The following is a 115104-nucleotide window of genomic DNA, read 5'->3' as shown; positions in this document are numbered from 1 at the left end:
CCGCGCGCTCGACCAGTTGCGCGTTGGTGGCGAGCTGGCCCTTGCCGAGCCAGAGATTGTCTTCGAGCCCGACGCGAACATTGCCGCCGGCCAGCACGGCGGCTGCGACGTAGGCCATCTGATTGCGGCCGAGCGAAAAGGCCGACCAGTTCCAGTCATCAGGCACATTGTTGACCATGGCCATGAAGGTGTTGAGATCGTCCGGCGCACCCCAGGGAACGCCCATGCAGAGCTGCACCAGCGCGTCGGGTGCCAGCACGCCTTCCTTGACCAGCTCCTTGGCGAACCAGAGGTGACCGGTGTCAAACGCCTCGATTTCCGGCTTGACGCCAAGCTGGGTCATCATGCCGCCCATGGCGCGCAGCATGCCCGGCGTGTTGGTCATGACATAGTCGGCCTCGGCGAAATTCATGGTACCGCAGTCCAGCGTGCACATTTCGGGCAGGCACTCGAGAATGTGCTTCATGCGTTCTGACGCACCGGCCATGTCGGTGCCTGCCGGATTGAGCGGCAACGGCTTTTCGGTCGGTCCGAAGGTGATGTCACCACCCATGCCGGCGGTCAGGTTGAGAACCACGTCGACTTCGGCCTCGCGGATGCGCTCGGTGACTTCGCGGTAAAGCGCGACATCGCGGCGCGGTACACCGGTCTCAGGGTCACGGACATGGCAATGGACGATCGCGGCACCGGCCCTGGCGGCATCGATGGCGGAGTTGGCGATCTGCTCGGGCGAGCGCGGCACATGCGGGCTGCGGTCCTGTGTGGATCCGGATCCGGTGACGGCGCAGGTGATGAAAACCTCGCGGTTCATGGTCAGGGGCATGCGGCCAATCCTCCTTTTTGGACTTGTCAATCATGCCCGGCTTGTAGACAGATGTATTCCATTTTACGAAGACTACATGACACAAAGCAAAGCTCTTGCGCAGATTGCAACTCTGGACCGGCCGATCCGGGTTGATCTTCTGGTGCTGCCCGGCAGTTCGATGATGACGCTTGCGAGCACTGCGGAACCCCTGAGGGCCGCCAACCGGCAGGCCGGGCGAACGGTGTTTGACTGGCGGTTCGTCTCCATCAATGGCGAGGCGCCGGAAACCTCTGCAGGGATTGCCTGGCCGGTTTCGGGCCCGCACGATCCATCGCGTCCCGCCGATATCTTTGCCGTGGTGGCGGGGTTTGGCGCGGCGCGGTTCACAGACAGAAAGGTGATTGCGCATATCTACCGGGCTGCACGGAACGCAACCCTGGTGTTCGGCATCGAATCAGGTGCCTGGCTGCTGGCGCGTGCCGGTTTGCTCGACGAGCACCGGGCCGCGACCCATTGGGAGGATTTCGAGGATTTCGCAGCCGCTTTTCCAGATGTCGATCTGAAGCCGGATAGATATGTGACGGACGGCCGCTACATCACCACATCGGGCGCATCGCCGAGCTTTGACATGGCGGTTGAGCTGATCGAGCGCATCCTCGGCCGGCCGCTGGCGCTGGATGTGGCGAGCAGCTTCGTGCACGACGATCTGAGAGCGGCATCCGATCCCCAGGTCAATGTCATCGTCGGCGATTCCCGCGATGATCCGCGGCTGGTGCGCGCGGTCCGGATCATGGAGACCCATATCGATGCGCCACTGAGCATCGCGGCGATTGCCCGGCGGGTCTCGATGTCGGCGCGCGGACTTGAGCAATTGTTTTCCCGGCAGATGGGCGAGACGCCTGGCGCATATTTTTTGTCGCTGAGGCTGGGCGCAGCGCGCCGGCTGGTCAATGACACGCCGCTCTCGGTGACCGACATTGCCTCGCGAACCGGGTTTTCCTCGCAGCCAGCATTTTCCCGTGCCTTCCGGCGGCAGTTCGGGCTTTCACCGTCACAAAGCCGTTTGCGGCGCGGAGCCTCTCAAACGCGGTCGCGATGATCCCGTTGCAGGTCTAACCCTTGACGGGAACCCTGGCCTCAAGCCAGCGGAAGGCGAGAACCAGAACGCCGGTCAGCATCATGTAGATCAGCGCCAGCAGCAGCAGCGGCTCATAGGTAAGATAGGTGTCCTGCCGGACGCGCGAGATGATGGCATAGACATCGACCACGGTGATGGTGGCGACCAGCGGCGTGGCCTTGAGCTGCAGCACGGTTTCACCGGCCAGTGTCGGGAGCGCGCGGTGGATGGCACGCGGCAACCAGATCCGCCGGAACACGGTGAAAGGCGACATGCCATAGGCGCGGCCCGCCTCGAGCTCTCCCTTCGGCACGCCGGCAAAGGCGCCGCGCATCACCTCGCCTTCATAGGCCGCGAAGGACATCGTCAGCGCCAGCACACCATAAGGCCACGCCGAGCGCAGATAGGGCCAGGCCCAGGACTGGCGGATCTCCGGCCAGAAGGCAAACAGCGACCCGAGGCCGTAATACAGAAGCCACAATTGCAACAGCAGCGGTGTGCCGCGGATCACGGTGCAGAACATGCGCGCCGGCGCGGACAGCCAGACCGGCCCCGCCGCCTGGGCAAGGCCGAGCGGCACTGCGAACAGGAAACCCAGCGCGCTGGTCAGGAACAACAGCCACAATGTGGTGCCGACACCTTCGACCAGCCGTCCCGAATAGCGCGGCAGCCAGTCCCAGCGCATGTAAACCGCCGCAAAGATGATGATGCCGACGCCGATGGCAAGAAGCACCAGACGGTGCGGCTCTTTCCAGCTTCTGAGTTCGGGCCCCATCAGCGCACCGCCGGCATGCCGCGCCGGGCATAGCGTTCAATCCGGCGGATGCCGACATTGGAGATCAGCGTGACCATCAGATAAAGAAGGCCGGCTGCGAAGAAAAACAGGAAGTAGGATTTGGTCGTGCCTCCGGCCTGTCGTGTCACCAGGGTCAGCTCCGCGACACCGACAACGGCCAGCAGCGCTGTGTCCTTGGTGGCGATCAGCCAGAGATTGGCGAGCCCCGGCACCGCATGCGGCAACATGCCGGGCAGCGTTATACGCCGAAGCACCTGGAACGACGTCATGCCATAGGCGCGTGCCGCCTCGATCTGGCCATGGGGCACGGCCTTGAAGGCGCCGCGAAGGACTTCTGTCTGATATGCACCCTGCACCACCCCGATCACGAAGATGCCGGCAGCCAGACCGCTTATGTCCATCGGTTCGGCACCGATCAGCGCCATGAACTGATTGAGCGCATCGGTTCCGGCATAATAGAGCAGCAGGATAAGCACCAGTTCCGGCACGGCGCGCACCAGGGTGGTGTAGACATCGAGAATGTCCCGCAGGATCGGGCCGCCATAGAGCTTGCCCGCCGCGCCGCCGATGCCGATCAGGAAGCCAAGGACGTAGCCGCCGACAGCGACCTGAAGCGAAACCGCGAGGCCTTTGAGCAGCACACCGCCCCAGCCCGGCGGCTCGAGCGCCAGAAGCTCCCAGGCTGCGAGGCCCGCAACCCACTCAATCATTTGAAGTTACCATTCCAGGCCGGCAGGTTGGACCCGCCGGCCTGGCTGGAGCGCATGGCGCCAGTTCAGGCATATTACTTGCCGTAGATGTCGAAGTCGAAATAGGCCTTCGAGAATTCGGCATAGGTGCCGTTCTCGCGGATTGTCGCGATGGCGGTGTTGAACTTTTCGCGCAGCGCGTCGTCGCCCTTGCGAAGGCCGACGCCAACGCCGGCACCGAGGATTGCCGGATCATCTTCGACAGCGCCGACGATTTCGCAGCAGGTGTCGGATTTGACGAAGGCGTCAAGTGCGAGCGAATCGGCCATGATGGCGTCGACGCGACCGGCGGCCAGATCCTGGTTGGCTTCGTCCTGGGTCTGATATTCCTTGATCTCGGCAACTGCGTCACCAAAATGCGTGGTCACGTAATCCTGGTGGATGGTGGAAACCTGAACGCCGATGATCTTGTCGGCGAGGCCAGCAGCATCAGGTGTGATGCCCGAGTCCTTGGCGGTCGCGATCACCGACGGGGTGTTGTAGTACTTGTCGGAGAAATCGATGGTTTTCATCCGCTCTTCGGTGATCGACATCGAGCCGATGATGGCGTCGATCTTGTTCGAGGTCAGCGCCGGAATGATGCCGTCCCAGGCAACCGGAGTGACCACGCAATCGAGCTTGGCTTCGGCGCATACGGCGTTCATGAATTCAATTTCCCAGCCGGTCCAGTTGCCGGAAGCATCCGGCTCGGTGAACGGCGGGTAAGGTTCGGCGGCAACACCGACGCGCACGGTTTCAGCGGAAGCCGCTTGGGCCGCAAGCGTCATGCCGAAAGCGGCGATTGCTGTGATGATCTTGGTGTTCATAGAGTTTCCCCTGTTAGAGATTTCGGGCTTTGCCCATTGAGCCTTGGACTATTGAACAGTCGCAAGGAATTTTTTCAAGCGCTCCGATTTCGGCGCACTGTAAATCGTTTCCGGCGGCCCCTGCTCCGCGATGACCCCGTCGGCCAGAAACACGACCTGATTGGCGACCTCGCGGGCAAACTTCATTTCATGGGTGACCAACAGCATGGTACGGCCTTCACGTGCCAGATCGGCGATCACGGCCAGCACTTCGCCCACCAGTTCAGGGTCAAGCGCCGAGGTGGGCTCGTCGAAAAGCATCACGTCCGGCTCAACAGCAAGAGCGCGGGCGATCGCCGCACGCTGTTGCTGACCACCGGAGAGAAAGGAAGGGTAGACATCCCGCTTGTCGGACAGGCCGACACGGTCAAGCAGCTTTTCGGCCCGCGCAATCGCATCATCGCGCTTGACGCCCATGACCTGCACCGGCGCTTCAATGATGTTGCCAAGCACGGTCATATGCTGCCAGAGATTGAAGCTTTGAAACACCATCGCAAGCCTGGTGCGGATGCGGCGAAGCTGGGCAGCATTGGCCGGCTGCAAACCGCCCCGGCCATCGGGTTTCATGGAGATTGTTTCGCCCTGAATGCTGATTTTGCCCTTGGTCGGCAGCTCCAACATGTTGACACACCGCAGCATGGTGGACTTGCCGGACCCCGAGCCGCCGATGATGGCGACGACATCGCCATTTTGCGCCGACAGCGAAACACCCTTGAGCACTTCAAGGTCACCAAACCATTTGTGCAGGCCGTCAATATCCACGGCCGGCGGGGTTTCGTTTGAACTGGCTGAAGAGCCGGATTGCAGACTGCTCATTCGTTCCCTCTGATGCTCCGTCGGGAGCGATTTTGATCAATCGTGGCCCTTGCGGAGTAATTAATCAAGTGTATAATTTCATCATCTTCATATCCTCATACTGGACCTTCCCATGACATACGGATCTCAATCGATGACGCCCGCGCTCAAGCGGGTGCTGATGCGCCGGCCCGGTGACAGCCTGATTTCGGCCAAGGCAGAGGATTGGCACTACGGCCCCGGCTTTGACGGCGCGAAGGCGGTGGCACAGTTCGGTGTGTTTGCCGATCATGTTGCGGCCTCCGGCGCCGAGATCATCTGGCTTGAGGACAATGGCGACGGGCTGGCGGATGCGATGTTCACCCATGACCCGTCGCTGATGACCGACAAGGGCGCGGTCATCCTGCGCATGGGGAAGCCCGGCCGGATGAAAGAGCCCGATCTGCACGAAGCGGCCTACCAGGTGGCGGGAATTCCGATTCTGGGCAAGATTTCCGCGCCTGGCTCGGTTGAGGGCGGCGACTGCATCTGGGTCGATTCGAAAACACTCGCTGTCGGCCGCGGCGTGCGCACCAATCAAGCGGGCATCGAACAGCTCTCCAAGATTCTGGCACCACTGGGGGTGAGCGTTCTGGGCTACGACTTGCCGCTCGGCAATGGCGCGGAGGCCTGCCTGCATCTGATGTCGGTCATGTCGCCGCTTGATGAAAAACTTGCCCTGGTGTTCGCACCGATGCTGCCTGTCGGTTTCTGGCAGTTGCTGAAAGACAGGGGCTACACGCTGGTGGAGGCGCCGCGTGACGAATTCGACGCCTCCAACGGCCTCAATCTCAATGTGCTGGCCCTGACTCCCGGCAATGTGCTCATGGTCGAGGGATTTCCCAAGACCCGGGCATTGATGGAACAGGCCGGATGCAAGGTCACAAGTTTTGCCGCCGATGCGCTCTGCATCCCGTGTGAAGGCGGCCCGACCTGCCTTACTCGTCCAGTCTGGCGGGCTTGAGGAGAAGGCCATGACACGGCGTCCATTCCATCGGGAGCCGGAAGCCGTGCGGCAGCAAGATCTGATCGCGGCCACGCTCGACAGCATCGCGGAACTCGGGCTCGCCGGCGCGACCGTGCGGGAAGTGGCGTTGCGTGCCGGCGTCACACCGGGTCTGATCCGGCGTTACTTCGACAACAAGGAACGGATGGTCAGCGCGGCATACAAACAGTTCATTGCCGAACTGATTGCTGCCGCTGAAGCCGGTTGCGGAAATGGTTCCGCCATATCCCGGCTTGCCGGCCTGGTACGCGCCAGCGTGACTCCACCGGTGGCGGACGGTCGGGCGCTATCGATCTGGGCCTCCTTCATCGGCACGGTTCACTCCGACCCGGTCATGGCTGAGGTGCACCGGGAAGGCTATCAGGCGTTCCGTGACCTGATCGAGCGTCTGGTCGGTGAAGCCATGGCCGAACAGGGATCCAGGCTCAGCAAGCAGCAGGTGCTGCAGAAAGCCATTGTCATCAACGCGCTTCTGGACGGGCTCTGGATCGAAATATCCATGGGCGGCGATGACTTTTCAAAACTCGACGTGGTGCGGATCGCACTTGATTCCGTGGCAACAGTGCTCGGAATTGACGCGAAAACCTTCAGGGAATGACCATCATGCAATATGCGGCGATTACAGACCGTCTTGCCGACACAGGTGGTGCGAAATGGGCCATCCACCAACGCTGCCGGGAGATGAAGCGCGAAGGCGCGGACATCATCGAGCTTACCATCGGAGAGCCCGACCTTCCGCCCGATCCGCAACTCTTCGAAGTCTGTCACCGGTCGATGATTGCGGGCCGGACCGGCTATTCCAGCGGCCGCGGCGAACCGGAGCTGCTCGAAGCGATCGCCGCGCGCTATGCACGCCGGCGCGCGGGCGTCGACACCTCCAATGTGATGTGCTTCCCGGGCACTCAGACGGCGTTGTTCGCCACACTGATGGGCTTGACCGGACCGGGCGACGGAGTGCTTGTCGGCGATCCGTTCTACGCCACCTATGAAGGGGTCATCCGGGCCAGCGGTGCGCATCGGGAATCGGTTCCGCTGAAGGCGGAAAACGGCTTCCGGCTCAGCGCCGAGGATCTCGAGGCTGCGATCACGCCAAAATCACGGGTGCTGCTGCTGAACTCACCGCAGAACCCCAGCGGCGCGGTTCTCAGCGCCGAGGAGATCTCGCGCATCGGGGCTGTGTGCAAGGCGCATGATCTCTGGATCGTTTCCGACGAGGTCTATGAGGAGCTGGTGTTTGACGGCGTTTTCGCCTCGCCATTTGACGATCCCGCACTCGCCGAGCGGACCATAGCGCTGTCCTCGATCTCGAAGTCCCATGCCGCACCCGGATTCCGCAGCGGATGGGCGGTCGGCCCACGTGAGTTCTGCGAAAAACTGCTGCCGCTGTCGGAAACCATGCTGTTCGGCAACCAGCCTTTCATCGCCGACATGACCGCCTTTGCGCTCAACTCCGACATTGCCACATCGAAGCAGATGCGGACCGATTACAAACGGCGTTCCAACCTTTTTGCCGACCGGCTTGAAGCGCTTCCGGGCCTGGTTCCCTACCGCCCGCAAGCGGGGATGTTCATCATCGTCGATGTCTCCGCCACAGGGCTGGACGGCGAGAGCTTCGCCTGGCGGCTGCTGGAGCATGGTGTGGCTGTGATGCCAGGCTCCTCATTCGGGGAAAACGCGGGCAATCTGATCCGGCTGAGCCTGACGGTTCCCGATGAAATGGTGGAAGCCGCCTGTGGTCGCATCGCGGCATTCGTGGAGGCGCGGCAATGAGCGCCGTAACACCCTCCGTCGGCGAAGCGCTCGTCAGCATGCTCGAACAGGCCGGTGTGGACACGGTGTTCGGCATTCCGGGCGTTCACACCATCGAACTCTACCGGGGCCTGGCTGAAAGCAAGATCCGGCACATCACGCCGCGGCATGAACAGGGCGCAGGGTTCATGGCGGACGGATATGCGCGGGTGACCGGGCGTCCAGGAGTGTGTTTCCTTATCACCGGTCCAGGTGTGACCAATGTGCTAACCGCAATGGCACAGGCACGTGCCGACAGCATTCCGATGCTGGTGATTTCGGGCGTCAATGCCACAGCGACGCTGGGTCAGGGGCACGGGCATCTGCATGAATTACCGGACCAGGCAGGCCTTATGCGCAGCGTTGCGCTGTGGTCGCACACGCTTAAGGAACCGGCACGGCTTGGCGAGGTTCTGGCAAAGGCCTTTTCAGTGATGACAAGCGGACGGCCCGGTCCGGTTCATATCGAAATTCCGACCGATGTGATGAAGCTGCCTGCACCGGATGCGGGTTTCGAGATGCCGCGATTCAAACCGTTGCAGGCCTCACCTGAGAGCCTCGAATCGGCCGCGCAACTGTGCGCCGCAAGCAGCCACCCGGTGATCCTTGCCGGTGGCGGCGCGGTCCGCCATGCCAATGCACTGCGCGACTTTGCAGAAGCGCTTGGCGCGCCGCTGGTCAGCACCATCAATGCCCGCGGGATCATGGCCGGTCATGCGCTCGATGTGCCGGCGAGCCCATCGCTGGAAAGCGTGCGGGAATTGCTGAACCAGTCCGATCTGGTGCTGGCTCTGGGCACGGAGCTGGGACCCACCGACATCGACATGTATGAGGATGGCGGCTTCAAGCTGCCTGCAAACCTGATACGCGTCGATATCGACGCCGCAAAACTTGTTCATGGCGCCAAGCCGGCGCTTGCGATCCAGGCTGATCTGGGAGCCTTTCTGGCGTCAATGCTCGGCAATTCCGCAGCATGGACGAAAAACACCCCCGCCTCAGATGCCGCAAAGCGAGCGGCTGCGGCGCGCAAATCCGCCCTGACGGACATCGGCGACAGCTACCTCGAGTTCGTGGCGATGGTTCAGGACATCTGGAAGACACTGCCCGATGCAACGATCGTGGGCGACTCCACGCAATTGGTCTATGCCGGCAACATGTATGTGGAGGCGCCCCGGCCTGTATCCTGGTTCAACTCCGCAAGCGGATTCGGAACGCTTGGATACGCCGCGCCGGCAGCGATTGGCGCAGCCCTTGGTCATCCAGGACGGCCCGCGGTTGCCATTCTGGGTGACGGGGGCTTTCAGTTCACATTGGCAGAACTCGGCAGCGCGCGCGATTGCAACGCCGATGTGGCCTTTCTGGTCTGGAACAATTCCGGCTATCTGGAAATCGAAACCTCAATGGTTTCCGCTGACATCACCCCGATCGGGGTGACGCCGTCGGCTCCCGATTTCTCAGTCATCGCCAAAGCTTTCGGCCTGCCTTCGCGCCAGGTGTCGGATCCGGGGGAGCTGGCCGAAGCCCTCTCCACCCTGCCCCGGCCCTGCGTGATCGAGTATCTCGATAGCGGCAAGGACTGAGTTTAACCAGCCCGGAGCAGGCTGCTTTTTGCTCCGTCAGGCGCAGAGATGGTCGAGCAAGCGATCCATAAAGCCCTCGCCTGCGGCCAGTTGCTCGAGCGACAGGAACTCGTCGGGCTGATGGGCCTGGGCAATGTCGCCCGGCCCGCAGATCACGGTGGAGTAACCGCGGGTCTGGAACTGGCTGCCTTCCGTGCCGTAGCTGACCACATGGCTGCCATTGTCGCCGGTGAGGCGGCGAGCCAGCGCTTCGGCGGCGCCATCAGCTTCAGGCGCCAGCGCGGGAACCCCGAAGCCACGGACGAGATCGATCCCGGTGTCGGGTTGGATCTTCTGCATTTCGGCAGTCAGTTCGGCGGCCTTCGCCTCAAACGCTTTCGCCCAGTCATCAGGGCTTTCGCCCGGCACGAAGCGGAACTCGATGAAGAAACTGCAGTCCTTGGCCGTGATATTGTGGGCTGTGCCGCCTTCTATCGTTCCCACATGCAGCGTGGTGAAAGGCGGATCAAACGGTGCGGCAAGGTCCGAGGGCGCGCTGGCCGCATTTTCGGCATTTTTCTGATTGGCCCAGTCGATCAGCTTCGCCGCCTGCATGATCGCGCTCACGCCATAGGGCAGAAGCGACGAATGCACCTCGAAGCCGCGGACATGGACCTTGTATCCAAGCCCGCCCTTGTGGCCTGAAACCACCTTCATCATGGTCGGCTCACCCACCAGAACCTCGCGCGCTTTCGGCAATTCGCCAAGCATCGCCTCGACCAGATCAACCACGGCGGCGCAGCCAACCTCTTCGTCAAAGGAAAAGGCCAGTTGCAGAGGACGCTTGAGATCACGGGTCTTGGCGCGCGTCATGGCGTAAAGCGCCAGCGCATCAAAGCCCTTCATGTCGCAGGCTCCGCGGCCGAAGAGCTTTCCGTCGCGCTCGGTGAGTGTCCAGGGGTCGGTGCTCCAGGCCTGGCCATCAACGGGAACGACATCGGTGTGACCCGACAAGATGACACCGCCATCGATCTCCGGACCGACCTGGGCATAAAGATGTGCCTTTTCGCCACAGGGACTCATGAGACGCCTGGACTTGATGCCATGACTGCCGAGATATTCCTCGACCCAATCCACCAGCGGCAGGTTGGTATCGCGGCTGACGGTAGGAAATGAAACCAGCTTTGTGAGAAGCTCACGAGGTGTAAGAAATTGTTCCATAAGATTTTTCTATCCAATTTGACGCGACGCCGAGAAGCATCTGTCCACAGTGTTGTGCTCAATCTGGCACATTGTCCAGCACCGAAACACGCGCATTTTTATGTCGATTTTGAAACCGTACGAACAGGAATCGAACAATTTGCGAAACCCCACTGGCCAACCGCTGGAAAATTGTCCAATAGTGTCAGCCACCGGTATCGTGAGAGTAGACCGGCAACAAAAATAACGGGAAGCCATTTCCCGAGGGGTACAGTATGCCAGACACGGCCTCGCCAATTCTGGATGTAAAAGGGCTTAAGACGGTTTTCCGAACCCGTGGCGGCGAAGTGCACGCGGTGAACTCGGTCAGCTTCCATCTGCGACCCGGCGAATTGCTGGGTGTGGTTGGAGAAAGCGGATCCGGAAAATCGGTGACAATGATGTCACTCTTGAGGCTGCTGCCATCACCACCCGCAGAGATGCGCGATGGTGCGGTGATGTTCGGCGGTCAGGATCTACTCAAGATCAGCAACGAGGAGCTGCGCAATGTCCGCGGTTCCAAGATCGGCTTTATCTTCCAAGACCCGATGACATCGCTCAATCCGGTCTACACAATCGGTTACCAGCTTGCCGAGCCGCTGCGCGCCCATATGGGCATGACCAAGGCTCAGGCCCGCACGCGCTCGATCGAGCTTCTGGAACTGGTCGGCATTCCCGATGCCGAACGGCGCCTCAAGGACTATCCACATCAGTTTTCCGGCGGCATGCGGCAGCGGGTGATGATCGCCATTGCGCTGGCCTGTGACCCGCAGGTGCTGATTGCGGACGAACCAACCACGGCGCTGGATGTGACGATCCAGGCGCAGATCATCGAACTGGTCAAGGAACTGCGGCAGAAGCTCGGCATGGCGATCATCTGGATCACCCATGATCTGGGCGTGATTGCCGGGATCGCCGATAGGGTGATGGTGATGTATGCCGGGCAGGTGGTCGAAGAAGGTCCGGTCAAGGAAATCTTTGACGATCCGCAACATCCCTATACTCAGGCGCTGCTGAAAACCGTGCCGGCGGTGCGCGGGCCGCGGGCCGAGAAGCTGCAGGTGATCGAGGGGCAGCCGCCAATCCTCACTGAAGCACCCGCCAGCTGCCAGTTCAGGAACCGCTGCCAGTTTGCGTTTGAGCGGTGCAGCGAGGAAAACCCTTTGCTCACTCCGATTTCCGCACCGGGCCACAAGGCAGCCTGCTTCCTTGTCGACAAGGCCACCACCCCTGCACCGGAGACCGCGCATGGCTGAAGAGACTGCTGTCGGCCCGCTCGTCAAGGTGCGGGACCTCAAGATGTATTTCCCGATACACTCAGGTTTGTTCAAGTCCCATGTCGGTGACATCAAGGCGGTGGACGGCATCAGTTTTGACATCCTGCCGGGCGAGACCTTGGGGCTGGTCGGCGAATCCGGATGCGGCAAGTCCACCGTCGGACGGTCGATCCTGCGGCTTTACGACATCACCGGCGGCACCGTGGAAATCAACGGCAACGAAATCGCACAGGCCGACAGCAACAGCCTTCGCTCCAAGCGGCCGATGATGCAGATGATCTTTCAGGATCCGCAGGCCAGCCTCAATCCACGGATGACGGTGGCCAGCATCATCGCCGAGCCGCTGGACGAGCATCTCGACCTCACGGATGAAGAGCGCCTGGCCCGTGTCTATGAACTGATGGACTGGGTTGGCCTCAACCGCGCCTTCGCAAAGCGCTATCCGCATGAATTCTCCGGTGGCCAGCGCCAAAGGATCGGCATCGCGCGGGCGCTGGCACTCAATCCCAAATTCATTGTTTGCGACGAGCCGATTGCCGCCCTCGACGTGTCGATCCAGGCACAGGTGGTCAACCTGCTTGAGGAACTGCAGGACCGGCTCGATCTGACCTATCTGTTCATCAGCCACGACCTGTCGATGGTGCGCCATATCGCCGACCGGGTCGCGGTGATGTATCTGGGCCGGATCGTCGAGATCGCCTCGCGCGACGAGCTGTTCGCCGAGCCGCTGCATCCTTACACCCAGGCGCTGCTGTCGGCGGTGCCCGAACCCGATCCCGATTATGAACGCACCCGCAAGCCGATCGTGCTGCAGGGCGATGTGCCCTCGCCTGCCAATCCGCCCAAGGGCTGCAACTTTTCCACCCGCTGCCCGAAGGTCATGGATATCTGCCGGCAAATCGAGCCGGACGTGTTTGATTTCGGAGATGGAAGACAGGTGGCTTGCCACCTTTATGCGGACAACACAGCAAAGACCGCGGGATCAACCGCTGGCCAAACAACGAAATAACAATACGAACAAGGAGACAGTCTCATGAAACTCAAGACCATCCTGATGGGTGCCGTCGCCGCACTGGCGTTTGCACCCGTAGCGAACGCCGAGCGCGGCTCGGACGGCGAAGTCAAAATCATCTACTGGCAGGCGCCTTCGATCCTCAACCCGTATCTGTCGGGCGGCACCAAGGACATCGAATCGGCGTCATTGATCGTCGAGCCGCTGGCCCGATTTGACCAGACCGGCAGCCTGGTTCCGTGGCTGGTTGATGAAATCCCGACAGTCGAGAATGGCGGCGTTTCCGCTGATTTGACCTCGATCACCTGGAAGCTCAAGGAAGGCCTCAAGTGGTCCGACGGCACCCCGGTCACCTCGGCTGACGTCAAGTTCACAGCTGACTATTGCATGGCGCCGGATGGCGGTTGTGCACAGAGCGCGAAATTTGATGGTGTGGCAAGCATCGACACCCCGGACGATCTGACGGTCGTGGTCAATTTTGACGGCCCGAAGCCGGTTCCCTACGCTGCATTTGTCGGTGCCCAGTCGCCGATCATCCAGAAGGCCCAGTTCGAAGAGTGTCTTGGCGCCAAGGCGCAGGAATGCACCGCAGCCAACTTCGGCCCGGTCGGCACCGGCCCGTTTGTCGTCACCGACTTCAAGCCGAATGACGTGATCACGATGAAGGCCAACGAAAACTACCGCGATCCGGCAAAGCCGGCCTTCGCAACGCTGACCTTCAAGGGCGGCGGCGACGCTGCGGCCGCTGGCCGCGCTGTCATGGAAACCGGCGAATTCGATTACGCCTGGAACCTGCAGCTCGCTCCTGACGTGATCGCTGCCATGGCCGAAGGCGGCAAGGGCACTCCGGTCTCGGGCTTCGGTACCCTCGTTGAGCGTATCGAGATGAACCTGACCAACCCATCTCCGGACCTGCCGCCGGAAACCCGCGCCACGGCAGCCGAGCCGCACCCGATCCTTTCGGACGAGCGCGTTCGCCGGGCTCTGTCGATGGCAATCGACCGCAACCTGCTTGTGGAAATCGGTTACGGCCAGGCCGGTCGTCCGACCTGCAACCTGGTCCCTGCTCCGGATATCTTTGCATCCGACAACACCGACTGCCTGACCCAGGACATCGAAGGCGCAAAGGCGCTGCTTGATGAAGCCGGCTGGACCGCTGGTGCCGACGGCATCCGCGAAAAGGACGGCATGAAGCTCGAGCTTCTCTACCAGACCTCAACCAATGCAGTGCGTCAGGACTTCCAGGCGCTGATCAAGCAGTGGTGGTCGGAAATCGGCGTCGAAACCGAACTCAAGAACATTGACGCTTCGGTGTTCTTCGGCGGTGACCCGGCTTCCCCGGACACCTTCCAGAAGTTCTACGCGGACGTTGAAATGTACGCCAACAACTTCGACGGCACAGATCCGGAACAGTATCTGGGCCAGTACACCTGCGAAAAGGCTCCACGCCCTGAATCCCAGTGGCAGGGCGAGAACATCAACCGCTTCTGCAACGAAGAGTATGACGCACTTGTTGCCGAGCTCAGCAAGACCGGTGAAATCTCCAAGCGCGCCGAAATTGCCAAGAAGCTCAACGACATGATCACCAAGGACACGATGACCATCGTTCCGCTGGTTGACCGTGGCCGTGTATCGGCTCACTCCAACAGCCTCGGCGGTGTTGTGCTCAACACCTGGGATTCCGAAATCTGGAATGCCGCGGACTGGTACCGCATCAAGTAAGTTGAAATTGGCTGGCCCTGCAAAGGTGGGGCCAGCCTTTTCCTTGTGCACTATACGACAACGCTGCTGAACCGAGGCGTCGCCCATGCTGACCTTTACAATCCGACGATTGTTGCTTGCGATACCGACGCTTGTGCTCATCAGCCTTATCATTTTCCTGCTGCTGGATCTGGCGCCGGGTGACCCGCTTGCGGACCAGCCGCTAAGCATCCCGCCCGAAGTGCGCCAAAAAATGCGTGACGCGCTGGGGCTCGATTCACCTGCCTATGTGCGATATCTGCTGTGGGCAAAACAGTTCTTCTGGGTGGAGCCGCTGGTCTTCTTCGACTGGGTGTTCGGAACCAGCTTCTCGGAAGGTATGCAGCGGATCGTCTCCTGGCAGTTCCGGGCACCGGTTTTCGATATCATCATCCAGCGCATGCCCCAGACACTGTGGGTTGTTGGCCTGGCCTATGTGGTCGGCGTTCTGATCGCATTGCCGATCGGCATCATCTCGGCCTACAAGCAGTATTCCTGGTTCGACCAGGTCGGGACGTTCGTTTCGATGATCGGGTTCTCCGTACCGCCCTTCTTTTCAGGCGTGCTGATGATCGTGATCTTCGCAATCATGCTGCCATGGTTCCCCTCGATCTATGACACCACGCTGGTGGTCAATGACTTTGAGAGCTTTGGTCAGCAGGTCCGCCAGATGACCTTGCCGGTGATGGTGCTGGCACTGCAGACGACCGCACAGCTGTCACGTTTCATGCGCGCCTCGATGCTCGACAACCTCAATCATGATTATGTTCGCACGGCCCGCGCCAAGGGCATGACCGAGAAGGTGGTGCTGCTGGTGCACGTGCTGCGCAACTCGATGATCCCGGTGGTCACCGTGATCGCGCTTGGCATTCCGTCGATCTTCGGCGGTGCGATCATCACCGAGCAGATCTTCAAGGTGAATGGGCTGGGACAGCTGTTGATTACTGCGATCTACGCCAATGACCTGCCGATGGTGCAGACGCTGGCCTTCATCTTCGCCGTGCTGATCGTGCTGTGCAACCTGATCGCCGACGTGCTCTACGGTCTGCTTGACCCGAGGATCCGCTATGACTGACACGCCCGCAGCCAAGCCTCTGATAAAGGACACAACCGGCCGCTCCCAGTGGTGGGATGTCTGGGACCAGTTCAAGACCCACAAGGGTGCACTGTTCGGCGCAGCGGTGTTCCTGTTCATCTTGCTGGCGGTGACGGTTGGCCCGTTCCTGTGGACCATCGAGCCGACATTCATCGACATCCGGGCGCGCAATTCCGGCCCGACGCTGGCGCATCCCTTTGGCACCGACCAGCTTGGCCGGGACATCCTTGCGCGGATGATGGCAGGTGGCCAGGTGTCGATCGCTGTCGGCCTGACCGCCATGGCGATCAGCGTGCTGCTTGGCACACTGATCGGTATTGTTTCGGGCTTCTTCCGCCGGCTCGACGGTCTGCTGATGGGGCTCACGGATCTGTTTCTGGCGCTGCCGTTGCTGCCGCTGCTGCTGGTCATGGTGATGCTGTTCCGCGAAACCCTGTCGCGCGGCTTCGGGCCCGAGATGGGAACCTTCATCCTGATCGTTTCAGCCATCGGCATCACCAGCTGGATGCAAACGGCGCGCATTGTCCGCGGTGAGGTTCTGGCGCTCAAGGAGCGTGAATTCGTGCTGGCCGCGCGCTCGATCGGCACACCGCCGCGCCGCATGATCCTGCGCCATATCCTGCCCAATGTGCTCTCACCAATCATGGTTTCGGCGACGCTGGGGATTGCGACAGCGATCATCACAGAATCCGCGCTGTCGTTTCTCGGGCTTGGCTTTCCGCCAGATTTCCCGACCTGGGGCCGGTTGCTGTTTGATGCGATTGACTATCTTCAGCAGTATCCCGAGCGCGTGTTCTGGCCCGGTCTGGCGATTTCGCTGACGGTGCTGAGCGTCAATTACATTGGCGATGGTTTGCGCGACGCTCTCGATCCAAGGATCCGCGGCCGCTGATCGCTCAGACTGTTGCCAGCGGCAACTCGTCCACCGGAGCCACATCGACCGACTGGTTGCTGGTCTGGCCGCCCGCGGTGCGCATTGCGCCGCGCACCGGCGCGACATCGGCGTAGTCACGGCCATAGCCGACAACGATGTGATCGGTTCCGGCGAATGTGGCGTTGGTCGGATCATACTCGACCCAGCCCGTTTCAGGTCCACACCATGCCGACACCCAGGCATGCATGGCATCAGCACCTTCGAGCCGCGGCTCGCCAGGTGGCGGCAAGGTGCGCAGATAGCCGCTGACATAGCCTGCCGGAATGCCCAGATGCCTGAGCGCGATGATCATGATGTGGGTGAAATCCTGACAGACGCCATGGCGTGCAGCGAAGGCCTCGGCCGCAGGCGTATCCACGGTCGTGGCTTCGGCGTCGAACCGCATTTCGTTGTGCAGCGCCAGGCCGAGATTTGCGACGATGGCGCTGACCGCCAGTCCGTCCACGCCAAAGCCCAAGGACCAGGCGCCGATGTCTCGATCGCTTGGCGTGTAGCGGGCGGGTGCGAGAAAATGCAGGGGGGAGCGCGGCCCGAGATCGCGGTCCTTGTTCAAAGCAAACTTGAGGGCGGCCATATCGCACGAAGGGCCTTCGGGGGCCGCGCCGCCGGTCACGTCGACGCGCGCAGCAAGCGAGATCACGATGTCGCGGTGGGCTTCGGCAAATGCCATTTCGGTCACCTGATTGCCGAAGAAATCCGTTCGGTCGTTCCGGGTCACGGCGTCGGTATCAATGCTTACGCTGCCTGCAATCAGGCGCTGACGCCCTGGAATGCTGAGCGGCATCGCACGCAGGATCTGCCGGGCGCCTGCGGCCGGGGTTTCAAAGGCATAGTCGATGACAAGCTTGATGTCGTAGAGCATGCCCTTATCCCAGATACTGAGCGTGGATATGATCGGTCAGATGACCGATCGACTGACCCAGCGTTACCAGGGCGTCATGATCAAGATCGCCAGGGGTCAGCATAGCAAGGTCCGACTGAATTCTCAGCACCGCACGCGACAGATCGGACAACTGGCCATTGATCTCCGCGCCTGGCAGCAGGCCCACCTGCTCCTTGATCTCATTGACATGGAAAGCGATGGAGCGCGGATTGAGGGGATCAAGCGCCAGCAAGTCGATCACGGTGTCGCGGCTGGCAGTGACCGAATAGCGCCGGCGATGTGTCATGACGCTGTCACCGACTTCGACGCACAGTTCAAACCCGCCCTGCGAACCGGACCATTCGGCAAACTCTGCCAGCAGCTCCGACATCGCCATTGCGCGTTCCAGCGAACGGCCGATGGTGAGAAAGCGCCAGCCGGAAAAATGGTACATGTTCTCGTGCACCAGGCCGGAAAAGCCGGTGATCTTTCTCAGCAAGACACCCATGGCGGCGGCGGCATCTTCACCGGGAAACACGCGTTCGCGCATTTCGGCGACGGTCTGCTCCAGATCTGCCAGCGACGCCCAGGCATCAACGGAAAACCGGTCGCGAACCTGACTGGCTGAGTTCACCGCCATGGCGATGGTCTGCCCGATCGTATCGGGTATCCCGTCGCTGGCATCAACGCCGCGATCGGAGAGGTAGGCTTCGAGGCTGGCGGTCAGCGGGGTCCCCCCCGGCGGGCTTTCGGGCAACCGGCTCAAATGGGCACGGTAGAGACGCAACAGGCCCTCGGCGCGCTCAACGTAGCGGCCCAGCCAGAACAGATTGTCGGCTGCGCGGCTTGGAAGAAGGCCGGGCGAGGTGCGAACGAAGGCCTCACCGGGCTGCGTCAGCATCGAATCCCCGGAAACCGGCTCATCGGAGACCACCCAGACATCGGCCACCGAACCGCCGCGCCTGATCGAGACGGCGGAGGGGTCCTGGCTGTTGGCGGCAAGCCGGGCAAAGCCCCCGGGCATCAGGCGCCAGCCGTCCTGGGTGCGGGCCAGGAACACGCGAATGCTCATGGGACGCGGCGCCATCGCCCCATTCTCCCAGGTGGGCGTGGTCGACAGCGAAACCAGTTCCTGGCCGACAAGGCCCCTGCCCTTCTGCTCAAGCCATGCCTGAAGGTCACCCTCCATTTGTGACATGTCGCCCTTCAGGACAGAACCGGGCTCAGGCTCCAGTGGCAGATGGGTCGAGTTGGCCGGGCCAATCAACATGTTTGCCGCATTGGCCAGCACATGCGCACGCTCGGCTTGCCCACCACACCACCAGGTGGCGATGTTGGGGATGGCAAGCGGTTTTCCGTGCAGCACCTCGGAGAGCTTTGGCAGGAAGGCCAGCATGGCGCGGCTTTCAAGTACGCCTGCGCCAAGGGCATTGACCATGGTGACCGAGCCGGACCGCACCGCGCCAAGCAGGCCCGGGGTGCCCAGGCGCGAGGCGGCGTCGAGCTCCAGCGGGTCAGCCCAGACCGAATCGAGCCTGCGCCACAACACGCTGATTGGTTGCTGGCCAGACACGGTGCGGACCATCAAGCGACCGTTGTCGACCACAAGGTCATCCCCTTCAAGCAGCATCATGCCAAGGTAACGAGCAATGTAGGCATGTTCGAAATAGGTGTCGTTGAGCGGGCCAGGCGTGAGAATTCCGACGCGGCTGCCGTCTTCCTGACGGGCCGCGTTCAGTCCGTCGCGGAAAGCACGGAAGAAGCCGGCCAGCCGTTCCACATTGGCTTGGCTGTAGAAGCTGGAATAGGCGCGCATTGATGCGACGCGGTTTTCAAGCGCATAGCCCGCTCCCGAGGGAGCCTGGGTTCGGTCGCCGAGAACCCACCACCCGCCATCGGGCCCGCGACCGACCTCGAAGGCAAGAAAGTGCAGGAAATGACCAGAGGCGGGCTTTACGCCAACCAGCGGGCGCAGCCATTCAGGGTTGGCGGCGATGAGGCTTGCGGGCAGATGACCATCCGCAACCAGCTGGTTTTCCCCATAAAGATCGGCGACCACCGTTTCGAGCAGATCGGCGCGCTCGGCCAGTCCTTCAGCCAGCGACTGCCATTCGGCAGCCGGCTGGATGACCGGGACCGGACTGAGCGGCCAGTCGCGCGGGCTCGCCCCTTCCCCGTAGCTGCGGACAAAAACGCCGGCATCGCGCAGATACTGGCTTCCGCGGGAGAAGCCGCGCTCGCGGTCTTCGGGGCCAAGCTTCTGGAGATGGCTGATCAGTGCGCGCCAAGCCGGCCGGATGCCGCCATCTGCATCCAGCAGTTCGTCTGGCACACCCGGCAAGGCGGCATAGGCATCGAGGATCGAAGGGCGATCCGGATCTTCAGACATTGCAGTGCTGATCACTTTCAAAGTCCCGGTTTGCGGCGCAGATCCAGTGTCATGGGAAACTCGGGATGTGGCGTTTCCGGCGCAGGCGAGCTCGCGCCCGGGGTGTGGCCACGATGTTCGAAGCGCGCAAGCCTGCGGGCCTCGGCCTCGTTGCCGTTGACAGGAAACGTATCATAGCTGCGCCCGCCAGGATGGGCCACATGATAAACGCAACCGCCAAGCGGCCGGGCTGACCATGTGTCGAAGATGTCAAAGGTCAGCGGCGCATCGACCGGAAGAACCGGATGCAGCGCGAGTGCAGGCTGCCAGGCCTTGTAACGCACGCCACCAACCCCGACACCGGTCTTACCCGTTGGCGTGATCGGTACCGGCCGGCCATTGCAGGTGACCTGGTAGCGTGACGGATCGGCCGTCTCGAGCTTGACCTGAAGCCGCTCGACCGAACTGTCGGTGTAGCGCACGGTGCCGCCGATCGCACCGGTTTCACCGAGCACATGCCAGGGTTCGAGCGCCTGGCGCAGTTCCAGCCGGACGCCCTCATATTGAACTTCGCCGCAGAAAGGGAAACGGAACTCGGCCTGGGCTTCATACCATTCGGGTCTCAATGCGAATCCGTGATCGTGCAGATCGCCCAAGACATCGAGAAAATCCTGCCAGATGAAATGCGGAAGCATGAAACGGTCGTTGAGCGCCGTTCCCCAGCGGGTGAAGCGGCCGGTTGCCGGCTTGTCCCAGAAACGGGCGATCAGCGCGCGGATCAGCACCTGCTGGGCAAGGCTCATGCGTGGCTCGGGCGGCATCTCGAAGCCGCGGAATTCGACCAGACCCAGACGACCGGTGGGACCATCGGGGGAATAGAGCTTGTCGATGCAGATTTCCGCCCGGTGCGTGTTGCCGGTGACATCAGTCATCAGATTGCGCAACAGCCGGTCCACCAGCCAGGGCAGCGGCGGATTGCCTGCATCAGGATGCGGAATCTGCTCCAGCGCCATCTCCAGCTCATAGAGACTGTCATGGCGGGCTTCGTCGATCCGCGGCGCCTGGCTGGTCGGCCCGATGAACAGGCCGGAAAACAGATAGGACAGGCTTGGATGGCGTTGCCAGTGCAGGATCAGGCTGGCGAGAAGATCCGGGCGCCTCAGGAACGGGCTATCAAGCGGCGTTGCGCCGCCAACCACCACATGATTGCCGCCGCCGGTGCCGGTGTGGCGGCCATCGATCATGAACTTGTCGGCGCCAAGCCGGGTCTGCCTGGCCTCTTCATAGACGCCTTCGGTGATCGCCTTGCATTCGTCCCAGTCTGTCGCGGGATGAACATTGACCTCGATGACACCGGGATCAGGGGCGACACGGATCACGTTGAGACGTGGATCATGTGGTGGTCCATAGCCTTCGATGTGCACTTTCAGACCGAGCCCATCAGCGGCCCTCTCGGCAGCAGAGACAAGATCGAGGTAATCCTCCACCTTCTCCACCGGCGGCATGAACACGCACAGACGACCGTCGCGCGGCTCCACTGAAATCGCAGTGCGCACCGCGCCGCCGAGTTCGCCCAGTTCCTGCTCGATACGCTGCTGGGCGGCTTCAGACGCCGTGAAATGCGCCACCGCCTGGCCTGACGCATCCGCGGCCTTCAATGCAGCCAGCGCTTCCTGGGCCGGATCGGGCAGATCGCCGCGCGGTTCGGTCGGATCAGCGGGGTTGATGAAGGGATAGTCGGACTTGGGCACATGCGGCAGCGAGCCGAGCGGCAGGCGGTAGCCCACCGGGCTGTCGCCCGGGACCAGGAACACATGGCCGCGGCGCGTCCTCCATTTTTCCGAGCGCCAGCCATGAGGCGCGGCCTTGGATTGCCAGCGCTGCACCGGCAGGACGAAACCGGAGGGCGTGGCAAGCCCGCGCGAAAACACAGTGGCAATCCGATGCCGTTCTTCCGCATCCTCAAGCTTGGAATTATCCGGCGTCACGTTGTCGGGAAGATTGCCCTCCTTGAGAATCCACTCGGCGGGGTCCTCATAGGCCGGCATCACATGATCGCCTTCAATTCCGAGGTTGTCCGCAATGGCCGAAAGCAGGGCCTCGGCCGTCTCGGGGCTGGCCTTGCCGGTGTCCTCGCCTTCATTGGCAATCAGTTCCGGATTTAGCCAGATCGGCTTGCCGTCGCGCCGCCAGTAGAGCGAAAAGGTCCAGCGCGGCAATGTCTCGCCGGGATACCACTTGCCCTGGCCGTAATGCAGGAAGCCGCCCGGCGCGAAGCGCGCGCGCAGCCGCCGGATCAGCTTGTCCGCCGCCTCACGCTTTTGCGGACCGACGGCGGCGGTGTTCCATTCTTCGCTTTCAAAATCATCGATCGAGACAAAGGTGGGCTCGCCCCCCATGGTCAGGCGGACATCACCCTGCTTGAGCTTCTCGTCGATCTGATGACCCAGCTTGTCGAGCGCCGCCCAACTTTCCTCGCTGAATGGCTTGGTGATGCGCGGATGCTCCGCCATCCGCTTGACACTCATGTCGAAGGCGAAGTCGACTTCGGCGAAACTCGCCAGGCCGGAAATCGGTGCGGCATTTCGGTAATGCGGCGTGGCGGCCAGCGGAATGTGGCTTTCGCCGGTCAGCAATCCGGATGTCGGGTCAAGGCCAATCCAGCCTGCTCCTGGCAGGTAGACCTCCGCCCATGCATGAAGATCGGTAAAATCATGGTCGGTGCCGGCCGGACCATCAAGCGCAACCAGATCCGGCTTGAGCTGGATCAGATAACCCGAGACAAAGCGCGCAGCGAAACCGAGATGCCTGAGAGCCTGAACCAAAAGCCAGCTGGTGTCGCGGCAGGAACCCTTTCCGGTGTTGAAAGTCTCCTCGGGCGTTTGAACACCCGGCTCCATTCTGATGACATAGCCGATCTCATTGGCAAGCTTGGCGTTGAGCCCAACGACGAAGTCCACCGTCCCGGTGGGCTCACGCGGAATTGTGGCGAGGAACTCAGCCAGCCTTGGGCCTGCCGGTTCAGGTGTCTGGTAGATCACCAGATCCGGAGCTATGTCTTCGGAATAGGAAAACGGCCACTTCTCGGCGATGTCTTCGACAAAGAAATCGAACGGATTGTAGACCGTCATGTCGGCAACGAGATCGACTTCGATCTTGAGTTCGCGCACCGGATCGGGAAACACGTACCGGGCCATCCAGTTCCCGTACGGGTCCTGCTGGTAATTGACGAAGTGATTTTCGGGACTGATCTTGAGCGAGTGCGACACAACGCGGGTTCGGCTGTGCGGAGCCGGGCGCAACCGGATGACCTGCGGTCCAAGAGTTACCGGGCGGTCATATCTGTAATGCGTTAAATGGTGAATGCTGGCGAGAATCGACATGCGATGTATCCGTTGATCGGTCGCCGAAGCGGCGCGGATCAACATGCATCGTGGGTTCGACCCTGTCCACTGCCTATAGCGCGGAGCTCATATGCAGCCAACGGGCATTCAATCTGCCCCCGCGCGGCCAACGCCCCTGGCCCGGTCTTCACCAATCCGCAAAAGAGCGCGCGTCTGGCATAGGCCGGACGCGCGCTCCTTTTACAGGATCAAGAATGAAGCTCGGAGGCTCAGGCGGCGAGTTCGCCTTCCTCGTCCAGCAGCGAGTCGAGGTCGAGATGCGAAATCATCTGCTTGTCCTTGGCGATGATCGCCGTGGTCATGCGCTGAATTTCGGTGGCGCCGACTTCGGGAACGGACTGAATTTCGTCTTCAGTCACCGTTACCATGTCGGACACATTGTCGACCAGAAGGCCAACAAGCTGATCGCGAATGCCTGTCACAATAATGGCCGAACGCTCTGTCGGCTCTATTGCCGCAAGGCCGAGGCGCAGAGCCATGTCGATAACCGGGATAACAGTACCGCGCAGGTTGATGACGCCCAGAACGTGATTGGGAGCATGGGCCAGCGGAGTTGCCGGAGCCCAGCCGCGAATTTCCCGGACCGCCATGATGTTCACACTGAACACCTGCTCGCCGAGGAAAAACGAAATGATCTCAAGACCTGAAGTCTTGTTCTCGGTTTGCGTATCGTTCATCCTGTCCTCACTTAAAGTGGCCCGGAAAGACCAGGCGCCGAAGTGCCTTCTGGTTACGGTTCCGGACATTCCGGTTTGATAATTCTGGAAAGTGGCACATCAAACTTGCATGTGCCTGTTGCCGATATTGCAACGTGAGGGAACTGCATCATGCAAAGGACCCAAGTCCTCTTCCCACGTGTGAATACAAACACTCTTTCGTTAAGAATATGGAAACAACTGTGGTCGGCGAAACACAATTTATTGGGGGTATATTTGTCGAGGTGCAGACAATGCCTGCCACCCCATCAGCCGGTAGCAAAAACACCCGTTGATCCAAGGATCAGCGCCGCCGTCTGACAGACGTGTTTTTTCTCTCCAATGCGACGCAGAGGCCGACCGGTTCTGTGCCCAGCGCAAAGAGCCTGGACGCATCGCTCAACGCAGCTGGACTGATTGCAACGCAGCCTGGCGAGCCGTAGGGCAAACCCTGCTGCTGCTCCCGGCCAGCGCTGCCGCGCTTCAGCCTTTCGGTTTGCGCTTCAATCCGCCTGTGCCGTCGCCTTTGCCCGAAACGGCGCCGGTAGACGGCCCCTTGCGGTGCGCCTTCGCCGGTTTGTCGCGGGGCTTGAACTCAGGCTTGCCATCCGGACGCTCGCGTTTTCCGCCCTTCGGCTTGGTCTTGTCGCCGGCAAAGCCCTTCGGCTTGTCACCGGAATACGGTTTGGCAGCGCGCTTTTCCTTGCGGGCAGCAGCGGGTTTGTCCGCACCCGCCTTTTTGCCATCGGGACCGGCCGGACCTGGCGCCGGCGGGATGTCGTCATAGGGCCAGACGCCGGGTTTGGCGCCCGCGGGCAGATCGTCTGGAGCGCCGGGTTTGCGGTCCGCATAGACGTCATCGCGCGGTGGCCGGTCATTGCGCTTTGACTTGCCACCGGTAAAGGGGCGCTTCTTGGCATAATCAGGCTTGGGCCGCTCCGGCCGCGCGCTCTCGGTCGAGGCACCGGCCGCACGCTCACGCGGCGCGTATGGGGCGCCTGCGCCTTCTGCCGCCCTGGGTGGGCGTGGTGGACGGGGGGCGCGTGCGGGTGCCTGCGGCACACCTTCGAGCCGGGTTACGGTGATATTCTTCTCGATTTTGCGAGAGGGGCCGATTGAAGCCTCGAACTTGGCCGCGGAGTCTCCCGAGATTTCCACATGGGTCTCAAGATCAAGAATCCGGATCGAGCCGATCTCGGCCTTGGTGATGTGACCGGCACGGCAAAGCATCGGCAGCAACCAACGCGGCTCCGCGGATTGCTTGCGGCCCAGCGAGAGCGAGAACCAGACGGCATTCTGCAGCGCCACATGGTCGCGCGGCGCCCGCTCAGGATAGGTGCCGCCCGGTGCGGTTACAGGACCGTTTTCAATCAGTTCCTCTGGCGCCGAGCGCCCGGCGCGGTGCGCCCGCATCAACGCCGCGGCCACCTTTTCAGGTCCATGACGCTCGAGCAGTGCCTTGACCATGTCAGCCTCGTCCTCACCGATCTCGGCTTCGAAATGCGGATCAGCGAGAAGCCGTTCATCATCACGCGCCAGAATTTCCTCTGCCGAGGGCGGACGGGCCCAGGCGGCCGAAATCCGGGCATCCGATAACAGCCGCTCGGTGCGGCGGCGGGCATTGTAAGGCACGATCATGGCCGAGACGCCCTTGCGCCCGGCACGCCCGGTGCGGCCCGAACGGTGCAGCAGGGTTTCGGGCGACTTCGGCAAATCGGCATGAATGACGAGTTCGAGATCCGGCAGATCAAGGCCGCGGGCGGCGACATCGGTCGCCACGCAGACCTTGGCGCGACCGTCGCGCAGTGCCTGCAGCGCATGGCTGCGTTCGTTCTGGCTCAGCTCGCCCGAAAGCGCGACGACGGCAAAGCCGCGGTTTGAAAACCGGGCCGTCAGATGATTGACAGTGGCGCGGGTGCTGCAGAACACGATTGCATTCTTGGCATCGTAAAATCTGAGCACATTGATGACGGCGTTTTCGCGGTCATTGGGCGCGACCGACAGGGCCCGGTATTCGATGTCGAGATGCTGTTTCTGTTCGCCGGCGGTGGTGACCCTCACGGCCTTGGTCTGATAGCGCTTGGCAAGGTTTGCGATGCCGGAGGGCACCGTGGCCGAGAACATCAGCGTCCGGCGCTGGTCAGGAGCCGCGTCAAGGATGAACTCGAGATCATCACGAAAGCCCAGATCCAGCATCTCGTCGGCTTCATCGAGAACAACGGCGCGGATCGAGGTGAGATTCAGCGAACCTCGCTCAATATGATCGCGCAGACGCCCTGGCGTGCCGACAACGATGTGCGCGCCGCGCTGAAGTGTCCGGCGCTCGGTCATCATGTTCATGCCGCCAACACAGGTCGCAATCTGCGCGCCCGCTTCCGCATATAGCCAAGCGAGCTCCCGCTCAACCTGGAGAGCCAGTTCGCGGGTCGGGGCAATCACAATCGCCAGCGGGGTTTCGGCACGCGGCAGCCTGTCTTCCTCGCCCATCAGCGTCGGCGCCAGCGATATGCCAAAGGCCACCGTCTTGCCGGAGCCGGTCTGGGCGGAGACCAGAAGGTCCGCGTCGCGCAGTTCCGGTGCGAGCATGGATTCCTGCACCGGGGTCAGCGCATCATAGCCGCGTTTTGTCAGCGCACGGTCAATGGCTGAATGGATATCTGTCCTGGACGTCATCGTTTTCTTTCATTTGGGGGATACCAGCACCTGGACCAAGCCGGGCCGGTGAGGCGAACATGGAAGACAATCCACCAATTTCGCCGCATGTTGCAGCGGTATAGGGCATCACGGCCAAGGTTCAAAGCCTCAAATTCGTGGCCACCCGGGCACAGCGCCTCCGCGGGCCCAAGCTCACTGCAACCTTAAAGCAGCCTGGATTTCCCAGAAGGCATCTTGCGAAAGTCGATGATTCATATATTCTTGATATCTCGATATTGGGAGCATCGGTCTACACGATCGTGGGAGGCCGTGACGGAGGATCTGGCGACCATGGCCGAAAAAGTCTTCAATGTGCTGTTTCTTTGCACAGGCAATTCCGCCCGCTCGGTGATAGCCGAAGCGATCATGAACCGGGTCGGTCAGGGGCGGTTCAAAGCCTATTCCGCCGGCTCGCAACCCAAGGGCGAGGTCCATCCCTACACGCTGGATCTGTTGCGCCAGATGAACTTCGATACCGCCTTTGCCCGTTCCAAGGACTGGAGCGAATTTGCCGAGCCGGGAGCGCCGGAACTCGATTTCGTGTTCACCGTGTGTGACAACGCAGCCAACGAAGCCTGCCCGGTCTGGCCCGGCCAGCCGATGACAGCGCATTGGGGCGTCCCCGACCCGGCAGCGGCGGAGGGAACGGAAGCCGAAAAGCACCTCGCCTTTGCAGAGGCCTACCGGATGCTCGATTCGCGCATCTCGATCTTCACCAGCCTGCCACTCAGCAGCATTGACCGGCTTTCCCTGCAGAAGCGGCTCGATGACATCGGTAGGACCGGTGAAATCGACGGGGCAGCGTGATTTCCGAAAGCTGGCACGGCTGACCTCGTTTCGTTGAGGCTGTGAGGCCTCCATGGACAGCGTCAGGCCGGATGGAGCGCGTCATGTGCCGGTTCGCCCCACTGCGGGGCGCAGACCACCTACCCGGCCTTGACCGCTTCGAAGCGATGCCGCAAAATCCGCTGATTGCCGTCTTTTAAGCGCGCGGCAGACAGCGGAGCCGTTATGGATTGGGATGATATCAGGGTTTTTCTTGCCGTCGCACGCGCGGGCCAGATTCTGGCAGCAGCCCGACGGCTTGGGATCAACCATGCCACGGCAGCCCGCCGGATCACGTCGTTGGAAACAGCCCTTGATGCACAGCTGATCGTGCGCCGCACCAATGGCTGTGGGCTGACCGGCGAGGGCGAGGCTTTTCTGCTGCACGCCGAACGCATGGAAGCGGAAATGCTAGCGGCGCAGGCCACTCTGGGACGCACCGACAGCGCCATCTCGGGCACGGTCCGCATCGGCGCGCCGGATGGTTTCGGTGTTTCGTTTCTTGCGCCCCGGCTTGGGTCACTTACGGCACGGCATCCCGATCTTCGGCTGCAACTGGTGCCGGTTCCACGCAGCTTCTCGCTGCCGCAACGCGAAGCCGATATCGCGATCACAGTGGAGCGGCCAGCGGAAGGCCGGCTGGTGGCGCGCAAGCTGGTGGACTACTCCCTCTCGCTCTATGCCTCGCGCAGCTATCTCGAGGCCCATGGAACGCCAAAGCGCACCGAAGATCTCAAGGAGCACCGGCTGATCAGCTATGTCGAGGATCTGATCTTCTCGCCCTCGCTGCAATTCACCCGCGAGATCCTGCGCAACTGGACAGCCCAGTTCGAAATCTCCAGCGCCACCGGCCAGACCGAAGCCGTGCGGTCCGGCGCGGGCGTCGCGGTGCTGCATGATTACATCGCCGGGTTCGATTCAAGCCTTGTGCGTCTGCTGCCCGAGCACCGCATCGAGCGCTCCTACTATATGGTCTATCATGAATCGGCACGTGATCTGGCGCGGGTCCGTACCGTGGCAGACCACATCTCGGCAATCGCCCAGGATCACAAGACAATGTTCTTTCCCGGAAAATAGGCTGCCCGATGGCCTGTTCGGCGTGCCATCATGCGTTGTCTGTCGCCCAGAAAAACAAAACGCCTGCCGGGTTGGACCCGACAGGCGCTTGTACTCTGTCACGACACCTGACCGGTGCTTGGGAGGAGGATCCCGGTGCAAATGGCCGTGACGACTGCCAAACCGGACTGGGAGGAGGAGATGTCCAGTGTGGCGTTGATTTGGATATGGGACATAGAATGCTGCATTGCAATAGAGTCTGCGGAATTTTTCTGACCTTCTGATAAACAAATGTGAGATCAGTAACAATTCGTGTTTAAAATGTCACACATTATGGGCTGTTCCTGCCCGCCAAATTCCACATTAATATATTGATATATATACGAAAACCGGGATCTCTCCCGGCTTCCTTCAAGCTGTTACGCGGTCTGAAGCGCACCTGGTCCCGGGATCGCCCCGGGGGGGCATTTGCCCATGATGATCATGCCCAACACCTCGTCCTTGGTCACATCCGAGGTCTTTGCATGTCCGACCACCTGACCGTTCTTCATCACGCTGACGCGGTCAGCCAGATCGAACACATCATGGATATCGTGGCTGATCAGAAAGATACCTATTCCCTCTTTCTTGAGCTGCTTGATCAGATCTCCGACCTGCTCGGTTTCCTGAGGTCCCAGTGCCGCTGTGGGCTCGTCCATGATGAGGATGCGAGCGTTGAACAGGATTGCCCGGGCAATGGCAACGGATTGCCGCTGACCACCCGACAGCTTGCTGACCGGATCCTTGAAGCGCTGGAAGTTGGGGTTGAGACGCCCCATCACCTTTCGCGCTTCCGCTTCCATGGCTATATCATCCAGCGTGCCCCAGGCAGTCTGGAGTTCACGCCCGAGATAGAGGTTGGCAGCCGCATCGACATTGTCCGCAACAGCCAGCGTCTGGTAGATCGTCTCGATGCCATACTTCTTGGCATCGCGCGGATTTTCGATATGGGCTTCCTCGCCATTGATGAAGATCTTGCCGGTGTCGCGTTTGTAGGCGCCCGAAACGATCTTGATCAGCGTCGATTTGCCGGCGCCATTGTGGCCAAGCAGCGCCACCACTTCACCTGGAAACAGATCCAGAGAGGCGTGGTCCACAGCCTTGATGCCTCCAAAGGCAATTGAGATGTCGCGGAGTTCGACCAAGGGGGTTTTGTTTTCAGTCTCTGACATGATGGCTCTCCCTACTTGGCCCGGTTGCGGTACATGGTGTCGATCCAGACAGCGACAACAAGGACGCCGCCGACGACCATCTGCTGAATGGCAGCATCAAAGCCGATCAGCACCATGCCGGTCTGCAGGGACTGCATCACGACAGCGCCAAGGATCGCGCCATAAATGGTACCGATGCCGCCTGCAAACGAGGTTCCCCCGATCACAGCTGCGGCGATCACGTAAAGCTCGTCAAGCGTACCCAGATTGTTGGTTGCCGAATTGAGGCGGGCGCTGGCGATCACCGCGGACAGACCGCACAGCAGGCCCATCAGCGCAAAGATCTTGACCGTCACCCAGCGGGTGTTGATGCCTGCGAGTTCTGCAGCTTCGGGATTGCCGCCAATGGCAAAGACGTACCGGCCGAAGCGCGTGCGTGCGGTCAGGAAGGTCATGACAATCCCAACCGCCAAGAGAATGAGCACCGGGATTGCGAAGCCATGCGAGATGAAGATCTCGTTGACCGGTGTGGTGATGTTGTTGGCCTCGACATACTGGCGCACGATGCCGCGCGGCCAGTAGTAGCTGTTGACCAGCAGCACAAATCCGATGGTTACGCCACATCCCACTGCGCCCAGGAAGATCTCGGCCCACATTGGCCGGAGCGGAAAATTGTAACGGCTGCGCTGACGGCGGCCGCTGACCAGCAAGGAGACGATTCCAAGGCAGATCAGAATCCCGACGATCCAGCTGCCGGTGGCGCCGATGGCCCCATAAGGTCCGCCGCCAAGCAGCGCGAAGGTCGTGTCGACCGGCGAGATTGTTTCGCCGCGGGCCAACAGAAAGGCCGCACCGCGCCAGACCAGCAGTCCGCCAAGGGTGACGATGAACGCCGGAATGTTGAGGTAGGCAATCAAGTAGCCATGGAACGCACCAATCGCGGCGCCAATCAGCAGGCCGCAGATGACGGTGATGATCCAGATCAGAGGGTGGCCGAGCCCAAGATACTCCGGCAGCACCCAGACCTGGATGATCGCCATCATCATGGCGCAAAATCCGAGGATCGAACCCACGGAGAGGTCGATGTGGCGGGTCACGATAACCAGAACCATACCCGTCGCCATTACTCCGATTGAGGCGGTCTGAACGGAAAGGTTCCAAAGGTTTCGCGCAGAAAGGAAAGCGCCACGGCCATTGACGATCTCGCCATAGAGATGGAAACCGACCCAGATCGCGAGCAACGCGACGATCATGCCGAGCAATCGGACGTCGACCTCGGTGGCGCGCAGGAACCGTGTGAACGGCCCCTCGTTCTCCACGCGGCCGGCGCCGGTATTGGTTTTTGATGTTGTTTCGCTCACCTGGACTCCCCCATCCATATGCAACTCTTGGCACAGGCTTGGCCGACAGATCAGTCGCCGGCAGGCTCCACCGCAAAACCGGCAAAGCGGTTCCTGCGCCGAGACACAGTCCCGGCGCAGGTTTCGTTCAATTGATGTCTGGAATTCAGCAACCGTTCACGCCGTCCATTGCACCTTCGCAGACCTTGTCCTTGGCAATGTGACCAGCGTCGATGACGACGTTGATGTTGTCCTTGGTGATCGGGGTCGGGTCGAGGAAGATGGCGTTCATCTCAACGCCCTTGGCGCCGCCGGACCACTTCACTGCACCCGGGATCTCAGTCATCGACTTGCCTTCAGCCAGCATCGCGGCGATGTCGCCGGCAGCCTTGCCGAGTGCGCGGGCGTCTTTCCAGACCGACACGGTCTGAGTGCCACGGGCAACGCGGTTGAGTGCAGCATGGTCGCCATCCTGGCCACCGACCGGAATGTTGAGCCCCTGGGCGGACAGCGCAGCGATGACGCCACCGGCCATGCCATCGTTCTCGGCAAGAACCGCATCAACCTTGTTGTCGGCTGCGGTCAGGATCTGCTCCATGTTCTTCTGGGCATTGTCCGGCTTCCAGCCATCGGTGAAGGCTTCGCCAACGATCTTGATCTTGCCGGCCTCAACGTCGGCACCGATGACTTCCATCATGCCTTCGAGAAGGAACAGCGCATTCGGGTCGCCCTTGTCGCCCTTGATGATGGCATAGTTGCCTTCCGGTTGCACGGCCTTGACGGTTTCAGCAATGATGCGGCCCACGCCCTTGTTGTCGAAGGTGAGGTAGAACGCGCGGTCGTCTTCGATCAGACGGTCATAACCAAGCACCGGAATACCTTCGGCGGCAGCCTTGTCGACAGCAGCGCCGACTGCGCCCGAGTCAACGGACAGAATCACCAGAGCGTTGGCGCCCTGGGCGATCAGGCTTTCAACATCAGTGAGCTGCTTGGCAGCAGAAGCCTGAGCATCAGCCGAGATGTAGGTGTCACCATTGGCTTCGATGGCAGCCTTCATTGCGGCTTCGTCGGTTTTCCAGCGCTCTTCCTGAAAGTTTGACCAGGACACGCCGATGACGTTGCCGTCCGCGAATGCCGCAGTGGTCATGGTGAGCACAATGGCCGAACCGGCCAACAAATTGATGATGGATTTCATGATGTCCTCCCGAGGAAATTACCTGCCGGACAGAGCCTCCCCTGCCCGGTCTCATGTCAACTGCACCACCAGCCAACAAAAGGCAAGCTTTTTTCTCGACAGTCGAGAAAATTGATGCCAGTGTCCCCGCACGCTGAAAACCTGACCTTTGCAATCGAGGTCGCCGGTCTCTTCCCCCCGTTGAGGATGGAAGACGAGAGGCCCATTAAGACAAGGCAGGCAGCGCCCCGAGACCCGTCCGCCCGACTGGTTTAAGGGAGGAGAAACGGGCGCAAAACAGCCGGGCGGCATGGGAGCAGGCGGCTTCGAAAGAGATCGCCAGGCCGCAGGCAAGCGGGGAACGACATTGACACCAGGCCAGGGTCAGATTGACTGGATCGCCATGAGTGGGCGACGACAATCATGCTGACCAAATCCAGCACAGAGCTTATTCGCCGGCAGAACCGCGCCCTGGTGCTCAAGGCGCTCAGGCGCAAGAGCGGGCAGTCGCATACGGAACTTGCGGCAGAGACCGGACTTGCCTCGGCAACCGTGACTGCGATCACGCACGAACTGGAAAGTGAGCGCGTGGTCGAGCGTGCAGAAGCGCCGCCTGCCGCGGGCAGAGGCCGACCGAGAATCCTGTTTCTTCAGCGCCGCGCCGCAGCCTATGCCGCCTTCGTACGGGTCTCCTCGGATGTGCTCCAATACTCACTGGTCGATTACTCCGGCACGCTGATTGACCGGATCGACGAAAAGCGCACCAACAGCGGGGAGAAGGCTGAAACATTCGTTGCGGGCGTCCAGTCGACACTGGCCCGGCTGGCCCGGCGCGCCGGTATCGACCGGTCTGCGCTTCTGGCGATCTCCATCTCATCGAAAGGCCTGGTTGCCGACGACAACGTGACCTTGTTGTGGTCGCCTGTGCTGGGAGACCAGCAGATCAATTTTCAACGGGTTCTGGAACAGGATTGGGATGCCAGGATCACCCTCAGTCACGAGAGCCTTCTGGTTGCCAGCGCCTTGCACACGTCGCTCAGCAGGCAGCAGGACGCGCCAATCCCCCGACTGGCGGCCCTCTCGCTGGGCCATTCGATCGGCCTCGGCATCGTCACCATGGAAGAGAGCGGCAATCCGCAACCGCGGGCGCCCGGATTCGGGCACATGATTCACGTCCAGGACGGCGCTTTATGCCGCTGCGGCTCGTCCGGCTGCATCGAGGCTTACGCCGGATTTTACGCGATCCTGCGCGCCTCCTTCGAGGTTCCACCAAACACCATTCCAGCGCCGTTCGTACCCTTCAACGAAATCGAACACATCGCCAAACTGGCCCGGCGCGGCGATCGCATGGCTGAATTCGCGTTTCGGCAGGCCGGTACAGCGCTTGGTAACGGGCTGGCACGACTGATCAGCCTGCACGGAAAGATGCCGGTGATCTTCACCGGACCGGGAATCCGTTTTTTCGAGCTGATGCGGCCGGGCATCGACCAGGGTCTGTCAGCATCCCTGGGCACCCGCATTGAGGGCCCACCGGAGATCTCGTTGTCCATTGATGAAGAACGCCTGGTCTTTGACGGCCATCTCAACCATACCATGGCGGCAATTGACCGCGACATCATTGCGCCCAAGATCCTTGGGCGAGGAGGAGCACAATGAAAATCAGGGTTTTGCATCCCCGGGGCCTGCCGCTGAGCCTGTCGGTGATCGGGGCGGCCCTTGGCCTGCAGCTAGCAATGGGCGCGGCCTTGGCTGAGCAGACTGACGCAGCCTCATCAGCGGATTTCGCAAACGCGCCCTGGTCGGAAAGCAGTTCTGCACTTGGTTCGCTTGATCAGATGCCAACGGGGCTCTTGTCCCGGCGCGAGCTGATCGATCTCAACGCGGTCGGAGAAGCGCTGTTTCTGGACCGCTTCACAACGCTCGATGGCGCAGGCAGGCCGGAGGCGACGCAGGCCATCGATCCGACGCGGCGCAAGCATCCGCGCGAGCAGCTGTTCTTGCGCACTGCGGGGCCCGACGGCGGCTCCTGTGCGGCCTGCCACAACCAGCCGACGCTCGGCGGCGCGGGGGACTTTGTCACCAATGTCTTTGTCTCCGAGGGTTTTGAAAGCGCCGATTTCGATTCACTCGATCCTCAGTTTTCCAACGAACGCGGCACCAACCATCTGTTTGGCGCGGGGCTTGTCGAACTGCTTGCCAGGGAGATGAGCCGGGATCTGCAGGCGATCCGTGACGAGACCTTGGCAAAGGCCAGAGCGACCGGTCAAACCGTCCGGCTCGTGCTTGCGACCAAAGGTGTGGAATTCGGCTTCATCTCTGCAGAACCCGACGGTTCGGTGCGGCTCGACGAACTTGATGGCGTGGACACCGATCTTGTGATCCGCCCCTTCAGCCAGAAAGGCGTGATGACGTCTCTGAGGCAATTCACCGTCAATGCACTCAACCATCATCACGGCATGCAGCCGGACGAACGCTTTGGCGCGCGCTGGACCGGGTCTGACGACTTTGATGGCGATGGGATAGCGCGCGAAGTCAGCGACGCCGATATCTCTGCGCTGGTCGCCTGGCAAGCAACCTTGCGGCCGCCCAAACAGGTTGTGCCGCAGGTCGAAGGATGGCCCGCAGCAGCAAAGCAAGGCGAAACCCTGTTTGGCGAATTTGGCTGCGCCAGCTGTCACCGCCCTCACCTGCCGCTCGACAGTCTGGGGTTTGCCGATCCAGGCCCGTTCGATCTTGCCGGCACACTCAATGATCGCCAGGTGAAGGCTTCGGCGATCTACGATCTGGAGCTGATGGAATGGGCTGCAAACCTGCCGCGTGACGATCAGGGCCGGGTGTTGGTGCCGCTGTTTGGCGACCTCAAGCGCCATGTGATGACGGACAACCAGATCGACGCGCTCGGCAATGAATTGCTGTCACAGCGTTTTGTCGACCGGAACATCTTCCAGACAACGGAACTCTGGGGCGTGGCCTCAACGGGCCCCTATGGCCACCGCAATGATTTCACCACACTTGACGAAATCATTCTGGCCCATGGCGGCTCGGCACGCCAATCACGCGATGCCTATGCTGCAAGTGCGGATGAAGACAAATCCGCCCTGATCGCGTTTCTCAAGACACTGGTGATTGCTCCATGACGTTCGTGCGCTCCTGTTTCTACCTTGGCCTCTCCGGCCTTCTCTGCACCGGCACTGTGACGGCGGAACAACCAGGTTTCACCACCGATGTGCCAAGCCTCCAGGAAGAAGCCATCGCGGCCGGGATAGACCACAGCTACACCGGACCGTGGGAGTTTTTTGTCGGAGGTGGCGCGGCCAGCCTGGATTGCAATGGCGACAGGTTGCCGGACCTGTTTCTTGCCGGCGGCAGCTCGGCTGCGGGGCTGTTTGTCAACCAGAGCGAGACCGGCGGGGCACTGTCGTTCAGGCAGATGGAAATGGATCTCGAGCCTGAAGATCTCGGGAAGGTGCTCGGTGCCTACCCACTCGATATTGACAATGACCGGCACACGGATCTCGTTTTGTTGAGACTGGGACGCAACATCGTCCTCAAGGGCGGACCGAACTGCAATTTCGAGAAGGCAAACCGGGACTTTGGCTTCGATGGCGGGCGTGCCTGGTCAACAGCCATGTCGGCGACTTGGGAAGGCGAAAACCGGTTTCCGACGATTGCAATCGGCAACTATGTCGACCGATCCGCACCAGGCACCCCTTTCGGAACCTGCGAGCCCAATGCGCTGCTCAGACCGGGCGCCGGAGAGACACCGGACTACTCCGGCGTGCGAATGCTCGAACCCGGCTATTGCGCACTTTCGATTCTGTTTACCGACTGGAACAGGTCGGGCAAGCCGGATTTGCGGATCACCAATGACAGGCAATATTACCGGGGCGGCGAGGAGCAGCTTTGGGATATGCGCGATGGCCAGGCCCCGCGTCTCTATTCCTCTTCTCAGGGGTGGCAGCGATTGACCATCTGGGGAATGGGCATTGCAGAAACCGACTTCGATGCCGATGGCCTGCCCGAATATGCTTTGACCTCGATGGGCGACACCAAGCTTCAGAAGCTTGACGACGAGGCTGATGAGAACCGGCCAACCTACCGCGATATCGCGTATGAAATGGGTGCCACGGCACAACGTCCCTATACCGGCGGTGACTCCAAACCCTCAACCGGCTGGCATAGCCAGTTTGCGGACATCAACAATGACACGCTGACTGATCTGTTCATCGCCAAGGGCAATGTTCAGGCGATGCCCGATTTCGCCGGCTTCGACCCGGACAATCTGCTGCTTGGCAGTTTTGACGGCAGGTTCCACGAGAAAGGCGACGCGGCCGGCATCGCATTGGATACTCGAGGCCGCGGTGCGATTGTCGAGGATTTCAACATGGACGGCATGCTTGACCTTCTGGTGGTCAACCGCGAGCACCCGGCAAGCCTTTTTCGCAATCTTGGCGCCAAGACGGACTGGGGACACAGACCGCTCGGCAACTGGGTCAAGATCGAACTCGACAATGGCGACATCAATCCAGCGGGCGTCGGCTCGCTGATATCGGTGCGCACAGGCACGCGCACGCAGACACGCAGGCTGCAGGTTGGCGGCGGCCACGCGTCAGGACAGGCAGGCTTTGCCCATGTTGGTCTCGGGGTCTCGGAACGCGCCACAATCCGCGTGCAGTGGCCAGATGGGGAGTGGAGCCATCCTTACCGGGTGTTTGCCAATCAGCATGTGCGCATTGTTCGCGGCGAAGCCGATGCGCGGTACTGGTATCCCGTGAAATAGACTTTCAGCCCGTCAAAGCCTCCGGGCTTTGCAACGACCCGTGAACATTCAGCGAAACGGTTACTCGATGAAGCCCTGGCGGATTGCGAGTGCGACCGCCTGGGTTCGATTGACGGCATCGAGCTTGCGCGCGGCATTGTTGAGATAGTGATTGACCGTGTGTTCCGAGAGACTGAGGATCCTGGCAATCTCGACTGAGGTCTTTCCGCTTGAGGTCCAGACCAGACATTCACGCTCGCGTTCGGTCAACGGCGAATCGGCCTTGCTGGGTTGCGCCGAGACCCGCCTGAGCTTCTGATGCGCGAGGCTGGAGATCATCGCAAGGTTGGCAGCTTCACTGAAGCTCATCTGGTTCCGCTTGCCCAGAAAGCACACCGCAGCCGGACCGTGGTCCCGATGATAGACCGGCGTGATAAAGCAACAGTCAATATTGAATTCAGCGCTGAAATCATCAAGCGCTGCTTGTTGCTCCGTTGTGAAAGCCGTTATCGTCTCGTCGAGACGGCATTGCAGCGGAGTGCCCCTTCCACCCAAAGCCCGCATCAACGGGCTTCTTTCCATCAAACCGGTTTCATCATAACGGCGGACAAGATCTGAAGGCGCCGAGGTTATGATGATGCTATCAGCGAGACTGCGCGTCGCCCCGTCGCATCCGCTGGCGATAAAGAAATATGTGTATTGGTGAAACTGGGTGACTTCCCGAAGCAGGCGCAAAAGGTCGAACTGGGTCGTGCAGTTGTTCAGCCGCTGGCGCATCGGCTCAAAACGATCTTGATTGTAATCGCATTCGGTCATCATAATTCTCACTGCAACAGGCAAGATGGAACCACTCCATCCATACCGAAGCCGCCGTCCCCAATTAGCCGTCCCTAATTAAAAGTGGACTGTAAAAGTCCAGATAACTCTATATGCCGGATGAACACCTTATCCGCTACCCCCTAAAAATATTAGTGGCGCTTTGCTGAACCAATCCCTACAGCACCAGGCTCTCCGACAGGATGTCGCCTCCATCTCTGATCGCGAAAGCAAGCTATACCAGAGCTAGAAAAATGCAAATCGGATGACAAGGCATAATAGCAAGAAACCGAAAGCGATCGCGGATTTGGTTATAGGATTCCGTGCATTGGAACGATAAGCTGCCATGGGAGATTGCGAAATTCGGAGGATTACCCATGCTCGGGTTGATGCAGGACTGGCCACTTCTGTGCCATAAGGTGATTGATCACGCAGCCACATATCACGGCCAACGTGAAGTGGTTTCCCGCTCGGTTGAAGGGCCCATTCACAGGACAAACTACGCTGAAGTGAGGCTCCGAGCGCTGAAGCTTTCGCAGCGCCTTGCGCGCGACGGAATCGGTATAGGCGACCGTGTCGCGACCATGGCCTGGAACACTTGGCGGCACCTGGAAAGCTGGTATGGAATTCTGGGGGTGGGTGCGGTTTATCACACGCTCAATCCGCGGCTGTTTCATGACCAGATTGCATGGATCATGAACGATGCCGAAGACAGGATGCTGTTTGTCGACCTGACTTTCGTCAAGCTTGTCGAACTCATCGCGCCTAAAGTGCCAAGTCTCGAACGGATCGTGATCCTGACCGATGACGCACACATGCCGGAAACCTCGCTGGTCAATGCGGTTTCCTATGAGAGTTATATTGCCGAGGCGGATGGCGATTTTGCCTGGGCGGAGTTTGACGAGCGAACGGCCGCGGGCATGTGCTACACCTCCGGCACCACAGGTGACCCCAAGGGCGTGGTGTATTCGCATCGCTCCAATGTTCTGCATGCCATGACAGCGCTGCAGCCCGACATGCTCAGCCTGGCGTCCCGCGACAGGCTGATGCCCGTGGTACCGCTGTTTCATGCCAATGGCTGGTCGACAGCGTTTTCCGGGCCAATGTCCGGCTGTGCGATGGTTATGCCCGGTGCCGGCATGGATGGCGAATCGATCTATCAGATGCTGACACAGGAGAAAGTGACGATCACTGCTGCGGTGCCGACAGTGTGGCTGATGTTGCTTCAGCGAATGGAAAAGGAAGGTGGCGCGCTTCCAGATTTGAGCCGAGTCGTGATCGGCGGGTCTGCCTGCCCGCGCGCCATCACCAAGGCGTTCCAGGACGATTACGGAGTTGATGTCGTCCACGCTTGGGGCATGACCGAGATGAGCCCGCTTGGCACCCTTTGCTCGATCAAGCCCGAATACGCCCATCTCGAAGGTGACGAGAAACTGGACCTTCAGACCAAGCAGGGCCATCCGCCATTTACCGTCGAGATGAAGATCACCGATGACGAGAACGTTTCCCTGCCCTGGGACGGCAGCACCTTCGGCAGGCTCAAGGTGCGCGGCCCGGCCGTGTCTTCGTCCTACTACAAGGGACGCGGTGCCGAGCAGTTCGATACAGAAGGCTGGTTCGACACCGGTGATGTCGCTCATGTCGATCAGTTCGGCTATATGCAGATCACAGACCGCGCCAAGGACGTGATCAAGTCCGGCGGCGAGTGGATCTCCTCGATCGAGATTGAAAACCTGGCGGTCGGCCATCCCGATGTGGCCGAAGCGGCGGTGATCGGCGTGACCCATCCAAAGTGGGACGAACGGCCACTGCTGGTGATCGTGGTCAAGGAAGACCGGTCGCCAAGCAAGGAAGACCTGATCGGCTTTCTTGATGGCAAGATCGCCAAATGGTGGATGCCTGACGACGTGATTTTCGTCGATGATATCCCGCACACGGCCACCGGCAAGATCCAGAAGACGGCCTTGCGCGATCAGCTCAAGGATTACAGTTTTCCGGGCGCTTGACGAGAATCAAGCGACCGCACTGAAAAACCCGGGATCAGGGCTAGCTGATCCCGGGCTTGTCCGTCAGCCGAATTGCAAAGTTCAGCGCAACCGCAGACCTGTTGACGCGTCGAACAGGAAGGCGCGGGCGGGGTCGAAACCAGTTGCGAGCATCTCGCCCTCCTTTGCGGTCCGGTTGTCACGCAACTCGATGGTCAGGGGCTGCTCGGTCTCCGCCCTGGAATAGGCGAATGACGAGCCGCCAAGATGCTCGATCACATCAATCGGAGTCTGGACCTTGACCGACGCGCCGGGATCAAAGTGCTCGGGCCGGATGCCCAACGAGAGTCCGGCCCCCTTCGCCGGATGCTGGCCCTTGATGGTCATCGGCACCTTGACGTCACCGAGATCGGTCAGGCGCACCGTCAGGGTTTCCCCTTCCGAACTCTCGACGACGGCCGGCAGGAAGTTCATCCGCGGCGAGCCGATGAAACCGGCAACAAAGGCATTGTCGGGATCGTCATAGAGCTTGAGCGGAGAGCCCACCTGCTCGACCTTGCCGGCGCGCAGCACCACGATCTTGTCGGCCAGCGTCATCGCTTCGACCTGGTCGTGGGTCACATAGATCATCGTTGCGCCGAGATCCTTGTGCAGCTTGGCAATCTCGAGGCGCATCTGCACCCGCAATTCGGCATCGAGATTGGACAACGGCTCATCGAACAGGAATATCTCGGGCTGGCGGACAATTGCCCGGCCGATGGCAACGCGCTGACGCTGGCCGCCGGAGAGTTGCTTGGGTTTGCGCGTGAGCAGCGGCTCGAGATGCAGAATCTCGGCGGCTCGGCCAACCCGCGTCTTGATCTCGGCTTCGGGGTGCCCGGTCATCTTGAGACCAAAACCCATGTTTTCCTCAACAGTCATGTGCGGATATAGCGCGTAGGACTGAAAGACCATCGCAACGCCGCGGTCGGCAGGCTCGGCGTTGGTGACATCCTTGCCACCGATCGCGAGGTTGCCGCTGGTGGCTTCCTCAAGGCCCGCAACAAGCCGCAGCAAAGTGGATTTGCCGCAGCCCGACGGGCCGACAAACACGGTAAATTCGCCCTCGTCCACGGTCAGATCGACGCCATGAATGACGTCAACGCTGCCAAAGGACTTGCGCACTTTGCTCAATTGAAGGCCTGCCATTTGTCTCCCTTTCGATGTTCCGGGAAATATCCGGATATTTGTTTCGCGCCTTTGAAACGCCGGTTTGTGTTTTAGGGGCGTGGGCCCAATCGCGGCCCCATATCGTCCATGATCGCGCCGGCAGTTTCGCGCACCAGCACGGCCCAGGATTGAAGAGCCTCCGTCGACACCCGGTAGGCCGGGCCGGTGACCGATACACCCGCCACGAAAGACCGGTCCGGTGTGTAGATTGGCGCTGCGACGCAGCGAATGCCGAGCTCATGCTCCTCGCGGTCATAGGCATTCCCACTCTCGCGAATGTCCCCGATTTCCGCCCGCAGGGCCTCAGGGGTCACCAGCGTGTGCTCGGTAAACCGGCGGAAGCTGATCTTGCTGATCACCTCCGACAAGGCCTCTTCACCAAGCGCCGACATCGCCGCCTTGCCGACGCCGGTGCAAAACACCGGGGAGGAATTGCCGATCTGGGAATACATCCGCACCGCCTGCCGGCTCTCGACCTTGTCGAGATAGATCACCTCGGTGCCGCGGAGTACGCCCAGATGCACAGTCTCGCCGGTGCGATTGTGCAGGGCCCGCAAATGCGGCTCAGCTATGGAGCGGAACTGGTTTCCGGCCCAGGCCTTGGCGGCGAACTTGAGCAGCCGGAGGCCCAGGGAATAGGAGTGATCGCGGTTGAGGCTGAGCAGCCCCTCTTCCACAAGATTGCTCAATTGCCGGTGAAGCGTTCCGCGCGGCTGATCGGACACAGCGAGAATATCGGTAAAGCGCATCGGCTCTTCGGACGATGCAACGATGTCGAGAACCGAGACCGCCTTGCCAAGCGTTCCGGTGTCCGCATGGTTGCGTGTCTTGGCCGGCTGACGGCCATTCCGGTCTTCTGCCTCAGGCACTGCTTCCTGATCGCTTTCGCGCACGCTATCCACGTTTCCTCCCCCCCGCAGCACGGCTCCAGCCGTTGATTGCCGCTTGACATTTACCGCAGCATAGTTTGATTATTCTAAATAGTCAAACACTGTTCCAAATAATGGAACTTGTCAGACTGTCCGCTTTTGCGGACATATTGAGGTCCAATGGGAGGTAGACACACCAATGACATCGCTATTCAAGACCACACTTATCGGCGCAGCCGCCATGGCCATGACGGTCAGCGGCTCTTTCGCCAGCGACCTGATCATCACCTTTGATGATCTCAATCCGGGGCCGAAAGCCGCCTTTGAAGCTGCCGTTGAAAAGTTCAAGGGTGAAAACCCCGATATCAACGTCACCGTCAACATCAATGACCGCGAAGCGCACAAGACTGCGATCCGGAACTTCCTTACGGCAGACGCGCCGGACGTGACCACCTGGTACGCCGGCAACCGCATGCGGCCCTTCGTGGATGCCGGCCTGTTTGCCGATGTTTCGGATGTCTGGGAGGCCAACGGCTTTTCCGAGACCCTGGCATCGACCAAACCCTCGATGACTGTCGACGGCAAGCAGTATGGCGTGCCTTACACCTACTACCAGTGGGGCGTTTACTACCGCAAAGACATCTTTGACAAACTCGGCCTGTCCGAGCCGAAGACCTGGGACGAGTTCCTGGCAGCGATGCGCACCATCAATGACAGCGGCGTCAAGCCTCTGACCATCGGAACCAAGTTCCTGTGGCCGGCAGCCGGCGTGTTCGATTATCTGAACCTGCGCCAGAACGGCTATGACTTCCACAATCAGTTGACCGCCGGTGAAGTGAAGTACACCGACCCCCGCGTCCGCGAAACCTTCGCGCGCTGGAAAGAGATGCTGGATGCGGGCGGTTGGGTCGACAACCACGCAACCATGGACTGGCAGGAAGGCATGAGCCTTTTCATCAAGGGTGAAGCTGCCATGTATGTGATGGGCAACTTCGCTGTGGGCTCCATGCGCGACGGCGGTCTGACCGACGACCAGATCGACTTCTTCCAGTTCCCGGTGATCAACCCGGATATTGCGAACGCCGAAGAAGCTCCGACCGACACCTGGCACATGCCGACCAACGCCAAGAACAAGGAAAACGCCAAGAAGTGGCTGGCCTTTGTTGCGCGTGAAGACGTCCAGACCGAATGGAACAAGTCGATGGGTCAGCTGCCGATCAACTCCAAGTCTTCGGTCGGCGACGACAAGTTCCTCCAGGAAGGCTTTGCGACGCTGAACGCGGCTGCCGGTATCGCGCAGTTCTATGACCGCGACGCGCCGGCTGAAATGGCCAAGGCAGGCATGGAAGGCTTCCAGGAGTTCATGGTCAAGCCGGACCGTCTCGACGCCATTCTCGAGCGCCTCGATAAGGTGCAGGAACGCGTCTACAAGTAATCCATCCTGACACAACGCCGGGCAGCCATATGCCCGGCGTTTTTTAATTCCGCCGCCCGCACGCGAGTGGTTTAGACTGAAGCAGCCGATACGCTTGGGAGGGGACAGCATGAGTGAAGCTCCAGCACAACCGGGACCAGCAATGGCCATGCGGACAGTTCAGCACAGCTGGTTTCACCGCAACCGGATCAAGCTCGCTCCCTGGCTCTTCCTGGCTCCGGCACTGATCTTTTTCGCCATCTATGTTGTCATCCCGATTTTCCAGTCGATCTGGATCTCGTTTTACGAGTGGGACGGCCTGTACAATGCAGATGGCAGCACAAGAGCGACCTGGGTCGGGGTGCAGCATTACATCGACCTGATGGATGACGACCGCTTCATGACGTCGCTCAAGAACAATGTACTCTGGCTGGTCCTGTTCATGCTGGCGGTCCCGATCGGGCTTGGCATCGCGCTGTTTCTCAACCAGACCGTCACCGGAATACGGCTCTACAAATCCCTTTTCTTCTTCCCTTTCGTGATCTCGCAGGTCGTGGTCGGGCTTATCTTTTCGTGGTTCTACAACCCCAATTTCGGCGTTGTCGGCTTCGTCTGGGAATTCTTTGGCGCCACGCCGCCCGCCATCCTCGCGGATGAGGATCTGGTGACCTACGGCATCATTGCCGCCGGCCTTTGGCCGCAAATCGCCTATTGCATGATCCTGTATCTGACCGGGCTCAACAACGTCTCGCCGGACCAGATCGAGGCCGGGCGGCTTGATGGCGCCAAGGGCTGGAAGATGCTCTGGCACGTGATTCTGCCGCAGCTCTGGCCTGCAACATTTCTGGCCATCGTGGTTACCGTGATCGGCGCGCTGCGCTCGTTCGACATGATCGCGATCATGACCCAGGGCGGGCCCTACGGCTCGTCCAACGTTCTGTCCTATTACATGTATGAGACGGCACTTTCCGAATACGGCTACCGCTATGGCTATGGCTCGGCGATCGCTGTGGTTCTGTTTGCCATCATGCTGATCTTCATCAGCTTCTTCCTGTGGAAGATGTGGCGCGACGAGAAGGGGAATTAAAAGATGTTTCCTGCACCGATTGAACGCTCTTCCGCCGCGGCCCAGACGGCCTACAAGATCGCCCTGCCGATCGCGTTGTTTGTCTGGCTGCTTCCGCTGCTTGCGATCTTCATGACCTCGATCCGCCCAGCCGCCGACATCAATGCGGGCAATGTGTTCGGCTGGCCGTCGGATTTCCTGCTCATCCAGAACTACACGGCTGTGTTCACGCAGTCGCGTGCGGGCACCTATCTGCTCAACTCTATGCTGGTGACTGTTCCAACCATGGTGATTTCGGTGGCGCTTGCCTGTCTGGCCGGATACGCGCTGGCGATCTACCGGGATTTCAAATGGGCCTTGCCGCTGTTCTTCCTGTTCGTGGCCGGCAATTTTGTGCCGTTCCAGATCCTTATGGTGCCGGTGCGCGATCTGGCCGTGCGGACCGACACCTATGACACCATCATCGGGCTGGTGCTATTTCACGCGGCCTTCCAGACCGGCTTCTGCACGCTGTTCATGCGCAATTTCATCAAGGCCCTGCCCTATGAACTGGTGGAAAGCGCACGGATTGAGGGCGTGGGCGAATTCAAGATCTTCTGGCATCTGGTGCTGCCACTGGTCAGGCCCGCGATTGCAGCGCTCTCCGTGCTGGTCTTCACCTTCATCTGGAACGACTTCTTCTGGGCGACCGTGCTGATCCAGGGCGATGACCGGCTGCCGATCACCGCAGGCGTGCGGGCGCTCAACGGACAGTTCGTCAGCCAATGGCAATTGGTATCGGCGGCCTCGCTGCTTGCCGCGCTGCCGCCGGTACTGATGTTCTTCCTGATGCAGCGCCACTTCATCGCCGGCCTGACACTTGGCGCAACGAAGGGCTGATGCTGCGTGAAGAAAGGACAGACCTCAATTGCGCTGAGCTGCTGGCGGCTGGACGAGGGTGACCGAACGGCCGTGTTCGCCAGCTTCGAGGGCAGCACGCCGTGCCTCATTCACTTTGGCGCAACACTGCCAGACCAGGAAGACCTGAGCCTGCTTGCTCGTTTGACCTTGCCCAACACCGCCGGTGGCCAGCTTGACCCGCTGACGCCTCTGAGTCTGATACCATCAGCCATTGAAGGCTGGCAGGGACATCCGGGGCTGAGCCTGCTGAGCGCTGCCGGGCAACCGGCAACGCCTGATCTGGTATTGGCCGATGCGGCGAAGGAAAATGGCATTCTGACGTTCACGCTGAGCGACCGTCTGGACCGCGTGTCGCTCACGCTTGACATCAATCTTGATGACGCGGGACTGCTCAGCCTGTCGGCGCACGCCACCCCTCAAACCGGATCCCAGATCGGATGGTTGTGCGCCGGTGCGTTTCCAATCCCTGACCGGCTTTCCCGCATTCTCGACCATGGCGGGCGCTGGACCGGCGAGTTTCAAAAGCAGGAACGCCTCTTTGCCACCGGGCAACATGTGCGCGAGAGCCGTGAGGGCCGGACTGGCCATGCGCATTTCCCGGGTGCCGCATTCCTCGCAGAAGACTGCGGCGAGACCTCCGGTGAATGCCTCGGCGTCAGCCTCGCCTGGTCGGGCGGACACCGGATGATTGCCGAGGAAATTCCCGACGGGCGACGCCAGGTGCAGTTCGGCGTGGCAGATGACGGTGTCAGCGATCAGCCCATATCAAGCCCAACGGTCCACCTGGCCTGGTCCAAAGATGGTTTGAACGGATTGTCCGAGGCATTCCACGCGCTGGGACGGCGCTTTTCGCACGACAAACTCAAGGACCGCGCGGTCCCGCGTCCGGTCCACTACAATTGCTGGGAAGCGATCTATTTCCGCCATTCGCCGGAAGACCTCAAGCAGATCGCCAGCCGGGCCGCAGATCTTGGCGCCGAACGTTTCGTGCTTGATGACGGCTGGTTCAAGGGCCGCAATGATGACACCACCTCTCTGGGCGACTGGAGCATCGACCGGAACAAGTATCCCGACGGGCTGACGCCGTTGATCGATCATGTGCAGAGCCTCGGCATGCGTTTCGGCATCTGGTTCGAGCCCGAGATGGTCAATCTTGACAGCGATCTGGCGCGCGCTCATCCGGACTGGCTTCAGGGCCCCGAAGGACAACCCGCTGGGCGGCAGCAATATGTGCTTGATCTCACCAATTCGGGCGTGAGCGATTATCTGTTCGACCAGATCTCGGCGATCCTCTCAGAGCATGCGATCGACTACATCAAATGGGATCACAACCGGATTCTCACAGGCGGCACATCCAGTCAGACAGTGGCGCTCTACCGCTTGCTCGAACGGCTTGAGGCAGCCTTCCCCGATGTCGAGATTGAAAGCTGCGCATCTGGTGGCGGGCGCGTTGATTTCGGCATTCTGGGCCACACAACGCGGGTCTGGTTGTCGGATTCCAACGATGCGCTCGAGCGGTTGAGGATGCAGCATGAAGCCTCGCGCTGGATCGCGCCGGAGATCCAGGGTTCCCATGTCGGCCCAAGGACCTGCCACACATCGGGCCGGGTGCTGCCGATGGCGTTCCGCGCCTGGGTGGCGGCGCAGCGGCATATGGGATTCGAGATGGACCCGCGCGAATTGACAGCGGATGAGGCTGCAACGCTCAAACGGGTCACGTCCTGGTTCAAGGCCAATCGCGATTTCCTGTTTTCGGCTCGTCTTCTCCGCCTCGACACCGAGGATCCCGAAGTTCATGCGGAAGTGTTTGCATCCACGGGCGATGACACGAACGAAGGCAACGACCGGTTTGTGCTGTTTCATGGCCAAACCGGTGCACCGAAACAGATCGCGACACGCCCCTACAGGCTTGCGGGATTGCGGTCCGAGGCGTTCTATGACATCCGATTGATCAATCCGGAAGATCTTCCGCGAACCTTGAACCAGAATGTCTCGAGTCCGTTCAGCAAGGGTGAGAGCGTGCGGCTATCAGGCGCGGCGCTGATGGCCGGGGCTTTGCGCCTTCCCAATGCCTTTCCTGCCACCATGCTGGTGGTGGAAGGCCAATCCGTGCGCCCAGGAGTTCAATCATGACCACCGCATCCGATCATCCTGTGTATCCGGACCTAGACGGCGCTGCGGTGCTGATCACCGGCGGAGGCACGGGCATCGGGGCGGCGCTGACCGAGGGGTTTGTTCGCCAGGGCGCAAAGGTCGCTTTCATCGACATCGCCGAAAAGCCAAGCCGCGAACTTGCCGCACGCCTGGCCGATATTGGCCGCCATGCGCCATTGTTCATCCATGCCGACCTCACGGATGTCGGCGCAATCAGACGGTCCGTGCCGCAAGCCGAAGCAGCCCATGGAGCGGCGCGCGTTCTGGTCAACAATGCCGCGTTTGACGACCGGCATGAACTGCTCGACATGAGCGAAGACTATTGGGACGCCAATCAGGCGATCAATCTTAGACCAGTCGCCTTCACCGCCAAGGCGGTTGCGCCCGGAATGATCGCTGCGGGTGGCGGAACGATCGTCAATTTCACCTCCACCTCCTACATGCTCAACATAGGCGCCATGCCCGCCTATACCGCGGCCAAGGCTGGCATCGTCGGGCTGACCAAGGGGCTGGCCGGGCGGCTCGGGCCTGATGGCATCAGGGTCAATGCAATCGCGCCTGGGTGGGTGATGACCGAGCGGCAGAAGCGGCTCTGGGTAACCGAAGAGGGGCTGGCGCAGATGCTCGACCGGCAGTGCATCAAGCGCACCATCGAACCCGATGACATGATCGGCCCATGCCTTTTCCTCGCCTCGAGCGCCAGTGCGATGGTCACCGCACAGGTGCTGATCGCCGATGGAGGCATGATGTGAGCACGCTGCCTTTTCTTGTCGCGGTCGATTGGGGAACCTCGAGCTTCCGGCTGTGGTTGATGTCAGCAGACGGCACAGTGCTGGCCGAGCACCGCAGCCACGAAGGCATGAGCGAAGTCGCTGCGAGTGGCTTCGAGACTGTCCTGGAGAGCCACCTCTCCGCCTTGTCGGTGCCCGAACAAATTCCGGTTGTGATCTGTGGCATGGCCGGATCCCGTCAGGGCTGGGTGGAAGCCGGCTACCTCGACACCCCTGCCGATATCGCAACCATTGGCGAAAACGCCACCCTGGTGCCCGGAACCGCACGCGAAATCATCATCGTTCCGGGCCTCGCCGTGCGTTCGCTCAACGAGCCGGATGTCATGCGCGGCGAGGAAACCCAGCTGCTGGGGGCATATTTCGACATGCCTGATGGCGCGCGCTACTGCATGCCCGGCACGCATTCGAAATGGGTGACCATGGAAGGATCGGTGGTCACCGGTTTCGAAACCTTCATGACCGGCGAATTGTTCTCGGCGGTTACCGGAAAAACCATTGTGGCGTATTCGACAGGTGGCGAAGGTCCGGTCGATGCCCGCGATCCGGCTTTTGCAAGCGGGGTGCGTGACGGCTGGACACGGCCCGAACTGACAACGCATCACCTGTTTTCCATCCGTGCCGGGCAATTGCTGCATGACACCAGGCAGGAAGAAAACCGTGCCCGGCTTTCGGGCCTGCTTATCGGCGCGGAGCTCGCAGGCGCGGGTCTGCGTGGTGACGAAGAGATCGGCCTTGTGGCGAGCGGCGCGCTGCAGCGGCTCTATCATGCGGCACTGTCGGAATGCGGGGCGCAGATCCGTGACATCGATGCGGATGTGGCAGTCCAACGCGGCCTGATGGAAGCATGGCGGAGCCATTCTGCAAAAACCGGAGATCGGAAACGCGCATGACACGAATTCCCTTCCCCCCGATGAAACGCGGCCTCGTGGCCATCCTGCGCGGCATCAAGCCCACAGAGACCGAAGCCATTGTGGACGGCCTGATCGAAGCCGGCTTTACCGCCATCGAGATTCCGCTCAACTCACCCGATCCGTTCCGTTCGATCGAGCTGGCCGTCAAGCGCGCCCCCGAGGGCGTGCTGATTGGTGCCGGCACAGTTCTCACAGTGGAAGATGTCGACCGCCTCAATGATGTGGGCGGGCGGCTGATGGTCAGCCCGAATGTCGAGGCGCAGGTGATAGACCGCGCTGGTTCCCATGGCATGGTGACCATGCCCGGCGTGTTTACCCCGACCGAGGCTCTGGCGGCCTGCGCGGCAGGGGCCTCGGCGCTCAAGTTCTTCCCGGCCAGCGTGCTCGGGCCATCAGGCATAAACGCAATTTCGGCAGTGCTGCCGAAGGACGTTCCCGTCGGCGCAGTGGGCGGTGTCTCCAACGCGGATTTCGCAGCCTACGCCAAGGTCGGGATCCGAACCTTCGGGCTGGGCTCAAGCCTCTACAAGGCGGGCATGGCAGCCGGAGAGGTAAACCGCCGCGGCATCGAAGCGATTGCCGCCTTTGATGCACTTGCGGAGGCCGGGCTGTGAACACGGACTCCCCCCCCTTTGCGGGAACCATTCTGAACGCGCCGGCCTGCCTGCTTGGCGAGGGGGCAACCTATGACCCGCATACCGGCACAGCCTGGTGGTTCGACATCCTCGGCAAGAGACTGATGGAATGCACGGTCGCGACCGGCGAGATCAGGTCTCACACGTTGCCGGAAATGAGCAGCGTTCTGGCGCGCGTCGATGCTGACCGGCAGATCATCGCCACCGAAACAGGCCTGCACCTTCGGACAGTCCGGACCGGGGCGCTTGAGCTGATCACACCGATCGAGGCCGACAATCCGGTGACCCGCTCCAACGACGGACGGGTGCACCGGAGTGGTGCACTGTGGATCGGGACCATGGGCAAGCAGGCTGAAGCCGGTGCCGGTGCGATCTATCATGTTGCCCGCGGCAACCTGACCCTGCTCTATCCCGGGATCACCATCCCCAATGCGATCTGCTTTTCACCTGATGGCGCGGCGGCCTATTTCACCGACACGGTCACCGCCAGGTTGATGCGCGTGGCCATCGACCCGGCAACCGCGCTGCCAGTGGGTGAGCCGCAGGTGTTCTTGGACCACAGCGGCGGCAAGGGCGGGCTTGATGGCGCGGTCTGTGATGCGGAAGGCGCGATCTGGAACGCCCGCTGGGGCGCCGGTTCGGTCGATGCCTACTCACCAGACGGCAAACGGATCAAGTCCCTGAGTGTGCCTGCAAGCCAGACGAGTTGCCCGGCCTTTGTCGGTGTCAAAGCTGACCGGCTGCTGGTCACATCAGCGCAACAGGGCATGTCGGCGGAAGCACTTGCCGCAGATCCGGAAGCGGGCAAAACCTTCCTGCTCGACCATCCGGTCAAGGGCCGGTTCGAGCCAGACTACATTCTTTGACAGATTTGATGGAGACGTCGCCATGAACCGCACGCTCGGAGTGTGCTACTATCCGGAGCACTGGCCGGAAGCGCAATGGGTTGAAGACGCCGCACGCATGGCGTCACTCGGAATTGTCCATGTGCGCATCGGCGAGTTTGCCTGGTCGCGGCTTGAGCCTCGTCGCGGCGTCTATGAATTCGACTGGCTCGGCCGTGCCATAGATGTCCTGCACCAAGCAGGATTGAAGGTGGTTCTGGGCACACCGACGGCAACCCCGCCGAAATGGCTGGTGGATGAAATGCCGGACATGCTGCCGGTGGGAGCAGACGGGCTCACCCGGAAATTCGGATCGCGGCGGCATTATGACTTCGCCCATGACGGCTACCTCGAAGAGTGCAAGCGGATCACGCTTGCGCTGGCCAAGGCCTTTGGGGCGCATCCCGGTATTGCCGCCTGGCAGACCGACAATGAATATGATTGCCACAACACCACACTGTCCTATTCACCAGCGGCAAAAGCCGGGTTTCAGGCATGGCTGCAGCGCAAATACCAGTCACCCGAAGCGCTCAACCGGGCCTGGGGCAATGTGTTCTGGTCGATGGAGATTTCGGAGTTTTCGGAAGTCGAGCTGCCGAACCTGACCGTGACCGAACCCAACCCTACGCATGTGATGGATTTCCGTCGCTTCGCCTCGGACATGGTGGTGCGGTTCAACAAGGCGCAGGCCGATATCATCCGCGCGCATTCGCCGGGCCGCGACGTGATCCACAATTTCATGGGCCGGACACTCGTCTTCGATCATTTCGATGTCGGCGCGGATCTCGACATATCAAGCTGGGATTCCTATCCGCTCGGTTTTCTTGAAGACCGTTCCGATCAGAATGATGACTGGAAACGGCAGTTCGCCCATGCAGGCGATCCGGATTTCCAGGCCTTTCACCATGATCTCTACCGCGCCACGTCTAAGGGCCGCTGGTGGGTGATGGAGCAGCAGCCCGGCCCGGTCAACTGGGCGCCTCACAATCCAGCACCGCGCAACGGCATGGTGCGCCTGTGGAGTTGGGAAGCCTTTGCCCATGGTGCGGAAACCGTCAGCTATTTCCGCTGGCGCCAAGCCCCCTTCGCGCAGGAGCAGATGCATGCCGGACTGCTGCGCTCCGATTCGGTCGAGGCACAGGGATTTCATGAGGCCGCCCAGGTTTCATCAGAGCTTGGCGCACTCGACAGAGAGCTGTCCGATTCAGCCGGCAAGGCCGATGTGGCGATTGTTTTTGACTATCCTTCGGCCTGGGCCTGGGAGATCCAGCCGCAGGGCCGCGAATTCGATTACTTCCGGCTGGTGTTCGACTTCTACCGGACCATGCGGCGACTGGGTCTTTCCATCGACATCGTCCCGGCAAGCGCGCCAGATCTCGAGGGCTACGGTCTGGTGACGATTCCGGGCCTTTTCACCTGGACACCCGCGCTGATCGAGGCGGTCCGCGCCTATCAGGGCCACGTGTTGATCGGTCCTCGCAGTGGTTCCAAAACCGCTGACTTCGCCATTCCCGACAGTCTGCCCCCCGCGCTTCCCAAGGATATCCTCGATGTGCGGGTGACCCATGTGGAATCACTGCGTGAGGACACCCCGGTCTATCTGGCCGAGGGCGGATCGTTCCAGTATTGGCGCGAATTCCTGGAGGCCGGACCGGAGACGGAAAACATCCTGACAACCGGGGATGGCGTGCCGGGTCTGGTCGCGCAGGGTAACCGCCGATATCTGGGCGGCTGGCCGGACCAAGGTCTGCTCTATGACATCATCATGCGGCTTGCGAGCCGCGGGGGGCTCGTGACCAAGGAATTGCGGGACGGTTTGCGGCTCAGACGCCACGGCAATCACGTGTTCGCGTTCAATTACGGTGCTACGGCATTCGATCTCTCGGCTTTGGGCTGGACGGGTAAGCCCTTGCTGGGCGACCTCATGATTGAGCCCTCCGGCGTCGCCATCACACCGCTTTCCCGCGCGGGTTCCTGATCCTGCGCTAACCTAACGGACACACTTATGACCGACAAAAAAGGAAAGTGCCCGCTCCCTCAGACATCCTTCATCAGCCTGAGCGCATCATAGATCGCGGCGTGGGTGTTGCGCGCTGCGATGGCATCGCCGATGCGGAAGAGCTGGAAGCCTTCGCCATCCGAGGGGCCGCCGTTCAGCGTTTGCGGCGCGCCGGATATGAACGCATCATAATCGACCTGACCAAGATTGCTTGAGTGCGGCTTGAGCTCGAAATAGAGCTCATCCAGCGGCAAGGTGCCATGGTTGATGACCACCTGGTCAAAGCTGCGTGTCTTGGCAAGTGGCATGTAATCGCTGCCGATGATAGCCTTGAGCTGATTGCCGTCGCGCTCGACCGAGGTCAGACGGTAGGTGACGGTGAAGGTCACGTCCTTGTCCTGCAGCGACCGCATATAGGGAACCAGGTTCATCGCCATCACATCGGGGGCGAAGCTGCGGTCTGGGGTCATGATCTCGACCGTGGCCCCGGCCTGAGCTGCCACTTCCGCCGCCTGCAATCCGGCGTGGTCTCCCGCATCATCATAGACCAGCACCTGCTTGCCCGGTTTGACATCACCCGAGATCAGGTCCCAGCTTGAGACCACCAGGTCGTTGCCTTGCTCGAGAACTTCGGTGTGCGGCAGGCCCCCGGTGGCGATGATCACCACGTCGGGACTCTCGGCCATGACCTCTTCCGCTTCGGCCCAGGTGTTGAAGCGGAATTCGACATCGCGCGCTGCGCATTGCGCCATGCGCCACTCGATGATGCCGATCATTTCCCTTCGGCGCTGGTTTTGCGCAGTCAGCCTGATCTGACCTCCTGCATCGGGTTGGGCTTCAAACACCGTAACCCGGTGCCCACGCTCCGCTGCAACGCGAGCCGCTTCGAGACCTGCAGGCCCGGCCCCGACGATAACAACACGCCTGGACTTCTCCGCCCGCATGATCGTGTGCGGCATGGTAAGTTCGCGACCGGTTGCCGGATTGTGGATGCAGAGCGCGTCCCCGGCCTGATAGATCCGGTCGAGGCAATAGGTGGCGCCGACACAGGGGCGAATATCGTCCTCGCGGCCCTCCATGATCTTTTTGACCAGATGCGGATCCGCCATATGCGCCCGCGTCATGCCGATCATGTCGAGCTTGCCGCTGGAGATGGCATGGCGCGCTGTGGCCACATCGGGAATGCGGGCGGCGTGGAATGTCGGCAATCCAACCTCGGCGCGGATGCGGCCGGCGAAATCGAGATGCGGCGCCGAGCGCATGCCCTGCACCGGGATCACGTCGGTCATCGCCGGATCGGTGTGGATCTGACCACGGATGACATTTAGAAAATCGACCTGGCCCGAAGCCTTGAACATGTGGCCGATGGCAACGCCTTCGTCTTCATCGATCCCGCCCTTGGCGGTTTCGTCAGCGGTGTATCGAATGCCGACGATCAGCCTGCCGCCGACCTTGGCCCTTATCGCTGCGACCACGTCGAGCGCGAAGCGGGCGCGGTTTTCGAGACTTCCACCGTAAGGCCCGTCGAGTTCATTGGTCAGCGGCGACATGAACTGGTCCATCAGGTGGCCGTAGCATTCCAGCTCGACGCCATCGAGACCGGCTTCCGCCATGCGTTCGGCAGCATCGGCGTAGTCGGCAATGACCCGCGCGATGTCCCAGTCTTCCATCTTCTTGGGGAATGCCCGGTGCGCTGGTTCACGCTGGTGGCTGGTCGAGAGCGCGGGCAGCCAGTCGCCCTTGTTCCAGTGGGTGCGGCGGCCAAGATGGGTCAGCTGGATCATCACCGCGCAGCCGTGCTCGTGGCACTCGTCGGTGAGCTTCTTCATCCAGCCCACCACTTCGTCCTTGTAGGCCAGAACATTGTTGAACACCGGCGGACTGTCTTTTGAGACCGCCGCCGAGCCTGCCGTCATGGTCATGGCGATCCCGGCCCGGGCGCGTTCGACATGATAGGCGCGGTAGCGGTCCTTGGGCATCCCGTCTTCGGGATAGGCGGGCTCATGGCTGGTGGTCATGATCCGGTTCTTCAGCGTCAGATGCTTGAGCTGGTAGGGTTGCAGCAGCGGATCGTTAAGTGTTGCCATTGTTCAAACCCCTCTTATGTCAGTACCAGGCGTCGGCCTGAGTGGCCTTGGTGCGCTCAACATAATCCAACAGGGCCTCATCTGTCGCCTCGTCCATGGGCGGTGCCTGGTAGTCTGCCAGCATCTGCTTCCAGCGTTGATTGGCGCGGCTGGCGGCATCGGTGCGTCCGGCGGTGTCCCATTTCTCAAACGGTTCGTTGTCGGCAATGGAAGAGTCCCAAAATGCCGTCTGGTAATTCTCCATGGTGTGGGCGCACCCGAGGAAATGCTTGCCGACTCCCACCTCGCGGAAGGCATCAAGCGCCAGCGTGTTGTCATCGACAACAACGCCTGCCAGATAGGAATGCAGCGCGCCGCAAAAATCGGCATCCATGACGAATTTCTCGTAGGACATGGCCAAAAGCCCGTCGAGAAACCCTGCCGAATGGAGAATGAAATTCGCGCCGCAATGGACCGCCGAAAGCATCGACATTGTGCCCTCGTTCATCGCCTGTGCGTCCGGCAGCTTGGAATTTGAGAAGTTGCCGGCACAGCGAAGGGGCAGATTCAAGCGCCGCGCCAGTTGCCCGATCACCATCGAGCCAATGGCGGGTTCAGGCGTTCCGAAGGTGGGCGAGCCGGAGCGCAGCGACATAGATGAAAGGAAATTGCCGAAGATCACCGGCGCGCCCTTGCGCTCGAGCTGGGTCAAGGCGCAACCGGCCATGGTTTCGGCGAGCGACTGCGCGATTGCGCCTGCGCTGGTGACCGGCCCCATGGCCCCACCCAGGATGAAAGGCACGATGACGGCCGCCTGGTTGGCGCGGGCATAGGCCCTGAGCGCATTGGTCATGGTTCCATCCCAGACCAGCGGCGAGTTGACGTTCACATTGCCCAGAATGACGCAGTTTCGATCAACGAAATCGCGGCCGAAGACGATCCGCGCCATCTCAATCGATTCTTCCGCGCGGCTTTCCGCAGTTACCGATCCCATGAAGCAGCGGTCGGAATACTTCAGATGCGAATAGACCATGTCGAGATGGCGCTTGTTGACTGGCACATCCACCGGCTCACAGATGGTGCCGCCGGAATGGTGCAGCCAGGGGCTCGATTGCGCCAGCTTGATGAAGTTGCGGAAATCCTCGATCGTGCCGTAGCGGCGGCCCTTGTCGAGGTCCATCACAAAGGGCGATCCATAAGCCGGGGCGAAGACAACGCTCTTGCCGCCGATCTCGATATTGTTGGCCGGATTGCGCGCATGCTGGGTGAAAGTGGCAGGTGCCGATTTGAGGATCTCGCGCAGCATCCCTGGCTCGAATTTGACCAGCAGCCCCTCAACACTGGCGCCGGCTGACTTCCAGTGCTCAAGCGCCACAGGGTCATCGCGAAACTCGATGCCGATTTCCGCAAGAATCCGGTCTGCCGTGTCCTCGATCCTGATCAGGCTTTCCTCGCCCAGCACATCATAGGTCGGGATGTTGCGCATGATGTATGGCGTTGTGCGATTAGGCGGACGGTTGCCCTGCCCCGCACGGCGGCCGTCGCGCCCGCCGCCACGTTCACGCTTGCGCGCACTTGTCGGAACCTCAGCGATCACATCAACTGCATCCATGACAAACCCTCCCGGACTTACCTCGCCGCGGATCCAATTGAGCGCGGCATGCACTAGCGTCAACTTGATCAGAGACTAGGCCCGGAACGCGGCGATGTAATGCTGGAAAATTCTTCGACTTAAGATAAGCTCACCTTATGGAAAACCTCCGCCACCTGTTGCCCTCTGCCGGCAATCTGATCGTCTTTGAAGCTGCGGGCAGGCATCTGAGCTTCACCCGGGCGGCGCGGGAACTGGGAATGACCCAGGCCGCCGTCAGCTACGCGATCCGCGCGCTTGAAACCCAGTTGGGCGCGATGCTGTTTCAGCGCGCCCACCGCGCTGTCCACCTGACCGAAGCCGGACGCCGCTTCCATGCGGATGTGACGCTGGGGCTGGGCCATATCCGCAAATCCGCGGAAGATATCAAAAATCGCGGCAAGCCCGGAATAGTAACGCTGGCTGCATCAACAGCCTTCGCCTCATTCTGGATGTTGCCGCGGCTGCAACGGCTGCGTGATGATCTGCCCGACATTGACCTCAGGATACAGACCGCGGACCGGGATCTGGATATCCGGACCGAAGCAATCGAGCTTGGCATTCGCGGTGGCCGGCCGGAGGACTGGCCAGACTATGACAGCGCCCTGATCGCGCCGGAAGTCATCGAAGCTGTGGCCACGTCCGCCTATCTCGAAAAGCATGGTGAGCCCGATAGCATCGACCAACTCGCCCAGCACAGGCTGATCCACCTCGAAGAGCCTTTTCGTTCGGCCTGTGACTGGCAGCAATGGTTCAAGAGCGCTGGCGTGAACGCCACCACCGCCAATCGCGGGCTTGCCATCAATGATTATGTTCTGGTGATACAGGCGGTGCTGGAAGGCCAGGGCGTCGCGCTCTCCTGGCGGCACCTGACCGGGCGGTTGATCTCGTCTGGCCTGCTGGAGAAGGTGACGCCTCACAGTCTCGAAACCGGGGCTGCGTTTCATGTGATCTGGCCCAGAGGGCGCAGTCTGACACCGCAGACGAGTCAGGTTCTCGACTGGTTGATCAAGGAAGGTCGTGAGATCCAGGGGTGACAATATAGGCCGAGCGGGAACCGAATTGCGCGGCCTGCTGGGCTTCAATCAAGCGGAATGTCTCGGCTGAGTCGACAGCCTTGCCATAATGCCATCCCTGACCGGACCTGCACCCAAGAGACCGGAGCATTTCGGCCTGCTCCTCGGTCTCAATACCCTCGGCTATGACCTTGAGATTGAGACCTTCGCACATCATCAGGATGGCGCGAACAATGTGCTCCGAGGATTTGTCTACTGTGATCTCGCTGATGAAGCTTCTGTCAATCTTGAGCTTGTTGAAAGCGAATTCGCGCAACCGGCCCAGGCTGGATTGGCCGGTGCCGAAATCATCAAGTGAAACCCTGATCCCGATGGTGTGAAGTTCATCGATCACCTTGGCGGCGATCTCCGGATCGCTCATCATCGCGGTTTCCGTAATTTCCAACTCAAGCCGGCGCGGATCGAGACCAACCCGGTTGATAATGGCCAGCATGTTGAAACCTGTTGCAGGATCAATCAGCTGTGCTGATGAGAGATTGAACGACAGGAACATATCCGAAGGCCAGTGCTTTGCTGTCTCGGCAGCCTTCTTGAGCAAGGTTTCGGTCAGCGAGTCGATAAAACCGCGCTCTTCGGCGAGTGGAATGAAGACGGCCGGCGATACAAACCCGAGTTCCCGGTCGGTCCAACGGGCCAGTGCTTCGAAACCCTGGATCGATCCATCGATCAGATCAACGATCGGCTGGAAGTGAACAGCCACTTCGTCGGCTATGATGGCGCGGCGCAGGGCCTGTTCGACCTGGGTGCCGTAACGCATCTCCTCCGCTATTTCCTCTGAATACACAGTGATCTGACCACGGCCGCGGCGTTTGGAGCGATAAAGCGCAGTATCGGCGCTCTTGAGCAGTTCAGCAAACTGCTCACCAGCAAAGGGATAAACCGCGAAACCAAAGGAAGGCCGAGAGGCGCACGTTGCGATCGCCGAGATCATAGGGCGCCGACAGCACGTCCTTGAACATCCGGCCGATTTTTTCCGCACCCTTCTTTTCGAACACCAGAGGCAGAACAAAGGCAAACTCGTCGCTTTCAATACGTGCAACGAAACCGCCATCGGGCAAACAGGCCCGCAGCCTGTGCGCTACCTGGCAGAGAATCTCATCGCCGGCAGCATGGCCGAAGAGATCATTGATCGGTTTGAACCCATCAATGTTGGCGATGCCGATGGTAAAGGGGGCTGGATCGTCCGCGCGTTCGGCCGCAAGTTTGCGGATTTTATCCATCAGACGGCGCCGGTTACCCAACCCGGTCAACGGGTCAGTGTAAGCTACCGGATTGGGACTTTTGGACGATGTGTCCAGATTGTCGTCTTCAGGGATCATTGGAAGCAACGGCCTCGAGCCTCGGAATTCATCCCCACAATCTGCTTCAGATGTCTTAAGATTGTCCTATTGTGGGACCCGTGAGATTCAGTCTGCGCAATCAGTGGTCGCATTGCAAGACAGGCAGTTAGCCTCAATAGGCTCCACCATCTGCAGTATCGAGCGGGACCGTTCCGACCCATCTGGCAATTATCGCCTCCAACTTGTCGGGGCTGACAGGCTTGGAAAGATAATCATCCATCCCTGCGTCGAAGCATCTTTCCCGGTCCCCGCCCATGGCGTGCGCGGTGACCGCGATAATGGGGGTGTGCGCTTCTCCACCGGGTCTTTCCGCTTCAGCCTTGCGAATTGCCTGGGTGGCTTGAAGCCCGTTCATGACCGGCATCGAGACGTCCATGAGGATCAGGTCGGGGGCGGAGGACTGCCAGGCGGCGAGCGCCTCTTCGCCGTTGCTGACAATACGGTAATCAGCATCGATGCCTTCGAGTATCTGTTCGAAGACGATCTGATTGACATGATTGTCTTCGGCGACAAGGATCCGCAACCGCTTGGGCGCCTTGTTTGACGCCGAACTCCGGTGAGTGCCGGGCGCAGCCTCTTCTGACACCGCCAATTCGACGACTGCTGGCGCACGCTGACGCGCCTCTGGAACCGTTTGCATTTCCGATTCAGACTTTGGCTGGGCGGCAACCGTTTCTGGTTCGCTGCGCCCAGCAGAGATGGTTTGCTTTTTTGCCGCTGCTGCACTCCATGTTTTGAGTGCATTGGCCAACGCCGGATGCCGGACTGTCTCCTGATGCGAGATCAGCTCTCTACCCATCGCGTCGCAGAGTTCGATCTCGTCGATCCGGATCTGCATCCTTTCAGCCTGGGCAAGAAATGCGAAGACCTCGGTTGCCTGAGAGATCAAAAGCGCATCGAACCCTGCTGCCTTGAGCGCCGCAACACGGTTCTGTCCGCGGCTCGTGTCTGTTTCCAGAACAAGAATCCGTTTGGGTTCTTCGGCCTCCGCACTGGTTTCCGGCTTGAGGTGGCCAGTCCGCGCCCGCACATCGGTGTCACGATCGACGGGCACCACATAGTCTGCAACGTCGTCGAAAGAGATGGTAATGTAATAATTGCCCTGCTTTCCGGAGCGATGGACCCGTGTCACCGCATGCATGATCGAGCCGTCCCGGCGAATGATATCCTGCGCTGCTTCGAAGGGCATGCCGGTTTCAAGCACTTTGCGTTCAATGGCCTCGAACTCTAGTGCAAGCTTTGGCTTCACCAAATCCTTCGCAGAGCGGCCGATGATTTGCTGGGGACGCAAGCCGCGGATCCGGCAAAATGCCTCATTGACAGCAACGTAACGCAGCGATGAATTCTTGACGACAACCGGATTGGCGAGGTTGTTGAGGATGTGTTGAGCCAGTTCGGCATGTTGCCGGGTCTCAGACAATTCCGCGTCGCGCCGCACTTGCTCCGATACATCTTCGATGGTCGAAACGAGAACACCGTCAGGCATGCGCCGCTTGCACAAACGCACCCATCGTCCATCTGCGAGCTGTTCCGTACTCTCATGGCGCTCACGCCAATGCGTTGCGATGCGCTCCGCAATCCAGTCTTCGCGGGACGTTATCCTGATCTTGCCATTGATTGATCCAAAGTAATTTACGCCTGCATCGTAGCTAGCTCCCAGAAGATCGCGCAGCCGTGCCCCGGGCACAATCATGTCCGGAGGTATGTTGATGAAGCGCCGAATTTGGGGGCTCACAGCGATCAGCTTGTCGTTTCGGTCATACAGTATGATCGCAATATCAAGCGCCAGCGCGAGAGCCTCAATGATCTTGGCTTCGCGTCCAACGGGCGGGAGCTCCGTTTCACTCAGGTCCATGTTGCAAAGATCCGCTGTGCATCTCAAAATTCAGACTTGCCGTAAATGGCGTTTCTGCACCTTTTACGGGAAATCCATACAATTCTAGGAGACAAGCATGCCAAATGAGGGTTAAGCCTCGCTTAACCATAAATGCAAGAGTTCGCGTTCGAGTCAGCCAATCAGTATCAGCCGCAAATCATTTACATTGGTGCGCGTCGGCCCGGTGATCACCAGATCATCGACAGCGTGAAACGCCGTCCAGGAATTGTTGCGCCCAAGTTCAGCTTCAGGGTCCAGCCCTGCAGCCCGTATCCGGCCCAGCGTGTCAGGATCGATAATCGCACCGGCATTGTTCTCGCTGCCATCTATCCCATCGGTATCGCAAGCAAGTGCACAGATATCCGGGTGGGCACCAAGGCCAATCGTCAGTGCCAGCAGAAACTCGCAGTTGCGCCCACCCCGGCCGTCGCTGTTGGCGACGGTGACAGTCGTCTCGCCACCTGAGACAATGAGCGTGGGCGGATCGTCCGGCGATCGTCCTGCTGCGGCTTCAAGCGCCAGCCGAGCCTGGGCAAGTCCGATCTCCCGCGCCTCTCCCTCAATGTCTGCGCCCAATGAAATCACACGGTAACCGCGCTCGGAGCCGGCACGGGCCACTGCCTCCACCATATCCGCCGGTTTTGCCGCCATGTGAAAGCTCGACGTGGAGAACACCGGATCATCGGGCTTGGGGGTTTCATTGGCGGGGTCGGACAGGTGCGCACGCACGGCATCGGGTATATCTATCTTGTAGCGCTGAAGAATCTCAAGCGCCTGGGCCTGGGTGGTCACATCCGGAACCGTCGGGCCAGAGGCAATGACCGAGGGGTCATCGCCGGGGACATCGGAAATGCCGATGGCATGCACCCGGGCGGGATAGGCGGCCTGAGCCAGGCGTCCACCCTTGATCGCAGAAAGATGTTTTCTGACCGTGTTCATTTCACCGATCGGCGCACCCGAGGCTAACAGCGCGCGGTTGATTGCCTTCTTCTGGTCCAGCGTAAGACCCGGGGCCGGCAATCCGAGCAGGGCCGAACCGCCACCGGATATCAGGCACAGCGCCAGATCGTCCTGTCCCAGCGCACGCACCTCTTCAATGAGTCTCTGCGCCGCGACTTCACCGCGGTCATCGGGCACCGGATGCGCAGCCTCGATCACTTCTATCCGCTTGCAATCAACACCATGTCCATAGCGGGTCACGGCGATGCCGGAAATCGGACCGTCCCAGTTATCCTCCACCGCACGCGCCATGGACGCGGCGGCCTTGCCAGCCGCGATTACCAGCGTCCGCCCCTTGGGCTTGGCGGGCAGCTGCGGAGGCACGCATTGCGCGGGATCGGCAGCGGCGATGCCCAACTGAAACAATTCGAGCAGTTGGGCGCGGCGGTCGGAATAGGTCATTGATGGTCCTGTGATTACAGTCAGGCGGATGCTTCGCCATCAAGGCCAAAATGGCACCGATTTGCAACGCCCGATGTGTTGAAAAACCGCTTTATGGGGATCGGTCGGACCCGCTCCATTGCGCTTGATCGCGAATCCCTGAACATGGGGCCATGCGCATCCATCAATTGCCAGAGACCCTGATCAACCAGATTGCCGCCGGTGAAGTGATCGAGCGGCCGGCCAGTGTGGTCAAGGAACTGGTCGAAAACGCCATTGATGCCGGTGCGAGCAGGGTCGAGATTGCCACCGCCGGCGGCGGCAAGGCGCTGATCCGCGTCATCGATGATGGCCGCGGCATGGATGCAGAGGACCTGCAACTGGCCGTACGGCGGCACTGCACCTCCAAGATAGACCAGCGGCTTGACGATATCCGTACCCTCGGGTTTCGGGGTGAAGCCCTGCCCTCGATCGGGTCTGTGGCGCGGCTGACTTTGAGATCGCGCCCAGCCGATGCGGCGCATGCCAATGAAATCTCGCTTGCCGGAGGTGTGCCTTCACCGCTCAAACCCGCAGCCGCAAACAAGGGCACCACTGTCGAGGTCCGCGATCTTTTCTTCGCAACGCCGGCACGGCTCAAGTTCCTCAAATCCGACCGGGCGGAAACTGCAGCGATCACCGAGGTGGTCAGACGCATCGCCATTGCATTTCCCTCGGTGCGTTTCACGCTGTCGGGACCGGACCGGTCAACGCTTGATCTGGCGGCAACAGGCGAAGACCGCCTCGCTCGAATTGGTCAGGTGCTGGGGGCGGAGTTCGCTGCCAACACCATCGCACTGGATGCCATGCGCGAGGAGATCGAACTGACCGGGCATATCGGGTTGCCGACCTGGAACAAGGCGAACTCGTTGTCGCAGTATGCCTTCGTCAATGGCCGTCCGGTTCAGGACAAACAGATCCTCTCGGCCATTCGTGCGGCCTATTCCGACACATTGCCACGGGGAAGATATCCGGTTGCGGTGCTGTGGATCACGCTTGATCCGGCGCTGGTGGACGTGAATGTGCATCCGGCCAAGGCCGATGTGCGGTTTCGCGACCCAGGTCTGGTGCGCGGATTGCTCGTTGGCGCGATCCGGCAGGCATTGCTGGCGGGAGGCGACCAGGCTTCTCCTTCGGCACGCGCGGATCTCGTGCGAGCGTTTTCATCGACAAGTCCGGCTGGAAGCGATCAGAGCTTGCCGGGGTCGTCCTCCATGCCGCCTGCCTTTCACCGCGATGGCAATTCTGCTGGGCTGGCCGGAGGCTGGACTGGTCAATGGGCGGCGGCGCAGTCACCCTCATGGCCACTCGATGGAGCAGCCCCAGGCTTCGGGGAAGCGAGCCAGGCCGAATTCGAAGCCGCCGCAGCGCCTTCAGGCCGCTTCGATAAGGCACCGGAAACAGAGCCTGACGCGCGCCATCCGCTGGGCGCGGCGCGAGCTCAGGTGCATGAGAACTATATCCTCAGCCAGACCAGCGACGGTATGGTGATCGTCGATCAGCACGCCGCTCATGAAAGGCTGGTGTTTGAACGTCTCAAGACTGCACTGCGCGAGGGGTCGGTGGCTTCGCAGATCCTGCTGCTGCCGGAGATCATCGACCTTCCGGAAGATGATTGCGATCGGCTGGCGGAGCGGGCCGGTGAACTGGCCGGTTTCGGCCTGGTGCTCGAACGTTTCGGCCCTGGCGCCATCGCGGTGCGCGAAACGCCGGCTATGCTCGGCGAGACCGATGTGACGGGGCTTGTGCGCGACCTCGCCGACGAGATTACCGAGTGGGACAGCACAGGCGGGCTGCAAGAGCGACTCGAGGCGGTCGCGTCCACCATGGCCTGCCATGGCTCGGTGCGTTCGGGCCGGCGTCTGACGCGCGAGGAAATGGATGCATTGTTGCGTGAAATGGAGCGCACGCCCGGATCAGGGCAATGCAATCACGGGCGACCGACTTATATCGAACTCAAGCTCAGCGACATCGAAAAGCTGTTCTCGCGGCGCTGACTGTGGCCGTCAACAGCGACGGACAAGACGGCCATGTTGCAATCGGTGTTGTGAAACGGCATAGAAAAGCCTCGAGACAACGGGAGCGCAACCTGACATGAACAGATTTGAAGGACCCGGTGCCCGTCCGGCCAAGATTCGCTACCTAGACGGCGACTTCCAGATCCTGATGCCGGGCAGCCATGTGGTCTGCGCTGTGACAGGGGAGACTATTCCCATCGAGGAATTGAAATACTGGAGCGTCGCGCGGCAGGAGCCCTATGTCGATGTGACCGCATCGGTTACTGCGGAACAGCGCGCCGGTGCCTTGCCCGCCGCGAAGTAAGCCTTCGGCTGCGGTGTCTTGAGTTCGGCGGTTGTCAGATGCCTGCACGCCTGCGGTTGGATGCGACCAAAGCGGCCTCTATGATGGCACCCGCCACATGCGGGCTGTCAAACACCAGATCAACTTCGAGAACCGCACTTTTTTCCACCAGCTCTTCCGCACGGCCATGGCCCGAACGCAGCCTGACATGGTCCTTGGATGTGGTGATCAGCTGAAGCTGGTAGAGTTCGGCCTCATCCAGCAGGTCGGCGATTTCATCCTCGGCGAAATGGTGGTGATCGGGAAATCCACGGGTGCTTGCGAGGCGCACATGGGCGGCTTCAAGCGTGGCGAAGAATTTGCCCGGATCGCCGATCGCGGCAAAGGCCAGACAATTCTTGTCGCGAAATTGGCTGGCGTTGCGCGGTTCCAGCCGAGCCAGATGGACCGGCTTGGCCGCCCGCGCTGCCATCCTGATCATCGGGTCAGCGCCATCGCCCTCCCCCACAACCAACAGTGCATCGGCATGGCGAACCTGATCAAGGACGGGTGCACGAACAGGACCCGCGGGAAGCACCCGACCGTTGCCGATACCGCGGCGTGCGTCCACCACCAGCAGCGCCAGATCAAAAACCAGTGCGGCGCTTTGAAAGCCATCATCCATGATGATCAGATCGCAACCCTCACGGACCAGCAATTCGGCCCCCTCGACCCGATTGCTCGAAACCACGGTTGTCGCCTTTTCGGCCAACAGCATCGGTTCGTCGCCAACAAGACGGGCGGTATCGTGCGCCAGGTCGACAAGCCGGGCATGGCGCACTCCGCCGCCATAGCCGCGGGAAAGAAACCCGGGCTTGAGACCGCGCGCCAGCGCCGCGTCGACAAGCGCCAAAGCCGTCGGAGTCTTGCCCGATCCGCCAACAGTGAAATTGCCTACACAAATCACCGCCGCGTCGACGGGAACGCGAAGCTTTTTGTCCATGATCCGGCGGGCGACGCGGCCATAAATCCAACCGAACGGCGCCATCAAGGCGGACTGAAGCCCCGGACGTTTCCACCAGAACGGAGGGGCCTCACTTACCATTGGCCGCCCGCCTGGGTCTCCGCATCCTCGTTGTCACGCGGCAAAAGCCGTGCCTTTACCGTTAGCGGGTTGATGTAGGGTTCAAGTGCACGAACGGTGGCCTTGAGAGCTCCGCGCATGTCGTTGAGGGTCTTTTCCCCACCCACGGCCATGGCCTCACGGGCTTGCGGGTTGGACAAGAGATAATGCACACCCTTGGCCAGCATCTCGCCGTCACGGACAAAACGCGCGCCGCCATTTCTGAGCAGCCGCGCATAGGCCTCGCGGAAATTCTCCACCTTGCTGCCCGACAGCACCGCACAGCCGAGCATCGCAGGCTCGAGAGGGTTTTGACCGCCGCCACCCATGAGCGACTTCCCGACAAAGACGATTTCCGTCAGGTTGAGATAAAGCCCCATCTCGCCGATCGTGTCGCCCAGATAGACATCGGTGTCGGGGCCGATCGTATCGCCGCGGGACCGGCGTGCAACGTTGAGCCCGTTGTTCTTGAGCATGGTCTCGATCGCATCACCGCGATCAGGGTGACGGGGAACGAGAATGGTGAGGGCCTTGTGGCGTGGCTTGAGAGCGCGATGCACAGCCGCTGCAATCTCATCCTCGCCTTCAAAGGTCGAAACCGCGGCCCAAGTCGCACGTTTGTCGATCTGCGCCTGAAGCCTGGCCAGCTCGGCCTTGTCCCATGGGGGCGGCACCGTATCGACCTTGAGGTTGCCCGAGACCGTAACCGGCCTGGCGCCCAGACTGCGGAACCGTTCAGCGTCGAGATCGGACTGGGCAACAACATGAGAGAGGTTCTCGAACAACGCATCGGCCAGGCTCGGGCGCCTGCTCCAGCGCGCGAAAGAGCGGTCGGAAAGGCGGCCATTTACCAGAACCTGGGGCGTACGGCGTGCACCAAGCTCGAGAATGGTCATCGGCCATATCTCGGATTCGGCAATGATCGCTAGATCGGGCTTCCAGTAATCGAGAAACCTTGAGACAGCCGGTTTGAGATCAAGGGGCACATATTGATGAATCACATCGTCGCCAACACGGTCACGCGCCACACCTGCAGAGGTCACGGTTCCGGTTGTTAGCACCACGGTAATACCCCTCCGGCGCACCTCCCTGATCAGCGGAATAACCGCATTGGTTTCGCCGACACTTGCGGCATGAAACCAGACCAGCGGACCAATTGGGCGCGCGATGTTGGAGCGGCCATAGCGCTCCTTGCGGCGGCTGCGTTCTTCCTTGCCCTTGGCTGCCCGGATCGCCAGATAGGGACCCAGCAACGGGTAAATGCCGGCCCCGAACCAACGGTAACCAACCAGCGCAGCGCGTGCCCAGCCGCGGCTCATGCCGACATCTCCACTGCGCGCTTCGCCTCTTCGGTGATCCGGTTGAGCTCCGATGTCACCTTGGCACGGGCGGCAGCGATCTGGTCCTTGCCGGCATTGGCCGGAACACGGATCGGCGGAGCCAGCTTGAGGCAGCGGCGGCCGAATGGCAGATTGATGGTGGTCTTGTCCCAGGTCTTCTCCAGCACATAGCGTCGGCTGGTGGTCAGCGCCACCGGTACGATCGGGCGACCCGAGATCTTGGCCAGCCTGACAATGCCCTCGCCTGCCTGGCGGACCTCCCCCTTGGAGATGTCAGCGATCATCACAACATTGACATCCCGTCTGAGCGCGTCCCGCATGGCAATCAGTGCCCCGACCCCGCCCTTGCGGGCCACAGCACCGTGATCGCGGCCACCGGACGCACGAATGACGTCAAATCCTGCGCGCTTGATGACCCGGGCATTGATTTCCGCATCGGCGCTGCGCGAGACCAGCGTGACGAATGCACGGTCTCTTGGCGCGGCATTGGGCACCAGAATGTGCTGGCCGTGCCACAAGGCAAAGATCGCAGGAAATTCGCCCTTGAGCAAAGTCTCCCAGTCGGTCGATTGATCCGTGTCACGGTTGGTCCGCCAGACCAACGCAAGAAACGAACTGATCAGGGCAGACCCGCTGCGCTGAAACCATTCGACCCGCAGAAGCCTCTTGCCAAGATTGCGCGTGTTCGTCAGGTCACGTAGTCCCTGGCGCCTTGGCGCGGTCTCGACGTCGGGTTTGTTCATTGGGTTTGTTATCCGGGCCCCAGGGATCAGGCCCCGGCTTTGCTGTCGCTGTCGGGATCAAGCATCCTGTGCATATGCACGATGAAATAACGCATGTGAGCGTTGTCGACGGTCATCTGGGCCTTGGATTTCCAGGCCTGATGCGCGGTCGCGTAATTCGGATAGATGCCCACAATGTCGAGATCATTCAGGTCCCTGAACGCCATGGAATCCAGACTTTTGAGTTCACCGCCAAACACAAGATGCAAAAGCTGTTTGTCTTCGCCTTCAGACATGAGTGTGCTCCAGTTTGAAACGCTTCTCCCAAGATGAACGCGGTTTGCGGCAAATCGGCAAAAAGGTCAATGCCCAAGCTCAGGCTGCAAGGGGACAAGCAACTCTCCAACGTGTGCGCTGGAAGCTGCAACGAGCAGCGACCGGGAGGGGTCGGGCTCATTATAGCGAATCAGCCTGCCGGTTTGCTCCACCAACTTGTGCCCGGTTTCGCGCAACATCACATCGGCTGCGGCCAGATCCCATTCATTCGACCGGGGTCTGATGTAAACGCCGTCGAAATCGCCCTTTGCCACCATCGCAAGCCGCAATGCCAGGGATGGGCCGCCAGGGACCTTGTCGAACCGGGTGTGAACATCGGGACGCATCTTGTCTGCCACCACATCGGGCAAGACCACCTTCAACGCGCCGCCGGCATCATCGGATCCGGTGCCGAGTCGTACGTCGTTCAGGAACGCCCCGCCGCCAAGCCGGGCCTGCCAGATTTCGTCGCGCGCCGGGGCCGCCAGCACGCCGGCAACCGGCACACCATCTTCAACAAGACCGATGCTGACACACCAGTCCTTGCGACCGCCAACATAGGCGCGGGTGCCATCAATGGGATCAATCACGAAAACCCGACTGCAAGTGAGGCGGAGATGATTGTCCTCGATCTCCTCTGAGAGCCAGCCATAATCGGGTCTGGCACCAAGCAACAGGCGCTGGAGCAATGCATCAATGGCGACATCGGCTTCACTGACCGGCGAACGCCCCTCGTTTTTGTACCAAACATCGGGATCCTTGCGAAAAAAGGACATCGCGATGTCCGCGGCCTTGTCTGCCGCATCCAGCATCAGGGCCAGATCTTCAGCGTAGGCCTCAGTCGCCGGCAAGCGTCATACCTTCCACTGCGATGGTTGGAGCTGCGATCGAGTACTTCGTATCGATGTCATTGGCGAGCGTCATCCGCCTGAACATGTCCTTGAGATTGGAGGCGATTGTCACCTCAGACACCGGAAAGCTGATCTCACCGTTCTCGATCCAGAACCCAGATGCGCCGCGGCTGTATTCACCGGTGACCTGGTTGACCCCCTGGCCAATGAGTTCGGTGACATAGAACCCTGTTCCTACCGATGCGATCAACTCCTTGCGCGAGAGCGCGCCGGGATTGACGATGACATTGGTGGAAGACGGGGACACCCCGCCGCCGCGGCTGGCGCGGCCGTTGCTTTTCAAACCCAGTTCGCGGCCGACACCGGTGGTCAGATACCATTGGCGAAGGATTCCGTCTTCAACCATGGTCAAAGCACCGACCGAGACCCCCTCCCCGTCAAAGGGTCTGGAGCCAGGTCCGCGCCGAACAAAAGGATTGTCGACAAGAGTGAGACCTTCGATCGCCACCTGCTTGTCCATCATGTCCTTGAGAAAACTTGTCTTGCGGGCCACGGCGGCCCCATTGATCGCGGAGACCAGATGCCCGATCAGGCCGCGCGAGACACGCGGGTCAAACACAACATTGATGTTTGACCCGGTCTTGACCTTGCGCGGATTGACCCGGGCCACCACCCGTTCACCGGCGCGTTTCCCAATCGAGGCAGCATCATCGAGATCCTGATAGAAGACGCGGCTGTCGAAATCATAGTCGCGCTCCATCTTGACGCCTTCGCCGGCGATCACACTGACCGACCGGGAAAACCCGGAGCGTTCGAAAGTGCCGGAAAAACCATGCGAGGTGGCAAGCACCATGCCGAACAGCCCGGCGCCGGCGCCGGCACCCACGGAACTTGATACGCCCGGCACCTCAAGCGCCGTTGCTTCAGCCTCTATCGCAGCCTCGACAAGGTTCTCGGAAGAAGGCTCTGCTGGATCGAACAGGTCGAGTTCGGGCCAATCGCTGGCCAGCATGTCAGCATCGGCGAGACAGGCATGCGGATCTTCCGGCGAGACCCGCGCCATGGCGACGGCGCGTTCCGTCAATGCTGTTTCGTCAGCGCCCTGGCCGGCGTTCACGGTCGCGACCTTCTGGCCGACAAAAACCCGGACGCTGAAATCATCAGACTCCGATGATTCGGTGTTTTCGACCTTGCCGTTGCGGATCGATGCGGACCGGGACCGCCGGCGAACCACCAGAACATCGGCCTGATCAGCGCCAGCAGCGCGTGCACGGCCGATCAAACGCTCGGCAGTCGCCAGCAGGCCATCGGATTGTTTGGTGGTGCTCATATTTTTTCGCCTTTCGCTTGGCTCTCATGTATTGTCCTGACCGTCAAGCATCAAGCCCGGCGCAACGCAGGTCTGCTTGGAATTCCGTCTGTTTGGGAACAAAAGGAGCGCCATTGATGGCTGCAGCTGACGCAAGCCTGTACACCGAAGGCCTCGTTCTCTTGTGCGGCGCGATTGTCGCAGCCCCCCTGTTCAAGAAGATCGGGCTTGGGACCGTTTTGGGATATCTTTCTGCAGGAATCGTCATCGGGCCGGTGCTGCGCATCATTTCCGATGGAGAGGAGATTCTGCATTTTGCGGAACTCGGCGTCGTGCTGCTGTTGTTCGTCATAGGGCTGGAGCTCAAGCCATCGCGGCTCTGGCAAATGCGTCGGGACATTTTCGGGCTTGGGCTGGCGCAGGTGATGATTTCCGCAATTGCGATCACGGCCGCGGTGTTTGCCGTGTCAGGAGACACCTGGGCCGCAGCCATTGTCATCGGCCTGGGACTGGCATTGTCCTCAACGGCCTTCGGCATTCAGATCCTGGAAGAACGCGGCGACCTGAACACCCGCTATGGCCAGCAATCCTTCTCAATCCTGCTGTTCCAGGATATCGCCATCGTTCCTATCCTGGCGCTGGTGCCCCTGCTTGCTCCGATCAGCGCTGAGGGTAGCGGACCGGTCTACATCGATATCGCGATCACCGTCGGCGCCATCATCGCGCTGCTTGTGGCCGGTCGTTATCTGCTCAATCCTCTGTTCCAGCTCATTGCCGGAACCGGGGCCAAGGAAGCAATGATCGCCGCCGCACTTTTCGTGGTTCTGGGTGCGGGGATGCTGATGCAGGTGGCCGGGCTGTCAATGGCAATGGGGGCTTTCATCGCCGGCGTCATGCTTGCCGAATCCTCTTACCGCCATGAGCTGGAAGCAGACATCGAGCCTTTCCGAGGCATTCTGCTGGGCCTGTTCTTCATGGCTGTCGGCCTGTCGCTTGATCTCGGCGTTATCCTCGAAAACATGCTGATCATCATTGTCGCTGTGCCGGTCTTGATGGTTCTCAAGGCGCTTGTGATTTACGGCGCATGCCGCGCTTTTGGATCAAGCCACAACACCAGCATTCAGATTGCAGGCCTGTTGCCACAGGGTGGCGAATTCGGGTTCGTGATCTTCAGCGCGGCGGCCGCGGCCGGCATCTTCGAGCAATCGACGGCATCGCTGCTGGTGGCCATTGTCACCATATCTATGGCCCTGACACCGCTGGCGGCGGTGCTGGTCAAGCGCATGATGCATGAAGCCAGCACGGATCACATGGATGAGGACTTCGAAGGCGCAGGGTCTGATGTTCTGATGATCGGGTTTTCGCGTTTCGGCCAGATCGCCTCGCAAATCCTGCTGGCCGGCGGATCCGATGTGACGATCATCGACCAATCCGCGGATCGGATCCGCTCCGCCTCGAAATTCGGCTTCAAGATCTATTTTGGCGACGGGACCCGGAAGGACGTCTTGCTGGCCGCCGGGATCCAGCGCGCCAAGATTGTCGCGGTCTGTACGCACAAGAAAGAGATCACCGACAAGATCGTCGACATGATCCAGGCCGATTTCCCGAATGCCCGGATATATGCGCGGGCTTATGACCGCGGCCATACCTTGTCGCTCAGGGCCCGCGGTGTGGACTATGAGGCCCGGGAAACCTTCGAATCGGGCATGTTGTTCGGACGCAAGACACTCGAGGCTCTGGGCACATCGGAAGACCAGGCATTGTCCATCAGCGAGGATGTGCGGCATCGCGACGAAGAGCGGCTTGCGATCCAGGCCGTGGAAGGGCTGCTTGGCGGGCTCGAAAAACTGCATACCAGACCGGTTTCGCCGGAGCCACTGATCAAACCCAAGCGGAAATCTGAACGCCTCGATGCGCCGACAGGGGACGATCATACGCTTTCAGATCCGGCCTGATCTGTCCCGGCGAACCGCCACCGGCTGCCGCCAAAGGCATCGTTGCGGATCTGGACAATCCGGTCAAACCAGATATTTCCGTTCATCATGCCATTTTCGCCAATGTGGAGATCCCAGAGCCCATGACGCCCTTTCACCTTGCCTTCCCCATTCGCGACATCGATCAGACCCGCCACTTCTATGGTGAAGTGCTCGGTTGCCCAATGGGCCGCTTCACCGAGACGTGGATCGATTTCGATCTCTTCGGCCACCAGATGTCCGGCCATGTTCGTGCTGACGCCGGGGCGGCTTCGGCTTCGGGAACAGTCGACGGGCATTCGGTGCCGATCCCGCATTTTGGCGCAGTGCTGCAGATGGATGACTGGAAAGCCCTGGCGGCCCGGCTTGAAGCTGCCGAGGGGATCGACTGGATCATGCAGCCGACGCTTCGCTTCGAAGGGCAGCCCGGTGAGCAGGCCACCATGTTCCTGCGCGATCCCTCGGGCAATGCGTTGGAATTCAAAGGGTTTTCAGATCTGGGGCAGGTTTTCGCGTCATGAGCAGCGGAGCGCCCGTTGCTCCTGGACGTGCCGCCAGCGCTGCAGGCTCACAAGCGAAGTTTGTCACAGGCTCCACCATGCGGCACGTCGTGGTGATGACTGCGACCGGATCAATCGGTCTGGTCGCAGTGTTCATCGTCGACGCGCTCAACCTGTTCTACATCTCGCTTCTGGGGCAAGTGGAGCTGGCGGCTGCCATCGGTTATGCGGGCACGCTTCTGTTCTTCAGCACATCGGTGGCGATTGGTCTCTCAATCGCAGCCACTGCGCTCACGTCACGCGCGCTGGGGCGCGGCGATCGGGGCGAGGCGCGTGAAATCGCCGGTGCATCACTGGCCTACATGCTCATCCTGATGACAGCGACAGTGATTGTGACATTCCCATTCCTGGATGACCTGGTGCGGATGATCGGCGCGCAGGGGCGCACTGCGGAACTGGCCACCGAGTTCATGCAGATCGTGCTGCCTTCCCTGCCTGTGCTCGGCGCCGGAATGTGCACTGCTGCTTTGCTGCGCGCGGTCGGTGACGCAAAGCGCGCGATGTATGTGACGCTTGGCGCCGGGGCGCTGACGGCGGTGCTCGATCCGATCTTCATCTTCGGGTTCGATCTGGGCATTCACGGCGCAGCGATTGCCACAGTGATTTCCCGGTTTGCGCTGGTCGGCATCGGGCTCTACGGGTTGATCCGGATCCACAATCTGATTGCGATGCCGTCTGTCCCGGTCATCGCCCGCGAGATCCGCCCATTCCTGGCCATCGGTCTTCCCGCATTGATGACGCAGGTCGCAACGCCGGTGGGCAACACATTCGTGACAACCACCATGGCCGGGCATGGCGACGCCGCAGTGGCTGGCTGGGCGGTGGTCGGGCGGCTCATTCCCGTGGCGTTCGGTGCGCTGTTCGCGCTTTCAGGTGCGGTTGGTCCGATCCTTGGCCAAAACTACGGAGCCAAGCGCTATGACCGGCTGATGTCGACCATGCGAGACAGCCTGATCTTCATCACGGTCTACACGCTTGTCACCTGGGCCATCATGGCTTTGTTGCGCAACCAGATTGCCGATATCTTCGGCGCGACCGGCGAAGCGCGTGATGTCATCGTCTTCTTCTGCCTCTTCGTCGCCGGCAGCTTTATTTTCAACGGCATGCTGTTTGTGGCCAATGCAGCATTCAACAATCTTGGCTACGCGCTGTATTCGACCGTGTTCAACTGGAGCCGTTCGACCCTCGGCGTGATCCCGTTCGTGCTGGTCGGTTCACACTGGTACGGAGCGCAGGGCGCGCTTGCCGGTTACGGACTGGGCGCCGTCGTGTTCGGCCTTGTGTCGATTGTCGTGTGCTTCCGCGTCATCGCAAAAATCGAGGACCGGGATGGCAACCAACCAGATCCGGACGTGATGCAGTCGCCCGCTGCCGCTCAATCAGCGTTTACCAGCGGCAAGGCCTCAACGCTCTGAGCCCATTTGTTGAACGGCGCCGATTGCAGGTCATCTTCTAACGGAAGAACGCGAAGGCGGCATCGAGGTCTTGCTTGAGCTGTTCGGCCACGCCTGCGGACTCCTCGAGGATTTCGCGGGCCTTGAGAAAATCAAGCACCCGGTACTGATGCACATCGGGTCTGAGCAGGATGTTCGGCGGATTGGTCTGGCACTTCATGCCGATGATCGAGTGCATCATGAGCTGGCTGGCGCCGAACATCATGTCGATGCTCGACGGTGGCTTGCCAGGCACACCGGAAGGCAGGCCGACCACATCGATTCCGATGATGATATCCGCCAGTCCGGCCAACCGATCGAACGGCACCGGATTGAAAATCCCGCCGTCGATCATCACCCGATCATCCAGAATCACCGGCCTGAAGACGGCTGGAATGGCAGCCGAAGCGGCAACTGCACGGCGCAAGTCGCCTGTCTCGCAAACCACCTCGCAATGATCATAATAGTCGGTCACCATGATCTTGGCCGGAATCTTGAGATCCTCAAAGCGACGTGCCACGGTTTCGGGCAGGAACTCCTCGAGAATGCGCTCTATGTTGAACTGACCGAGCCTCAAACCGCCTTCCATCGCATCGCGGACACCGCGCGGGCGCGCTGCTTTCCACATGCGACCGATGGCGTTTGACGGCTTGCCGATGCTGCCCAGGGTAAATTCCCGGATCTCCGCACCGCTGAGACCGGACGCCATGGCCGCCCCCATGATTGCCCCGATCGACGAGCCGGAAATGGCCACCGGCTCGATGCCCATGGCATTGAGAGTTTCAATGATGTGGATATGGGCAATCCCGCGGGCGCCACCGCCACCGAAGGCGATCGCAACAGTTGGATCGCCCGATCGTTTGGCGCGCTCAGGGGTTGCGAGGCTCGTGTCTGCCATTGTTCTGCCTGTTCTTGAGACGGCGTTGCGCCGGTCCCTTTGACTCAGTCCTGCGCATTATAGCGGAAAAAGCGCATTGTTGTGTCGCCGAATGTACGGCTTTCGAGAAACGTGAACGCATTTCCTGGATCGGGTTCGGCACTGGCCACTTCTTCAAGTATGATCAAGGCACCGTCCTCGAGCCAGCCGCCGCGCGCCGCGGAAACCAGCGCCTTCTCACCCAGCTCCCTGCCATAGGGCGGATCGGCAAACACCAGCGCGAAGGGCCCCGACGTGCCTGCGGGGCCAAGTTTGGTGGCATCGCGGCGGAACAGCCGAGCCCTGCCCTGCAGACCCAGCGTCTCGATGTTTTTCTGGATGACCCCGCGACCTTCCACGCCGCTTTCAACGAACAGCGCCGTGCGGCATCCGCGTGACAACGCCTCCAGCCCGAGCGCTCCGGTGCCGGCAAACAGGTCCAGCACCCGCACGCCATCAAGCGCCTCGGGGTAGGTGTGGCTCAAGATGTTGAACAGGCTCTCGCGAGTCCGGTCTGTGGTCGGACGAATTGACGAGGTCTTGGGGGCGGCAATGCTCCTGCCGCGGAATTCACCGCCGACGATCCGCACCGGGTCCACGTCCCTTGCCTGGGCCACCGGATGGTCCGGACGCATCCGGTTTTCTGACCGGTTTGCCGCCCGGCTTCCCGTCGGGCTTGCCGGATGGCTTGCCTGCAAATTTGCCTGATGGCTTGCCAGCCGGTTTGCCCGGGGCCTTGCCGAACGGGCGATCACCATCGCGACGTGGACGCCCGTCATTCTCGTCACGGTCAGGGCGCGGCTTTGCACGGCCCTTCGGGAAACTGCCGCGGCGGGTCTCGGCGCGCGGATCAGCATCGGCCTTTTTGTGACCGGATTTTGCCCCGCCACGTCCACCTTCGGGCTTGTCCGCATCGGCGACGGGCCGCGCACCCGGGGCCATCCAGACATTGGAGGCGCGGCTGCGCTGAATGAACCCGCGTTTTGCCGGCTTGGCACCGGGTTCCTCGTTGCGCTTGCCCTCGGGGCCGCCGCTGCGTGGCCGGGACGCCTTGTCACCAGAACTCTTGCGTTCGCCTCGCTCTTTGCCCGGGCCCCATTCGGAGCGGCGCTCGCCAGGTTTGCCGTCACGGTCCGGACGCCCGGGTTTGGTGTCAAACCTGGCGCGGGCGCGTTCGACCTTCTCCGAGCTTGATATCCACTCGCGCTGGGCAGGTTTGGCAGCCGGACTTGGCTTTGCTTCCTTCTTGCTGGCTGGGGCAGAATCGTTGAGCGGCGCATCAAAATTTGCACCCGATTCCTCGATCAGGCGTACGCCAAGCTGCTCGCGCAGGGTACGGCTCTTGATCTCGACCACGTCGCCCTCACGAACATCGCCGAGCTGGAACGGTCCGAAGGAGATCCGGATCAGACGGTTGACGTCGAGGCCAAGCGCGCTCAGCACATTCTTGATTTCGCGGTTCTTGCCCTCGCGCAGCCCCATGGTGATCCAGACATTGTGGCCTTGCTTGCGGTCCAGCGTCGCCTCGATGGCACCGTAGAGAACGCCATCAACGGCAATGCCATCCTTGAGCGTATCAAGGCGGTTCTGATCAATGTCGCCATAGGCCCGAACCCGGTAGCGCCGCAACCAGCCGGTTTCCGGAAGTTCCAGCGTGCGGGCCAGCCCGCCATCATTGGTGAGCAGCAACAGGCCTTCAGTGTTGATGTCGAGACGCCCGATGCTGAGCACCCGGGGCAAATGCTTCGGCAAGGTCTCGAACACGGTCCTGCGGCCTTCGGGATCACGGTTGGTGGTCACCAGGCCCGCGGGCTTGTGGTAGATCCACAGGCGCGTACGCTCGATACCGGCGACTTCCTCACCGTCGACCTCAATGCGGTCGGACAGCGAAACCACGACGGCGGGGCTGTCGAGCAGCTTGCCATTGACCCTGATACGGCCTTCAGCCACCATCCGCTCGACGTCGCGGCGCGAGGCCACACCGACACGGGCCAGGATTTTGGCAATGCGGCCGCTTTCGGCTGACGCCTGGGCGTCTGAGGGCGTGGTTCCGTCAGATCCGGGTTTGCCGCGCGTGGGTTTGTCTTTTGGTGTCATTTGCTTGTTTGCCTGGCTCCACGGCATCTCGACCATTGGTTTCGGGGATGCTGCCGTTGTAATTGTCGTTGCGCGTCAGAGACGCAACCGACCGGTTTTGTTTTCGGGCGATCGGTTCTAAACAAAGAAGCGCCCGGTTGCTCTAGCAGGTTGGGCGCACGGGGTTAAGAGGTTTCATGCGCCGGGGCATTTCATGATCGGACAGGGTTATATGGATCTGGCGCTTGAAGAGGGGCGTCAGGCGGCTGAACGTGGCGAGGTGCCGGTGGGCGCGGTGATTGTGCTTGATGGCGAGGTCATCGCCCGGGCAGGCAACCGCACCCGCGAGCTCAATGATGTGACCGCGCATGCCGAAATCCTTGCGATCCGTCAGGCCGCCATGCAATTGTCGAGTGAACGACTCATAGGGGCCGATCTCTATGTCACGCTTGAGCCCTGCACCATGTGCGCGGCAGCAATCTCATTCGCCCGGCTTCGCAGGCTTTATTACGCTGCCGATGACGAGAAGGGCGGTGCGGTGACCAGCGGCGTGAGGTTCTTCGATCAACCGACATGCCATCATGCGCCCGACGTCTATCCCGGCCTGGCCGCCAGCGACGCCATGCGTCTGCTCAAGGACTTTTTCAGGGAACGCCGCTGATTGCACGTGGTGCTTACCAGGGCCACCAGGTGCGTTTGCCGGTTCCAGCCTTCTTCGCCTCGGCAATGCGGCGGCGCTCCTTGATTCTTTCCGGCTCACCAAGTTCACCAACAGGTGCTGTTTCAGACGGCTGGCGATAGGCCAGAGGCGGATCCGAAAGGAAGCGGCGGCGGTCAGAATAGGCACCCTGCTGGATTGTGCGTGCCTGTTTGTAAGACTCCCGCTGTTTTCTGTCCTGTGTGAGTGTCTGCTGCGGGGTAGGCGGACCATCCGCCGCACGTCCCCCCACACTGCGGCTGCCGGAAGAAGACGCGGTTTCCTGCTTCGCCAGCGGCGACCTGAAGGTGTTTGACGATCCCCCACCTGCATCAGCTTCGGCAATCAGGCGTTTGCGGGTTTCCTCGGGAGATTCGACCCAGGCCGGATTGTTCTCGGCAATGTTTTGCTGCGGCGCCGGCAAACCGGCAGTCTCCGGCGGCTTTACGATCGCGGGACGCGGCTTGTACTCAATGCCCTCGCCCTTCCTGGTGCTCCCGATCGACGCGATATTGCCCAGGTCGTCGACGAGCTGTCCCGTTGCGGATTTGTCTGTGCCATAGGTCGGCCCAAGACAGCCTGACAATACCAGGCTTGCTGCAATGAGAGCGCCAATGGAAACGCAGGCGCGATACTCGGTCTTCATTGTCATGCTTCGGGTCCCGTCTCAGACAGTCATTTGAAATTTCACACTGCTTGTCGCCGCACAATCAGACCATTTTCAGGCAGGCACGGTCATTTTCAGGCAGGGTTTTACCGGATAGAGACCATAAGGGCAATTGACCGGAGCGAAATTGGCTTAACACTGCAAATGGTTGCCGGGATACTTAGCAAGCCGACCCCGGCACCTTTTCTAGAGCAATCCCAGCGCCTTGAGCTCATGCAATGCGGCAGCATCGCGGGCAGACACATCGGGATAGGCCGGATCCGAGCCGACATCATCGGTGATCCGCCAGGAGCGTGCGCATTTGCGGCCCTCGGCGAGATCCGGCGTGATCGAAACCGCGCTCACATCATCCAGCCTGAAAGCCGTGCCAGGCCCGGCCTCGGCTTTGACCTCGAGACCGGATGTGATGCAGACTTCCGCAAAATCGCAGTCGGAGACAGCTTCCACCAGTTCCGGGTCAGTGATGTAGACCGTTGGTGCGGCCTCCAGCGAGGAACCGATGCGCTTTTCGCGGCGCTCGATTTCAAGAGCCCCGGTCACGACCCGGCGTACGGTGCGAATCTTTTTCCACTTTGCAGCCAGGGCATCATCGCGCCACTCCGCCGGGATCTCCGGGAACTGCTCAAGATGGACCGAGAGCGCGTCGGGTTTGCGGTCAAGCCATGCTTCTTCCATCGTGAAAGGCAGCATCGGGGCAAGCCAAGTGACCAGGCTGTCGAAAATGGTGCGGATGACCTGAAGCGAGGCCTTGCGGCGAATGCTTGAGGGCGCATCGCAGTAGAGCGTATCCTTGCGGACATCAAAGTAGAAGGCCGACAGTTCGATGTTGGAGAAATCGATCAGTGCGCGCGTGATGCGCTTGAAATCGAAATTGTCATATCCCTGACGCACCAGCTGATCGAGTTCCACCAGCCTGTGCAGCATCAGCCGCTCCAGCTCCGGCAATTCGGTGGCCGCTACACTCTCGCCGGTGTCATGGGCAAGCGTGCCCAGCATCCAGCGGATGGTGTTTCTGAGCTTGCGGTAGGAATCGATGTTGGTCTTGATCACCGTCTTGCCTAGACGCTGGTCCTCCCAGTAGTCGGTGGTCATCACCCAGAGCCGCAGAATGTCTGCGCCCGATTCCTTCATGATGTCCTGCGGGAAGACCTGGTTGTTGAGCGATTTCGACATCTTGCGGCCATCCTCGGCCATGGTGAACCCATGGGTGATGACGGCGTCGTAAGGCGCACGGCCCCGGGTCGCGCAGCTTTCGAGCAGCGACGAATGGAACCAGCCGCGGTGCTGGTCGGAGCCTTCGAGATAGACATCGGCCGGCCATTTGAGGTCTGGACGATCCTCCAGCGTGAAGGCGTGAGTGGAGCCTGAATCAAACCACACATCAAGAATGTCGGTCACCTGGATCCACTTGGGATCGCTGGCGTGGTTGCCCAGGAAGCGCTCGCGCGCACCTTCTGCGAACCAGGCGTCCGCTCCTTCAGCCTCAAAGGCTTCGAGAATACGGGTGTTGACGGCGTCATCGAGCAGAACGTTGCCGTCCACATCGGCGAAGACGCAGATCGGCACGCCCCATGCTCGCTGGCGCGAGAGCACCCAGTCGGGGCGGTCCTCGATCATGCCACGCAGGCGGTTCTGGCCGCTGGCGGGCACGAAGCGGGTGTCGTCGATGGCGTTGAGCGCGCGGCTGCGCAACGTCGTTCCGTCGCCGAAATCCTTGTCCATATGGACAAACCACTGCGGTGTGTTGCGGAAGATGATCGGCTTCTTCGAACGCCAGGAATGCGGATAGTCATGCTTGAGGCGACCGCGCGAAAACAGATTGCCGGCATTGATCAACGCCGTGATGACGGCCTGGTTGGCATCACCCTTCTTGCCCTTGTCATCGATCACGCGGGCCGGTCCGCCTTCGCGGTCGGGGCCGACGCCGGGCGCGTCCTTGGTGTAATAGCCCGCATCATCTACGGTGAATGGAATGGCGGACGAGATGCCGCGTGCTTCGAGATCACGCGCCGCATCCATCCAGGCTTCAAAGTCCTCGCGACCATGGCCGGGTGCGGTGTGCACGAAGCCGGTGCCGGCATCATCGGTGACGTGGTCGCCCGCGATCAGCGGAACCTGGAAATCGTAGCCGCCGCCGAGGCCCTTTAGCGGATGGGCGCAGGTGATGCCTTGGAGATCAAATGGCTTCACATCGGAAATACGTTTGAACTGAAGCTTGGCCTTGGCGAAACACTCCTCGGCCAGCGCGTCGGCAAAGATGAGCTTCTCACCGGGCTGGGGGCCGAAATCGTTCTCCGCAGCGGTGACCTCATACAGGCCATAGGCGATGCGCTCCGAGAAGGAGACCGCACGATTGCCAGGGATGGTCCAGGGCGTGGTCGTCCAGATGACGACTGAGGCATCTTTGAGCAGTCCCGCCTTAGAATGATGCCTATCAATTTGGTCCGAACCTACGCCTGCGGTTGCCTGCTCAGATGTGTCTGTCGCAAGCGCACGCACCACAGGAAACTTCACCCAGATCGTGTCGCTCTCATAGGCCTGATACTCGATCTCGGCTTCAGCGAGCGCTGTACGTTCGACCACCGACCACATGATCGGCTTGGAACCGCGATAGAGCTGGCCGGATTTGGCGATCTTGAGCAGCTCGCCGGCGATGCGGGCTTCGGATTTGAAATCCATGGTCTTGTAGGGCTTGTCGAAATCGCCTTCGATGCCCAGACGCTTGAACTCTTCCGACTGGACTCCAACCCAATGCTCGGCATAGGCGCGGCATTCCTTGCGGAACTCGATCATCGCCGCCGATTCCTTGAGATTGGGCTTCTCCTTGCCCTTGGAACGGTAGTTTTCTTCCTCGATCTTCCATTCGATCGGCAGGCCGTGGCAGTCCCAGCCCGGCACATAGTTGCTATCAAACCCGCGCATCTGGAACGAGCGGGTGATCACGTCTTTCAGGATCTTGTTGAGCGCGTGGCCGATATGGATGTTGCCATTGGCGTAGGGCGGGCCGTCATGCAGCACATATTTGGGCCGGCCGGCGGCACTGGCGCGCAGCTTGTCGTAAAGCCGCATTTCCTGCCAGCGGGCCACGAGTTCGGGCTCCTTCTTGGGCAGGCCGCCGCGCATCGGGAATTCGGTTTCAGGCAGGTAGAGCGTCTTGGAATAGTCGAGTGTATCGGTGGTGTCGGTCATGGTGTCGCAATCTTGTGGGCGGTGGGCCCGTGGTGGACATGTGTCGGGAAAGTCTGAAGCGAGGCGCGCAGTCACGCCGAAATGCCCGGTCTCCAGCGAGCCGTTCGCTCAGCGGGAAACCGGGACCATAATTCGTATCGGCTGAAAGCCTGTGATCGGGACGGCCGTGGTCATGGATGGGTTCATACTGGTTTTTGCAGTCCATGAAAAGAACATTGCACACCCATTCGATGCCTCGCTTTGATCGCGATAGGCTAAGGCGCCAGCCGTTTGTAAATCAGCTGGCGCATCAAGGCGGTCACCGGCTTGGGCGCAATGCGGCCAAGAATGGCGAAGATACGGTTTGGCAGGCCCGGGATAACGGTTTTGCGCCCCGAGATCGTGCCGGTCAGAATCGCCTGAGCGGCCTTGTCGGGATCCATGCGCTTGCTGGCGTCTGCCCCCTTGGGCGCATGTTGCTCGGCATGGTCGGTGCGCAACGGACCCGGGAAGGCGACTGTGATCGAGACGCCACGGGCTTTCGCAACCTTGCGCATCCCCTTGGCAAAGACCGCCAAAGCATCCTTGGAGGCACCATAGCTGGCCGCTCCGGGATACCCGGTGAAATGCGACAACGACGACACAAAGACCATCGCCGCACCCGGCCGCAGTGCCTGGGCTTCCAGAAGCCGCGCGGCAGTGATCATCGGGGCCTCGGTGTTGACACGCAACACATCAAGATGAGCATTGAGACTGATCGCCTCGAAGCGGCCGGTAGCGCTGATCCCAGCATTGAGAACCACCAGATCGAACGGACCTTCGGCCATGATGTTGCCAAGCGCTGCGTCAAGTTGCGCGCGATCGGACAGATCGCACTGTATGTATTGTGAAGCGTCGGCATCGCTCATTTGACCATTGCCGGTTGAGGCTGGCGGGTTGCGGTCAAGCGAGACCACATGGAAATCATGGGCCTGCAACCAGCGAACACAGGCAGCCCCAAGCCCGGCGCTGCCGCCGGTGACGAGCGCGCGCTTTCCAGACATGCTCATAGGCCCCGTCCCGTAAACGAACCGCCATTGAGAAATCGCACCCAGGAGGTGGTGACCGGCGAACGCCGTCCCGCAATTGCAGAGGCCATCATCTTGGCGACATCGTCCACACTTAGAAACAAGGCGCGCATCCGGCCCGGATCATAGCCGGCCTTGTCGTGCATGTCGGTCTTTGTGGGTCCAGGGTGGATGATCTGCACCGCAATCTGCCCGCCCCATTCGGACCGGAGTGCACGGGCAAGGCCATGCAGCCCTGCCTTGGAGGCGGCATAGGCGGGAATTGTGGCCGATCCCTTGTGTGCGACCGACCCCACCAGCGTGAGCGTGCCTCTGGACTTTTCCAGAAACGGATACAGCGCCCGGGCCTGTGCGATGGCGGCGGCGAGATTGACATCGAGCGTCTGCCGGATCGCTTCGGTGGTGTCGATGCCGCTCTTTGGCGCCAGGCCAATGCCGGCGTTGAGCACGGCATTGTCGAGCCCGTCCCAGCCCTGTTCGCGAATGCCTTCGACAAGCGCAGATGCAGAGGCTTCAGGCTGGCTCTGATCGGCGACAATGTAGGCGCTGCCTGCGGGGATCAGTTCGGCCACGTCTTCGTGCGGCTTGCGTCCTGAAAGCAGCAACTGATGCCGTCCGGCAAATCTTTTGGCGAGCGCCAGTCCGATCCCGGCATTACCGCCGGTGATCAGGATACGCCGCGACTTGCCGCCGATCATGTTGCGGTCTCGAAGTTGAGCGCCGCATCAAGCGGCGAAAGCGGTGCGATGGTTTCCAAAACCGCCCTCGCCTCGGCTTCATCGGTTTTCATTTGCGCCACCAATGGATCGAGGCCGTCGAATTTCTCTTCGCCGCGAAGATAGGACACCAGCGAAACCGTGCAGGTCTCGCCGTAGAGATCGCCGGCAAAGTCGAACAGGTAGGTTTCAAGCAGCAAATCCGCGCCGTCCTTATCAACCGTGGGACGACGTCCGAAGCTTGCGACGCCATCATAGACCGCGCCATTGGCCCGCCGGAAACGCACAGCATAGATACCCGGCCTTAGCGCGGTCTCGGGTGGCAGCGCCATATTGGCGGTCGGATATCCAAGCGTGCGGCCAAGTTTCTTGCCGTGAAGAATCTCAGCCGACACCGCATAGCGATAGCCTAAAAGGCCGGCGGCGAGCGCAACATCGCCTGCAGCCAGAGCTTCACGCACCCTGCTGGAGGAGACCACATCACCGTTCTCGTCGCTGAAGGCATCGACCAGCGTCACTCCAAAACCGTGCTGCTCGCCAGCCTGCATCAGATAATCGGGATTGCCTTCCCGGCCCTTGCCGAAATGGAAATCGAAGCCTGTCACCACATGGCGGACTCCAAGGTGACCACACAGAATGTTGGTGACAAATTCCTGAGCACTTTGCGAGGAAAACGCTTTGCTGAAAGGATGCTCGATCACGGCATCAAAGCCCAGTTGCCCCAGAATCCTTGCCTTCATCGGCGCAGGCGTGAGCCGGAACACCGGTTCATCGGGACGGAACACCGTGCGTGGATGCGGCTCAAAGGTGAGAACGGATGCCGGCGCACCCAGGCTTGCCGCTGTCTCCGTTGCACGCGCCAGAACGGCCTGGTGACCGCGATGCATTCCGTCGAAATTGCCGATCGCAACCACGCCATGCTTGAGTTCGCCTGCAAAACCGCTGACATCGTGAAATCGCCGCGCCATTTTCCGCCCCATCATGCTCCGCTCAGGCAAGCCATTCCATCCAGAATGCGGGAGCCAGGCCCTCCGCATCCAGAAACGCCTGCAAACGGGTCTCGTCGGTGGCACGGCCGGAAATGTAATGCCGGGCATGAATACCGCGGGCAATGAAGACCGCCTCAAAACCATTGTCGAGCGCGCCGCGAATGTCTGTGGAGGCACCGTCGCCGATCGCCAGGGTTCTCGACTTGTCAACGCCGGCGCGCAGCGCCTGGGCGCGTGCCATTGCCTCACGGTAGATCGGCGCATGCGGCTTGCCTGCAATCCGGGTTTCGCCCCCCAATTCCGCATAGAGATCCGCGATCGCACCAGCGCATGGCACCAAACGGTCGCCGCGCTCGACCACCCGGTCCGGATTGGCACAAATGAACGGCAGATCGCGCGCCTTGAATCCCTGCAGCAAGCTCCGGTAGTTCTCCGCCTGCTCGGTCTCGTCATCAAACAGGCCGGTGCACAGAACGGCCTTGGCGGCGCCGGGATCTACCAGCTCGACGTCGAGCCCTTCGACCAGCGCCATATCGCGCTCGGGCCCGAGAAAATAAATCTGTTTCGGTCCTTCAGAGACCAGCTGGCGCGTCACATCACCCGAGGTGACAATGTCGTCCCAGCACTCGGGATCGACACCGATGGTCTCGAATTGCCGGATTACGCCCTGGGCCGGCCTGGGCGAATTGGTAATCAGAATGACTGCCTGGCCGCGTGCACGCGCCGCTTTGAGCGCCTCAACCGACAGCGGAAAGGGGTTGACGCCGTTGTGTATGACGCCCCATACGTCGCACAGCAGCACGTCGGCATGCTCGGTCAGCTGATCCAGGTCGGTGATCTTGCGTGGCATATGTGACAGTTCCTTTTGCGAGAAAGGATGTCGCGCAGCTTGTGCCCGAATACAAGAGCCGGATCGCATTTTGCGTCTTGAGCGCAAAAAACCGGACATCGAATCGCTGGCCAATCCCTTGACACTTCCAGAACGCATCCTTATCTCCGCCCCGTTAGCACTCGCGAGGAGTGAGTGCTAACGCATCTTCATGAGGCTCAATTCAGGGCCCTCAGCCGCTAATGTCATTCGATCGAGGAATATAGACAATGGCAAAAACCAAGTTCCGTCCGCTCCACGACCGCGTTGTCGTCCGTCGTGTCGAGTCCGAAGAGAAAACCAAAGGCGGGATCATCATTCCGGATACCGCCAAGGAAAAGCCGCAGGAAGGCGAAGTCATTGCTGTTGGCACGGGCGTCCGTGACGATGCCGGCAAGCTCGTCGCCCTGGACGTCAAGGCTGGCGACCGCGTGCTGTTCGGCAAATGGTCCGGCACCGAAGTCAAGCTTGATGGCGAAGACCTTCTGATCATGAAGGAAAGCGACATCATGGGTGTCCTCGGTTAATCCGAAAACCCCTTGAATTCGAAATCAAATTAATGCCTCAACACGATGGGCCAAGGCCCGGGAGTTAAGTGAAATGGCTGCTAAAGAAGTTAAATTCGGTCGTACCGCTCGCGAGAAAATGCTGCGCGGCGTCGACATCCTCGCCGATGCGGTGAAGGTAACGCTCGGCCCGAAAGGCCGCAACGTCATCATCGACAAGTCCTTTGGCGCTCCGCGCATCACCAAGGACGGCGTGACCGTTGCCAAGGAAATCGAACTGGAAGACAAGTTCGAAAACATGGGCGCACAGATGGTGCGTGAAGTTGCGTCGAAGACCAACGACATCGCCGGTGACGGCACCACCTCTGCAACCGTTCTAGCCCAGGCGATCGTTCGCGAAGGCGCCAAGGCTGTTGCTGCCGGCATGAACCCAATGGACCTGAAGCGCGGCGTCGATCTGGCCGTGACCGAAGTCATCGCTGACCTTCTCAAGAAGGCCAAGAAGATCAAGACCTCCGCTGAAGTCGAGCAGGTCGGCACGATCTCTGCCAATGGCGAAACACAGATCGGCAAGGACATTGCCGAAGCCATGCAGCGCGTTGGCAATGAAGGCGTGATCACCGTCGAGGAAGCCAAGACCGCTGAAAGCGAACTGGAAGTCGTCGAAGGCATGCAGTTCGACCGCGGCTACCTGTCGCCATACTTCGTCACCAATCCCGACAAGATGGTTGCCGAACTGGAAGATGCCTACATCCTGCTTCACGAAAAGAAGCTCTCGAACCTTCAGGCAATGCTGCCGGTGCTCGAGTCGGTTGTTCAGACTTCCAAGCCGCTTCTGATCATCTCGGAAGACGTTGAAGGCGAAGCGCTTGCGACCCTCGTGGTCAACAAGCTGCGCGGCGGCCTCAAGATCGCAGCCGTCAAGGCACCTGGCTTCGGCGACCGCCGCAAGGCAATGCTCGAAGACATCGCGATCCTGACCGGCGGCCAGGTGATTTCCGAGGACATCGGCATCAAGCTCGAAAACGTGACCCTGGAAATGCTTGGCCGCGCCAAGAAGGTCTCGATCACCAAGGAAAACACCACCATTGTTGATGGCGCTGGCAAGAAGAAGGAAATCGAAGGCCGGATCGCTCAGATCAAGGCCCAGATCGAGGAAACTTCTTCCGACTACGACCGTGAAAAGCTGCAGGAACGTCTGGCCAAGCTGGCCGGCGGTGTTGCCGTTATCCGCGTTGGCGGCTCCACGGAAGTGGAAGTCAAGGAGCGCAAGGACCGCGTCGACGACGCGCTCAACGCGACCCGCGCTGCTGTTCAGGAAGGCATCGTGCCTGGTGGCGGAACCGCGCTTCTGCGCGCTTCGGGTGCGATCAAGGTCAAGGGCGCCAATGCCGACCAGGAAGCCGGCATCAACATTGTTCGCCGCGCTCTGCAGGCACCTTGCCGCCAGATCGCAGAAAACGCTGGTGATGAAGCTTCGATCGTCGTGGGCAAGATCCTCGACCAGAAGAGCGACACCTTCGGCTACAATGCCCAGACCGGTGAGTATGGCGACATGATCACCATGGGCATCGTTGATCCCGTCAAGGTCGTGCGCACCGCACTCCAGGACGCAGCTTCGGTTGCTGGCCTGCTGATCACCACCGAAGCCATGATTGCTGAACTTCCTAAGAAGGAAGGTGCAGCTGGCGGCGGCATGCCTGACATGGGCGGAATGGGCGGCATGGGCGGCATGATGTAAGAGGCTTCACGCCTCTTGCTTGCAGCCTGCAAGCCTTGCTCCTCACACGCACTTCGCGATCATTTTGCGCGGCGCAGTAGAAGGGGTTCACGATTGGGGTGGTCTTCGGACCACCCTTTTTTCGTTTACTTTCGCAAGGTGCTAAATCTGGCAATAGATTTCCTTCCCAATTTAACAGTATTTTAAACTTTAACCGAAGATAAAGGATGCGATTGATTCATTTGGAGTGCCGGGTTACACGAACCGGGCTGCCTGTTTGTCGCGTTTTTTGGAGCTTGAATAATGTCTTTGTGCTTCCCGCGAGCCGCGCGGGTGCGCAGCAGAGTTCAATCAGGCTCACCCTGATAGCGAATGATTCGTTTTGGGAATTGCAGGATAAATGAAGTAAATTCAGCTACCAGATGCCCGGAGCCGGTCTTGTTCAAGATCACAAAATCAAACAATACATTCGATTTTGCTGCGCAGTCGCAGAATTTTGCTGCGCCCGACTATGACCTTATCTCGCGTTTTTGCCGTTTCGAAAGGTGGACAGCCGACCTCTCAACCGGCGTGTTCCGGCTGGGTCCAACCGCACAGCAACATCACGAGCTAAACGGAAATTCCAATATCGGGCTTCTCAATCTGGTACAGTGTTACGATCCCGAACATCGCCAACACGTGCTTGAACTGTTCGAAAAGGCTGCCATGGTCTCTTCGTCCTTTTGTTTCTCGACCACCATTGTCATGGATGACAAGAGCCATGTTCCCGTGATGTGCATTGGGGAATCGTCGGATTTTTCGGACATGGGCGGCGGTACGATTGAGGGTGTTTTCGTGTTCGCCAGTTTCAAGGTCGAACAGACCATAGGTGTTTTCAACCAGTAACCCTTGCAAGCTGTCCCGCAGATCAAGGCGTGCGGCAGAGTCCTGCCACCGGACAAAGCGCTCGCGCATCGTTTCGGATTTTCTGATCAAGCCAGTTCCATAGTCGGGTGAGAAGATCCCGTCCGGATCCTCGCGTCAATTGGTTTGGGTTTGCCCTTCCTTGCTTTCTTGAGATTCGCCCCATCTTATTGGGTACAGGAGATGGTGAATGTATGTGGCAGAACCTGAGAACGTTGAGGATTACCCCAGACCGCCGGCGATCGAGCCGTTCAACTGCTCTGTGCTGGTGCGTTTCGGAGGTGAATTGATCGTCCAGTCGGAGATTGGTTTCCGCATTCTGGAGACCTATCATCCTCCAACGTTCTATCTGCCCATCGATGCGTTTGCCAAAGACGCGTTGCGCCCGTCGCACGGACGGCAAACGAGGTGCGAATGGAAGGGGCAGGCCAATTATTTTGATCTGGTGGCCGGCGACCATGTGGCTGAGCGCGCGGCATGGACCTATCGCGAGCCGGACCCCCGATATGCCCAGCTGCGAGACCATCTGGCCCTTTACGCCGAGCCGATGGACGAGATTCTCGTGGATGGTGTCCGGGTGATCCCCCAACCGGGAAACTTTTACGGTGGGTGGGTGACGCCAAACATCAAAGGCCCGATCAAGGGCGCACCGGGGACGATGCATTGGTAGCTATTTTGTGAACAATATGTTTCTGTATGTTCATCTTTCGTAGTTTGGGTGATAGCGCTATTGAAGCTGAGAATTTACCCAACGGAGAATCACATGTCGTCCAACCTTCAACTTCTTGTTGCGCGCATACTGCTCAGCGTCATCTTTATCACGGCCGGTTACGGCAAACTCAATGGCGTCGAGGGGACTGCCGGCTACATGAGCAGCCTGGGCATTCCGCTTGCCTCGGTTACTGTCTGGCTTGTGATTGCGCTGGAGCTTCTCGGTGGCCTGGCCATCCTGGCCGGCTTCTTCACCCGCTACGTTGCATGGGCTCTGGCCGCTTTCTGCATCGCATCGGGCTTTCTCGCGCACTTCCAGCCGGAAGATCAGATGCAGATGATCATGTTCATGAAGAACCTCGCCATCACCGGCGGCTTCCTGGCACTCGCCGTCAGCGGCCCGGGCGCATGGTCCGTGGACGCCCGACGCGCCTAAATCTGGTTTACAGCCAAACCCATCATTCAAGCGGCCTCCGGGGAAACCCGGGGGCCGTTTTTATCTGACGGCGCCCCAATCGCATTCCCGTGAGCGTAATTCTTGCGCGGGCTCGCAAAACCGTCATTTGAAAGTGAGGCTTGCACTGGGCAATATGAACCCGGACAAGATAGTAAGCAAAACAGGGGAGACGGGTTTATGGGGTCAAGACAAGCAGTTTCACGAACGTCGATCGGCACGATTGCAGCATTGATGTTGTTGGTGGCACCAATCTCGGCCATGGATGCGGACGAGACAGCGACATACCAACTAGAGCTGGACATCACCTGGAGCGCGGAAACCAATCCATTGGAGTTTCCGCTGGGTGCGCACCTTTCAAGCGTGCTCGCAGCAACACATCATGGTCGCTACACGATGTTCAGAGATGGCGATACCGCTTCCAGTGGTCTGGAACTGGTGGCCGAAAACGGCCGCACATCCATCATGAAAGCCGAAATGGCGGAAGCTCAACGGCGCGATCGTCTTGATGCGATCATCGAGGCTGGTGCGCTGAAAAAGGTTCCCGGCCAGGTGACGATGACAATCACCGCGAAGAAGTCGCATCCGCTGCTTTCCTTCGTCACCATGATCGCGCCAAGCCCGGACTGGTTCACAGGGGCCGCCGATGTCTCCCTGATCCAGGACGATAAGTGGATTGAACAGCAGGAGATCACGCTCTGGGCCTGGGACAGCGGTACCGACAGCGGCGAAAGCTACACCGCCCAAAATCTGGATACCCAGCCCCGGCAGTCCATCCGGCTGGTGACAACGCCGCATTTTCTGGGTGAGGCCGGACTGGTTCCGTTTGGCCGCGCGATGCTCAAAAGAGTTCGGGAATAGCCCGCTGCGGCCAGATGAAACATGGACGTGAGGGCCACATCAAAAAATTGCAGATCTGGTGATCCAGACTGATATCTGGGGCGTAGAGCAATACAAGTCACAGGCGATGTTCCCCCCGATCTGACATCCTGTGACGGCTACGGACCCTGTGGTTCCCGATCCCCCAGTGTCCAGGCCGCCTCCACAAGAGGCGGCCTTTTTTTTGGGGTTTCGGGCGCTGCCGCCAAAACATTTGGCGGAGAATACTTACGCCGGAGCGGCAGCGCGCAGGGCGGAGATCAGCTTCGAGATTCGCGGATCCTGATCATGGCCGGGCTTTCTCGCCCGCACCAGGCAGGCTTCAGACTTCAGGATCACGCCGTCTGAAAGAACCCGCAAATGATTGGCGTTCAACGTCGACCCGGTGGTGGTGATGTCGACAATGATGTCGGCAGCGCCTGAGGCCGGCGCGCCTTCGGTGGCGCCAAGGCTCTCGACAATCCGGTAGAGCTGAATGCCGTGGCGGGTCGAAAAGAAGCTCTGTGTCAGACGCCAGTATTTGGTGGCAATCGCCAGACGGCGACCATGGCGGGCGCGGAAATCCGCAGCCACATCGCCAAGATCCGCCATGGTGTCGACGTCTTTCCAGATATCGGGAACTGCCACGACAACATCTGCATTGCCGAAGCCGAGCCGGACTGCGACCTCCACCCGCTCGTCGGCGCGGGGCAGGCTTTCGCGCACCAGATCCTCGCCGGTGACACCGAGATCAACCGCCCCTGCCCCCAGTTCCCGGGCAATCTCCGAAGCCGAGAGGAACGCCACCTCGACTCCGTCAATGCCCTCGAGGCGGCCGCGATAGCTGCGGTCATTGCCGATCGCGGTGACCGTCAACCCGGCGCGGGCAAAGACTGCAATCGCGTCGTCCTTCATCCGGCCCTTGGATGGCAGCGCGATGGTCAGTGTTTCCGGCGCCACCGTCATGATCCTGCCCTCACGGTTTCAATCCGGTCGAGCCAGAGCGAAAAGCCAACGGCCGGGATCGGGGCCTGCGCACCGAGCAGCGCCATCAGCCGGTCGTAGCGGCCGCCACCGGCAAGAACCAGATTGGCCCCGCCCGCTGCGATCTCGAAAACCAGACCGGTGTAGTAATCCAGAGGACGGCCAAAGGCTGCGCGCCAATGGATGCTGGAAAGGTCCTCGCCGCGCTCCGACAGGGCATCGAGTCGGGCTTCGAAACTGGTCTGGGCAGACCGGATGTCGAGCCCGGCGCTGCTGGCGAACGCCGCGAGTGTTTCTGCCGCGCGGTCGAGCGGAACATCCAGCGCAAGAAACGTCTTGAGCGCATCAAGTGCATCTGGCGACAGCCGGGTGGAGGCAAGCGCCTGCTTGTCCATCAGTCGGGCGGTGATCTCGGCAGGCGAGCGGCTGGCGTGGGTCGAATAGCCGGTGGCTTCCATCACGCTTTCGATATGCTTCTCGAGCCCGGATGCGTCGCCGGCGGCGAGGAACCCCGCGACCGTGTCATCGAGAGCTGCCGATTCATCGGGACTTGCGAGCCGGGCGATCATGGCGTTGAGCGCCTGTTCGTTGCCGAAGGCATGGATCAACCGCTTCTGCCAACCGGCCGGCAGCCCAAGACCCGCAACCACAGCCTCGAACACCGACTGATCGCCGATCGTGACCGTAAGTGCATTCCCGGGCGCAAAACTGGAGACCAACGTGCGGGCGTCGGAGACCGCGCGCGCATCGGCACGTGCCTCATCGGGTTCGCCCAGATCCTCGACGCCTGCCTGGAAGAACTCGTTGGCGCCGTCGCGGCGCTGGCGGAACACCTTGCCGAGATAGGAATAGCGGCGCGGCGTGCCGACACTCTCGGCGATATGGGCGCGGCAGACCGGAATGGTGAATTCGGGCCTCAGGCAGAGGCTTTCGCCGGTTTCGCTTTCGGTCAAGAAGATACGGCGGCGCAGATCCTCGCCAGCCATGTCGAGAAACGGCTCGGCCGGCTGGATCACCGGGATGTCGACACGGCCAGCCTCAAGCGCGTCAAGCGCAAGCGCTAGCTCATCGGCAAATGTGGGAAGTCCGGCCTGGGTCACAAAAAAGGCCCCTCCCCAACACATCCTGAAGAAGACCCCTCCCCAACCCCTCCCCACAAGGGGGAGGGGCTAGTCCGTCGTAACTCCACGCCGAGAAAGCCAGCAGCCATCGAACGAAGCTTGAGGGCTAAACTTGAAGGACGAGCTGGGTTAAGCCCCTCCCCCTTGTGGGGAGGGGTTGGGGAGGGGTCTTTCTTTTGAAATGGATAAATGGCTTCCACGTCAGATTTCCTGACCATCCGAGGCCTGTTCGGCGAGCACGCGTTTGACGGTGATGACCAGATCCGCCTCGTCGACAAGGTGCTCTCCGGCCTTGGCCTCGCGCCATTCGGCATTGTCAGTGATGGTCTCGGCGATGCGCTTGCCCTCGATCAGATCCTTGACGATGAGCTTGCCCGCTTCCTTCTCGTTGCCGCCCTGGATGATGGCGATGGGCGAACCGCGGCGGTCGGCGTAGCGCAGCTGCTTGGGGAAGTCCTTGGGATTGCCCTGGAACAGCTCAACCGGGATGGTGGGGCCTGTCGGCTGGCCGTCGCCACCCAGGGGGTTGAGCGCGGTTCTGAGCTCCTGCGCCATCTTCGCGTAATCGCCGATGCGGTCGCGGTCCATTATGGTGACCAGGATCGGGCCCGAGGCTGCCTCGCCCGAGAGCTTGCCGAGATTCTTGAGCGCCGTCATCAGCCGCGAAACGCCGATGGAAAAGCCGGTGGCGGGCACAGGCTGGCCCATGAAGCGCGAGACCAGACCATCGTAACGGCCACCGCCGCCGACGGAGCCGAACTGCACGGTCTGGCCCTTTTCGTTGGTGACGTCGAAGAGGAGTTCGGCCTCGAAGACCGGACCGGTGTAATATTCGAGACCGCGGACGACGGAGGGGTCGATCTTGATGCGGTCCGGACCGTAGCCTGAAGCAACCACAATCTCTTCAATGGTATTCAGCTCCCCGAGGCCGGTGCTAATGGACGCATTCGCCCAACCGCCACCTTGAGCTATCACCGCGAGCGGATCGCGGAGACATAAGATCACGTTGTTGATTGTTTCATGATCCAGCCCAGCCCCCGGCGTGAAATCACCCTCACCTTCCTTGCCGCCATCCCAGCGCCCCGGACCGAGCAGCAGCTTGACCCCCTCGATGCCAAACTTGTCGCGCTTGTCGATGGCGCGCAGCACGGTGAGGCGCTTACCTGCATTGTCTTCGCCGCCAAGGCCGATGGCTTCCATCACGCCGTCGAGCACCTTGCGGTTGTTGACCCGGATCACATAGTCGCCGCGCGCGATGCCGAGCGCTTCCATGGTGTCGGCCATCATCATGCACATTTCGGCGTCGGCCTGGACGCCCGGCGCGCCTACGATGTCGGCGTCGAACTGCATGAACTGGCGGAAACGGCCGGGGCCGGGCTTCTCGTTGCGGAACACCCAGCCGGCACGATAGGTGCGGTAGGGCAGCTGGATGTCGTTGAAGTTTTCCGCAACGTGGCGGGCCAGCGGTGCTGTCAAATCATAGCGCAGCGAGAGCCACTGCTCGTCATCGTCCTGAAACGAGAACACGCCTTCATTGGGACGGTCCTGATCCGGCAGGAATTTGCCCAGCGCATCGGTGTATTCGACAAAGGGCGTTTCCACCGGCTCGAAGCCGAAGCGCTCATAGACGGTTCTGATCTTCGCCATCATCTGATCTGTGGCTCGGATGTCTCCGGGCGAGCGATCCGGAAAACCGCGCGCCAGGCGGGCCTTGAGCTTCTGAGGCTTCTTTTGCTTCTGCTTCTTGTCGGACATGAAAAAGGGCCTGGGAAAAGAGAACTGCGTTGTCGCGCTTCTCCTAACCGACAGGCCCTTTGGCTGCAAGGCTTGAGCAGGGCAGATGCGCCCTGTCTCAGGCCGGGTTTCGTTCCTGGATGGTCAGAAGTAGCGCGAACGGCACTGTTTGCGCGGGCCGTGATAGGGCTGGAACGTGTTGTCATAGGCCCGGTAGGACCGGTAGCGGTCGTAGCAGTAGCGCACATGCCGCGGGTGGGTGTAGCCGGGCCGGACGCCATAACCACCGCCATGGGACTGGCTGCCGATGATCACGCCCAGCGCAAAGGCTGCAGGCGGAAACCAATAGCCGTTGTAGTGACGATATCCGTATCGGTGGTGCCGGTAGCCCCGATGACCATTGTAGTAGTGGCGCTTGTGATGACGGTAGAACCCGCCGCGCCGCTTGTAATGGACATCGACCACATCGGCGGATGCGAGCGCGGCCGGGACCTGCTTGAGCGGCATCACCGGCAAGGCCTGAGCCGGGGCCAGCGCAGCCAGGCAAAAAGATGCGGATACCAGTATTTTCGTGGCGAGTTTCAACATGATCAGTTCCTCGAAATGAAAGTGTTGTCGCCCCTCCGGGACAAAGTGTAGACCCGCAGCCGGTTTCCGGCAACGTCCGGCGTGCCACGCAGGACATCAAATCCGGCGATGCAACTCGACAAGGGCTGCGGGAGCGGTGATTGTTGACCAACTCCGGCGGCCCGATTCCACCGTCATCTCCGTTCGAAAGCCCTTCCTTGCGCCTCATTCTCCTCACGGCCCTGACGATGACCGCCTTTGCGGCCAATTCCGTGCTCGGGCGGATGGCAATCGGATCGGGCGAGACACCGCTGATCGATCCAGCAACTTATTCTGCGGTGCGGCTGATCGCAGGTGCCGTGGCGCTGGCGCTCATTGTCTGGTTCAGCATGGCGCGGCGCGGCCAGTCCGAGCTGGCGCGTTCCGGATCCTGGAGCTCGGCATTTGCGCTGTTTGTCTACGCAGCAGCGTTTTCCTACGCCTATGTGGCGCTTGATACAGGCGTGGGTGCGCTCATTCTGTTTGCCTGCGTCCAGGCCACCATGATCGGCTGGAGCCTGAAGGAAGGCGACCGGCCCTCGCCGCTCGAATGGCTTGGATTGCTCACCGCCTTTGGTGCCTTCATCTGGCTGGTCTCGCCCGGGCTTGCGGCGCCCGATCCGCTGGCGGCCGCTGCCATGGCCGTTTCCGGGATCGCCTGGGGCGCCTATTCGCTCAGAGGCCGGGGCTTGCCGGATCCGCTCAAGGCCACGGCGGACAATTTTCTGCGTTCGGTAGTCTTTCTTGCCCCGCTTGGGGTGCTGGTCGCCATCGCAGGATTGCCGGTTCATGCAACGGGCAGCGGGCTGGTTCTGGCAGTCCTTTCAGGCGCTGTCACATCCGGCATCGGTTACGCGTTGTGGTACCGGGTTCTCAAGCAGATCGGCGGCACGCAGGGCGCAATCGTGCAATTGACTGTGCCGGTGATCGCGGCCTTCGGTGGAACATTGTTTCTCGCCGAAGCTTGGACATTGCGGCTGGCAGTTTCATCGGTGCTGATCTTGGGCGGGGTGGCGCTGGCGATCCTCGCCAAGCAGAGACGCGGCTGATTTCAGGCCGGTCTTTGCCGCTTGCGCAATTTGTAGGTCAGCGCCAGCGCGATGCAGTGCTCAAGCCCGGCCTGGTCAGTCTCAAAGCCCTCCGAGAGTACAATGGCCCGGTTGCCCTCGAAGACAAGCCCATCGGGATAGAGCCCGCGGAACTCCTCGACCAGATTGGTGTGGCAGATGAACATCAGCGCCACATCGCCATTGTCGCGCGGCGCGATCCGCACCGAGCTTCCGACATTGCGTTTCGCCGGAGTGAAGCTCTGTTCGCCCCATTTGAGGCTCTCTTCAAGCGGACCGATCTCCGGTGTGCGTTCGGCGACGCTCAGGATCAGCGTCTTGAGATCCTCCGGACTCATGCCACCCCGCCCGGCCGCTTGAGAGCGGCGCGAAGGGCCTCGACCTCGGCACGGCAGCAACAGCCTTCAATATGATCATTGACCAGCCCCATCGCCTGCATGAAGGCATAGACGGTGGTCGGGCCGACGAAGCTCCAGCCGCGCTTTTTCAGATCCTTGGAAATCCGGGTCGAGACCTCGGTCGTGGGATTGGCCCGCAGGATGGCATAGTCCACTGTTGGCGGCCGCTGATCAGGCCCCGGTTCGTGGCTCCAGAAATAGGCGGCGAGCGAGCCGAACTCCTCGGCCATTTCGATGGCGCGCTTGGCGTTGTTGATGGTCGAGACAATCTTGCCGCGGTGCCGGATGATCCCGGCGTCGCTCACCAGGCGTTCTACGTCCTGATCATCAAAGCAGGCGACCTTGTGGAAATCAAAGCCGGCAAACGCCGCGCGGAAATTCTCGCGCTTGCGCAGAATGGTGAGCCAGGACAGGCCTGACTGAAACCCTTCCAGGCAGATCTTCTCAAACAGCCGTGTGTCATCGGCAACCGGACGGCCCCATTCGTGATCGTGATAGTCGAGATAATCAGGCAGATTGCCAGGCCAGAAACAGCGCGTGCGGCCATCCTCGCCGATGATCAGGCCGTTCTCGTGCGCCATGGATTTGCTCCCTCATTCCCCCGATTCGACATGGTTAACCGGGAATCGCGGGCAATTAAGCGGACGTTCACCGCGTTTGGCAAGCAGGCGATAACCCTAAGAGAAGCTTTCCCGCAAAGCGCGCATTTAATCGGTCGTGATTCACCAATTGATTCCACTGCTGCCCCAGCATGATCGCGAAACCAGAGCCTTCCTGTGGTCATCTTCATGATCAGCAGGTTGGTGTCTGGCCCAATTGTGACGAAACGTAAGGGGTCCGTCCGATGAAGAGAATTCTGCCTGTGCTTGTCTCCAGTGCGGCTTTGAGCCTTGCTGCTTTCACCGCTCCCGCAACTGCCAACGACCGTTACGGCCAACGCCCGCCGGTAGTGCTGAGCCCGGATCTCTCAGCCCCATGGGTGATGCAGCTTGGTGGCCAGGCCGCGCCACGCGGTGGGGTTGTTTACCGGACCAAACCGCAGCAGCCGCGCACGGTGGTCCGCCAGCAGCGCTCGCTGTCCGAACAGCCACGGCGGGCAACGCAGGTCGCAGCAGCAGCCGCTCCGCGGGTCAAACCAAAACCGGCCCGTCAGCTTGCCCCCCAGTTTCTGCCGCAAACGGTTGCCTACAATGGCGGCGAAAAGCCCGGCACCATCATTATCAACACCCATGAACGGTTCCTGTACCACGTCATGGGCAACGGCCAGGCGCGGCGCTACGGCGTCGGCGTGGGCAAGCAAGGCCACGCCTGGAGCGGCACCGAGCGGATCACCCGCAAGGCGGAGTGGCCGGATTGGCGACCACCGGCTTCAATGATCAAGCGTGTTCGCGAGCAGGAAGGCCGGATCCTGCCGGCCCATATGAAAGGCGGCCCGGACAATCCGCTGGGCGCACGCGCACTTTATCTCGGCTCGACACTTTACCGCATTCACGGCACCAATCAGCCCTGGACAATTGGCCAAGCGGTCTCTTCGGGCTGCATCCGGATGCGCAACGAGGATGTCACCGAACTTTATGAGCGCGCCAAAGTTGGCGCCAAGGTGATCGTGATCTAGCTGCGGCGCAGTGCTTTCTCACTACTGCAGACAAACGGCCCGGGAACAAATCCCGGGCCGTTTTTGTTGCATTGATCACAAACACGTTATGACTTTGCTCGCACAAACGGTTGATCCCCTCAAAATCAATGGTACCTTTCGCATCAAGGCCGAACCAGCCAAGAGGGGAAATCAGGGCAATGTCCAATCGCATATCACGACGTTTCATGCTGACTGCGGGTGCAAGCGCAATTCTGCTTGCGCCGCTTGCGGAGCCGGCGTCGGCTCAAACCCAGTCAAAGAAGCCAAAATCCAAATATTGGCGCAAGAAGGTCCGCTTTCAGACCAATGAAAAGCCCGGCACCATCATCGTCGATACCAACACCAAGTATCTCTACTATGTCGAAGGCAACAACCGCGCGACCCGCTATGGCGTCGGCGTGGGCCGTGAAGGCTTCGGGTGGTCCGGCACCGTGAAGGTCGGACGCAAGGCCGAATGGCCAAGCTGGCGCCCACCGGCAACAATGATCGCACGCGAACGCCGCAAGGGCCGGATTCTGCCCGCCTACATGAAGGGTGGACCGAACAATCCGCTCGGTGCCCGGGCGCTCTATCTCTACAGGGGCGGGCGCGACACGATTTTCCGCATCCACGGCACCAACCAGCCCTGGACCATCGGACAGAACATGTCGTCGGGCTGCATCCGGATGATGAACAAGGATGTCGAGCATCTCTACAAGCGTGCCGATGTCGGCTCCAAGGTGATCGTGATCGGCCCCAGCGGCCGGGGCGCCGACAAGCTTTACACTGACCGCGGACAGGACCTTCTTGGCAGCATCTTCGGCGGTTGACCGGAGCCGGAATTTCCGAACCGGACTAAATGAAATTCAAAAGGCGGCGTGTCGACCACGCCGCTTTTTCTGTGTCTGGAGACCTGACTGGTAGGCCTGAATCTGGAGCTTCTATTCGGCAGCTTCGAGCTTTTGGACCTTTGCCGGCGCATCGGGCATTCCGGCGGGTTTCTCGCCGCCATAGACCCAGTCGAGCAGTTCCACGGTGTGGATGATCGGGATATCTGTTCCGCCGGCGATCTGGGTCATGCAACCGATATTGCCTGTGGCGATGAGATCGGGCTTGGTGCGCTCGATGTTCTTGACCTTGCGGTCGCGCAGCGTCCTGGCGATCTCGGGCTGCATGATGTTGTAGGTTCCGGCCGAGCCGCAGCACAGGTGCCCCTCGGGCGGATCCTTGACGGTGAAGCCAGCAGCCTTGAGCAGCGCTTTGGGTTGCACGGTGATCTTCTGGCCATGCTGCATCGAACAGGCGGAATGATAGGCGACAACGAGATCGGCGCCATTGACCGGTTCAGGCATCTCGATGCCGGCGAGATACTCGGTGATGTCCTTGGCAATCGCCGATACATGGGCTGCCTTCCCGGCGTAGTCGGGGTCCTCACGCAGCATGTAGCCATAATCCTTGATGGTGGTGCCGCAGCCCGAGGCGGTGATGATGATGGCATCCAGGCCGCCTGCATCGATCTGGCGGGTCCAGGCATCGACATTCCGACGTGCGGCTTCCATAGCGTCATGCTCGCGACCCATGTGATGGACCAGCGCTCCGCAACAGCCCTCCCCTTCCGGAACAACCACCTCGACACCAATGCGGTTCAAGAGCCTGACCGTGGCTTCGTTGATGCCGGGCTTGAGAACGGGCTGGGCGCACCCCGTCAGGATCGCGACCCGGCCGCGCTTTTCGCCACTCGCAGGGTGGGCGCCCGGCTTGGCGACATCCGATTGTGCGGGAACAAAGGATGGCGCGAGTTCGAGCATCGCCGCCATCGGCTTCATGCCCGGCAAGGCTTTGAACAGAGGGGCAAAGGGCCGGCCCAGCCGCGCCGCATAGAGCGAAGCCCTAAAACGGCCGGGATAGGGCAGCACCATGGCGAGCAGGCCACGGGTGATGCGGTTCATCAGGGGCCGCTTATAGGTCTTTTCGATATGGGCGCGGGCATGATCGACCAGATGCATGTAGTTGACGCCCGAGGGGCATGTGGTCATGCAGGCAAGGCATGAGAGACAGCGGTCGATATGGGTGACCACCTGCTTGTCCGCAGGCCGGTCGTTCTCCAGCATGTCCTTGATCAGATAGATCCGGCCACGTGGACTGTCGAGTTCGTTGCCGAGCGTGACATAGGTCGGGCAGGTGGCAGTGCAGAAACCGCAATGCACGCATTTGCGCAGGATCTTCTCGGATTCGGCAACACCGGAATCCTTGAGCTGCTCGGCGGTGAAATTGGTCTGCATATGGTGCGGTCCTCGGGTCTTGTAACAATGGAGCTTGTCTGAAAAGCCCCGACATGTCCGGCGCTGGCGTTCAGAGGTCGCCGAAAGGTCTAGAGCAGCCAGCTTTGCGGATCGGCGATCGGCTCGTTGCGTCCGAGCTTCTGCAGCCCGACCACGATGCGGACAATGAACCAGATTGCGACCAGAATGATCGTGAACATACCGATGACCAGAAAGAACAGCACGAAGCTGATGAATGAGCCAAGCAGGCCGATCCAGAACGTGCGGATCGCCCAGGTGTAATGGCTCTCGAGCCAGGGGGCCGACTTGCCGCGATTGAGATAGGCCAGCACGATGCCGACAAGACCGGTGATGCCGATCACGAAGCTCGCAAGATAGAGAATGTAGATAACCTGAAGATTGGTCTTGCCCGGCTCCAGCCAGCGGTCGGTCTGGCGTGGTTCAGGTGCCTGATCCTGATTGGTCATGTTGAACTCCTGAAGTTGATCTCGAGACTTCAAATCTATCACACCGCCGAAGACATCCGTCCGGGATTGAGAATGGCACGGGGATCAAACTGCTCCTTAATCCGCTTGGTGAGAGCTTCGAGTGCCGCAGGTTGCGGCTCGAACACCGGAACGGCAGCGCGCGTCGCGGCATCGGCGCGCACCAGCGTGGCATGACCACCGCCCAACGCCTTGATGTATTTGCGAACCAGATCGGCCTCCGGGTCGGCTTCCATCTGAAGCCAGACGAGACCTCCCTGCCAGTCAAAAAAGGCATCGACGCCGGTCTTGAGCCGCAACGCGGCAACAAGTTGATGACCGGCGGAGGGAGCGACCGAGACGCGCCATACCGGTTTGACGCTAACGCCAGCACTGGCACCGGCAAAGGGTTTGACATCGCGAATGTCGCGCCACACCGAGGTTGTCGCGTCAGCATCCAGCACCGAGACTTCGCCGCGGCGGTGCATTTCTTCGACCAACCGCTCCCTGCGCACCGCGACAGACGGCTCAAGGCCCTCGAGCCGCAGAACCGTTGCAGGACCGCCCTTCAGAGCACCATCAGCGATCTTGTGGACAACGCTTTCGGGCAGATGCGCGGCACCTGAAACCTCGACAGACATTCCCATCGCAGCCGCCATGGCTTCTGCGGCTTGTGCATCATTGAGTCCTTTGACCACAATGGTGGCCATGGTCTCGGGTCGCGGCAAAACCTTGAAGATGACCTCGCAGAGCACTCCCAGCGTGCCCCAGGAGCCGGCCATCAGCTTGACCAGATCGAGACCGGTGACGTTCTTCATCACCCGGCCGCCGCTCTTGATGATTTCGCCTGAGCCATTGACGAAGCGAACACCCAATAGGCTGTCGCGCGCGGCCCCAGCGGAAATTCGCCGAGGGCCCGAGATGTTGCCCGCGAAAACGCCGCCGATGGTGGGGACACCGCTGGCGCCCAGAAGCGGACGGTGGTCCATCGGCTCGAAGGTCAGCATCTGCTTGTTGAGCGCAAGGGCTGCTTCAATCTCCTCAAGCGGGGTCCCGGCGCGCGCGGCCATCACCAGTTCGGACGGATCGTAATTGGTGATGCCGGAGAGCTTTTCCACTGACAGCGCCGAAGCGACCTGCAATGGCCTGCCATAGCCGCGCTTCGTGCCACCACCGCGGATCTCGATCGGCCTGCGGTTAGCGCACGCCTCGGATACGATGCGGGCGACCTCATCGTCTGTTTCGGGATACTGGATTCCTGGCTCGCTCATGCTGCTGTCTTTCCCGGGGCTGCAGCCGCGTCTGGAACGGGATCGCCGGGCTGGCTGCCATTGCGGCGCTCGAGCGGAAACACTTTGGAAGGGTTGAGGATCCACTGAGGATCAAAGGCGGCGCGGACCCGCATCTGCTGCGCCAGATCGGCGTCGGTGTACTGGTGACGCATCAGGTCACGCTTTTCGATGCCAACGCCATGCTCTCCAGTCAGGCAGCCGCCGGCATCGACGCAGAGCTTGAGAATGTCGTTGCCGGCCATTTCCGCCTTCATGCTCTCCTCCGGATCATTGGCATCGAACAGGATGAGCGGATGCATGTTGCCGTCGCCGGCATGAAACACATTGGCGACGCGCAGGCCGTAGTGATCGATGATCTCGGAGGTCTTTTCCAGAACATGGGACAATTGTCCGAGCGGCACGGTGCCATCCATGCAGATGTAGTCGGCAATGCGGCCGGTGGCGCCAAAGGCCGACTTGCGGCCTTTCCAGATCAACGCGGCTTCGGTGGCGGACTGGCTTTCCTTGATCGTCTTGACAGCGTGCTTGCGGGCAATCTCGATGATCCGCGCGAGCATCGCATCCATCTCGGCGTCGGAGCCTTCAACCTCGACAATCAGCAGCGCCTCGACGTCCATCGGGTATCCCGCCTGGGCGAAGGCTTCGCAGATCTCGATGGCGGGCTTGTCCATGAATTCGATCGCCACCGGAATAATGCCAGAGCCGATGATCTCGGTGACACAGGCGCCAGCGGCAACAGAGCTTTCGAATCCGAACAGCACCGGGCGCGCGCCCTCGGGCTTTGCAAGCAGGCGCACCGTGGCTTCGGTGACGATGCCCAGCTGCCCTTCAGAGCCACAGATCAGGCCGAGCAGATCGTAACCCGCAGAATCGAGCGCCTTGCCGCCGATTTCAACAATCGAGCCGTCGAACATGACCATCTTGACGCCCAAGAGATTGTTGGTGGTCACACCGTATTTGAGGCAGTGGGCGCCGCCGGAATTCATGCCGATGTTGCCGCCGATGGTGCAGGCCAATTGCGAGCTGGGATCAGGCGCATAGAAAAATCCGTCAGCATCCACCGACTGGCTGATCGAGATGTTGGTCACTCCGGCCTGTACCACTGCAGTCCGGTTGGGATAATCGACCTCGACAATCTGGTTCATTTTCGAAACGCCGATCACCACGGCGTCTTCCTGCGGGATCGCACCGCCCGACAGCGATGTGCCGGCTCCGCGCGGAATCACCGGGATGGCATTGTCGTTGCAGTATTTCATCACCGCAGCCACCTGCGCGGTGGTTTCGGGAAGCACCACTGCAAGCGGCATGCGCCTGTAGGATACGAAAGCATCCGTATCAAAGGGAACAAGCTCGCGCTCTTCGGTGATCAGGCAGCCTTCGGGCAGCAATTCGGCCAGATCCGCAATGATCGTCGGCCGGCGGTCAATCACTGAGCGGCTGGGTTCCAGAAAGGCAATCAGGTCTGTCATGCTATCCTCCCTTGCGCTCAACTGCAGGCTGATCCTGGCCCGACATGAACGACTGGTATTTTTTATTTACCACTTTATCCACACGGCGGCAATGCGAAATCGGATTGGACACAACCATGAACGCAGCCTTTGGCCCTGACAAACCGAACAGGGTCCGCTGAACAGACCTCGCTGATGATCCAAACCGGTCAAACCTGCGTAGACCTTTAGGGATGAGCATAGATCGACTTGCAAACGGGAGATGAGCGAGAATGAACAATCTGGGAGATCTCGAGATCTTCGCACGTGTGGTGTCTGCCGGCTCGATGTCGGCGGCCGGGCGTGAACTGGGCCTTTCGCCGGCCGTGGTCTCCAAAAGGCTCAGGCGTCTGGAGGACCGGCTTGGCACCAGATTGATGCAACGCACCACACGACAAATCTCACTGACCGAAGCAGGACAGGGTTTTTACGAGCGTGTAGTTGCCATTCTTGCCGGCATCGAAGAAGCCGAGGCCTTCGTCTCAAGGCGCTCCGCACTTGCGCGTGGAGTGCTCAAGGTGTCCGCTCCCACCTCGTTCGGCCGCATGCACATCGCGCCGCACATCAATGCTTTCATGCAGGCGAATCCCGATCTCGGCGTCAATCTGACGCTGCATGACGAATTCGTGGATATCGTCGGTGATGGCTATGATCTGGCTATCCGTATCGCTGAATTGAGCGATTCAAGTCTGGTGGCGCGGAAATTGGCACCAGTGCGGCGAATTCTGGTGGCCGCAGCTGATTACATCCGGCGCAACGGCAATCCGGACAGCTTCGAGGATCTCGAGCGCCATGTCTGTCTTTCGCCACACAACAACGACCCGTGGAAGCTTGAAGGGCCCAGCGGATCCATGATCCACCGGCCGACCGGACCGTTGCAGACCAACTCAAGCGAAGTGGTTCGCGAGGCGGTGATCGGCGGTGTGGGAATCGCGCTCAGATCGACTTGGGATATCGGCGCCGAACTCTCCGACGGCCGACTGGTCCAGGTGCTTCCCGCCTATGAAGGATCGCGCAATGTCGCCATTCATGCCGTCTATGCCAGCCGCCGGTTCCTGCCCGCCAAAGTGAGAGTGTTTATTGATTACCTGGCGGATTTGTATGGTCCCGTGCCCTATTGGGATCAGCGGGACAGAGATCCGCGTGCCGGCGCAGCCGTAGCTGCTCCGTCAACCGAAAATCACGCCCCAAAGTCTGGCGCGACCGGGAGTGAGGGCAGCAGCAATCGCCGTGTTGACGCGGCAGAGTAAAAACGGCCAAGCAAGCCGCCAGAAAATTTGCATTCACCTCGTTACCAGTTTTTGCGCCTGGCGCGGAAACTTGACACAAACTGGATAAAATTATTGACCACCTTTCCCGCCGCTTGATACGGTCGCGTCAATTAAAAGGACGGGAAAGGCCTATGCCAACCGACATTTTCGCACGGATAGCGCACAGCCGGACGGCTGATGAAGTGGTTCACCAGATCGAAGTTCTGGTTCTCGAGGGCATTCTGCGGGTTGGCGACAAGCTGCCGGGAGAACGCGAGTTGGCCAAGCAGTTCGATGTTTCGCGACCCATCCTTCGCGAAGCGCTGAAGGTGCTGGAAGGACGTGGCCTGCTCAACACCCAGCATGGCGGCGGCACATTTGTTTCAGACGTTATCGGCCAGGTGTTCACACGCCCGGTGATGGAGCTGATCGCGCGGCACCAGAAAGCAACGCTCGATTACCTCGAATACCGGCGCGAGATGGAAGGCATTACGGCGGAATTCGCCGCACGCCGCGCTACCGAAGCAGACAAGGCGCTGCTGACCCGGATCGTGACGGCGATGAAGGCCGCCCACCAGAAAGACGATTTCGAGGAAGAGGCTGCGATCGACGTGGAGTTCCACAGCGCGATCGGCGAATGCGCACACAACATCATCCTGCTGCACACGCTTCGCTCCTGCTACCGGCTTCTGGCCGAAGGGGTGTTCTACAATCGCGCCATGGTCTACAATCTTCCTGGCGCCCGGGAGAAACTGCTTGAGCAGCATCTGGCAATCTATGATGCCGTTATGAAAGGCAATCCGGAGGCAGGGCGCAGGGCGGCGCAGGCGCATATCGATTTTGTTGCCAAGGCGATGACCGACGCCGAACGGTCCGGCGACTGGGAGCGCGTGTCGCGGCTGCGGCTCCAGCAACGCACTCCGGACCAGACTGGCTCATCCAAATCCGCAAAACACAAACAAACGGAGGCTGCGTCTTAATGTCAGCACTATCGAACGCTGCCGCTCAACCGCGCGTCGGCCTGTTTGCCACATGCCTGGTGGATCTGTTCCGGCCATCGGTCGGCTTTGCCAGCGTCAAGCTGCTGCAGCAGGCTGGATGCGAAGTGCATGTTCCGGTGGCGCAGACCTGTTGCGGCCAGCCCGCCTACAACACGGGCGACCGTGCCGACACCCGCGAGATCGCCGAACAGGTGATCGAAGCCTTCGAGGAATTCGATTTTGTCGTCGCGCCATCGGGGTCGTGCGCCTCGATGCTGAAGAAGCACTATCCCGGCCTGTTCAAGGGCGATACCAAATGGGAGGAGCGCGCCACGCGGTTCTCGCAGAAGTGCCACGAGCTGATTTCTTTTCTCACAGATGTGATGATGGTGCGCGACACAGGCGCCAGGCTTGATGCCGCCATCACCTATCATGATTCCTGCTCGGGCCTGCGCGAGCTCGGAGTTCAGGCACAGCCACGCAAGCTTTTGTCCGGCGTTGAGGGTGTCGAAATCAGGGAGATGGCGGATTCCGACGTCTGCTGCGGTTTTGGCGGGACATTCTGCGTCAAGTATTCCGATATCTCCAACGCCATCGTGACCAAGAAAGTGGGCAATATCGATACGTCAGGCGCCGATATGCTGCTCGCCGGCGATCTCGGCTGCCTGATGAACATGGCCGGCAAGCTCAAGCGCCAGGGGTCGAACGTCGAAGTCCGGCATGTGGCCGAGGTGCTCGCCGGCGTGACCGATCAACCACCAATTGCCGGTTCAGGCAAATAGGCGACGGGAGACACAGCATGGAACTCGCCGCCAAACATTTCAAAGCCAGCGCCACCAAGGCGCTTGCCGACGCGCAACTGCAAAAGGCACTCGGCAATGTCGAAAAGGGCTTTATAGGCAAGCGGAAGAAGGCAGCCGATGCGCTGCCGGAATTCGAAGCGCTCCGTGACAATGCCCGCGACATCAAGAACCATGTGCTGGCCCATCTCGATCTCTATCTCGAGGAGTATGAGGCGAAGGTGACAGCATCGGGCGGGCATGTGCACTGGGCCGAAACTGCCGAAGATGCACGTCGTATCGTGCTCGAGATCTGCCAGAATGCCAACGCAAAGACGGTGACCAAGGGCAAGTCGATGATCACCGAGGAGATCGCGCTCAACGATCACCTGTCTGCCAATGGCATCGAGCCGGTTGAAACCGATCTGGGCGAATACATCATCCAGCTTCGCGGCGAACACCCCAGCCACATCATTGCTCCGGCCGTGCATCTGAACAAGGAGCAGGTCGAGGATGACTTCCGGCGGGTGCACACCCATCTCAAAGCGGATCGCGATCTGAGCGAGCCGGTGTCGCTGCTCAGCGAAGCCCGCGAGGTGCTCAGGAAGCGCTATTTCGCAGCCGATGTGGGCATCACCGGCGCCAATTTCCTGATTGCCGAAACCGGCACGTCGGTGATCGTCACCAATGAGGGCAATGGCGACCTGACCCAGACGCTCGGCAAGGTTCATGTCGTGGTTGCCTCGATCGAGAAGATCGTGCCGACGCTTGAGGACACCGCACAGATCCTGCGGGTGCTCGCACGTTCCGCCACCGGTCAGGACATGAGCGTCTACACCACATTCTCCACCGGCCCGAAACGCGAAGAGGATCCCGACGGGCCGGGTGAGTATCACGTCGTTCTGCTCGACAATGGCCGCTCGTCGATGCTCGGCACAGAATATCAGGACATGCTGCGCTGCATCCGCTGCGGCGCCTGCATGAACCATTGCCCGGTCTATCACGCAGTCGGCGGTCACGCCTATGGCTCGGTCTATCCCGGCCCGATGGGCGCGGTGCTGACGCCTTCACTCAACGGCATTGACGAAACCGGGCAATTGCCCAACGCCTCGACCTTTTGCGGGCGCTGCGAAAGCGTCTGCCCGATGCGCATTCCTTTGCCCAAGATGATGCGGCACTGGCGCGAACGCGAGTTCGAGCGCAATCTGACGCCGTCGACGGCGCGTTACGGGCTGAAATTCTGGGCCTTCTTCGCCAAGCGGCCAAAACTCTACCGGTTGGCGGCCTCCTTCGGAATGCCGCTTCTGTCGATGTTCGGCGGGACATCGCGGCGGTTCAAGTCGCTGCCGCTGGCCGGAGGCTGGACCCGCTATCGTGACCTACCGGCTCCTGAAGGCCGCACTTTCCTGCAGGCCTGGGCACAGCGTGAAGCGCTCAAACAGGAGCCGCTCAATCAAGGGGCCGGGCAATGAGTGCGCGTGAGAGCATTCTCGCCAAGGTCCGCCAGGCTGTTCAGGCCTCCGGCGATGATGCCGAGCGGCGCGCGACTGTGGCCGGCCGACTGGCCGAAGCGCCCAAGGGCATCATCCCCAAGCGCGGACAATTGCCCAAAGCGGGGCAGGTCGATCTGTTCTGCGCCATGGCCGAGCAGTTTGGTGCAAGCGTCGCCCGGGTTGGCGACTACACCGATGTGCCAGCCGAAGTTTCGGCCTATCTGAGGGCCCGCAACCTGCCGTCCGAAATCCGCATCGGCGCCGACAAGCGGCTCAAAAAGGCGAAATGGGCGTCTGAAAAGACCCTCGAGGTCCATGATGGCGCTTCCGATGGGGGCGACCTTTCAGGGGTCAGCCATGCACTGGCAGGTGCTGCGGAAACCGGCACGCTGGCGATGATGTCGGGCCCGGACAACCCGACAACGATCAATTTTTTGCCCGAACATCACATCGTGGTGGTCAAGGCGAGCGACATCAAGGGCGATGTTGAAAGCATCTGGACGATGCTGCGCAAGGCAAAGGGCAAGGGCGAGATGCCCCGAGCCCTCAATCTGATCACCGGCCCCTCGCGCTCCGGCGACATCGAACAAACGATCATTCTGGGCGCCCACGGCCCACGGGCGCTGCATATTGTCGTTGTGGATTGAGTCGGGTTCACCACCAGCAGCCGTGAATGCTTCCAGCTTGATGTCTTGACCTTGCCAGCGGTCTGCGGCTTGGTTGACCTCACACAATTGCCGGAGATCACTGATGCTCGTATCACCTGAACATTTCGCCGCCTTTGTCGTTGCGAGCATCATTCTGCTGATCATTCCGGGACCGACTATCATCATGGTGATCACCCAGGCATTGGCCCATGGCCGCAGAACCGCGCTGGCGAGTGTCATGGGTGTCGGGTTGGGTGATCTGCTGGCCACATCGCTGTCGATTGCCGGCGCCGGTGCCCTGCTGGCCGCATCGGCCTCGCTGTTTCAGGTGCTCAAATTCGTCGGCGCCGCCTATCTGATCTGGATCGGCTATAAGATGTGGCGCGCGCCGGTGACCATCCCGGACATCGACGGCACGGACATCGTCGCGTCCGGCACTGTGAAACCCGGCGCAATTTTTCGCGATTCCTTTCTGGTCACCGCACTCAACCCGAAGGGCATCCTGTTTTTCGTGGCCTTTGTGCCGCAGTTTATTGATCCGGCCCTGCCCTATCTGCCGCAGGCCGCAACCTATGTGCTCAGCTTCACATTGCTCGGCGTGATCAATGCCGCGATGTTTGCCTATGCGGCCGCGGGTGCGCGTCAGACCATTCGCCGCCCGGGGGTGATGCGGGTGGCGATGCGCACGGGCGGATCACTGCTGATGATGGCAGGCGTGGCGGCAGCGCTGACCCGGCGCGCGAGCTGAGATGCCGCTTCAAAACCGCGTCGATCCATCGGGCCAAATTGAGAGGAATGCCGCGCGCGGGCTGTTCATGGGCAATCGTGGCGGCGCGCTGCACGATGCCAATCAAACGATCGTGCGGACCCGGAGGACCAGAACCTGGATCATCTGCCTGACCGAATTCAAGAACCGCAGGCGCAAGCTGATGCAGCCGGGAAAATACACCGAGCTGTTCTTTCTTGACGAGGCCGTGGCGCTGAGCGCCGGACACAGGCCCTGCTTTGAATGCCGCCGGCAAGACGCGCTGGCCTTCGGTGCAGCGCTGGCGCGTGCCAGATGCATGAGCAGGCTATCCGCGCCGCAGATCGATGATCTGCTCGAGGCTGACCGTATGATTCCCGCCGACCATCCCTCACGGCAGATCAGCATGAACAGGATCGGATCGCTTCCCGATGGCGCCTTTGTAAGTGATGACGAACATTACTTCGTCGTCTGCTCGGGCAAACTGCTGCGCTGGAGCTTTTCCGGGTATGAGCCCGTTGATGCCCCAGCGCGGATGAAGAAACACGTTCTGCTCCTGACAACGCCCAACGCATCACTCCAGGCACTCAGCCACGGCTACCGCCCGGTGTTTCATCCATCCGCCACCGGGACCATTGCGGGCCATATCTGATCTCTTGATCTTGAGCCCGGCATGCGCAAGAAAGCGACAATGCGCGCAAATTTCAAACTGCAACGGCTCTATCTCGACGCCCCTCTCGTCCCACGGCAGCGGGCGGCAATGCGCAAGGAGCAGGCTCACTATCTCCTCACCGTTCTGCGGATGGCTGAAGATCAGCAGGTCCTGGTGTTCAACGGACGCGACGGCGAGTTTCTCTCCGCGCTCAAGCCCTTGAGTAAAAAGGCCGCAGAGCTCGAGATTGTCGAGCAGACCCGCCCGCAGCCGCCTCTTCCGCGGCTCGATTTCCTGTTTGCACCGCTGAAGGTGGGCCGGCTTGAGTACCTGGTGCAGAAGGCCACCGAGATGGGTGTGCGCCAGATCACGCCGGCATTCACCGACCATACCCAGTTGCACAAGGTCAATGCCGCGCGGCTTGAGGCCAACATTCTGGAAGCGGCCGAGCAATGCGGCAATCTGGCGATCCCTCAATTGCAGGAGGCGCAGAAACTTGACGCGTTGCTTGATGGATGGGACCCGGCACGGCGGATTATCTTCTGCAATGAGAGCCAGGCGGGCAACAATCCGACGGACATCCTCTCAGCGGTGGAAGAACGGGACCTGGCCTTGCTGGTCGGACCCGAAGGCGGGTTTTCGGACCGGGAACGAGAGAGACTGCTCGCCCTGCCCTTCCTGACGGCGATTCCGCTGGGGCCACGAATCCTGCGTGCCGACACCGCCGCCGTGGCTGCTCTGACCGCAGTTCAGATGACGATTGGCGACTGGTAGCAAACCGGGGCCGCCAAACATCACAGACCGGATCAATTCTGTTTGATGCAGTGGACAGGGTTTTTTGCTTGCAAGCCGGGGCTGTTCCGGTTCAATCAGCGTCAGGTGCGGGCTTCGGCTGCGCAAATGACATGAGAATGAAGGGCCTCTTATGGCGCGCGATACGACTGACGACACACCGATCACCTCGGTGAATGAGCTGGCCGACTGGATGGCTGCAGGATGCAAACCGAAGCAGGACTGGCGGATCGGAACCGAGCACGAGAAATTCGTGTTCTACACGGAATCACTCGATCCGGTTCCCTATGAGGGCGAACGTTCGATCCGCGCCCTGCTTGACGGCATGGCGAACGTGCTCGGCTGGGAGCCGATCATTGATGCCGGCAAGATTATCGGGCTGGTCGGCCCCAGTGGCGACGGCGCCATCAGCCTGGAGCCGGGCGGACAGTTCGAGCTCTCGGGCGGGCCGCTTGAAACCATTCACGACACATGCCGCGAATCGAACGCGCATTTGGCCCAGCTTCAGGAAATCGCAGCCCCCATGGGCATCGGGTTTCTGGGCATGGGTGGCAGTCCGAAATGGAGTTTCGACGAGACCCCGAGAATGCCGAAATCGCGCTACGACATCATGACCCGCTACATGCCCAAGGTCGGCACCAAGGGCCATGACATGATGTACCGGACCTGCACGATCCAGGTGAACCTCGATTTCTCCTCGGAAGCCGACATGCGGCAAAAGATGCTGCTCGGGATGAAGCTGCAACCGCTTGCGACAGCTTTGTTCGCGGCCTCGCCGTTCACCGAAAGCAAGCCCAACGGGCTAGTTTCCTGGCGCGGCGATATCTGGCGCGACACCGACAACCAGCGCTCGGGACAACTGCCCTTCGTCTATTCCGATGATTTCGGTTTCATGGACTATGTCGAATGGGCGCTGGATGTGCCGATGTATTTCGTGCTGCGCGATGGCAAGTACCATGAAGCGACGCATGTGACGTTCCGCCAGTTCATGAATGGCGCGCTCAAGGGCGAACTGGCACAACCACTGCCAACAATCGGAGACTGGACCAACCATCTGGGCACATTGTTTCCCGATGCGCGGCTCAAGCGCTTTATCGAAATGCGCGGGGCCGATGGTGGGCCATGGCGCCGCATCTGCGCACTGCCTGCGCTCTGGGTGGGTCTGCTCTATGATGAAGCGGCGCTTGGCGAAGCCCTTGAGCTGACCCGTGACTGGAGCTTCGATGAGGTCAACGCGCTGCGTGATGCGACGCCGCGGGAGGGTTTGAACGCCACCATAAAGGGCCAGAACCTGCGCGACGTGGGCCGCACGGTTCTGGGTATCTCGCGGCGCGGGCTGGTCAACCGGGCCTGTCTCAATTCCGAAGGCAATGACGAGAGCCATTTTCTCGCCCCGCTTGAGGAATCTATCGCCCGCGGCACCACCCTGGCCGAGGAAATGCTGGCGCTCTATCACGGCCGCTGGGACGGATCGATCGAGCCGGTGTTCAGAGACTACGCCTACTAAGCCTTACTGCCCGGCGGTGTGTTCAGTCCGCGTCAGGTGTTGTGATCGGCGTTTCCTGCTGGGCAGGCCACAGGCCAAAAATCCCGGCTGCGCTGTAGGCACATTGGGCGCGTCGGTATAGTCTCTTCTGAGGCCTGGGAGGGCAATGGAGGAGACAAGACCAATGATGCCGCTTTTCGACATGATGATGAACGCCCAGAATGGTGATGCGATGCGCACAATGGCGCAGCAGTTCGGGCTGAGCGAAAGCCAGGTCGAACAGGCCATGGCTGCGCTGATGCCGGCATTTTCCACCGGACTGAAACGCAATGCATCGACGCCGGCGGACATGTCGGACTTCCTGTCCGCACTCGCCAGCGGCAATCATGCGCAATATTTCGACGACATGCAGTCCGCGTTCGCGCCACAGGGCGTGGCAGACGGCAACGGCATCCTGGGGCATCTTTTCGGCTCCAAGGAGGTCAGCCGGGCGGTGACGAAGCAAGCCGAAGCAGCGACCGGGATCGGTCAGGACATTCTCAAACAGATGCTTCCGGTGATCGCCAGCGCCGTGATGGGCGGGCTGTTCAAGCAGTCCACCGGGCAAATGCAGGCGCAGTCTTCGGCGGCGGCCAATCCGATCGGCGATCTGATTTCGGAAATGATGCGCCAGGGAATGGGTGGCAGCCGGGCACCGCGAACCCCGCAGGCCTCGCCGATGGACAATCCGCTGGGCCAGATACTTGAGGGCATGTTCGGCGGTGGGCAGCCACAAAGATCACAGCCGCGCGCCGATCAGGGCGCGAACCCCTTTGGCGACAATCCTCTCGGCAAGATCTTTCAGGACATGCTGGGCGGTGCGATGGGTGGCAATCAGGCACCAGCGCCGGACGTACAGCCAAAGCCAGACCAAATGGCTTCTGGCCGGCAGCGCAATCCCTATGACGATCTTTTCGGCCAGATGTTCGATTCCGGAAAAGAAGTTCAGAGGGGCTACCAGCAGAACATGGAATCGATTTTCGACCAGTACCTCAAAGGCATGAACCGGGGCTGAAGCGTATCGCTTCAGGGTATGAAAAACCCGGCCGCTGCAGCATGGGAAGCTAGCAGAGCGGCCGGGGAAACGCGGGACACAGGGCAGTATCCCGCAGGGGACCTCACTGGGAGTGGTCGGCCTGCCGACGGATGTTGTTCCGGGCGCGGCGGGCGAATTCAATGGTCGGATCAACTGTCAGGGGCTTTGACAGCGCAAAGCCCAGATCCTCCCGGGTCAACCCAATGTCATTGAGCTGGTGATCCGAAAACTCCTCAAGCTTATGGGCTACCACACGATTTCGCAGGGTACGGACCAAGGTTCGCGCCTTGGCGGTCGCGGTGTAGAGAACGGTGAACAAAGCCGAAGCGCTGCTTAAGGCAGATGTGCGGGCGGCAACAAAGCTGCGTGCGTTCATGACAGTTTTCCTTGGTCGAACATTGCACCGTTTCTCAAAGGCCGGCGCAGGACCCTGCAGGCCTGAATTCGGCTTGCACATTCTGTGTCTCAAAAAACGATTGATCAGACCAGCGAATGTTTCTAATCTTTATCATCAGTATTCTTGATAGGACCTTCCGATGCCTGCACCTCTCGATATCGATCAACTGCAGACCTTTGTCGCCATTGTTGACACCGGCAGCTTCACCCGCGCGGCTGACAAGGTCTTCAAGACCCAGAGTGCGGTCTCGATGCAGATGCGGCGCCTGGAGGAGCGGGTCGGCAAGACGCTGTTTGTCCGCGACGGCAGACTGAACCGGCTGAGCGAAGACGGCGAGCGGATGCTTGGCTATGCGCGGCGGATCATCCGGCTGAACAACGAGACCATTGCCGCCTTTGACGATCAGCAGCTTGAAGGATCAATCAGAATCGGGACGCCGGATGATTACGCCGACCGTTACATGCCCGGCATCATCGCCCGTTTTGCAAAAACCAATCCGAATGTGGAACTCTACATCGAGTGCGAACCCTCCGTTGAACTTTCGGCACGCCTCAATCGTGGCGAACTGGATGTGGCGCTGGTCACGCACAATCCGCGGGAACGCACCTCCGAAGTGGTGCGGACCGAACCGCTCTACTGGGTAACCTCCTTCAACCACACGGTCCATGAGGACACGGTGGTGCCGCTGGCGGTGGGACGCCGGTCCTGCAACTGGCGCAATCTCGCCTGCACCGCACTCGATTCAGCCGGCCGGGACTATCAGGTGCTTTTCACCAGCTGGTCGGCAACCGTCGTCGCCTCGGCAGTGCTGTCGGGGCTTGCGGTGTCGCTGCTGCCTGAATGCGCGGTCAGGCCCGGGATGCGGATCCTGTCGCCGGCTGATGGTTTTCCCTCGCTGGAGCCAGCCCAGATCGGCCTGATGAAACGCCCTGGTGCACCCACGGCACTGGTCAATGCGATCTGCGGCCACATTGCTGCAAGCCTCGACAACATCACACCGGCAGGCGCCGAGGACAACGCAAAGAACCTTGGACAGGGAGCGTCTTCGCGCCGCGACAACCGCAGCCGGGCCGATGGGGCAGTCTTGCCGGCCTGGTAATACCGGTATTGACCTCGAGCCATCATGGAATGGGCGAGTGGCGTTTTTCCTCCTCCACACGAAAACCGGGGCCTTGCGGCCCCGGTTCCATGCTTCACAAGTCTCGTGAAACTGCTTCCTGATCAGGCGAGATCGAAGCGATCAGCGTTCATCACCTTGGTCCAGGCCGCGATGAAGTCATTGACAAACCTCTCACTCGCATCGTCCTGGGCGTAGACTTCCGCATAGGCACG

At 60.6% G+C, this 115104-nt stretch carries 100 protein-coding genes and 1 pseudogene (2 of these 101 running past the window's edge); 52 read left to right on the top strand and 49 right to left on the bottom strand.

The genetic code is table 11. From position 1 onward, the window contains the following. Positions 1-823: the 5' portion of a 3-dehydrocarnitine:acetyl-CoA trimethylamine transferase BcoG gene (gene bcoG, locus HPDFL43_RS05630; RefSeq protein WP_007196312.1), read on the bottom strand. 95 nt of this gene lie to the left of the window's left edge; 823 of the gene's 918 nt are visible here — the first part of the coding sequence; its start codon is at positions 821-823; its stop codon lies off the left edge, out of view. 76 nt (positions 824-899) lie between these two features. On the opposite strand from bcoG, the gene HPDFL43_RS05625 reads away from it, so the two are divergent. Beyond that, positions 900-1904, top strand: coding sequence for a GlxA family transcriptional regulator (locus HPDFL43_RS05625; protein ID WP_007196311.1), 1005 nt, complete (start codon positions 900-902; stop codon positions 1902-1904). Positions 1905-1917: 13 nt separating this feature from the next. Here the strand turns inward: HPDFL43_RS05625 and HPDFL43_RS05620 are convergent, their stop codons facing one another. The 4 genes from HPDFL43_RS05620 to HPDFL43_RS05605 all read right to left on the bottom strand — a co-directional run bounded on the left by HPDFL43_RS05620 (position 1918) and on the right by HPDFL43_RS05605 (position 5128). Further along, complete coding sequence (locus HPDFL43_RS05620) at positions 1918-2697, bottom strand: ABC transporter permease (RefSeq protein ID WP_007196310.1); 780 nt, start codon at positions 2695-2697, stop codon at positions 1918-1920. Then, the gene (locus tag HPDFL43_RS05615; protein ID WP_007196309.1) at positions 2697-3428 is read right to left on the bottom strand and encodes an ABC transporter permease; all 732 of its coding nucleotides are present in this window, start codon (positions 3426-3428) and stop codon (positions 2697-2699) included. The genes HPDFL43_RS05620 and HPDFL43_RS05615 overlap by 1 nt, the downstream gene beginning before the upstream one ends. Before the next feature lie 74 nt (positions 3429-3502). Next, complete coding sequence (locus HPDFL43_RS05610) at positions 3503-4273, bottom strand: transporter substrate-binding domain-containing protein (protein ID WP_007196308.1); 771 nt, start codon at positions 4271-4273, stop codon at positions 3503-3505. Positions 4274-4321: 48 nt separating this feature from the next. Further along, a complete protein-coding gene (locus HPDFL43_RS05605; RefSeq protein ID WP_007196307.1) occupies positions 4322-5128 on the bottom strand; it encodes an ABC transporter ATP-binding protein in 807 nt (268 codons plus the stop codon). A 133-nt stretch (positions 5129-5261) separates the two neighbouring features. Here HPDFL43_RS05605 and HPDFL43_RS05600 point away from each other — a divergent pair, with 133 nt between their 5' ends. Genes HPDFL43_RS05600 through HPDFL43_RS05585 form a run of 4 tightly spaced genes read left to right on the top strand, consistent with a single transcriptional unit; the run spans position 5262 to position 9520 of the window. After that, entirely contained in the window at positions 5262-6110 is an 849-nt protein-coding gene (locus HPDFL43_RS05600) for a dimethylarginine dimethylaminohydrolase family protein (RefSeq protein ID WP_007196306.1), read from the top strand. 10 nt (positions 6111-6120) lie between these two features. Beyond that, positions 6121-6750: a TetR/AcrR family transcriptional regulator gene (locus tag HPDFL43_RS05595; RefSeq protein WP_007196305.1), complete on the top strand. Its 630-nt coding sequence runs from the start codon at positions 6121-6123 to the stop codon at positions 6748-6750. 5 nt (positions 6751-6755) lie between these two features. Further along, positions 6756-7922: a pyridoxal phosphate-dependent aminotransferase gene (locus HPDFL43_RS05590; RefSeq protein ID WP_040449721.1), complete on the top strand. Its 1167-nt coding sequence runs from the start codon at positions 6756-6758 to the stop codon at positions 7920-7922. After that, a complete protein-coding gene (locus HPDFL43_RS05585; protein ID WP_007196303.1) occupies positions 7919-9520 on the top strand; it encodes a 5-guanidino-2-oxopentanoate decarboxylase in 1602 nt (533 codons plus the stop codon). The genes HPDFL43_RS05590 and HPDFL43_RS05585 overlap by 4 nt, the downstream gene beginning before the upstream one ends. A gap of 36 nt (positions 9521-9556) precedes the next feature. Here the strand turns inward: HPDFL43_RS05585 and argE are convergent, their stop codons facing one another. After that, a complete protein-coding gene (gene argE, locus HPDFL43_RS05580; protein ID WP_007196302.1) occupies positions 9557-10720 on the bottom strand; it encodes an acetylornithine deacetylase in 1164 nt (387 codons plus the stop codon). Between the two features lie 254 nt (positions 10721-10974). Between argE and HPDFL43_RS05575 the strand changes: the two genes are divergently transcribed. The 5 genes from HPDFL43_RS05575 to HPDFL43_RS05555 all read left to right on the top strand — a co-directional run bounded on the left by HPDFL43_RS05575 (position 10975) and on the right by HPDFL43_RS05555 (position 16755). Then, positions 10975-11994 (top strand): ABC transporter ATP-binding protein, encoded by a 1020-nt coding sequence (locus tag HPDFL43_RS05575; protein WP_007196301.1) that lies wholly within the window; start codon positions 10975-10977, stop codon positions 11992-11994. Further along, positions 11987-13024: an ABC transporter ATP-binding protein gene (locus tag HPDFL43_RS05570; protein ID WP_007196300.1), complete on the top strand. Its 1038-nt coding sequence runs from the start codon at positions 11987-11989 to the stop codon at positions 13022-13024. Before HPDFL43_RS05575 ends, HPDFL43_RS05570 begins: the two co-directional genes overlap by 8 nt. 24 nt (positions 13025-13048) lie before the next feature. Beyond that, positions 13049-14749: a peptide ABC transporter substrate-binding protein gene (locus HPDFL43_RS05565; RefSeq protein ID WP_007196299.1), complete on the top strand. Its 1701-nt coding sequence runs from the start codon at positions 13049-13051 to the stop codon at positions 14747-14749. Positions 14750-14834: 85 nt separating this feature from the next. Further along, complete coding sequence (locus HPDFL43_RS05560; protein WP_007196298.1) at positions 14835-15842, top strand: ABC transporter permease; 1008 nt, start codon at positions 14835-14837, stop codon at positions 15840-15842. Then, on the top strand, positions 15835-16755 hold the full coding sequence (locus tag HPDFL43_RS05555) for an ABC transporter permease (RefSeq protein ID WP_007196297.1): 921 nt from the start codon (positions 15835-15837) through the stop codon (positions 16753-16755). Before HPDFL43_RS05560 ends, HPDFL43_RS05555 begins: the two co-directional genes overlap by 8 nt. A gap of 4 nt (positions 16756-16759) precedes the next feature. On the opposite strand, the gene HPDFL43_RS05550 is transcribed toward HPDFL43_RS05555, so the two are convergent. The 5 genes from HPDFL43_RS05550 to HPDFL43_RS05530 form a co-directional block, all read right to left on the bottom strand. After that, positions 16760-17659 carry a transglutaminase family protein gene (locus tag HPDFL43_RS05550; RefSeq protein ID WP_007196296.1) on the bottom strand — a complete coding sequence of 300 codons (900 nt, stop codon included), beginning with the start codon at positions 17657-17659 and terminating at the stop codon, positions 16760-16762. Positions 17660-17663: 4 nt separating this feature from the next. Further along, entirely contained in the window at positions 17664-20048 is a 2385-nt protein-coding gene (locus tag HPDFL43_RS05545; RefSeq protein WP_007196295.1) for a circularly permuted type 2 ATP-grasp protein, read from the bottom strand. Between the two features lie 17 nt (positions 20049-20065). Beyond that, positions 20066-23410, bottom strand: a complete 3345-nt coding sequence (locus HPDFL43_RS05540) for a transglutaminase family protein (RefSeq protein WP_040449718.1) — start codon at positions 23408-23410, stop codon at positions 20066-20068. A gap of 230 nt (positions 23411-23640) precedes the next feature. Next, a complete protein-coding gene (locus HPDFL43_RS05535; protein ID WP_007196293.1) occupies positions 23641-24108 on the bottom strand; it encodes a chemotaxis protein CheW in 468 nt (155 codons plus the stop codon). Between the two features lie 501 nt (positions 24109-24609). Beyond that, positions 24610-26799, bottom strand: a complete 2190-nt coding sequence (locus HPDFL43_RS05530) for a DEAD/DEAH box helicase (protein ID WP_007196292.1) — start codon at positions 26797-26799, stop codon at positions 24610-24612. Positions 26800-27111: 312 nt separating this feature from the next. On the opposite strand from HPDFL43_RS05530, the gene HPDFL43_RS05525 reads away from it, so the two are divergent. Both HPDFL43_RS05525 and HPDFL43_RS05520 read left to right on the top strand, forming a co-directional pair. After that, positions 27112-27627, top strand: coding sequence for an arsenate reductase ArsC (locus tag HPDFL43_RS05525; protein ID WP_040449714.1), 516 nt, complete (start codon positions 27112-27114; stop codon positions 27625-27627). A gap of 204 nt (positions 27628-27831) precedes the next feature. Then, positions 27832-28722, top strand: a complete 891-nt coding sequence (locus tag HPDFL43_RS05520) for a LysR family transcriptional regulator (RefSeq protein ID WP_007196289.1) — start codon at positions 27832-27834, stop codon at positions 28720-28722. A gap of 398 nt (positions 28723-29120) precedes the next feature. Here the strand turns inward: HPDFL43_RS05520 and HPDFL43_RS05515 are convergent, their stop codons facing one another. From HPDFL43_RS05515 to HPDFL43_RS05505, 3 genes are all read right to left on the bottom strand, one after another. Further along, positions 29121-29912: an ATP-binding cassette domain-containing protein gene (locus HPDFL43_RS05515; RefSeq protein WP_007196288.1), complete on the bottom strand. Its 792-nt coding sequence runs from the start codon at positions 29910-29912 to the stop codon at positions 29121-29123. Between the two features lie 11 nt (positions 29913-29923). After that, complete coding sequence (locus tag HPDFL43_RS05510) at positions 29924-31270, bottom strand: sugar ABC transporter permease (RefSeq protein ID WP_007196287.1); 1347 nt, start codon at positions 31268-31270, stop codon at positions 29924-29926. Positions 31271-31397: 127 nt separating this feature from the next. Next, positions 31398-32426: a substrate-binding domain-containing protein gene (locus tag HPDFL43_RS05505; protein ID WP_007196285.1), complete on the bottom strand. Its 1029-nt coding sequence runs from the start codon at positions 32424-32426 to the stop codon at positions 31398-31400. A 402-nt stretch (positions 32427-32828) separates the two neighbouring features. Here HPDFL43_RS05505 and HPDFL43_RS05500 point away from each other — a divergent pair, with 402 nt between their 5' ends. Genes HPDFL43_RS05500 through HPDFL43_RS05490 form a run of 3 tightly spaced genes read left to right on the top strand, consistent with a single transcriptional unit; the run spans position 32829 to position 37185 of the window. Next, the gene (locus tag HPDFL43_RS05500; protein WP_007196283.1) at positions 32829-34061 is read left to right on the top strand and encodes an ROK family transcriptional regulator; all 1233 of its coding nucleotides are present in this window, start codon (positions 32829-32831) and stop codon (positions 34059-34061) included. Further along, a complete protein-coding gene (locus HPDFL43_RS05495; protein ID WP_007196282.1) occupies positions 34058-35542 on the top strand; it encodes a di-heme oxidoredictase family protein in 1485 nt (494 codons plus the stop codon). Before HPDFL43_RS05500 ends, HPDFL43_RS05495 begins: the two co-directional genes overlap by 4 nt. Then, positions 35539-37185, top strand: a complete 1647-nt coding sequence (locus HPDFL43_RS05490) for a CRTAC1 family protein (RefSeq protein WP_007196281.1) — start codon at positions 35539-35541, stop codon at positions 37183-37185. The genes HPDFL43_RS05495 and HPDFL43_RS05490 overlap by 4 nt, the downstream gene beginning before the upstream one ends. Positions 37186-37245: 60 nt before the next feature. Here HPDFL43_RS05490 and HPDFL43_RS05485 read toward each other — a convergent pair whose 3' ends face one another. Then, complete coding sequence (locus HPDFL43_RS05485) at positions 37246-37980, bottom strand: helix-turn-helix transcriptional regulator (protein ID WP_169743229.1); 735 nt, start codon at positions 37978-37980, stop codon at positions 37246-37248. Positions 37981-38357: 377 nt separating this feature from the next. Between HPDFL43_RS05485 and HPDFL43_RS05480 the strand changes: the two genes are divergently transcribed. Beyond that, positions 38358-39986, top strand: a complete 1629-nt coding sequence (locus tag HPDFL43_RS05480; RefSeq protein ID WP_007196279.1) for a long-chain-fatty-acid--CoA ligase — start codon at positions 38358-38360, stop codon at positions 39984-39986. 81 nt (positions 39987-40067) lie between these two features. On the opposite strand, the gene HPDFL43_RS05475 is transcribed toward HPDFL43_RS05480, so the two are convergent. Next, positions 40068-41153: an ABC transporter ATP-binding protein gene (locus HPDFL43_RS05475; RefSeq protein ID WP_007196278.1), complete on the bottom strand. Its 1086-nt coding sequence runs from the start codon at positions 41151-41153 to the stop codon at positions 40068-40070. 71 nt (positions 41154-41224) lie between these two features. Continuing rightward, on the bottom strand, positions 41225-42043 hold the full coding sequence (locus HPDFL43_RS05470; protein ID WP_040449708.1) for an IclR family transcriptional regulator: 819 nt from the start codon (positions 42041-42043) through the stop codon (positions 41225-41227). A 199-nt stretch (positions 42044-42242) separates the two neighbouring features. Here HPDFL43_RS05470 and HPDFL43_RS05465 point away from each other — a divergent pair, with 199 nt between their 5' ends. From HPDFL43_RS05465 to HPDFL43_RS05425, 9 genes are all read left to right on the top strand, one after another. After that, positions 42243-43478 carry an ABC transporter substrate-binding protein gene (locus tag HPDFL43_RS05465; protein WP_007196276.1) on the top strand — a complete coding sequence of 412 codons (1236 nt, stop codon included), beginning with the start codon at positions 42243-42245 and terminating at the stop codon, positions 43476-43478. A 109-nt stretch (positions 43479-43587) separates the two neighbouring features. After that, complete coding sequence (locus HPDFL43_RS05460; RefSeq protein ID WP_156970204.1) at positions 43588-44544, top strand: carbohydrate ABC transporter permease; 957 nt, start codon at positions 43588-43590, stop codon at positions 44542-44544. Between the two features lie 3 nt (positions 44545-44547). Beyond that, positions 44548-45402, top strand: coding sequence for a carbohydrate ABC transporter permease (locus HPDFL43_RS05455; protein ID WP_007196274.1), 855 nt, complete (start codon positions 44548-44550; stop codon positions 45400-45402). Between the two features lie 6 nt (positions 45403-45408). Next, positions 45409-47556 (top strand): alpha-galactosidase, encoded by a 2148-nt coding sequence (locus HPDFL43_RS05450; protein ID WP_007196273.1) that lies wholly within the window; start codon positions 45409-45411, stop codon positions 47554-47556. Then, complete coding sequence (locus HPDFL43_RS05445; RefSeq protein ID WP_007196272.1) at positions 47553-48329, top strand: SDR family NAD(P)-dependent oxidoreductase; 777 nt, start codon at positions 47553-47555, stop codon at positions 48327-48329. Before HPDFL43_RS05450 ends, HPDFL43_RS05445 begins: the two co-directional genes overlap by 4 nt. Beyond that, positions 48326-49258: a 2-dehydro-3-deoxygalactonokinase gene (locus HPDFL43_RS05440; RefSeq protein WP_280949344.1), complete on the top strand. Its 933-nt coding sequence runs from the start codon at positions 48326-48328 to the stop codon at positions 49256-49258. The genes HPDFL43_RS05445 and HPDFL43_RS05440 overlap by 4 nt, the downstream gene beginning before the upstream one ends. After that, the gene (locus HPDFL43_RS05435; RefSeq protein WP_040449085.1) at positions 49255-49893 is read left to right on the top strand and encodes a 2-dehydro-3-deoxy-6-phosphogalactonate aldolase; all 639 of its coding nucleotides are present in this window, start codon (positions 49255-49257) and stop codon (positions 49891-49893) included. Before HPDFL43_RS05440 ends, HPDFL43_RS05435 begins: the two co-directional genes overlap by 4 nt. Continuing rightward, positions 49890-50780: an SMP-30/gluconolactonase/LRE family protein gene (locus HPDFL43_RS05430; RefSeq protein WP_007196269.1), complete on the top strand. Its 891-nt coding sequence runs from the start codon at positions 49890-49892 to the stop codon at positions 50778-50780. The genes HPDFL43_RS05435 and HPDFL43_RS05430 overlap by 4 nt, the downstream gene beginning before the upstream one ends. Positions 50781-50802: 22 nt before the next feature. Continuing rightward, positions 50803-52776 carry a beta-galactosidase gene (locus tag HPDFL43_RS05425; RefSeq protein ID WP_007196268.1) on the top strand — a complete coding sequence of 658 codons (1974 nt, stop codon included), beginning with the start codon at positions 50803-50805 and terminating at the stop codon, positions 52774-52776. Positions 52777-52835: 59 nt separating this feature from the next. Here the strand turns inward: HPDFL43_RS05425 and HPDFL43_RS05420 are convergent, their stop codons facing one another. After that, a complete protein-coding gene (locus HPDFL43_RS05420) occupies positions 52836-54884 on the bottom strand; it encodes an NADH:flavin oxidoreductase (protein WP_007196267.1) in 2049 nt (682 codons plus the stop codon). A gap of 19 nt (positions 54885-54903) precedes the next feature. Further along, entirely contained in the window at positions 54904-56475 is a 1572-nt protein-coding gene (locus tag HPDFL43_RS05415; protein WP_007196266.1) for a trimethylamine methyltransferase family protein, read from the bottom strand. Positions 56476-56612: 137 nt separating this feature from the next. On the opposite strand from HPDFL43_RS05415, the gene HPDFL43_RS05410 reads away from it, so the two are divergent. Beyond that, on the top strand, positions 56613-57530 hold the full coding sequence (locus HPDFL43_RS05410; RefSeq protein ID WP_007196265.1) for a LysR substrate-binding domain-containing protein: 918 nt from the start codon (positions 56613-56615) through the stop codon (positions 57528-57530). Here HPDFL43_RS05410 and HPDFL43_RS05405 read toward each other — a convergent pair. The 3 genes and pseudogenes from HPDFL43_RS05405 to HPDFL43_RS05395 all read right to left on the bottom strand — a co-directional run bounded on the left by HPDFL43_RS05405 (position 57502) and on the right by HPDFL43_RS05395 (position 62186). Further along, positions 57502-58888: pseudogene (locus HPDFL43_RS05405) on the bottom strand (putative bifunctional diguanylate cyclase/phosphodiesterase). The gene HPDFL43_RS05410 and the pseudogene HPDFL43_RS05405 sit on opposite strands and share 29 nt — an antisense overlap. Positions 58889-59021: 133 nt before the next feature. Further along, positions 59022-60764, bottom strand: a complete 1743-nt coding sequence (locus tag HPDFL43_RS05400; protein WP_007196262.1) for a response regulator — start codon at positions 60762-60764, stop codon at positions 59022-59024. A 153-nt stretch (positions 60765-60917) separates the two neighbouring features. Further along, on the bottom strand, positions 60918-62186 hold the full coding sequence (locus HPDFL43_RS05395; protein ID WP_007196261.1) for a glycerate kinase type-2 family protein: 1269 nt from the start codon (positions 62184-62186) through the stop codon (positions 60918-60920). 152 nt (positions 62187-62338) lie between these two features. Between HPDFL43_RS05395 and mutL the strand changes: the two genes are divergently transcribed. Both mutL and HPDFL43_RS05385 read left to right on the top strand, forming a co-directional pair. Then, positions 62339-64201 carry a DNA mismatch repair endonuclease MutL gene (gene mutL, locus HPDFL43_RS05390; RefSeq protein ID WP_007196260.1) on the top strand — a complete coding sequence of 621 codons (1863 nt, stop codon included), beginning with the start codon at positions 62339-62341 and terminating at the stop codon, positions 64199-64201. 97 nt (positions 64202-64298) lie between these two features. Next, positions 64299-64526 carry a DUF2093 domain-containing protein gene (locus HPDFL43_RS05385; protein ID WP_007196259.1) on the top strand — a complete coding sequence of 76 codons (228 nt, stop codon included), beginning with the start codon at positions 64299-64301 and terminating at the stop codon, positions 64524-64526. 34 nt (positions 64527-64560) lie between these two features. Here the strand turns inward: HPDFL43_RS05385 and lpxK are convergent, their stop codons facing one another. The 6 genes from lpxK to HPDFL43_RS05355 form a co-directional block, all read right to left on the bottom strand. Then, positions 64561-65589, bottom strand: a complete 1029-nt coding sequence (lpxK, locus tag HPDFL43_RS05380) for a tetraacyldisaccharide 4'-kinase (RefSeq protein WP_007196258.1) — start codon at positions 65587-65589, stop codon at positions 64561-64563. Beyond that, complete coding sequence (gene waaA, locus HPDFL43_RS05375) at positions 65583-66926, bottom strand: lipid IV(A) 3-deoxy-D-manno-octulosonic acid transferase (RefSeq protein WP_007196257.1); 1344 nt, start codon at positions 66924-66926, stop codon at positions 65583-65585. Before waaA ends, lpxK begins: the two co-directional genes overlap by 7 nt. Beyond that, positions 66923-67690 (bottom strand): lysophospholipid acyltransferase family protein, encoded by a 768-nt coding sequence (locus tag HPDFL43_RS05370; protein ID WP_007196256.1) that lies wholly within the window; start codon positions 67688-67690, stop codon positions 66923-66925. The genes waaA and HPDFL43_RS05370 overlap by 4 nt, the downstream gene beginning before the upstream one ends. A gap of 26 nt (positions 67691-67716) precedes the next feature. Then, on the bottom strand, positions 67717-67965 hold the full coding sequence (locus HPDFL43_RS05365) for a DUF4170 domain-containing protein (protein WP_007196255.1): 249 nt from the start codon (positions 67963-67965) through the stop codon (positions 67717-67719). 66 nt (positions 67966-68031) lie between these two features. Further along, positions 68032-68835 carry a 3'(2'),5'-bisphosphate nucleotidase CysQ gene (locus HPDFL43_RS05360; RefSeq protein WP_007196253.1) on the bottom strand — a complete coding sequence of 268 codons (804 nt, stop codon included), beginning with the start codon at positions 68833-68835 and terminating at the stop codon, positions 68032-68034. Next, the gene (locus HPDFL43_RS05355) at positions 68822-70165 is read right to left on the bottom strand and encodes a TldD/PmbA family protein (RefSeq protein WP_007196252.1); all 1344 of its coding nucleotides are present in this window, start codon (positions 70163-70165) and stop codon (positions 68822-68824) included. The genes HPDFL43_RS05360 and HPDFL43_RS05355 overlap by 14 nt, the downstream gene beginning before the upstream one ends. 116 nt (positions 70166-70281) lie before the next feature. Between HPDFL43_RS05355 and HPDFL43_RS05350 the strand changes: the two genes are divergently transcribed. From HPDFL43_RS05350 to HPDFL43_RS05340, 3 genes are all read left to right on the top strand, one after another. Next, positions 70282-72099 (top strand): monovalent cation:proton antiporter-2 (CPA2) family protein, encoded by a 1818-nt coding sequence (locus tag HPDFL43_RS05350; RefSeq protein ID WP_007196251.1) that lies wholly within the window; start codon positions 70282-70284, stop codon positions 72097-72099. 122 nt (positions 72100-72221) lie between these two features. After that, on the top strand, positions 72222-72638 hold the full coding sequence (locus HPDFL43_RS05345; RefSeq protein WP_040449084.1) for a VOC family protein: 417 nt from the start codon (positions 72222-72224) through the stop codon (positions 72636-72638). A 77-nt stretch (positions 72639-72715) separates the two neighbouring features. After that, positions 72716-74092 carry an MATE family efflux transporter gene (locus HPDFL43_RS05340; protein WP_040449701.1) on the top strand — a complete coding sequence of 459 codons (1377 nt, stop codon included), beginning with the start codon at positions 72716-72718 and terminating at the stop codon, positions 74090-74092. 37 nt (positions 74093-74129) lie between these two features. On the opposite strand, the gene HPDFL43_RS05335 is transcribed toward HPDFL43_RS05340, so the two are convergent. From HPDFL43_RS05335 to HPDFL43_RS05325, 3 genes are read right to left on the bottom strand one after another with little or no spacing between them, the layout of a single operon-like run. Continuing rightward, the gene (locus HPDFL43_RS05335) at positions 74130-75008 is read right to left on the bottom strand and encodes a patatin-like phospholipase family protein (RefSeq protein ID WP_007196247.1); all 879 of its coding nucleotides are present in this window, start codon (positions 75006-75008) and stop codon (positions 74130-74132) included. A 44-nt stretch (positions 75009-75052) separates the two neighbouring features. Continuing rightward, positions 75053-75616: a 16S rRNA (guanine(966)-N(2))-methyltransferase RsmD gene (gene rsmD / locus HPDFL43_RS05330; protein ID WP_007196246.1), complete on the bottom strand. Its 564-nt coding sequence runs from the start codon at positions 75614-75616 to the stop codon at positions 75053-75055. After that, on the bottom strand, positions 75597-77123 hold the full coding sequence (locus HPDFL43_RS05325) for a pseudouridine synthase (protein WP_040449699.1): 1527 nt from the start codon (positions 77121-77123) through the stop codon (positions 75597-75599). The genes rsmD and HPDFL43_RS05325 overlap by 20 nt, the downstream gene beginning before the upstream one ends. Positions 77124-77316: 193 nt before the next feature. Between HPDFL43_RS05325 and HPDFL43_RS05320 the strand changes: the two genes are divergently transcribed. After that, entirely contained in the window at positions 77317-77763 is a 447-nt protein-coding gene (locus tag HPDFL43_RS05320; RefSeq protein ID WP_007196244.1) for a nucleoside deaminase, read from the top strand. A 13-nt stretch (positions 77764-77776) separates the two neighbouring features. Here the strand turns inward: HPDFL43_RS05320 and HPDFL43_RS05315 are convergent, their stop codons facing one another. The 6 genes from HPDFL43_RS05315 to HPDFL43_RS05290 form a co-directional block, all read right to left on the bottom strand. Then, positions 77777-78451, bottom strand: a complete 675-nt coding sequence (locus HPDFL43_RS05315) for a hypothetical protein (RefSeq protein WP_007196243.1) — start codon at positions 78449-78451, stop codon at positions 77777-77779. A 201-nt stretch (positions 78452-78652) separates the two neighbouring features. Then, on the bottom strand, positions 78653-81655 hold the full coding sequence (ileS, locus tag HPDFL43_RS05310) for an isoleucine--tRNA ligase (RefSeq protein WP_007196242.1): 3003 nt from the start codon (positions 81653-81655) through the stop codon (positions 78653-78655). 254 nt (positions 81656-81909) lie between these two features. Beyond that, positions 81910-82683 (bottom strand): SDR family NAD(P)-dependent oxidoreductase, encoded by a 774-nt coding sequence (locus HPDFL43_RS05305; protein ID WP_007196241.1) that lies wholly within the window; start codon positions 82681-82683, stop codon positions 81910-81912. Continuing rightward, a complete protein-coding gene (locus tag HPDFL43_RS05300; protein ID WP_007196240.1) occupies positions 82680-83399 on the bottom strand; it encodes an SDR family NAD(P)-dependent oxidoreductase in 720 nt (239 codons plus the stop codon). The genes HPDFL43_RS05305 and HPDFL43_RS05300 overlap by 4 nt, the downstream gene beginning before the upstream one ends. After that, positions 83396-84385, bottom strand: coding sequence for a bifunctional riboflavin kinase/FAD synthetase (locus HPDFL43_RS05295; protein ID WP_007196239.1), 990 nt, complete (start codon positions 84383-84385; stop codon positions 83396-83398). Before HPDFL43_RS05295 ends, HPDFL43_RS05300 begins: the two co-directional genes overlap by 4 nt. Positions 84386-84407: 22 nt before the next feature. Further along, positions 84408-85256, bottom strand: a complete 849-nt coding sequence (locus HPDFL43_RS05290; protein WP_007196238.1) for a TIGR01459 family HAD-type hydrolase — start codon at positions 85254-85256, stop codon at positions 84408-84410. Between the two features lie 248 nt (positions 85257-85504). On the opposite strand from HPDFL43_RS05290, the gene groES reads away from it, so the two are divergent. The 6 genes from groES (at position 85505) to HPDFL43_RS05260 (ending at position 90429) form a co-directional block, all read left to right on the top strand. After that, positions 85505-85801, top strand: a complete 297-nt coding sequence (gene groES, locus HPDFL43_RS05285) for a co-chaperone GroES (RefSeq protein WP_007196237.1) — start codon at positions 85505-85507, stop codon at positions 85799-85801. Positions 85802-85874: 73 nt separating this feature from the next. Further along, positions 85875-87521: a chaperonin GroEL gene (gene groL, locus HPDFL43_RS05280; RefSeq protein ID WP_040449083.1), complete on the top strand. Its 1647-nt coding sequence runs from the start codon at positions 85875-85877 to the stop codon at positions 87519-87521. Positions 87522-87938: 417 nt separating this feature from the next. After that, positions 87939-88385, top strand: a complete 447-nt coding sequence (locus HPDFL43_RS05275; protein WP_007196235.1) for a hypothetical protein — start codon at positions 87939-87941, stop codon at positions 88383-88385. A 208-nt stretch (positions 88386-88593) separates the two neighbouring features. Further along, positions 88594-89073 carry a DUF427 domain-containing protein gene (locus HPDFL43_RS05270; RefSeq protein WP_007196234.1) on the top strand — a complete coding sequence of 160 codons (480 nt, stop codon included), beginning with the start codon at positions 88594-88596 and terminating at the stop codon, positions 89071-89073. 93 nt (positions 89074-89166) lie between these two features. Continuing rightward, positions 89167-89550, top strand: a complete 384-nt coding sequence (locus HPDFL43_RS05265; protein WP_007196233.1) for a DoxX family protein — start codon at positions 89167-89169, stop codon at positions 89548-89550. Positions 89551-89652: 102 nt separating this feature from the next. Next, positions 89653-90429, top strand: a complete 777-nt coding sequence (locus HPDFL43_RS05260; RefSeq protein ID WP_156970202.1) for a spondin domain-containing protein — start codon at positions 89653-89655, stop codon at positions 90427-90429. 246 nt (positions 90430-90675) lie between these two features. Here the strand turns inward: HPDFL43_RS05260 and hisG are convergent, their stop codons facing one another. The 4 genes from hisG to HPDFL43_RS05240 all read right to left on the bottom strand — a co-directional run bounded on the left by hisG (position 90676) and on the right by HPDFL43_RS05240 (position 94853). Next, complete coding sequence (hisG, locus tag HPDFL43_RS05255) at positions 90676-91392, bottom strand: ATP phosphoribosyltransferase (RefSeq protein ID WP_007196231.1); 717 nt, start codon at positions 91390-91392, stop codon at positions 90676-90678. Then, positions 91389-92534: an ATP phosphoribosyltransferase regulatory subunit gene (locus tag HPDFL43_RS05250; protein ID WP_007196230.1), complete on the bottom strand. Its 1146-nt coding sequence runs from the start codon at positions 92532-92534 to the stop codon at positions 91389-91391. The genes hisG and HPDFL43_RS05250 overlap by 4 nt, the downstream gene beginning before the upstream one ends. Before the next feature lie 198 nt (positions 92535-92732). Next, the gene (gene hisS, locus HPDFL43_RS05245; RefSeq protein ID WP_007196229.1) at positions 92733-94286 is read right to left on the bottom strand and encodes a histidine--tRNA ligase; all 1554 of its coding nucleotides are present in this window, start codon (positions 94284-94286) and stop codon (positions 92733-92735) included. A 123-nt stretch (positions 94287-94409) separates the two neighbouring features. Continuing rightward, positions 94410-94853: a BA14K family protein gene (locus tag HPDFL43_RS05240; RefSeq protein ID WP_007196228.1), complete on the bottom strand. Its 444-nt coding sequence runs from the start codon at positions 94851-94853 to the stop codon at positions 94410-94412. Positions 94854-94993: 140 nt separating this feature from the next. Between HPDFL43_RS05240 and HPDFL43_RS05235 the strand changes: the two genes are divergently transcribed. Continuing rightward, the gene (locus HPDFL43_RS05235; RefSeq protein WP_245271100.1) at positions 94994-95920 is read left to right on the top strand and encodes a DMT family transporter; all 927 of its coding nucleotides are present in this window, start codon (positions 94994-94996) and stop codon (positions 95918-95920) included. Between the two features lie 2 nt (positions 95921-95922). Here HPDFL43_RS05235 and HPDFL43_RS05230 read toward each other — a convergent pair whose 3' ends face one another. Both HPDFL43_RS05230 and HPDFL43_RS05225 read right to left on the bottom strand, forming a co-directional pair. Continuing rightward, the gene (locus tag HPDFL43_RS05230; protein ID WP_007196226.1) at positions 95923-96276 is read right to left on the bottom strand and encodes a DUF1801 domain-containing protein; all 354 of its coding nucleotides are present in this window, start codon (positions 96274-96276) and stop codon (positions 95923-95925) included. Beyond that, positions 96273-96917, bottom strand: coding sequence for a DNA-3-methyladenine glycosylase I (locus HPDFL43_RS05225; RefSeq protein WP_007196225.1), 645 nt, complete (start codon positions 96915-96917; stop codon positions 96273-96275). The genes HPDFL43_RS05230 and HPDFL43_RS05225 overlap by 4 nt, the downstream gene beginning before the upstream one ends. Positions 96918-97180: 263 nt before the next feature. On the opposite strand from HPDFL43_RS05225, the gene HPDFL43_RS05220 reads away from it, so the two are divergent. Together HPDFL43_RS05220 and HPDFL43_RS05215 are read left to right on the top strand one after the other, a co-directional pair. After that, on the top strand, positions 97181-97951 hold the full coding sequence (locus HPDFL43_RS05220) for a L,D-transpeptidase (RefSeq protein WP_007196224.1): 771 nt from the start codon (positions 97181-97183) through the stop codon (positions 97949-97951). A 179-nt stretch (positions 97952-98130) separates the two neighbouring features. Beyond that, positions 98131-98781 (top strand): L,D-transpeptidase, encoded by a 651-nt coding sequence (locus HPDFL43_RS05215; RefSeq protein ID WP_040449082.1) that lies wholly within the window; start codon positions 98131-98133, stop codon positions 98779-98781. Positions 98782-98892: 111 nt separating this feature from the next. Here HPDFL43_RS05215 and glcF read toward each other — a convergent pair whose 3' ends face one another. From glcF to HPDFL43_RS05195, 4 genes are all read right to left on the bottom strand, one after another. Then, a complete protein-coding gene (gene glcF / locus HPDFL43_RS05210; RefSeq protein ID WP_007196222.1) occupies positions 98893-100233 on the bottom strand; it encodes a glycolate oxidase subunit GlcF in 1341 nt (446 codons plus the stop codon). Between the two features lie 89 nt (positions 100234-100322). Beyond that, on the bottom strand, positions 100323-100700 hold the full coding sequence (locus HPDFL43_RS05205; protein WP_007196221.1) for a DUF4870 family protein: 378 nt from the start codon (positions 100698-100700) through the stop codon (positions 100323-100325). Between the two features lie 38 nt (positions 100701-100738). Beyond that, positions 100739-101968 (bottom strand): glycolate oxidase subunit GlcE, encoded by a 1230-nt coding sequence (gene glcE, locus HPDFL43_RS05200; RefSeq protein WP_007196220.1) that lies wholly within the window; start codon positions 101966-101968, stop codon positions 100739-100741. Next, positions 101965-103458, bottom strand: coding sequence for an FAD-binding oxidoreductase (locus tag HPDFL43_RS05195; protein ID WP_007196219.1), 1494 nt, complete (start codon positions 103456-103458; stop codon positions 101965-101967). The genes glcE and HPDFL43_RS05195 overlap by 4 nt, the downstream gene beginning before the upstream one ends. Before the next feature lie 251 nt (positions 103459-103709). On the opposite strand from HPDFL43_RS05195, the gene HPDFL43_RS05190 reads away from it, so the two are divergent. The 10 genes from HPDFL43_RS05190 (at position 103710) to HPDFL43_RS05145 (ending at position 113354) form a co-directional block, all read left to right on the top strand. After that, positions 103710-104726: a LysR family transcriptional regulator gene (locus tag HPDFL43_RS05190; RefSeq protein ID WP_007196218.1), complete on the top strand. Its 1017-nt coding sequence runs from the start codon at positions 103710-103712 to the stop codon at positions 104724-104726. Between the two features lie 152 nt (positions 104727-104878). Continuing rightward, entirely contained in the window at positions 104879-105706 is an 828-nt protein-coding gene (locus HPDFL43_RS05185) for an FCD domain-containing protein (protein WP_007196217.1), read from the top strand. After that, positions 105706-106488, top strand: a complete 783-nt coding sequence (locus HPDFL43_RS05180; RefSeq protein WP_007196216.1) for a (Fe-S)-binding protein — start codon at positions 105706-105708, stop codon at positions 106486-106488. Before HPDFL43_RS05185 ends, HPDFL43_RS05180 begins: the two co-directional genes overlap by 1 nt. A 17-nt stretch (positions 106489-106505) precedes the next feature. Beyond that, complete coding sequence (locus HPDFL43_RS05175; protein WP_007196215.1) at positions 106506-107957, top strand: LutB/LldF family L-lactate oxidation iron-sulfur protein; 1452 nt, start codon at positions 106506-106508, stop codon at positions 107955-107957. Then, the gene (locus tag HPDFL43_RS05170; RefSeq protein WP_007196214.1) at positions 107954-108625 is read left to right on the top strand and encodes a LutC/YkgG family protein; all 672 of its coding nucleotides are present in this window, start codon (positions 107954-107956) and stop codon (positions 108623-108625) included. Before HPDFL43_RS05175 ends, HPDFL43_RS05170 begins: the two co-directional genes overlap by 4 nt. 103 nt (positions 108626-108728) lie before the next feature. Then, positions 108729-109373, top strand: a complete 645-nt coding sequence (locus HPDFL43_RS05165) for a LysE family translocator (protein ID WP_007196213.1) — start codon at positions 108729-108731, stop codon at positions 109371-109373. A 1-nt stretch (position 109374) separates the two neighbouring features. Next, positions 109375-110022: a hypothetical protein gene (locus tag HPDFL43_RS05160; protein ID WP_007196212.1), complete on the top strand. Its 648-nt coding sequence runs from the start codon at positions 109375-109377 to the stop codon at positions 110020-110022. Positions 110023-110061: 39 nt separating this feature from the next. Further along, positions 110062-110796, top strand: a complete 735-nt coding sequence (locus tag HPDFL43_RS05155; RefSeq protein WP_040449689.1) for a 16S rRNA (uracil(1498)-N(3))-methyltransferase — start codon at positions 110062-110064, stop codon at positions 110794-110796. 151 nt (positions 110797-110947) lie between these two features. After that, positions 110948-112321 carry a glutamate--cysteine ligase gene (locus HPDFL43_RS05150; protein ID WP_007196210.1) on the top strand — a complete coding sequence of 458 codons (1374 nt, stop codon included), beginning with the start codon at positions 110948-110950 and terminating at the stop codon, positions 112319-112321. Between the two features lie 163 nt (positions 112322-112484). Beyond that, on the top strand, positions 112485-113354 hold the full coding sequence (locus tag HPDFL43_RS05145; RefSeq protein WP_007196209.1) for a DUF937 domain-containing protein: 870 nt from the start codon (positions 112485-112487) through the stop codon (positions 113352-113354). Between the two features lie 103 nt (positions 113355-113457). On the opposite strand, the gene HPDFL43_RS05140 is transcribed toward HPDFL43_RS05145, so the two are convergent. Then, positions 113458-113751, bottom strand: a complete 294-nt coding sequence (locus tag HPDFL43_RS05140; RefSeq protein ID WP_007196208.1) for a DUF1127 domain-containing protein — start codon at positions 113749-113751, stop codon at positions 113458-113460. A gap of 160 nt (positions 113752-113911) precedes the next feature. On the opposite strand from HPDFL43_RS05140, the gene HPDFL43_RS05135 reads away from it, so the two are divergent. Continuing rightward, positions 113912-114871 carry a LysR substrate-binding domain-containing protein gene (locus tag HPDFL43_RS05135; RefSeq protein ID WP_007196207.1) on the top strand — a complete coding sequence of 320 codons (960 nt, stop codon included), beginning with the start codon at positions 113912-113914 and terminating at the stop codon, positions 114869-114871. Between the two features lie 122 nt (positions 114872-114993). On the opposite strand, the gene katG is transcribed toward HPDFL43_RS05135, so the two are convergent. Next, positions 114994-115104 carry the 3' portion of a catalase/peroxidase HPI gene (katG, locus tag HPDFL43_RS05130; protein WP_007196206.1) on the bottom strand. It continues 2061 nt past the right edge of the window, so the window shows 111 of its 2172 coding nt (coding positions 2062-2172); the start codon falls outside the window, past its right edge — the gene reads right to left on this strand; its stop codon occupies positions 114994-114996.

Source organism: Hoeflea phototrophica DFL-43 (assembly GCF_000154705.2).
Lineage (GTDB): Bacteria > Pseudomonadota > Alphaproteobacteria > Rhizobiales > Rhizobiaceae > Hoeflea > Hoeflea phototrophica.
The sequence above is the reverse complement of the archived record's forward strand: the minus strand, read 5'-3'. Positions and strand labels throughout refer to the sequence as shown.

Bases quoted from the DNA above. Each gene is read 5' to 3' on its own strand.
- HPDFL43_RS05625 (WP_007196311.1), top strand. From the start codon at position 900: ATGACACAAAGCAAAGCTCTTGCGCAGATTGCAACTCTGGACCGGCCG.
- HPDFL43_RS05620 (WP_007196310.1), bottom strand. From the start codon at position 2,697: ATGGGGCCCGAACTCAGAAGCTGGAAAGAGCCGCACCGTCTGGTGCTT.
- HPDFL43_RS05615 (WP_007196309.1), bottom strand. From the start codon at position 3,428: ATGATTGAGTGGGTTGCGGGCCTCGCAGCCTGGGAGCTTCTGGCGCTC.
- HPDFL43_RS05610 (WP_007196308.1), bottom strand. From the start codon at position 4,273: ATGAACACCAAGATCATCACAGCAATCGCCGCTTTCGGCATGACGCTT.
- HPDFL43_RS05605 (WP_007196307.1), bottom strand. From the start codon at position 5,128: ATGAGCAGTCTGCAATCCGGCTCTTCAGCCAGTTCAAACGAAACCCCG.
- HPDFL43_RS05600 (WP_007196306.1), top strand. From the start codon at position 5,262: ATGACGCCCGCGCTCAAGCGGGTGCTGATGCGCCGGCCCGGTGACAGC.
- HPDFL43_RS05595 (WP_007196305.1), top strand. From the start codon at position 6,121: ATGACACGGCGTCCATTCCATCGGGAGCCGGAAGCCGTGCGGCAGCAA.
- HPDFL43_RS05590 (WP_040449721.1), top strand. From the start codon at position 6,756: ATGCAATATGCGGCGATTACAGACCGTCTTGCCGACACAGGTGGTGCG.
- HPDFL43_RS05585 (WP_007196303.1), top strand. From the start codon at position 7,919: ATGAGCGCCGTAACACCCTCCGTCGGCGAAGCGCTCGTCAGCATGCTC.
- argE (WP_007196302.1), bottom strand. From the start codon at position 10,720: ATGGAACAATTTCTTACACCTCGTGAGCTTCTCACAAAGCTGGTTTCA.
- HPDFL43_RS05575 (WP_007196301.1), top strand. From the start codon at position 10,975: ATGCCAGACACGGCCTCGCCAATTCTGGATGTAAAAGGGCTTAAGACG.
- HPDFL43_RS05570 (WP_007196300.1), top strand. From the start codon at position 11,987: ATGGCTGAAGAGACTGCTGTCGGCCCGCTCGTCAAGGTGCGGGACCTC.
- HPDFL43_RS05565 (WP_007196299.1), top strand. From the start codon at position 13,049: ATGAAACTCAAGACCATCCTGATGGGTGCCGTCGCCGCACTGGCGTTT.
- HPDFL43_RS05560 (WP_007196298.1), top strand. From the start codon at position 14,835: ATGCTGACCTTTACAATCCGACGATTGTTGCTTGCGATACCGACGCTT.
- HPDFL43_RS05555 (WP_007196297.1), top strand. From the start codon at position 15,835: ATGACTGACACGCCCGCAGCCAAGCCTCTGATAAAGGACACAACCGGC.
- HPDFL43_RS05550 (WP_007196296.1), bottom strand. From the start codon at position 17,659: ATGCTCTACGACATCAAGCTTGTCATCGACTATGCCTTTGAAACCCCG.
- HPDFL43_RS05545 (WP_007196295.1), bottom strand. From the start codon at position 20,048: ATGTCTGAAGATCCGGATCGCCCTTCGATCCTCGATGCCTATGCCGCC.
- HPDFL43_RS05540 (WP_040449718.1), bottom strand. From the start codon at position 23,410: ATGTCGATTCTCGCCAGCATTCACCATTTAACGCATTACAGATATGAC.
- HPDFL43_RS05535 (WP_007196293.1), bottom strand. From the start codon at position 24,108: ATGAACGATACGCAAACCGAGAACAAGACTTCAGGTCTTGAGATCATT.
- HPDFL43_RS05530 (WP_007196292.1), bottom strand. From the start codon at position 26,799: ATGACGTCCAGGACAGATATCCATTCAGCCATTGACCGTGCGCTGACA.
- HPDFL43_RS05525 (WP_040449714.1), top strand. From the start codon at position 27,112: ATGGCCGAAAAAGTCTTCAATGTGCTGTTTCTTTGCACAGGCAATTCC.
- HPDFL43_RS05520 (WP_007196289.1), top strand. From the start codon at position 27,832: ATGGATTGGGATGATATCAGGGTTTTTCTTGCCGTCGCACGCGCGGGC.
- HPDFL43_RS05515 (WP_007196288.1), bottom strand. From the start codon at position 29,912: ATGTCAGAGACTGAAAACAAAACCCCCTTGGTCGAACTCCGCGACATC.
- HPDFL43_RS05510 (WP_007196287.1), bottom strand. From the start codon at position 31,270: ATGGATGGGGGAGTCCAGGTGAGCGAAACAACATCAAAAACCAATACC.
- HPDFL43_RS05505 (WP_007196285.1), bottom strand. From the start codon at position 32,426: ATGAAATCCATCATCAATTTGTTGGCCGGTTCGGCCATTGTGCTCACC.
- HPDFL43_RS05500 (WP_007196283.1), top strand. From the start codon at position 32,829: ATGCTGACCAAATCCAGCACAGAGCTTATTCGCCGGCAGAACCGCGCC.
- HPDFL43_RS05495 (WP_007196282.1), top strand. From the start codon at position 34,058: ATGAAAATCAGGGTTTTGCATCCCCGGGGCCTGCCGCTGAGCCTGTCG.
- HPDFL43_RS05490 (WP_007196281.1), top strand. From the start codon at position 35,539: ATGACGTTCGTGCGCTCCTGTTTCTACCTTGGCCTCTCCGGCCTTCTC.
- HPDFL43_RS05485 (WP_169743229.1), bottom strand. From the start codon at position 37,980: ATGACCGAATGCGATTACAATCAAGATCGTTTTGAGCCGATGCGCCAG.
- HPDFL43_RS05480 (WP_007196279.1), top strand. From the start codon at position 38,358: ATGCTCGGGTTGATGCAGGACTGGCCACTTCTGTGCCATAAGGTGATT.
- HPDFL43_RS05475 (WP_007196278.1), bottom strand. From the start codon at position 41,153: ATGGCAGGCCTTCAATTGAGCAAAGTGCGCAAGTCCTTTGGCAGCGTT.
- HPDFL43_RS05465 (WP_007196276.1), top strand. From the start codon at position 42,243: ATGACATCGCTATTCAAGACCACACTTATCGGCGCAGCCGCCATGGCC.
- HPDFL43_RS05460 (WP_156970204.1), top strand. From the start codon at position 43,588: ATGAGTGAAGCTCCAGCACAACCGGGACCAGCAATGGCCATGCGGACA.
- HPDFL43_RS05455 (WP_007196274.1), top strand. From the start codon at position 44,548: ATGTTTCCTGCACCGATTGAACGCTCTTCCGCCGCGGCCCAGACGGCC.
- HPDFL43_RS05445 (WP_007196272.1), top strand. From the start codon at position 47,553: ATGACCACCGCATCCGATCATCCTGTGTATCCGGACCTAGACGGCGCT.
- HPDFL43_RS05435 (WP_040449085.1), top strand. From the start codon at position 49,255: ATGACACGAATTCCCTTCCCCCCGATGAAACGCGGCCTCGTGGCCATC.
- HPDFL43_RS05425 (WP_007196268.1), top strand. From the start codon at position 50,803: ATGAACCGCACGCTCGGAGTGTGCTACTATCCGGAGCACTGGCCGGAA.
- HPDFL43_RS05420 (WP_007196267.1), bottom strand. From the start codon at position 54,884: ATGGCAACACTTAACGATCCGCTGCTGCAACCCTACCAGCTCAAGCAT.
- HPDFL43_RS05415 (WP_007196266.1), bottom strand. From the start codon at position 56,475: ATGGATGCAGTTGATGTGATCGCTGAGGTTCCGACAAGTGCGCGCAAG.
- HPDFL43_RS05410 (WP_007196265.1), top strand. From the start codon at position 56,613: ATGGAAAACCTCCGCCACCTGTTGCCCTCTGCCGGCAATCTGATCGTC.
- HPDFL43_RS05400 (WP_007196262.1), bottom strand. From the start codon at position 60,764: ATGGACCTGAGTGAAACGGAGCTCCCGCCCGTTGGACGCGAAGCCAAG.
- HPDFL43_RS05395 (WP_007196261.1), bottom strand. From the start codon at position 62,186: ATGACCTATTCCGACCGCCGCGCCCAACTGCTCGAATTGTTTCAGTTG.
- mutL (WP_007196260.1), top strand. From the start codon at position 62,339: ATGCGCATCCATCAATTGCCAGAGACCCTGATCAACCAGATTGCCGCC.
- HPDFL43_RS05385 (WP_007196259.1), top strand. From the start codon at position 64,299: ATGAACAGATTTGAAGGACCCGGTGCCCGTCCGGCCAAGATTCGCTAC.
- lpxK (WP_007196258.1), bottom strand. From the start codon at position 65,589: ATGGTAAGTGAGGCCCCTCCGTTCTGGTGGAAACGTCCGGGGCTTCAG.
- waaA (WP_007196257.1), bottom strand. From the start codon at position 66,926: ATGAGCCGCGGCTGGGCACGCGCTGCGCTGGTTGGTTACCGTTGGTTC.
- HPDFL43_RS05370 (WP_007196256.1), bottom strand. From the start codon at position 67,690: ATGAACAAACCCGACGTCGAGACCGCGCCAAGGCGCCAGGGACTACGT.
- HPDFL43_RS05365 (WP_007196255.1), bottom strand. From the start codon at position 67,965: ATGTCTGAAGGCGAAGACAAACAGCTTTTGCATCTTGTGTTTGGCGGT.
- HPDFL43_RS05355 (WP_007196252.1), bottom strand. From the start codon at position 70,165: ATGAGCACCACCAAACAATCCGATGGCCTGCTGGCGACTGCCGAGCGT.
- HPDFL43_RS05350 (WP_007196251.1), top strand. From the start codon at position 70,282: ATGGCTGCAGCTGACGCAAGCCTGTACACCGAAGGCCTCGTTCTCTTG.
- HPDFL43_RS05345 (WP_040449084.1), top strand. From the start codon at position 72,222: ATGACGCCCTTTCACCTTGCCTTCCCCATTCGCGACATCGATCAGACC.
- HPDFL43_RS05340 (WP_040449701.1), top strand. From the start codon at position 72,716: ATGCGGCACGTCGTGGTGATGACTGCGACCGGATCAATCGGTCTGGTC.
- HPDFL43_RS05335 (WP_007196247.1), bottom strand. From the start codon at position 75,008: ATGGCAGACACGAGCCTCGCAACCCCTGAGCGCGCCAAACGATCGGGC.
- HPDFL43_RS05325 (WP_040449699.1), bottom strand. From the start codon at position 77,123: ATGACACCAAAAGACAAACCCACGCGCGGCAAACCCGGATCTGACGGA.
- HPDFL43_RS05320 (WP_007196244.1), top strand. From the start codon at position 77,317: ATGATCGGACAGGGTTATATGGATCTGGCGCTTGAAGAGGGGCGTCAG.
- HPDFL43_RS05315 (WP_007196243.1), bottom strand. From the start codon at position 78,451: ATGACAATGAAGACCGAGTATCGCGCCTGCGTTTCCATTGGCGCTCTC.
- ileS (WP_007196242.1), bottom strand. From the start codon at position 81,655: ATGACCGACACCACCGATACACTCGACTATTCCAAGACGCTCTACCTG.
- HPDFL43_RS05305 (WP_007196241.1), bottom strand. From the start codon at position 82,683: ATGAGCATGTCTGGAAAGCGCGCGCTCGTCACCGGCGGCAGCGCCGGG.
- HPDFL43_RS05300 (WP_007196240.1), bottom strand. From the start codon at position 83,399: ATGATCGGCGGCAAGTCGCGGCGTATCCTGATCACCGGCGGTAATGCC.
- HPDFL43_RS05295 (WP_007196239.1), bottom strand. From the start codon at position 84,385: ATGGCGCGGCGATTTCACGATGTCAGCGGTTTTGCAGGCGAACTCAAG.
- HPDFL43_RS05290 (WP_007196238.1), bottom strand. From the start codon at position 85,256: ATGCCACGCAAGATCACCGACCTGGATCAGCTGACCGAGCATGCCGAC.
- groES (WP_007196237.1), top strand. From the start codon at position 85,505: ATGGCAAAAACCAAGTTCCGTCCGCTCCACGACCGCGTTGTCGTCCGT.
- groL (WP_040449083.1), top strand. From the start codon at position 85,875: ATGGCTGCTAAAGAAGTTAAATTCGGTCGTACCGCTCGCGAGAAAATG.
- HPDFL43_RS05270 (WP_007196234.1), top strand. From the start codon at position 88,594: ATGTATGTGGCAGAACCTGAGAACGTTGAGGATTACCCCAGACCGCCG.
- HPDFL43_RS05265 (WP_007196233.1), top strand. From the start codon at position 89,167: ATGTCGTCCAACCTTCAACTTCTTGTTGCGCGCATACTGCTCAGCGTC.
- hisG (WP_007196231.1), bottom strand. From the start codon at position 91,392: ATGACGGTGGCGCCGGAAACACTGACCATCGCGCTGCCATCCAAGGGC.
- HPDFL43_RS05250 (WP_007196230.1), bottom strand. From the start codon at position 92,534: ATGTGTTGGGGAGGGGCCTTTTTTGTGACCCAGGCCGGACTTCCCACA.
- hisS (WP_007196229.1), bottom strand. From the start codon at position 94,286: ATGTCCGACAAGAAGCAGAAGCAAAAGAAGCCTCAGAAGCTCAAGGCC.
- HPDFL43_RS05240 (WP_007196228.1), bottom strand. From the start codon at position 94,853: ATGTTGAAACTCGCCACGAAAATACTGGTATCCGCATCTTTTTGCCTG.
- HPDFL43_RS05230 (WP_007196226.1), bottom strand. From the start codon at position 96,276: ATGAGTCCGGAGGATCTCAAGACGCTGATCCTGAGCGTCGCCGAACGC.
- HPDFL43_RS05225 (WP_007196225.1), bottom strand. From the start codon at position 96,917: ATGGCGCACGAGAACGGCCTGATCATCGGCGAGGATGGCCGCACGCGC.
- HPDFL43_RS05220 (WP_007196224.1), top strand. From the start codon at position 97,181: ATGAAGAGAATTCTGCCTGTGCTTGTCTCCAGTGCGGCTTTGAGCCTT.
- HPDFL43_RS05215 (WP_040449082.1), top strand. From the start codon at position 98,131: ATGTCCAATCGCATATCACGACGTTTCATGCTGACTGCGGGTGCAAGC.
- glcF (WP_007196222.1), bottom strand. From the start codon at position 100,233: ATGCAGACCAATTTCACCGCCGAGCAGCTCAAGGATTCCGGTGTTGCC.
- HPDFL43_RS05205 (WP_007196221.1), bottom strand. From the start codon at position 100,700: ATGACCAATCAGGATCAGGCACCTGAACCACGCCAGACCGACCGCTGG.
- glcE (WP_007196220.1), bottom strand. From the start codon at position 101,968: ATGAGCGAGCCAGGAATCCAGTATCCCGAAACAGACGATGAGGTCGCC.
- HPDFL43_RS05195 (WP_007196219.1), bottom strand. From the start codon at position 103,458: ATGACAGACCTGATTGCCTTTCTGGAACCCAGCCGCTCAGTGATTGAC.
- HPDFL43_RS05190 (WP_007196218.1), top strand. From the start codon at position 103,710: ATGAACAATCTGGGAGATCTCGAGATCTTCGCACGTGTGGTGTCTGCC.
- HPDFL43_RS05185 (WP_007196217.1), top strand. From the start codon at position 104,879: ATGCCAACCGACATTTTCGCACGGATAGCGCACAGCCGGACGGCTGAT.
- HPDFL43_RS05180 (WP_007196216.1), top strand. From the start codon at position 105,706: ATGTCAGCACTATCGAACGCTGCCGCTCAACCGCGCGTCGGCCTGTTT.
- HPDFL43_RS05175 (WP_007196215.1), top strand. From the start codon at position 106,506: ATGGAACTCGCCGCCAAACATTTCAAAGCCAGCGCCACCAAGGCGCTT.
- HPDFL43_RS05170 (WP_007196214.1), top strand. From the start codon at position 107,954: ATGAGTGCGCGTGAGAGCATTCTCGCCAAGGTCCGCCAGGCTGTTCAG.
- HPDFL43_RS05165 (WP_007196213.1), top strand. From the start codon at position 108,729: ATGCTCGTATCACCTGAACATTTCGCCGCCTTTGTCGTTGCGAGCATC.
- HPDFL43_RS05160 (WP_007196212.1), top strand. From the start codon at position 109,375: ATGCCGCTTCAAAACCGCGTCGATCCATCGGGCCAAATTGAGAGGAAT.
- HPDFL43_RS05155 (WP_040449689.1), top strand. From the start codon at position 110,062: ATGCGCGCAAATTTCAAACTGCAACGGCTCTATCTCGACGCCCCTCTC.
- HPDFL43_RS05150 (WP_007196210.1), top strand. From the start codon at position 110,948: ATGGCGCGCGATACGACTGACGACACACCGATCACCTCGGTGAATGAG.
- HPDFL43_RS05145 (WP_007196209.1), top strand. From the start codon at position 112,485: ATGATGCCGCTTTTCGACATGATGATGAACGCCCAGAATGGTGATGCG.
- HPDFL43_RS05140 (WP_007196208.1), bottom strand. From the start codon at position 113,751: ATGAACGCACGCAGCTTTGTTGCCGCCCGCACATCTGCCTTAAGCAGC.
- HPDFL43_RS05135 (WP_007196207.1), top strand. From the start codon at position 113,912: ATGCCTGCACCTCTCGATATCGATCAACTGCAGACCTTTGTCGCCATT.